107 protein-coding genes, 2 tRNA genes and 45 pseudogenes are annotated in these 111,356 nt (G+C 56.0%); 88 read left to right on the top strand and 66 right to left on the bottom strand.

Translation table 11 applies throughout. The features are described from left to right. The 5 genes and pseudogenes from JCM13583_RS13960 to JCM13583_RS06015 all read left to right on the top strand — a co-directional run. Positions 1-345, top strand: a pseudogene (locus tag JCM13583_RS13960) (aconitate hydratase); the annotation flags it as partial. A gap of 29 nt (positions 346-374) precedes the next feature. After that, a complete protein-coding gene (locus JCM13583_RS06000; RefSeq protein WP_075057052.1) occupies positions 375-986 on the top strand; it encodes a hypothetical protein in 612 nt (203 codons plus the stop codon). Positions 987-1,034: 48 nt separating this feature from the next. After that, the gene (locus JCM13583_RS06005; protein WP_075057053.1) at positions 1,035-2,330 is read left to right on the top strand and encodes a tetratricopeptide repeat protein; all 1,296 of its coding nucleotides are present in this window, start codon (positions 1,035-1,037) and stop codon (positions 2,328-2,330) included. A gap of 285 nt (positions 2,331-2,615) precedes the next feature. After that, positions 2,616-3,956, top strand: a pseudogene (gene glnA / locus JCM13583_RS06010) (type I glutamate--ammonia ligase). A gap of 174 nt (positions 3,957-4,130) precedes the next feature. Next, a tRNA-Pro gene (locus JCM13583_RS06015) sits at positions 4,131-4,206 on the top strand. On the opposite strand, the gene JCM13583_RS06020 is transcribed toward JCM13583_RS06015, so the two are convergent. The 3 genes from JCM13583_RS06020 to JCM13583_RS06030 are packed head-to-tail and all read right to left on the bottom strand — an operon-like array spanning position 4,185 to position 5,427. Next, a complete protein-coding gene (locus tag JCM13583_RS06020; RefSeq protein ID WP_075057054.1) occupies positions 4,185-4,865 on the bottom strand; it encodes a tyrosine-type recombinase/integrase in 681 nt (226 codons plus the stop codon). The genes JCM13583_RS06015 and JCM13583_RS06020 overlap by 22 nt on opposite strands. A gap of 50 nt (positions 4,866-4,915) precedes the next feature. Next, on the bottom strand, positions 4,916-5,137 hold the full coding sequence (locus JCM13583_RS06025) for a hypothetical protein (protein WP_162509499.1): 222 nt from the start codon (positions 5,135-5,137) through the stop codon (positions 4,916-4,918). 5 nt (positions 5,138-5,142) lie between these two features. After that, entirely contained in the window at positions 5,143-5,427 is a 285-nt protein-coding gene (locus JCM13583_RS06030; protein ID WP_075057056.1) for a hypothetical protein, read from the bottom strand. Positions 5,428-5,843: 416 nt separating this feature from the next. On the opposite strand from JCM13583_RS06030, the gene JCM13583_RS13965 reads away from it, so the two are divergent. From JCM13583_RS13965 to JCM13583_RS06080, 11 genes and pseudogenes are all read left to right on the top strand, one after another. Continuing rightward, complete coding sequence (locus JCM13583_RS13965; RefSeq protein ID WP_171823486.1) at positions 5,844-5,990, top strand: hypothetical protein; 147 nt, start codon at positions 5,844-5,846, stop codon at positions 5,988-5,990. An 86-nt stretch (positions 5,991-6,076) separates the two neighbouring features. Beyond that, positions 6,077-6,442: a hypothetical protein gene (locus tag JCM13583_RS06035; RefSeq protein WP_075057057.1), complete on the top strand. Its 366-nt coding sequence runs from the start codon at positions 6,077-6,079 to the stop codon at positions 6,440-6,442. Next, on the top strand, positions 6,442-7,356 hold the full coding sequence (locus tag JCM13583_RS06040; protein WP_075057058.1) for a hypothetical protein: 915 nt from the start codon (positions 6,442-6,444) through the stop codon (positions 7,354-7,356). The genes JCM13583_RS06035 and JCM13583_RS06040 overlap by 1 nt, the downstream gene beginning before the upstream one ends. Next, positions 7,353-8,348 carry an Eco57I restriction-modification methylase domain-containing protein gene (locus JCM13583_RS06045; protein WP_075057059.1) on the top strand — a complete coding sequence of 332 codons (996 nt, stop codon included), beginning with the start codon at positions 7,353-7,355 and terminating at the stop codon, positions 8,346-8,348. Before JCM13583_RS06040 ends, JCM13583_RS06045 begins: the two co-directional genes overlap by 4 nt. Then, positions 8,324-8,953: a hypothetical protein gene (locus JCM13583_RS06050; RefSeq protein WP_075057060.1), complete on the top strand. Its 630-nt coding sequence runs from the start codon at positions 8,324-8,326 to the stop codon at positions 8,951-8,953. The genes JCM13583_RS06045 and JCM13583_RS06050 overlap by 25 nt, the downstream gene beginning before the upstream one ends. A gap of 119 nt (positions 8,954-9,072) precedes the next feature. Further along, a complete protein-coding gene (locus JCM13583_RS13970; RefSeq protein WP_171823487.1) occupies positions 9,073-9,222 on the top strand; it encodes a hypothetical protein in 150 nt (49 codons plus the stop codon). Continuing rightward, entirely contained in the window at positions 9,209-10,102 is an 894-nt protein-coding gene (locus JCM13583_RS06055; protein WP_162509500.1) for a hypothetical protein, read from the top strand. Before JCM13583_RS13970 ends, JCM13583_RS06055 begins: the two co-directional genes overlap by 14 nt. Further along, positions 10,102-10,329, top strand: a complete 228-nt coding sequence (locus JCM13583_RS06060; RefSeq protein WP_075057062.1) for a hypothetical protein — start codon at positions 10,102-10,104, stop codon at positions 10,327-10,329. Before JCM13583_RS06055 ends, JCM13583_RS06060 begins: the two co-directional genes overlap by 1 nt. 319 nt (positions 10,330-10,648) lie before the next feature. Continuing rightward, a complete protein-coding gene (locus tag JCM13583_RS06065; RefSeq protein ID WP_162509501.1) occupies positions 10,649-10,846 on the top strand; it encodes a hypothetical protein in 198 nt (65 codons plus the stop codon). Between the two features lie 238 nt (positions 10,847-11,084). Then, positions 11,085-11,662 (top strand): annotated as a pseudogene (locus JCM13583_RS06075) (hypothetical protein). A gap of 137 nt (positions 11,663-11,799) precedes the next feature. Then, entirely contained in the window at positions 11,800-12,120 is a 321-nt protein-coding gene (locus JCM13583_RS06080) for a hypothetical protein (protein WP_162509502.1), read from the top strand. A gap of 670 nt (positions 12,121-12,790) precedes the next feature. On the opposite strand, the gene JCM13583_RS06085 is transcribed toward JCM13583_RS06080, so the two are convergent. The 3 genes from JCM13583_RS06085 to JCM13583_RS06095 form a co-directional block, all read right to left on the bottom strand. After that, positions 12,791-13,390 carry a hypothetical protein gene (locus JCM13583_RS06085; protein ID WP_075057067.1) on the bottom strand — a complete coding sequence of 200 codons (600 nt, stop codon included), beginning with the start codon at positions 13,388-13,390 and terminating at the stop codon, positions 12,791-12,793. Between the two features lie 47 nt (positions 13,391-13,437). Then, on the bottom strand, positions 13,438-13,794 hold the full coding sequence (locus JCM13583_RS06090) for a hypothetical protein (RefSeq protein ID WP_075057068.1): 357 nt from the start codon (positions 13,792-13,794) through the stop codon (positions 13,438-13,440). Positions 13,795-14,602: 808 nt separating this feature from the next. Continuing rightward, positions 14,603-15,496, bottom strand: coding sequence for a mechanosensitive ion channel family protein (locus JCM13583_RS06095; protein WP_075057069.1), 894 nt, complete (start codon positions 15,494-15,496; stop codon positions 14,603-14,605). 136 nt (positions 15,497-15,632) lie between these two features. Between JCM13583_RS06095 and JCM13583_RS06100 the strand changes: the two genes are divergently transcribed. The 6 genes and pseudogenes from JCM13583_RS06100 (at position 15,633) to JCM13583_RS06125 (ending at position 19,640) form a co-directional block, all read left to right on the top strand. Then, entirely contained in the window at positions 15,633-15,863 is a 231-nt protein-coding gene (locus JCM13583_RS06100; RefSeq protein WP_075057070.1) for a hypothetical protein, read from the top strand. 163 nt (positions 15,864-16,026) lie between these two features. Next, positions 16,027-17,031, top strand: a pseudogene (locus JCM13583_RS06105) (ATP-binding cassette domain-containing protein). Positions 17,032-17,035: 4 nt separating this feature from the next. After that, positions 17,036-17,808 (top strand): annotated as a pseudogene (locus JCM13583_RS06110) (ABC transporter permease). Positions 17,809-17,853: 45 nt separating this feature from the next. Beyond that, positions 17,854-18,060 (top strand): hypothetical protein, encoded by a 207-nt coding sequence (locus JCM13583_RS13975; RefSeq protein ID WP_075057071.1) that lies wholly within the window; start codon positions 17,854-17,856, stop codon positions 18,058-18,060. Next, a complete protein-coding gene (locus JCM13583_RS06120) occupies positions 18,035-18,871 on the top strand; it encodes a hypothetical protein (protein WP_171823488.1) in 837 nt (278 codons plus the stop codon). The genes JCM13583_RS13975 and JCM13583_RS06120 overlap by 26 nt, the downstream gene beginning before the upstream one ends. 1 nt (position 18,872) lies before the next feature. Next, positions 18,873-19,640 (top strand): hypothetical protein, encoded by a 768-nt coding sequence (locus JCM13583_RS06125; RefSeq protein WP_075057073.1) that lies wholly within the window; start codon positions 18,873-18,875, stop codon positions 19,638-19,640. Between the two features lie 179 nt (positions 19,641-19,819). On the opposite strand, the gene JCM13583_RS12415 is transcribed toward JCM13583_RS06125, so the two are convergent. The 4 genes and pseudogenes from JCM13583_RS12415 to JCM13583_RS06145 all read right to left on the bottom strand — a co-directional run bounded on the left by JCM13583_RS12415 (position 19,820) and on the right by JCM13583_RS06145 (position 23,767). Beyond that, positions 19,820-20,014, bottom strand: coding sequence for a hypothetical protein (locus tag JCM13583_RS12415; RefSeq protein ID WP_162509505.1), 195 nt, complete (start codon positions 20,012-20,014; stop codon positions 19,820-19,822). Continuing rightward, on the bottom strand, positions 19,984-20,646 hold the full coding sequence (locus JCM13583_RS06135; RefSeq protein ID WP_075057075.1) for an iron-containing alcohol dehydrogenase: 663 nt from the start codon (positions 20,644-20,646) through the stop codon (positions 19,984-19,986). The genes JCM13583_RS12415 and JCM13583_RS06135 overlap by 31 nt, the downstream gene beginning before the upstream one ends. A gap of 256 nt (positions 20,647-20,902) precedes the next feature. Next, positions 20,903-22,286: pseudogene (locus JCM13583_RS06140) on the bottom strand (aspartate aminotransferase family protein). A 10-nt stretch (positions 22,287-22,296) separates the two neighbouring features. Continuing rightward, positions 22,297-23,767 (bottom strand): annotated as a pseudogene (locus JCM13583_RS06145) (APC family permease). Positions 23,768-23,941: 174 nt separating this feature from the next. On the opposite strand from JCM13583_RS06145, the gene JCM13583_RS06150 reads away from it, so the two are divergent. From JCM13583_RS06150 to JCM13583_RS06175, 6 genes and pseudogenes are all read left to right on the top strand, one after another. Continuing rightward, on the top strand, positions 23,942-24,394 hold the full coding sequence (locus JCM13583_RS06150) for an Lrp/AsnC family transcriptional regulator (protein WP_075057076.1): 453 nt from the start codon (positions 23,942-23,944) through the stop codon (positions 24,392-24,394). A 58-nt stretch (positions 24,395-24,452) separates the two neighbouring features. Further along, positions 24,453-25,034, top strand: coding sequence for a rhodanese-like domain-containing protein (locus tag JCM13583_RS06155; RefSeq protein WP_075057077.1), 582 nt, complete (start codon positions 24,453-24,455; stop codon positions 25,032-25,034). Positions 25,035-25,071: 37 nt separating this feature from the next. Then, on the top strand, positions 25,072-25,995 hold the full coding sequence (locus tag JCM13583_RS06160; RefSeq protein ID WP_075057078.1) for a 2-hydroxyacid dehydrogenase: 924 nt from the start codon (positions 25,072-25,074) through the stop codon (positions 25,993-25,995). A 354-nt stretch (positions 25,996-26,349) separates the two neighbouring features. Further along, positions 26,350-26,567, top strand: a pseudogene (locus JCM13583_RS06165) (DUF3311 domain-containing protein). Further along, positions 26,564-28,059 (top strand): annotated as a pseudogene (locus JCM13583_RS06170) (sodium:solute symporter). Before JCM13583_RS06165 ends, JCM13583_RS06170 begins: the two co-directional pseudogenes overlap by 4 nt. Positions 28,060-28,183: 124 nt before the next feature. Beyond that, positions 28,184-28,507, top strand: a complete 324-nt coding sequence (locus JCM13583_RS06175) for a cupin domain-containing protein (protein WP_075057079.1) — start codon at positions 28,184-28,186, stop codon at positions 28,505-28,507. On the opposite strand, the pseudogene JCM13583_RS06180 reads toward JCM13583_RS06175, so the two are convergent. The 5 genes and pseudogenes from JCM13583_RS06180 to JCM13583_RS12430 form a co-directional block, all read right to left on the bottom strand. Beyond that, positions 28,485-29,442: pseudogene (locus JCM13583_RS06180) on the bottom strand (branched-chain amino acid transaminase). The gene JCM13583_RS06175 and the pseudogene JCM13583_RS06180 sit on opposite strands and share 23 nt — an antisense overlap. A gap of 49 nt (positions 29,443-29,491) precedes the next feature. After that, positions 29,492-31,169: pseudogene (locus JCM13583_RS06185) on the bottom strand (pyruvate oxidase). A 63-nt stretch (positions 31,170-31,232) separates the two neighbouring features. Next, positions 31,233-31,643 carry a polyprenyl synthetase family protein gene (locus JCM13583_RS12420; RefSeq protein WP_162509507.1) on the bottom strand — a complete coding sequence of 137 codons (411 nt, stop codon included), beginning with the start codon at positions 31,641-31,643 and terminating at the stop codon, positions 31,233-31,235. Continuing rightward, entirely contained in the window at positions 31,628-31,903 is a 276-nt protein-coding gene (locus JCM13583_RS12425; RefSeq protein WP_162509508.1) for a hypothetical protein, read from the bottom strand. The genes JCM13583_RS12420 and JCM13583_RS12425 overlap by 16 nt, the downstream gene beginning before the upstream one ends. A 5-nt stretch (positions 31,904-31,908) precedes the next feature. Continuing rightward, on the bottom strand, positions 31,909-32,301 hold the full coding sequence (locus JCM13583_RS12430; RefSeq protein ID WP_162509509.1) for a polyprenyl synthetase family protein: 393 nt from the start codon (positions 32,299-32,301) through the stop codon (positions 31,909-31,911). 128 nt (positions 32,302-32,429) lie between these two features. Between JCM13583_RS12430 and pdxT the strand changes: the two are divergent. The 3 genes and pseudogenes from pdxT to JCM13583_RS12440 all read left to right on the top strand — a co-directional run bounded on the left by pdxT (position 32,430) and on the right by JCM13583_RS12440 (position 34,123). After that, a pseudogene (gene pdxT / locus JCM13583_RS06195) lies at positions 32,430-33,049 on the top strand (pyridoxal 5'-phosphate synthase glutaminase subunit PdxT). A 55-nt stretch (positions 33,050-33,104) separates the two neighbouring features. Further along, positions 33,105-33,548, top strand: coding sequence for a hypothetical protein (locus JCM13583_RS12435; protein WP_162509547.1), 444 nt, complete (start codon positions 33,105-33,107; stop codon positions 33,546-33,548). 104 nt (positions 33,549-33,652) lie between these two features. Next, on the top strand, positions 33,653-34,123 hold the full coding sequence (locus JCM13583_RS12440; protein ID WP_171823489.1) for a hypothetical protein: 471 nt from the start codon (positions 33,653-33,655) through the stop codon (positions 34,121-34,123). A gap of 63 nt (positions 34,124-34,186) precedes the next feature. Here the strand turns inward: JCM13583_RS12440 and JCM13583_RS06205 are convergent, their stop codons facing one another. The 3 genes from JCM13583_RS06205 to JCM13583_RS12450 all read right to left on the bottom strand — a co-directional run bounded on the left by JCM13583_RS06205 (position 34,187) and on the right by JCM13583_RS12450 (position 35,317). Next, on the bottom strand, positions 34,187-34,486 hold the full coding sequence (locus tag JCM13583_RS06205; RefSeq protein ID WP_075057080.1) for a TA0938 family protein: 300 nt from the start codon (positions 34,484-34,486) through the stop codon (positions 34,187-34,189). Next, complete coding sequence (locus tag JCM13583_RS12445) at positions 34,476-34,766, bottom strand: hypothetical protein (RefSeq protein ID WP_171823490.1); 291 nt, start codon at positions 34,764-34,766, stop codon at positions 34,476-34,478. Before JCM13583_RS12445 ends, JCM13583_RS06205 begins: the two co-directional genes overlap by 11 nt. A gap of 83 nt (positions 34,767-34,849) precedes the next feature. Beyond that, positions 34,850-35,317 (bottom strand): hypothetical protein, encoded by a 468-nt coding sequence (locus JCM13583_RS12450; RefSeq protein ID WP_162509512.1) that lies wholly within the window; start codon positions 35,315-35,317, stop codon positions 34,850-34,852. A 452-nt stretch (positions 35,318-35,769) separates the two neighbouring features. Here JCM13583_RS12450 and JCM13583_RS06215 point away from each other — a divergent pair. From JCM13583_RS06215 to JCM13583_RS12460, 4 genes and pseudogenes are all read left to right on the top strand, one after another. Continuing rightward, positions 35,770-36,751, top strand: a pseudogene (locus JCM13583_RS06215) (pyridoxal-phosphate dependent enzyme). Then, positions 36,736-37,778: pseudogene (locus tag JCM13583_RS06220) on the top strand (DUF1611 domain-containing protein). The pseudogenes JCM13583_RS06215 and JCM13583_RS06220 overlap by 16 nt, the downstream one beginning before the upstream one ends. A gap of 9 nt (positions 37,779-37,787) precedes the next feature. After that, the gene (locus JCM13583_RS12455) at positions 37,788-38,303 is read left to right on the top strand and encodes a hypothetical protein (protein ID WP_162509513.1); all 516 of its coding nucleotides are present in this window, start codon (positions 37,788-37,790) and stop codon (positions 38,301-38,303) included. After that, on the top strand, positions 38,300-39,217 hold the full coding sequence (locus JCM13583_RS12460; protein WP_162509514.1) for a hypothetical protein: 918 nt from the start codon (positions 38,300-38,302) through the stop codon (positions 39,215-39,217). The genes JCM13583_RS12455 and JCM13583_RS12460 overlap by 4 nt, the downstream gene beginning before the upstream one ends. Positions 39,218-39,235: 18 nt before the next feature. Here the strand turns inward: JCM13583_RS12460 and JCM13583_RS06230 are convergent, their stop codons facing one another. Next, positions 39,236-39,721: a DUF367 domain-containing protein gene (locus JCM13583_RS06230; protein WP_162509515.1), complete on the bottom strand. Its 486-nt coding sequence runs from the start codon at positions 39,719-39,721 to the stop codon at positions 39,236-39,238. A 44-nt stretch (positions 39,722-39,765) separates the two neighbouring features. On the opposite strand from JCM13583_RS06230, the pseudogene pyrG reads away from it, so the two are divergent. Together pyrG and JCM13583_RS06240 are read left to right on the top strand one after the other, a co-directional pair. Continuing rightward, positions 39,766-41,384, top strand: a pseudogene (gene pyrG, locus JCM13583_RS06235) (CTP synthase (glutamine hydrolyzing)). 51 nt (positions 41,385-41,435) lie between these two features. Beyond that, a pseudogene (locus tag JCM13583_RS06240) lies at positions 41,436-42,353 on the top strand (type II methionyl aminopeptidase). A 56-nt stretch (positions 42,354-42,409) separates the two neighbouring features. Here the strand turns inward: JCM13583_RS06240 and tmk are convergent. Continuing rightward, positions 42,410-42,916: pseudogene (gene tmk, locus JCM13583_RS13980) on the bottom strand (dTMP kinase); the annotation flags it as partial. Between the two features lie 111 nt (positions 42,917-43,027). Between tmk and JCM13583_RS06250 the strand changes: the two are divergent. After that, positions 43,028-44,224, top strand: a pseudogene (locus JCM13583_RS06250) (aminotransferase class V-fold PLP-dependent enzyme). Here the strand turns inward: JCM13583_RS06250 and JCM13583_RS06255 are convergent. From JCM13583_RS06255 to JCM13583_RS06265, 3 genes and pseudogenes are all read right to left on the bottom strand, one after another. Next, positions 44,221-44,580 carry a peptidyl-tRNA hydrolase Pth2 gene (locus tag JCM13583_RS06255; protein ID WP_075057082.1) on the bottom strand — a complete coding sequence of 120 codons (360 nt, stop codon included), beginning with the start codon at positions 44,578-44,580 and terminating at the stop codon, positions 44,221-44,223. The pseudogene JCM13583_RS06250 and the gene JCM13583_RS06255 sit on opposite strands and share 4 nt — an antisense overlap. Beyond that, positions 44,564-45,121: pseudogene (locus JCM13583_RS06260) on the bottom strand (CDP-2,3-bis-(O-geranylgeranyl)-sn-glycerol synthase). The gene JCM13583_RS06255 and the pseudogene JCM13583_RS06260 overlap by 17 nt, the downstream one beginning before the upstream one ends. A gap of 16 nt (positions 45,122-45,137) precedes the next feature. After that, positions 45,138-45,723, bottom strand: a pseudogene (locus JCM13583_RS06265) (CBS domain-containing protein). Positions 45,724-45,863: 140 nt separating this feature from the next. On the opposite strand from JCM13583_RS06265, the gene JCM13583_RS06270 reads away from it, so the two are divergent. From JCM13583_RS06270 to JCM13583_RS13985, 4 genes are all read left to right on the top strand, one after another. Continuing rightward, entirely contained in the window at positions 45,864-46,637 is a 774-nt protein-coding gene (locus tag JCM13583_RS06270; RefSeq protein ID WP_075057083.1) for a hypothetical protein, read from the top strand. A gap of 39 nt (positions 46,638-46,676) precedes the next feature. Further along, entirely contained in the window at positions 46,677-47,093 is a 417-nt protein-coding gene (locus JCM13583_RS12465; protein WP_162509516.1) for an AbrB/MazE/SpoVT family DNA-binding domain-containing protein, read from the top strand. A gap of 17 nt (positions 47,094-47,110) precedes the next feature. Next, a complete protein-coding gene (locus tag JCM13583_RS12470) occupies positions 47,111-47,659 on the top strand; it encodes a phosphate uptake regulator PhoU (protein ID WP_162509517.1) in 549 nt (182 codons plus the stop codon). Between the two features lie 122 nt (positions 47,660-47,781). Then, entirely contained in the window at positions 47,782-48,039 is a 258-nt protein-coding gene (locus JCM13583_RS13985) for a hypothetical protein (protein WP_171823484.1), read from the top strand. A 144-nt stretch (positions 48,040-48,183) separates the two neighbouring features. On the opposite strand, the gene JCM13583_RS12475 is transcribed toward JCM13583_RS13985, so the two are convergent. The 10 genes and pseudogenes from JCM13583_RS12475 to JCM13583_RS06300 all read right to left on the bottom strand — a co-directional run bounded on the left by JCM13583_RS12475 (position 48,184) and on the right by JCM13583_RS06300 (position 53,746). Continuing rightward, on the bottom strand, positions 48,184-48,426 hold the full coding sequence (locus JCM13583_RS12475; protein ID WP_162509518.1) for a hypothetical protein: 243 nt from the start codon (positions 48,424-48,426) through the stop codon (positions 48,184-48,186). Positions 48,427-48,521: 95 nt separating this feature from the next. Further along, on the bottom strand, positions 48,522-49,055 hold the full coding sequence (locus tag JCM13583_RS12480) for an AMP-binding protein (protein ID WP_171823491.1): 534 nt from the start codon (positions 49,053-49,055) through the stop codon (positions 48,522-48,524). Continuing rightward, positions 49,016-49,432, bottom strand: coding sequence for a hypothetical protein (locus JCM13583_RS12485; protein WP_171823492.1), 417 nt, complete (start codon positions 49,430-49,432; stop codon positions 49,016-49,018). The genes JCM13583_RS12480 and JCM13583_RS12485 overlap by 40 nt, the downstream gene beginning before the upstream one ends. A gap of 17 nt (positions 49,433-49,449) precedes the next feature. Beyond that, entirely contained in the window at positions 49,450-49,719 is a 270-nt protein-coding gene (locus JCM13583_RS12490) for an AMP-binding protein (RefSeq protein ID WP_162509521.1), read from the bottom strand. Beyond that, positions 49,716-50,096, bottom strand: a complete 381-nt coding sequence (locus JCM13583_RS12495) for an AMP-binding protein (protein ID WP_162509522.1) — start codon at positions 50,094-50,096, stop codon at positions 49,716-49,718. Before JCM13583_RS12495 ends, JCM13583_RS12490 begins: the two co-directional genes overlap by 4 nt. Next, positions 50,097-50,306 (bottom strand): annotated as a pseudogene (locus JCM13583_RS12500) (acyl-CoA synthetase); the annotation flags it as partial. Between the two features lie 108 nt (positions 50,307-50,414). Continuing rightward, complete coding sequence (locus tag JCM13583_RS06290; protein ID WP_162509523.1) at positions 50,415-51,041, bottom strand: hypothetical protein; 627 nt, start codon at positions 51,039-51,041, stop codon at positions 50,415-50,417. Between the two features lie 158 nt (positions 51,042-51,199). Continuing rightward, positions 51,200-51,421 (bottom strand): acyl-CoA dehydrogenase family protein, encoded by a 222-nt coding sequence (locus tag JCM13583_RS12505; RefSeq protein WP_162509524.1) that lies wholly within the window; start codon positions 51,419-51,421, stop codon positions 51,200-51,202. Further along, positions 51,418-52,518, bottom strand: a pseudogene (locus JCM13583_RS06295) (acyl-CoA/acyl-ACP dehydrogenase). The gene JCM13583_RS12505 and the pseudogene JCM13583_RS06295 overlap by 4 nt, the downstream one beginning before the upstream one ends. A 22-nt stretch (positions 52,519-52,540) precedes the next feature. Next, positions 52,541-53,746, bottom strand: a pseudogene (locus JCM13583_RS06300) (acetyl-CoA C-acetyltransferase). 130 nt (positions 53,747-53,876) lie between these two features. On the opposite strand from JCM13583_RS06300, the gene JCM13583_RS06305 reads away from it, so the two are divergent. Both JCM13583_RS06305 and JCM13583_RS06310 read left to right on the top strand, forming a co-directional pair. Beyond that, positions 53,877-54,629: an electron transfer flavoprotein subunit beta/FixA family protein gene (locus JCM13583_RS06305; protein ID WP_075057086.1), complete on the top strand. Its 753-nt coding sequence runs from the start codon at positions 53,877-53,879 to the stop codon at positions 54,627-54,629. Next, positions 54,626-55,378 carry an electron transfer flavoprotein subunit alpha/FixB family protein gene (locus JCM13583_RS06310; RefSeq protein ID WP_162509525.1) on the top strand — a complete coding sequence of 251 codons (753 nt, stop codon included), beginning with the start codon at positions 54,626-54,628 and terminating at the stop codon, positions 55,376-55,378. Before JCM13583_RS06305 ends, JCM13583_RS06310 begins: the two co-directional genes overlap by 4 nt. Positions 55,379-55,569: 191 nt before the next feature. On the opposite strand, the pseudogene JCM13583_RS12510 reads toward JCM13583_RS06310, so the two are convergent. Both JCM13583_RS12510 and tnpA read right to left on the bottom strand, forming a co-directional pair. Continuing rightward, positions 55,570-56,903, bottom strand: a pseudogene (locus tag JCM13583_RS12510) (transposase); the annotation flags it as partial. After that, positions 56,890-57,243: pseudogene (gene tnpA / locus JCM13583_RS06345) on the bottom strand (IS200/IS605 family transposase). The pseudogenes JCM13583_RS12510 and tnpA, both read right to left, overlap by 14 nt. A gap of 184 nt (positions 57,244-57,427) precedes the next feature. On the opposite strand from tnpA, the gene JCM13583_RS06350 reads away from it, so the two are divergent. The 9 genes and pseudogenes from JCM13583_RS06350 (at position 57,428) to hutU (ending at position 62,570) form a co-directional block, all read left to right on the top strand. Next, positions 57,428-57,703 carry a Rieske 2Fe-2S domain-containing protein gene (locus JCM13583_RS06350; protein WP_075057088.1) on the top strand — a complete coding sequence of 92 codons (276 nt, stop codon included), beginning with the start codon at positions 57,428-57,430 and terminating at the stop codon, positions 57,701-57,703. Positions 57,704-57,875: 172 nt separating this feature from the next. Further along, the gene (locus tag JCM13583_RS06355) at positions 57,876-58,241 is read left to right on the top strand and encodes a hypothetical protein (protein WP_075057089.1); all 366 of its coding nucleotides are present in this window, start codon (positions 57,876-57,878) and stop codon (positions 58,239-58,241) included. Next, a complete protein-coding gene (locus JCM13583_RS06360; RefSeq protein ID WP_075057090.1) occupies positions 58,181-58,858 on the top strand; it encodes a hypothetical protein in 678 nt (225 codons plus the stop codon). Before JCM13583_RS06355 ends, JCM13583_RS06360 begins: the two co-directional genes overlap by 61 nt. Before the next feature lies 1 nt (position 58,859). Beyond that, the gene (locus tag JCM13583_RS06365; protein WP_075057091.1) at positions 58,860-59,528 is read left to right on the top strand and encodes an electron transfer flavoprotein subunit alpha/FixB family protein; all 669 of its coding nucleotides are present in this window, start codon (positions 58,860-58,862) and stop codon (positions 59,526-59,528) included. Between the two features lie 114 nt (positions 59,529-59,642). Continuing rightward, complete coding sequence (locus JCM13583_RS14340; RefSeq protein ID WP_075057092.1) at positions 59,643-59,873, top strand: hypothetical protein; 231 nt, start codon at positions 59,643-59,645, stop codon at positions 59,871-59,873. A gap of 14 nt (positions 59,874-59,887) precedes the next feature. Beyond that, positions 59,888-60,229 carry a hypothetical protein gene (locus JCM13583_RS14345; protein WP_075057093.1) on the top strand — a complete coding sequence of 114 codons (342 nt, stop codon included), beginning with the start codon at positions 59,888-59,890 and terminating at the stop codon, positions 60,227-60,229. After that, positions 60,220-60,372 (top strand): hypothetical protein, encoded by a 153-nt coding sequence (locus JCM13583_RS14350; protein ID WP_174504967.1) that lies wholly within the window; start codon positions 60,220-60,222, stop codon positions 60,370-60,372. Before JCM13583_RS14345 ends, JCM13583_RS14350 begins: the two co-directional genes overlap by 10 nt. A gap of 37 nt (positions 60,373-60,409) precedes the next feature. Next, positions 60,410-60,826, top strand: coding sequence for a hypothetical protein (locus tag JCM13583_RS14355; RefSeq protein WP_075057094.1), 417 nt, complete (start codon positions 60,410-60,412; stop codon positions 60,824-60,826). Positions 60,827-60,835: 9 nt separating this feature from the next. Next, positions 60,836-62,570 (top strand): annotated as a pseudogene (gene hutU / locus JCM13583_RS06385) (urocanate hydratase). A gap of 3 nt (positions 62,571-62,573) precedes the next feature. Here the strand turns inward: hutU and JCM13583_RS06390 are convergent. Together JCM13583_RS06390 and JCM13583_RS06395 are read right to left on the bottom strand one after the other, a co-directional pair. After that, entirely contained in the window at positions 62,574-63,023 is a 450-nt protein-coding gene (locus tag JCM13583_RS06390) for a hypothetical protein (RefSeq protein ID WP_075057095.1), read from the bottom strand. Between the two features lie 2 nt (positions 63,024-63,025). Continuing rightward, entirely contained in the window at positions 63,026-63,691 is a 666-nt protein-coding gene (locus JCM13583_RS06395) for a hypothetical protein (protein WP_075057096.1), read from the bottom strand. A 196-nt stretch (positions 63,692-63,887) separates the two neighbouring features. Here JCM13583_RS06395 and JCM13583_RS06400 point away from each other — a divergent pair. Next, positions 63,888-65,002 (top strand): annotated as a pseudogene (locus JCM13583_RS06400) (NDP-sugar synthase). Here the strand turns inward: JCM13583_RS06400 and JCM13583_RS06405 are convergent. Together JCM13583_RS06405 and JCM13583_RS06410 are read right to left on the bottom strand one after the other, a co-directional pair. Further along, positions 64,967-65,389, bottom strand: coding sequence for a DUF131 domain-containing protein (locus tag JCM13583_RS06405; RefSeq protein WP_162509527.1), 423 nt, complete (start codon positions 65,387-65,389; stop codon positions 64,967-64,969). The pseudogene JCM13583_RS06400 and the gene JCM13583_RS06405 sit on opposite strands and share 36 nt — an antisense overlap. 35 nt (positions 65,390-65,424) lie before the next feature. Beyond that, positions 65,425-66,312 (bottom strand): annotated as a pseudogene (locus JCM13583_RS06410) (coiled-coil protein). Between the two features lie 372 nt (positions 66,313-66,684). Between JCM13583_RS06410 and JCM13583_RS06415 the strand changes: the two are divergent. The 8 genes and pseudogenes from JCM13583_RS06415 to JCM13583_RS06450 all read left to right on the top strand — a co-directional run bounded on the left by JCM13583_RS06415 (position 66,685) and on the right by JCM13583_RS06450 (position 71,794). Beyond that, complete coding sequence (locus tag JCM13583_RS06415) at positions 66,685-67,437, top strand: hypothetical protein (RefSeq protein WP_162509528.1); 753 nt, start codon at positions 66,685-66,687, stop codon at positions 67,435-67,437. After that, on the top strand, positions 67,434-67,745 hold the full coding sequence (locus JCM13583_RS06420) for a hypothetical protein (RefSeq protein WP_075057098.1): 312 nt from the start codon (positions 67,434-67,436) through the stop codon (positions 67,743-67,745). Before JCM13583_RS06415 ends, JCM13583_RS06420 begins: the two co-directional genes overlap by 4 nt. Then, entirely contained in the window at positions 67,738-68,469 is a 732-nt protein-coding gene (locus JCM13583_RS06425; protein ID WP_075057099.1) for a hypothetical protein, read from the top strand. Before JCM13583_RS06420 ends, JCM13583_RS06425 begins: the two co-directional genes overlap by 8 nt. A 2-nt stretch (positions 68,470-68,471) precedes the next feature. Continuing rightward, a complete protein-coding gene (locus tag JCM13583_RS06430; protein ID WP_075057100.1) occupies positions 68,472-69,368 on the top strand; it encodes a hypothetical protein in 897 nt (298 codons plus the stop codon). 8 nt (positions 69,369-69,376) lie between these two features. Next, positions 69,377-69,688 carry a hypothetical protein gene (locus JCM13583_RS06435; RefSeq protein ID WP_162509529.1) on the top strand — a complete coding sequence of 104 codons (312 nt, stop codon included), beginning with the start codon at positions 69,377-69,379 and terminating at the stop codon, positions 69,686-69,688. Further along, a complete protein-coding gene (locus tag JCM13583_RS06440; RefSeq protein ID WP_075057102.1) occupies positions 69,660-70,157 on the top strand; it encodes a hypothetical protein in 498 nt (165 codons plus the stop codon). Before JCM13583_RS06435 ends, JCM13583_RS06440 begins: the two co-directional genes overlap by 29 nt. A 47-nt stretch (positions 70,158-70,204) precedes the next feature. Further along, on the top strand, positions 70,205-70,900 hold the full coding sequence (locus JCM13583_RS06445) for a hypothetical protein (protein WP_162509530.1): 696 nt from the start codon (positions 70,205-70,207) through the stop codon (positions 70,898-70,900). 277 nt (positions 70,901-71,177) lie between these two features. Beyond that, positions 71,178-71,794 (top strand): annotated as a pseudogene (locus JCM13583_RS06450) (DUF981 family protein). Positions 71,795-71,871: 77 nt separating this feature from the next. Here the strand turns inward: JCM13583_RS06450 and JCM13583_RS06455 are convergent. Continuing rightward, positions 71,872-72,842: pseudogene (locus tag JCM13583_RS06455) on the bottom strand (asparagine synthetase). A gap of 92 nt (positions 72,843-72,934) precedes the next feature. Between JCM13583_RS06455 and JCM13583_RS06460 the strand changes: the two are divergent. After that, a pseudogene (locus tag JCM13583_RS06460) lies at positions 72,935-73,452 on the top strand (Lrp/AsnC family transcriptional regulator). On the opposite strand, the pseudogene JCM13583_RS12520 reads toward JCM13583_RS06460, so the two are convergent. From JCM13583_RS12520 to JCM13583_RS06490, 3 genes and pseudogenes are all read right to left on the bottom strand, one after another. Continuing rightward, positions 73,427-75,419 (bottom strand): annotated as a pseudogene (locus tag JCM13583_RS12520) (4Fe-4S dicluster domain-containing protein). The pseudogenes JCM13583_RS06460 and JCM13583_RS12520 overlap by 26 nt on opposite strands. 320 nt (positions 75,420-75,739) lie before the next feature. Then, positions 75,740-76,279: a radical SAM protein gene (locus tag JCM13583_RS06485; protein WP_162509531.1), complete on the bottom strand. Its 540-nt coding sequence runs from the start codon at positions 76,277-76,279 to the stop codon at positions 75,740-75,742. Positions 76,280-76,488: 209 nt separating this feature from the next. Then, positions 76,489-77,756, bottom strand: a pseudogene (locus JCM13583_RS06490) (hypothetical protein). 208 nt (positions 77,757-77,964) lie between these two features. Here JCM13583_RS06490 and JCM13583_RS06495 point away from each other — a divergent pair. Then, positions 77,965-78,453, top strand: coding sequence for a hypothetical protein (locus JCM13583_RS06495; protein ID WP_075057108.1), 489 nt, complete (start codon positions 77,965-77,967; stop codon positions 78,451-78,453). Here the strand turns inward: JCM13583_RS06495 and JCM13583_RS13990 are convergent. Continuing rightward, positions 78,440-78,583: a hypothetical protein gene (locus JCM13583_RS13990; protein ID WP_171823493.1), complete on the bottom strand. Its 144-nt coding sequence runs from the start codon at positions 78,581-78,583 to the stop codon at positions 78,440-78,442. The genes JCM13583_RS06495 and JCM13583_RS13990 overlap by 14 nt on opposite strands. A gap of 155 nt (positions 78,584-78,738) precedes the next feature. Between JCM13583_RS13990 and JCM13583_RS06500 the strand changes: the two genes are divergently transcribed. The 8 genes and pseudogenes from JCM13583_RS06500 (at position 78,739) to JCM13583_RS06530 (ending at position 85,280) form a co-directional block, all read left to right on the top strand. After that, positions 78,739-79,068 carry a hypothetical protein gene (locus JCM13583_RS06500; RefSeq protein WP_075057109.1) on the top strand — a complete coding sequence of 110 codons (330 nt, stop codon included), beginning with the start codon at positions 78,739-78,741 and terminating at the stop codon, positions 79,066-79,068. Between the two features lie 188 nt (positions 79,069-79,256). Beyond that, the gene (gene lipA / locus JCM13583_RS06505; RefSeq protein WP_162509532.1) at positions 79,257-80,114 is read left to right on the top strand and encodes a lipoyl synthase; all 858 of its coding nucleotides are present in this window, start codon (positions 79,257-79,259) and stop codon (positions 80,112-80,114) included. Positions 80,115-80,116: 2 nt separating this feature from the next. Beyond that, positions 80,117-81,149, top strand: a pseudogene (locus tag JCM13583_RS06510) (thiamine pyrophosphate-dependent dehydrogenase E1 component subunit alpha). A 2-nt stretch (positions 81,150-81,151) separates the two neighbouring features. Continuing rightward, positions 81,152-82,119 (top strand): annotated as a pseudogene (locus JCM13583_RS06515) (alpha-ketoacid dehydrogenase subunit beta). Positions 82,120-82,123: 4 nt separating this feature from the next. Beyond that, complete coding sequence (locus JCM13583_RS06520; RefSeq protein ID WP_075057111.1) at positions 82,124-83,299, top strand: 2-oxo acid dehydrogenase subunit E2; 1,176 nt, start codon at positions 82,124-82,126, stop codon at positions 83,297-83,299. Further along, a pseudogene (lpdA, locus tag JCM13583_RS06525) lies at positions 83,299-84,633 on the top strand (dihydrolipoyl dehydrogenase). Before JCM13583_RS06520 ends, lpdA begins: the two are co-directional and overlap by 1 nt. Beyond that, positions 84,599-84,886 (top strand): hypothetical protein, encoded by a 288-nt coding sequence (locus JCM13583_RS12525; RefSeq protein WP_162509533.1) that lies wholly within the window; start codon positions 84,599-84,601, stop codon positions 84,884-84,886. The pseudogene lpdA and the gene JCM13583_RS12525 overlap by 35 nt, the downstream one beginning before the upstream one ends. Beyond that, complete coding sequence (locus tag JCM13583_RS06530) at positions 84,828-85,280, top strand: hypothetical protein (RefSeq protein ID WP_162509534.1); 453 nt, start codon at positions 84,828-84,830, stop codon at positions 85,278-85,280. The genes JCM13583_RS12525 and JCM13583_RS06530 overlap by 59 nt, the downstream gene beginning before the upstream one ends. Here the strand turns inward: JCM13583_RS06530 and JCM13583_RS06535 are convergent. Continuing rightward, positions 85,261-85,798 (bottom strand): annotated as a pseudogene (locus JCM13583_RS06535) (cob(I)yrinic acid a,c-diamide adenosyltransferase). The gene JCM13583_RS06530 and the pseudogene JCM13583_RS06535 sit on opposite strands and share 20 nt — an antisense overlap. A gap of 196 nt (positions 85,799-85,994) precedes the next feature. Here JCM13583_RS06535 and JCM13583_RS06540 point away from each other — a divergent pair. From JCM13583_RS06540 to JCM13583_RS06555, 4 genes and pseudogenes are all read left to right on the top strand, one after another. Further along, positions 85,995-86,327, top strand: a complete 333-nt coding sequence (locus JCM13583_RS06540) for a hypothetical protein (protein ID WP_075057112.1) — start codon at positions 85,995-85,997, stop codon at positions 86,325-86,327. After that, complete coding sequence (locus JCM13583_RS06545) at positions 86,276-86,626, top strand: MFS transporter (RefSeq protein WP_075057113.1); 351 nt, start codon at positions 86,276-86,278, stop codon at positions 86,624-86,626. The genes JCM13583_RS06540 and JCM13583_RS06545 overlap by 52 nt, the downstream gene beginning before the upstream one ends. A 141-nt stretch (positions 86,627-86,767) precedes the next feature. Then, entirely contained in the window at positions 86,768-87,406 is a 639-nt protein-coding gene (locus JCM13583_RS06550) for an MFS transporter (RefSeq protein WP_075057114.1), read from the top strand. A 292-nt stretch (positions 87,407-87,698) separates the two neighbouring features. Continuing rightward, positions 87,699-89,095, top strand: a pseudogene (locus tag JCM13583_RS06555) (MFS transporter). Between the two features lie 247 nt (positions 89,096-89,342). On the opposite strand, the gene JCM13583_RS06560 reads toward JCM13583_RS06555, so the two are convergent. The 4 genes and pseudogenes from JCM13583_RS06560 to JCM13583_RS06575 form a co-directional block, all read right to left on the bottom strand. Beyond that, positions 89,343-90,026, bottom strand: a complete 684-nt coding sequence (locus JCM13583_RS06560; protein WP_075057142.1) for a hypothetical protein — start codon at positions 90,024-90,026, stop codon at positions 89,343-89,345. A 64-nt stretch (positions 90,027-90,090) separates the two neighbouring features. Further along, positions 90,091-91,230, bottom strand: a pseudogene (locus JCM13583_RS06565) (L-rhamnonate dehydratase). A gap of 45 nt (positions 91,231-91,275) precedes the next feature. Beyond that, positions 91,276-91,581 carry a helix-turn-helix domain-containing protein gene (locus JCM13583_RS06570; protein ID WP_075057115.1) on the bottom strand — a complete coding sequence of 102 codons (306 nt, stop codon included), beginning with the start codon at positions 91,579-91,581 and terminating at the stop codon, positions 91,276-91,278. Next, positions 91,581-91,964, bottom strand: a complete 384-nt coding sequence (locus JCM13583_RS06575; protein WP_075057116.1) for a hypothetical protein — start codon at positions 91,962-91,964, stop codon at positions 91,581-91,583. Before JCM13583_RS06575 ends, JCM13583_RS06570 begins: the two co-directional genes overlap by 1 nt. A 107-nt stretch (positions 91,965-92,071) precedes the next feature. Here JCM13583_RS06575 and JCM13583_RS06580 point away from each other — a divergent pair, with 107 nt between their 5' ends. Continuing rightward, positions 92,072-92,704, top strand: coding sequence for a hypothetical protein (locus tag JCM13583_RS06580; RefSeq protein ID WP_075057117.1), 633 nt, complete (start codon positions 92,072-92,074; stop codon positions 92,702-92,704). A 330-nt stretch (positions 92,705-93,034) separates the two neighbouring features. On the opposite strand, the gene JCM13583_RS12530 is transcribed toward JCM13583_RS06580, so the two are convergent. The 7 genes and pseudogenes from JCM13583_RS12530 to JCM13583_RS12535 form a co-directional block, all read right to left on the bottom strand. Beyond that, positions 93,035-93,646 carry a fumarylacetoacetate hydrolase family protein gene (locus JCM13583_RS12530; RefSeq protein ID WP_162509535.1) on the bottom strand — a complete coding sequence of 204 codons (612 nt, stop codon included), beginning with the start codon at positions 93,644-93,646 and terminating at the stop codon, positions 93,035-93,037. After that, positions 93,606-93,842 (bottom strand): hypothetical protein, encoded by a 237-nt coding sequence (locus JCM13583_RS06595; protein WP_075057119.1) that lies wholly within the window; start codon positions 93,840-93,842, stop codon positions 93,606-93,608. The genes JCM13583_RS12530 and JCM13583_RS06595 overlap by 41 nt, the downstream gene beginning before the upstream one ends. A 2-nt stretch (positions 93,843-93,844) precedes the next feature. Next, a complete protein-coding gene (locus JCM13583_RS06600; protein WP_162509536.1) occupies positions 93,845-94,681 on the bottom strand; it encodes an alcohol dehydrogenase catalytic domain-containing protein in 837 nt (278 codons plus the stop codon). Further along, positions 94,678-94,854 carry a hypothetical protein gene (locus tag JCM13583_RS13995; RefSeq protein WP_171823494.1) on the bottom strand — a complete coding sequence of 59 codons (177 nt, stop codon included), beginning with the start codon at positions 94,852-94,854 and terminating at the stop codon, positions 94,678-94,680. The genes JCM13583_RS06600 and JCM13583_RS13995 overlap by 4 nt, the downstream gene beginning before the upstream one ends. Further along, positions 94,847-95,996, bottom strand: a pseudogene (locus JCM13583_RS06605) (lactate utilization protein). The gene JCM13583_RS13995 and the pseudogene JCM13583_RS06605 overlap by 8 nt, the downstream one beginning before the upstream one ends. A 4-nt stretch (positions 95,997-96,000) precedes the next feature. Then, positions 96,001-96,657 carry a (Fe-S)-binding protein gene (locus tag JCM13583_RS06610; RefSeq protein ID WP_162509537.1) on the bottom strand — a complete coding sequence of 219 codons (657 nt, stop codon included), beginning with the start codon at positions 96,655-96,657 and terminating at the stop codon, positions 96,001-96,003. Continuing rightward, on the bottom strand, positions 96,588-96,902 hold the full coding sequence (locus tag JCM13583_RS12535; RefSeq protein ID WP_162509538.1) for a hypothetical protein: 315 nt from the start codon (positions 96,900-96,902) through the stop codon (positions 96,588-96,590). Before JCM13583_RS12535 ends, JCM13583_RS06610 begins: the two co-directional genes overlap by 70 nt. A gap of 118 nt (positions 96,903-97,020) precedes the next feature. Between JCM13583_RS12535 and JCM13583_RS06615 the strand changes: the two are divergent. After that, positions 97,021-97,321, top strand: a pseudogene (locus tag JCM13583_RS06615) (L-rhamnose mutarotase). A 1-nt stretch (position 97,322) separates the two neighbouring features. Here the strand turns inward: JCM13583_RS06615 and JCM13583_RS12540 are convergent. The 4 genes and pseudogenes from JCM13583_RS12540 to JCM13583_RS06625 form a co-directional block, all read right to left on the bottom strand. Then, positions 97,323-97,448, bottom strand: a complete 126-nt coding sequence (locus JCM13583_RS12540) for an SDR family oxidoreductase (RefSeq protein ID WP_171823495.1) — start codon at positions 97,446-97,448, stop codon at positions 97,323-97,325. Then, on the bottom strand, positions 97,390-97,545 hold the full coding sequence (locus JCM13583_RS14000) for a hypothetical protein (RefSeq protein ID WP_171823485.1): 156 nt from the start codon (positions 97,543-97,545) through the stop codon (positions 97,390-97,392). Before JCM13583_RS14000 ends, JCM13583_RS12540 begins: the two co-directional genes overlap by 59 nt. Positions 97,546-97,595: 50 nt before the next feature. Continuing rightward, entirely contained in the window at positions 97,596-98,075 is a 480-nt protein-coding gene (locus tag JCM13583_RS12545; RefSeq protein WP_162509548.1) for an SDR family NAD(P)-dependent oxidoreductase, read from the bottom strand. An 80-nt stretch (positions 98,076-98,155) separates the two neighbouring features. Next, positions 98,156-98,879: pseudogene (locus JCM13583_RS06625) on the bottom strand (alanyl-tRNA editing protein). Positions 98,880-98,992: 113 nt separating this feature from the next. Here JCM13583_RS06625 and JCM13583_RS06630 point away from each other — a divergent pair. The 5 genes and pseudogenes from JCM13583_RS06630 (at position 98,993) to JCM13583_RS06650 (ending at position 103,060) form a co-directional block, all read left to right on the top strand. Next, entirely contained in the window at positions 98,993-99,658 is a 666-nt protein-coding gene (locus JCM13583_RS06630) for a thioredoxin family protein (RefSeq protein WP_075057120.1), read from the top strand. Between the two features lie 54 nt (positions 99,659-99,712). Next, a complete protein-coding gene (locus JCM13583_RS06635) occupies positions 99,713-100,033 on the top strand; it encodes a hypothetical protein (protein ID WP_075057121.1) in 321 nt (106 codons plus the stop codon). 130 nt (positions 100,034-100,163) lie between these two features. Then, positions 100,164-100,649, top strand: coding sequence for a cyclase family protein (locus tag JCM13583_RS06640; RefSeq protein ID WP_075057122.1), 486 nt, complete (start codon positions 100,164-100,166; stop codon positions 100,647-100,649). Positions 100,650-100,697: 48 nt separating this feature from the next. After that, positions 100,698-101,036 (top strand): SCP2 sterol-binding domain-containing protein, encoded by a 339-nt coding sequence (locus JCM13583_RS06645; RefSeq protein WP_075057123.1) that lies wholly within the window; start codon positions 100,698-100,700, stop codon positions 101,034-101,036. Next, a pseudogene (locus JCM13583_RS06650) lies at positions 101,037-103,060 on the top strand (enoyl-CoA hydratase/isomerase family protein). Here the strand turns inward: JCM13583_RS06650 and JCM13583_RS06655 are convergent. Further along, positions 103,047-104,279 carry a (Fe-S)-binding protein gene (locus JCM13583_RS06655; RefSeq protein ID WP_075057124.1) on the bottom strand — a complete coding sequence of 411 codons (1,233 nt, stop codon included), beginning with the start codon at positions 104,277-104,279 and terminating at the stop codon, positions 103,047-103,049. The pseudogene JCM13583_RS06650 and the gene JCM13583_RS06655 overlap by 14 nt on opposite strands. Further along, a pseudogene (locus JCM13583_RS06660) lies at positions 104,276-105,702 on the bottom strand (FAD-binding protein). Before JCM13583_RS06660 ends, JCM13583_RS06655 begins: the two are co-directional and overlap by 4 nt. A gap of 179 nt (positions 105,703-105,881) precedes the next feature. Here JCM13583_RS06660 and JCM13583_RS06665 point away from each other — a divergent pair. The 5 genes from JCM13583_RS06665 to JCM13583_RS06685 all read left to right on the top strand — a co-directional run bounded on the left by JCM13583_RS06665 (position 105,882) and on the right by JCM13583_RS06685 (position 108,100). After that, positions 105,882-106,100: a hypothetical protein gene (locus JCM13583_RS06665; protein WP_075057125.1), complete on the top strand. Its 219-nt coding sequence runs from the start codon at positions 105,882-105,884 to the stop codon at positions 106,098-106,100. After that, complete coding sequence (locus JCM13583_RS06670; protein WP_075057126.1) at positions 106,097-106,765, top strand: mechanosensitive ion channel family protein; 669 nt, start codon at positions 106,097-106,099, stop codon at positions 106,763-106,765. The genes JCM13583_RS06665 and JCM13583_RS06670 overlap by 4 nt, the downstream gene beginning before the upstream one ends. A 252-nt stretch (positions 106,766-107,017) precedes the next feature. Next, positions 107,018-107,737 carry a mechanosensitive ion channel gene (locus JCM13583_RS06675; protein WP_171823496.1) on the top strand — a complete coding sequence of 240 codons (720 nt, stop codon included), beginning with the start codon at positions 107,018-107,020 and terminating at the stop codon, positions 107,735-107,737. Continuing rightward, entirely contained in the window at positions 107,674-107,925 is a 252-nt protein-coding gene (locus JCM13583_RS06680; protein WP_162509541.1) for a hypothetical protein, read from the top strand. The genes JCM13583_RS06675 and JCM13583_RS06680 overlap by 64 nt, the downstream gene beginning before the upstream one ends. A gap of 99 nt (positions 107,926-108,024) precedes the next feature. Next, positions 108,025-108,100 (top strand) — tRNA-Thr (locus tag JCM13583_RS06685). A 312-nt stretch (positions 108,101-108,412) separates the two neighbouring features. Here JCM13583_RS06685 and JCM13583_RS12550 read toward each other — a convergent pair. The 4 genes and pseudogenes from JCM13583_RS12550 to JCM13583_RS06705 form a co-directional block, all read right to left on the bottom strand. Continuing rightward, a pseudogene (locus JCM13583_RS12550) lies at positions 108,413-109,171 on the bottom strand (site-specific DNA-methyltransferase). A gap of 3 nt (positions 109,172-109,174) precedes the next feature. After that, positions 109,175-109,423: a hypothetical protein gene (locus tag JCM13583_RS06700; protein WP_075057130.1), complete on the bottom strand. Its 249-nt coding sequence runs from the start codon at positions 109,421-109,423 to the stop codon at positions 109,175-109,177. Between the two features lie 32 nt (positions 109,424-109,455). Then, positions 109,456-109,605 carry a hypothetical protein gene (locus JCM13583_RS14005; protein WP_171823497.1) on the bottom strand — a complete coding sequence of 50 codons (150 nt, stop codon included), beginning with the start codon at positions 109,603-109,605 and terminating at the stop codon, positions 109,456-109,458. Between the two features lie 606 nt (positions 109,606-110,211). After that, entirely contained in the window at positions 110,212-111,282 is a 1,071-nt protein-coding gene (locus tag JCM13583_RS06705; RefSeq protein WP_162509542.1) for an MFS transporter, read from the bottom strand. Positions 111,283-111,356: the final 74 nt, after the last annotated feature.

The raw sequence follows: 111,356 nt of genomic DNA on the forward strand, positions 1-111,356 counted from the left end.
ATCGGAAAGGGCAGTGATGGCAGGGACGTGTACCTTAAGGACATATGGCCCAGCGATGAAGAGGTGAACGGTGTCATTGCTAACACGATTAAGAGGGAAATGTTCATAGAGAAGTACAGGGACGTGAACGCCTTCAACGAGAGGTGGAACTCCCTGGATGCACCGTCCGGGCTGCTCTACGCCTGGGACGAGAAGAGCACATACATCAGGAGGCCACCATTCTTTGACGGCTTCAGTGTTGATGTGCCCGAGGAGCCGGAGGAGCTCAGGGATGCGAGGCCCCCCCTCCTCGTCCTGGGCGATTCAGTGACCACGGACCACATATCCCCCCCGGCGGCTCCATAGCCAGGGATAGCCCTGCAGGGAAGTACCTGATGGAGCACGGCGTGAGGCCAGAGGACTTCAACTCCTACGGTGCCAGGAGGGGGAACCATGAGGTCATGATGAGGGGGGGCACCTTCGGCAACAACAGGATAAAGAACGCACTGGCCGGCAGAGAGGGCCCGTACACGAAGTACCTGCCTGCCGGTGAGGTGATGTTCGTATACGATGCTGCTGTCAAGTACATGAAGGAAGGTGTCCCCCTGGTTGTGTTCGCAGGTAAGGAGTACGGTTCCGGAAGCTCCAGGGACTGGGCAGCAAAGGGGGGGCCCATGCTGATAGGTGTGAAGGCCGTTGTTGCCAGGAGCTTCGAGAGAATACACAGGAGCAACCTCATCGGCATGGGCATCCTGCCTCTCCAGTTCCCGGACGGGCAGGACATAAACAGCATAAAGGCAGATACATCGAAGCCGTTCACCATAGACCTGAGGGGCGCCCTGAAGCCGGGCGGAAGGGCCAGGATGCGCTTCACGACCACCGAAGGGAAGCCGGGCGAGGTCGTGCTCACTGTCAGGCTGGACACGCCCATAGAGGTTGAGTACTACAGGCACGGAGGCATACTGCAGTTCGTCATGAGAAAGATACTCACTGAAGCGAAATCCTGAGCACCGTGGAAACCTTAATAGAAAGACCCAATTTTTTCCTATCTACACATGTACATATCGGCACCGGATGGCATAATCAGGATCGCAAGACTGATTCTTCCGGAAGCTAAGGGTGATGCCCTGGAGAGGCAGGGCTTCAATTCGTTCGGCCAGAGGGAGGCCCTGAGGATACTCCAGATGCTTGCGGACCTGGGGGGGTGGATCGAGGTGAGCGCCGGCATGGACGAGATTGTGCATGTGAGGCCAACAGATGCCGGCCTGCGCATATTCCAGAGGGGGGGCCTGACGGATGACTTCCTCAAAGAGAAGGGGGGGGAGATCTACAGGATCATAACCTCCCTCCTTACCTTCGGTGAGGATGACGATGAGTATTACCAGCTGCACCTGGACCTTGCGAATTACCACGTGAAATCCGGAAACTACAACAGGGCCATGGAGATAATAGGAGCCATAATGAAGCCCCCCCTCGAGCAGCGTTCTGACAGGAGGCGGATCGCCCAGGCCCACATACTTTACGGCAACTGCAACCTGTACAGGTCAGAGTGCAGCTTTGCCGAGATACACTTCAGGAAGGCCCTAGAAATATCGGAGGGCAGTGAAAACCATGACCTGATGGCCAGGGCACTACAGGGCATCGCAATATGCAGGAGCACACAGGAGGATTTCTCATCGGCGCTGGAATACTTCAGGAGGGCCAGGGACGAGTTCGAAAGAGCAGGAGACTCCGAAGGTGCACACACAGCTGATCTTAATATAGCTTATCTATATTCTTACATAGGAAAAATTGATAAGTTCTATGAGTACAACAATAGGGCAGAGGAATATTTCCTAGAAACAGGAAATGAGGAGAGGAGGTTGCAGGCAATCATAAACGAGGCCTCTGTGAGGATATCCGTGGGGGGGGATTATGAGATAGCTAGGAGTATTTGCCTTGAGGCAATAAGGATATCAAGGGACATAGGGAATATTAGGTGGGAAATCCTATCAAAAGTTAACCTGGCCCATTCATACATATTCACTGGCGAACCGGGCAAGGCACTGGACCTGATCAGGGAGATAGGAGAGTATTACAGGAAGAACCTTAACTTTGAGGGTATGGCTATCTACGAGGAGCTGTCCGCCCTGTACATGATATCAGTAGACCGCCTTGACCTAGCGAAAGAACATATATCATCTCTGGAGAGGCTATGTGAAAAGAGAAGAATGGGAGCAATACTAAGAGACGCCTACGCATATATAACTAGGGCACTCTCAATCTACAATTATAAAGATAATACGATTCTGGAACTGCAGTCGAAGTTCATAAGGAATCTAACCGAGCAGTTTCCAGAACTTAGCAGATAGTTCAGTCATTGCTGAAGCCACCACCGATTGCAGGCATCAAAGACACCTCCTAGTTTCCCATTCAGCAGGTCCTTATAATCCGGCCCAGGTCGAAATTCTTGATAAGATGTAGATCCATTTTTACAGCACATACAGTATGCACGTGCGAAATTTTTCGTGCGAGCCCACGGCAAAATGTTTTTAAGCCTGGCAACTAACAAAATCTAGCAAACCAGAGCAATAATTACGACGTTTTGTTAAAAATTTAAAGATAATCTACTTAAATAGGAACCTGCATACGGTGTCATGCAGCAGGATCCCAGCAGCATACTGGAGAGGATAAGGAAGGACGGCATCGAGTTTTTGCAGTTTCAGTTCACGGACATATTGGGCGTGATAAAGACTGTAACGGTGCCCAAGAACAGGTTCGAGGCCACTGTCTCTGAAGGTGTGGTCTTTGATGGCAGTTCAGTTGCGGGATACGCCCAGATTGAAGAGAGCGACATGAGGGCCATACCTGACTACTCCACCTACACGATCCTCCCAGATTCAGGTGGAAAGGTGGCACGGTTCATATGCGACGTCTACACGCCCGAGGGGGGAAGAGGTTTGAAGGGGGGGATCCGAGGTACGTGCTCCAGAAGACCGTGCAGAGGCTGAAGAAGGACAAGCTGGACTTCTTTGTGGGGGGGCCAGAGTTTGAGTTCTTCATCTTCAAGCTGGATGAGAATGGGAGCCCAACGAACAAGCCCAGCGACTACGGGGGGGGTACTTCGACAACACCCCGCTGGATGCGGCCAACGAGATAAGGCAGGAGATACTGGACAGCCTCTACAAGCTTGGCTACCAGCCAGAGGCTGCACACCACGAGGTGGCCTACGGGCAGCACGAGATAGACCTGAAGTACGCTGAGGCCGTCGTCATGGCAGACAGGGTTGCAATGCTGAAGAGCATAATCAAGAACACCGCCAGGGCCCACGGCCTCTACGCAACCTTCATGCCGAAGCCCATCAACGGGGTGAACGGTTCGGGCATGCACGTGCACCAGAGTATCATGACAGAGGACGAGAAGCAGAACATGTTCTGGGACGAGAGGGCCAAGTACGGGATAAGCGAGATGGGCATGCACTACCTTGCCGGCATACTGGCCAACATAAACCAGGGAGCAGCTGTGCTGGCCTCCTGGGTCAACTCGTACAAGAGGCTCATACCAGGCTTTGAGGCCCCGGTTTACATATCATGGGCCAACAAGAACAGGACCGCACTCGTGAGGATACCGGCGGGCACAGGCATGAAGAAGAGGATGGAGCTCAGGTGCCCTGACCCAGCAGGCAACCCGTACCTTCAGTTCGCTGTGATACTCGGCATGGGCCTCGATGGGATACAGAGGAAACTTGAGCCTCCGGAACCCGTGGAGAGGGACATATTCCACATGACCCCCCCTGAGGAGCGCCAGCAGCTTGGCATCCAGCCATGCCGGAGAGCCTTGGCGAGGCTCTGCACCACCTGAAGAACAGCAAGCTAATGAGGGAAATACTGGGCCAGCACGTGTTCGAGAACTTCATAGAGGTTAAGACCAGGGAGTGGGACGCTTTCCGCTCGCACGTGACACAGTGGGAGCTGGAGAGGTACCTGCCGAGACTCTAGTTCTGGCTGGGAAATACCCTGCCACATACCATTTTTCCATGCTACAGAGCCCCCCCTAAGGCGGTCGTTATTGCTGCGAGCACACAGTGTGCAGGGATTTTTGTGAATTATTGATGATGCCGTTGTGCCGCAGGGATTATATCGTAATATGCGTTAACCGAACCTGTTGGAGGGGGGGCTGTGGGGTAGCTTGGTATCCTACGGGCTTTGGGAGCCTGAGACCCCGGTTCAAATCCGGGCAGCCCCCCCATGTGGTGCATGCAAGGATTCATGCATCTGTATCACCTTTTCATCGAACTGAAAAAACTGCGTCAGCCTCTCCCTGACCTGCTCCGCAACCTCCTCCTGCGTTATGTGCGTGTACCTCTCCGTGGTTCGAAGTGACCTGTGTCCGAGATGGATTTGCACCATGCGTATGTCCAGGGGTTTCTGGCCGAAAATCCCTCTCAGGAGCGCTGTGGCGCACCGGTGTCTTGCTGCGTGAGCATGGAACCTCGGAACGCCTGCCCTTGCACCGATTCGCCCCAGTATGTTTCTGACATAGTGGTAGCTCATCCTCCCCCCCCTCCTTGTGGTGAACAGTGCTGCCGGGTCACTGTTGTACCTGTAGTACTCTATGTACTCCCTTATCTCGTTCATCACTTCCGTAGGAAGCCCTATTATCCTCTCGGCCTCACCCTTCTCGCTCCTGATTCTTATCCCTGTGCTCCTTATGTCCTCCAGGTTGATCGAGATCAGCTCCCCTATCCTTATACCTCCGAAGAACAGCAGCTCAACTATCACCTTGTTTCTCGACGAACTGCCCATGTCCCCTGAATTTCCGGCGGCGGAGATTATCCTTTTGACCTCCTCATCCGCTGGTATCCAGGGATCAGGAAGAGGAGGCTCCTTGAACTTCGGAAGATCCATCTTTATACCTAGGAACCTGAACCAGGAAGCAAGGTCCTTCCTCTGGTTGTTCAGTGTATGGGCTTGACGCCCTTTTCAATTTCTTTGGCAAAAAAGTCCATTATTTTGGCCTGGGAGGGGTTGAATATATCCAGTACCCTGGAGAGTTCCCGGATCCTTCTCATGGCTCTCTGGACTGTCGATGGAGAATACCTCCCCCCCATGGTCAGGGCCCACAGCCTGTATTCCTGCAGCTTGCTCTCTAGGTCCCCCCCGTTCATTTGTTTGTCCATATCACTCAACCTCCATTCCGGCCTCCCGCAGACTGTTCTTCTCCTGGGGGAAATTCGTTCAGTTCACCCTTCATCTCTTCTGTGATCTCTATCCACGTGGATCCTGTCCTTTCCCATACCCTGAAATCGTACTCCTTGTGCCTCCTGGGGGATGACACCCAGGACTTCCAGACCTGCCATGTGCGAATTCTCTGGTAGTGAAGAACATGGGGATACAGCATATCTATCCTTTTCTGCGCCGCCGAGGTGTTGGACTTCTCCTCCTCATATTTCACCTGGTCGTAGGTCATGTATTGCGGACCTTCTGCCTTGATAACGTATGCGTGAGACTAACCCAACATGGACCCCCCCTGCTACCCCCCCTAGGCGAAAGAACACCTCCCCCCCCAAGCTTCCCCCCCCATGAAAGCCCTGGAAAGGGATGTAGGAGAGCTCACACCTTGAACTTCCGCACCCAGGACTCCAACTGCTTTCGGCTGCCAGCGTCGCGCTTCCGGTGAACCACGAAACCTCTTTTCTAACCCTCATAAGCGAAAAGCACGGACCGTGCGTCTTCTACTTCAATTCATACGACTTAAGTCCGACTGCCGCCTAGATCGCTCACGACTTTCAATCAGCGAGGTTGTTGGTTTCTCCGGGATGGAGGCGGCCGTGAACGCCTACGGCCTGGGCAAATGCTTTTATCTCCCTCGCACGTTTAACTTTCATGCAGGATTCCAGGGGGGGAATGAAATTTGACCTTGCATTCTGGAAGGAGAAATTCAGGGAGTTGGGTTACGGGATAAATCCTCGGGAATATGACGTGGAGAGTATAAAAGAGCGAGGGTTCATTCCACGGGGGGCTTTCTGTTGAAGGGATATGGTCACTCTTCGAGAACGGGCTGCTGGAGATAGTGGTAGTGAAAGTCAGTTCCGGCCTGAGCAGGCAGGTGCGTCCAGATGGCAAGGAAATGGGTTGGGACAGGGCGGAGGCCCATCATGGTACACACTGACGGCAAGGACTCCTACCTGGCCATTGCACCGGAGGGTGAGGGGGGGTCAGAAAGTCTGGTGAAGATGCTGTACCTGTCACACAGGCTCTACCACACAGATATGGAGGCGCTCAGCTCAATGAGATACCTGAGCACCAAGGCTGAGCTGTACAGGGAATACAACGAGGAGTTTCTCCCATACGGGAAGGTTAGGTATGAATTTTTCCAGGAGTACAGGTCAAAGTTCCTCAAACTTTCCGGGATGCTAAAGGGGGGGCTCCTGGGGGGGAGAGGAGGGCCAACGAGTACGCACAGAGGTTCCTTGGGAGGTTGATGTTCTTGTACTTCCTGCAGAAGAAGGGATGGCTCGCCGGTGACAGGGATTTCATCAGTGGGATAGAAGACTACAAGGGACTGAACAGGGTGTTCTATGAAGGTTTAAACAACCCCCCCAGGAACACCATGAACCTCCCATTCCTGAACGGCTCACTCTTCGATAAAGAAGAGTACGTTGGCGAACTCGAGAAGAAGATGGAAGCGGAGATCACAGAGTTCTTCAGGGAAGCAAGGGAATTCTTCAATAGGTATAACTTCACCGTTGACGAATTCACTCCGCTGGAACGGGAGGTGGGTATAGACCCGTACCTGCTTGGTACCGTTTTCGAGAATATGCTTCCAGAGAACGAGAGGGGGGGGAGCAAGGGGGGGACCTTCTACACTCCACCCTCGGAAATAAGGTTCATAATCAGGAGGGCCCTGGCAAACTACCTCAAGCTCAAGGTCGGGGGATTTGAGACGGGGGACAAGGTACAGGACGGGAAGTTCATGGACGGGATCGATGCGTATATCGGGAGATTGAAGGAAACCGGAAACATGATGGAGATGACCCAGTTCAAGGATGCGATCCTAGACGCCGTCGTAGTGGACCCGGCAGTTGGGTCGGGAGGGTTCATAGTCTACTACATGGACGAGGCCGTGAGGATAATACAGGAAGCTGAGGCTGCCGTTGGGCTCCAGCCTTCGCAGCCAGATGAACTGAAATACAAGATAATGGCCAATCTCTACGGGTTCGACATTGAGACCGAGGCGGTGGAGATAGCGAGGCTCAGGGTCTGGCTGTCGTACGTGATAAACAAGGAGAAACCCGTTCCTCTCCCCCCCAACCTTGACCTGAACATTATGGTGGTCCAGGACTCCCTGATGAAGGTACTGAAACGCTTGAGAACTTTGACCTCCTGGATAAGATGAGAAGTGTAAAGGACAGATACACCGGCGCACACACGCCAGCAGAAAAGATGGAACTAAAACAGAAGTTCTTTGAGCTTGGGAAGCAAGTATTCGGGCCCACCGCATCGTCCCTGGAGGTTTACCTGATTGGGAGGAAGGCGAATATAGTCATAATGAACCCTCCCTATGTGAGGCAGGAATCCATACCAAAAGACAGGAAGGAGCAATATGCTAAGACGTACAACCTTGACAGAAAGTCGGATGTGTATGCCTATTTCTTCGTGCGTGCCGTGGACCTGCTGGCACCGAGGGGGGGAGTTGTTTCCGTGATCTCATCCGACAAGTGGCTCGAAACGGGGGGGTACGGGGGGGAGTCGCTGCAGAAATATCTCAGTAAACGGCTCATAGCAGTCTACGGGCAGAGGGAGAGGTCGTTCGGCGCTGACGTGAATACGGTGGTATCTGTCTTCACAAACGAGATGCTGGAGGAACCTGTGGAGTTCATCTACCTTGAAAGCTATTCTGGGAACGTTGTGCGGAATGCAGTTTCCATGAAGAGGAGCGACCTGAAGCCGGGGGGGAAGTGGTTCTACCTGAGGGCACCGAAGATGTTCATGGAGAAGATATATCCAAAGCTCACGCACAAGCTCGGGGACTTCGCAGAGATAAAACGTGGTTTCACAACGGGCGCCAACGACTTCTTCTACATGAAGGACGTGTCGCACTTATACGAGGCGGATTACCTTGCAAACCCGAAGAAGTTCGAGGAGTGGGGGGGCGTGAAGGCCAGAAACGAGAAGGAGCTGAGGGAGCAGGGGGGGCTGATTTATATTGAGAATGAAGGTGGAGAGAGATTCGTGATAGATGCAAAGGACGTAAAGCCCTTAATAAGGAGCACAAAAGAACTCAACAGCTTCCATATAACCGGTTTATCTAAATTATGTCTTTACACAGATGACCCGGGCACCTTCACTTCTAAATACATAAAATGGGGGGGGAGAATCAACCTGTAATAATTAGAGGGAAAGATAAGCCCGTTATTGGGTACAATAACGTTCCATCTATTTCTGGCAGAAAGAAATGGTATCAGCTAAACGACCTGAAACCATCTAATATAATATTACCGATGTATGTGATGGACCGGTTCTTTGTTCCATTCTCAGATGAGCCGGTTATATGCGATCATACCCTTTATACCTTACAGTCAAAGGTTAAAAACATTGAACTTTACCTTAATTCCACATTGTTTTACGTGACCATGGAATTGTTTTTGCGAAGATTGGGTGGAGGTGGAGGTGTTGGTGAAATAATGGTAGCCGATTATGAACAGATATCTGTACCTAATTTAGAAAATATGGATTTGACGTCGTTTCATGTGCCTCTGTCCAGAAACGTTGGAAGATATTTCGAGGAAGTGACGTTGGAAGACAGAAGAAGGATAGACCTCGCAATATTACATATGTTGTCCATAGATGACTTTCCAGTTGATCAACTCTACAAGGAATTCGTGGAGCTGGTTGATGACCGCCTTGTTAAAGCGGACAGGCCCCTGAAGAGGGAGGAAGCAAACGAAGGTAAAGAGGAGGAAAGCGAAGAGGAGAGCGAGGAAGATGACTAAGATAATAGATAACCAGAAGGAGAAGTTCGGTCATCTCCTGTCAGCAGAGATAAGGGATGCCAGGGAAGTGGCGGTAGCGTCCGCGTACTTCAACCTCGAGGGCTATAGACAGGTAAAGGATGCCCTTAAGGGGGGGAAACCCCCTGAAGCTTCTCCTGGGAAGGGAGCCAACAGAGGGGGGGCTGAAGTTCGAGGAGGAGATGGTAAGCAATTTGGAGAAGTACGAGGAGGAACTGGAGAGGGAGCAGTCGGGGGATGCTGAGCTCTGAACTCATGCAGAACGAGGACGACATAGGATACTTTCAATTGCTGAAGGAGGCGGTGGACTACTTCTCCGGCAATAAGGTGGAGGTGAAGATAGTCAACGGGAGGTTCTTCCACGGGAAGGCGTACCTGGGTGCATCACCCTCCTTTTCTGACATAAGAAGCGGGTTCGCGTCCGTTGGTTCGAGCAACTTCACCGGCGGAGGGCTCGCAGGTAACAAGGAACTGAACATGCTGACCACTGACAGGGAGGTGGTGGAGGAACTGTCAGAATGGTTCATGGAGCAATGGAACGACGGGAATTCACGGAACTTCAAGGATAAGTTTCTGGAACTGCTGAAGAACTACGTCACGACCCACAGCCCCCCCTACGAGGTGGTAGCCAAGGCACTGTACGAGGTGTACTCACCCCCCCAGCTCAGCCAGATGGGCAGGGAGGACTACCTGAAATCCCTCTATCCGCACCAGGTTCTTTCATACACAAGGGCAAGGAGCATCCTCCAGGACTACGGGGGAGTGGTGATAGCGGATTCAACGGGCCTGGGGGAAAACGAGGGTGGCCATAAGCCTTGCCATGGATGCGGTGAAGTACGGGAAGAGCCCGCTTCTCATAGCCCCCCCAAGACCGCCCTGGACACCACCTGGCACGATGAGATGAACAAGACCCACTTCCACATGGACAGCATAAACACCGAACTCATTTCCAGCAACCCCCCCGATACGGCCCTGAGGGATTATCAGGACAGGGACTTTATAATAATAGATGAAGCGCACGACTTCAGGACGCCTTCATCCAACCGGTACAAAGCGCTTCAGGAATTCATGGCATCTGGTAAGAGGGAAGTGGTTCTCCTCACTGCCACCCCCCCGTTAACAACAGCCTAATGGACCTCTACAGCCTGTTCTCCCTTTTCCTGCCAGAGGATGCAATCTCCGACATGAACGTGACCCTGAGGGGGGGCTATTTCACGGAGCAGCAGAAGAAGTGGCTCCAAGGGATTGAAGTGGACATGGACAACATACTCAGGAGGTTCGTTGTGAGGGTTTCGAGGGACCTGGCGGGCTACATGAGCGGCGGGAAGATTAATTTCCCCCGAGAGGAAGCTGGATGATGATCCAGGGGGGGACAGGTACGATGTGCCGTGGACTTGGAGAGGCTTTCCAACCTGCTTAACTCGCTTTCTTTTATCTACTACGGATTCGCCATAGAGAAGCTTGCCTCAGACCTCACTCTCCCCCCCGACGCACGAAGATAAAAGACTACGTTGCCGAGGAGAAGAAGGCGAAGCTGCTGGAGCTGGTCAAGACCGTCGTGATAATAAACTTCTTCAAGAGGCTGGAGAGCAGCATGGAAGCCTTCAGGAAAACCATTGGAAACCTGGAGAACTACATCAGGCCGCCAGGGACTACGCTGCCCAGCATGGGTACTTCGTGCCGCCAAGGATGAAGGGGGACATCACGAATTCGGAGGGCGATGACGGGGAATGGGTGTTCCCAGTGCCCGAGGAGGTATTCTCGGGGAAGTACTCTTCCATCGCCCAGAAGTGCAGGCTGTCACAGGATGAAGTGAAGAAATTCAGGGAAGGGTGCGACAGAGACCTCGAGACCATAGGGCAGATAAAGGGCTGATACAGGTAAAGGATGCAAAGCTTTCTGGCCTGATTAACAGGCTGAAGCAGATAGACCTCAGCGGAAACAACGGGGGTGATCATATTCACGGAGTTTGCAGACACAGCAACGTACCTCTACAGGGAGACCTCCAGGGTGTTCAAGAGAGTCATGCTCACTACGGGTTCCATAAGCATCGGCCCCCCCAACGGGCGAGAAACCAGAAACCGCAAGGATGTGATAAAGGAGTTCATGAAGAATGGGGGGATACCTGATAACCACGGACGTGCTCAGCGAGAGCCAGAACCTGCAGAACGCCCAGTACCTTGTGAACTACGACTTCCCTTGGAACCCCCCGTGGTTTTGATACAGAGAGCAGGCAGGATAGACAGGATAGGCTCCCCCCCTCACCGTGCGATCTACATCATCAACATGCTGCCCGCCAACGGAGACCGGGATGACCCCCCCAGGAGCCTTGCTTACTTCCTCAAGGTCATGGAGAAGCTGCATTACAAAATAGGGGGGGAAATAAAGCGCACCGTGGGCCTGGACGCATCCGTATTGGGGGGGGAGGAGATCTCGCCTAAGAACTTCGCCGATGTTGAGAAGATAGCGGCAGGAGACCGTAGGGTTCTTGAGGAGCTCAGGGAGAGGATGGAGCAGTTCACCAGGGATCCCATGGACCAGCTTGCAAAGATAATAAAGGAGAGAGGAGAGGACTGGCTCAAGAAGATCCCTTACGGCATAGGGGGCGTACAAGAGGCACAGCCGGAACGGAATATTCATACTCTTCAGGAACGGGGGGGACGACTTTTACTGGAGGCTGAAGTTCTTTGACGGGGGGGAAAATGAGACCGTAGAAAACCCCCAACGAGATTATAGACACACTGTTATCAGGGGGAGCACGACACCAAGGGGGGGAAACCATAGATTATTCCAAACTAATGAAATGGTTTGTTGGGATGAAGCGTGAGGTGGCTGAGGAAATAAGAAGGAGCCATAGACAGAAACTAACTGTCGGAACTGTCAGAAAATTGACGAAGAGGGAAAGTGAGGTCTTGGATGCACTGAGGAGGGCCGGTGATGAGGGGGGGATAGAACTCTCAGGAAGGTTCAACAGGATGAGGTCCAAGAAGAGCGTTGTGGATACGCTTTATAATGCGCTAAGGGAGGGAAATCTTCTGGAGAAGGCGAGGGAAATACTGGTTGATGGTTCGGAAGAAGGGGGGGAGAGGGAGGAGGAGCCGGACGTGGACTTGAAAAGGGTATGCTGGTGCTGGCTGGAAAAGCGGTGAGCTACTCCTCTGCTAAAGCATCGGGGGGGTCTCCCCGCACCCCTAACTTCTCTAAGAACAAAAGAGGACCACCACTTTGACTTTTTACATAGTTCTTATCGGCCCTCCCGCTCACATCTTATACAGATGTGGAGATTGGAACAACATCCTTTGATATCCCGGTCTCTGTGTCGAAAGGTATATATCGCATTTGCTCTTGGTAGATACGTGAACAACTCAATAGAGTGTTCAGCGAGTAATGATGGAGAGGTGTCCTGGTCGACGTTGCTTGCATCTTTTATACCAATGGCAGTTGCCCTCCCGTCCAGTCTCACCGTTACAGGCATAATAGATCTCCTTCTGCCTCTCGTTGGATCCCTGCCTGACCCCCTCAAGGGTCGATGCCCTGACATACCCGAAGGCGAGTGTCATTTTTGTATCAGAAAACAAATGCACATTTGTTATTAAAGTATCGTATTTAGTGATGAAACTAAAATTCAAATTTTAGTGACAGACAGGTGAGTAGGCGTCCACCATCATTTTTATAATGCCTTCATTTAAAAATAAAATCACATGGCTCCCGGGGGGGTGAGCTTGTATTTTCTCCCATATTCCATTCTGATCGCTGCCAGAATTCTCTCCCTTTTGCTGTCCTCTATCCTCCGCTCTGTTCTTTCTCTTTCCTTCCTGCTCATTTCCTCCTGGCCTTCCTTCTGCTGATACCCGATATGTAAAACACTATAGCCAGCATGCCCGCAATCAGATATACAGCTCTCCCGTACTGGGTATTCTCCAGGTTGCCTAGAAAATCAACTATTCCCTGGATGGAGCTGAAATTGTATCCCGGATAGGTTGTTGCTCCAACGAACTGGGAACTTCCAGCGATGCCAACAGCGAGATCTCCTAGTTCTCCCGCATACAACTCCCGAAGCTTCTCCTTGACGGATTCCTTGATGGATGCCCACAGTTGCGGCTTGTAGTCCTTGAGAACCTCCATGGGAGCATCCCGGAGCAGCCCGGCGAGGAAATCGGCCTTGAACCGCTCCCATTCACCTATGGTCACCTTGAATGCCCTGGAGAACTCATCATGGGACGAAAGCTCCAGCTGCTCACTGAAGTGGTCCTCCCGGATCACGATATTGTATGCCCTGTCCACGTCTATACCGCGGGATCGAAGGAACACCCTTACGTCTATGACGTGAGACCTCACGTGCTCCCCCCCAAGCGGATTAAGCCGTATGGAGTCCCCCCCGCTTACGATCACGGAGTCCTTCCCATAGTTCCTTACCATGAGGTCTAATATTCCCTCCCTGGTAGGTTTCAATGGTAGTATCGTCTTTATCCGGCCTTCTTTGATGAGAGAATGAAGGTAGAACGCGTGGCAGTCAGCTCCAGCCTCTGCTCGAAGGCCATTGCCTCTCTCTGTTCCTTTTCCCTCAGGAGCTGGTTTAGGACAGCTTCCTTCGATGCCAGGTCTGCTCTCAGGTCGTCAATCTCCTTCTGCACCTTTTCTATCCTGCTATCGAGGCCCAGTGAGGGCATTATTGCGCGAACCCCCCCTGTCCTGAATATCTCACTAGCATTTATTTCAGGGTGTTCTTTCAGGAACTGCTCTATCTCTCGGTCGCTTATCACGGACCTCGGGACGCCTTTCTCACCTGCCCTGGGCCTTCCCACCCTTCCGGATCCCTTCATGTCCCTCCCCCCCTCCTTCCTGATACATGGAGGGGGAGGTTTTTCTGAGAGCGAATTAAATATGGTAAATATTTAATTAAATTAGAAAAGAATAATACGATGTTTTTAAGCGACCCCCCCAAAATAATTTCACTATATAGCGAAATTCCAAAATGGTATGTAATGGCCGTTCACCAAGCACACTTGATTCGTGGAACATTTCATGAATAATCCTGATGGACTCTATATGGAAATCTTCCATCACTCCACCACCTCCAGCACTTCGCCGTATGTTCTGGGGGGTAACGGTCCCGCTCTGCCATAAATGCCTCTGCGATCTCCCTGGCTACTCTCTCTGGAATTTGGTACCTCTTGCAGCTTCTGAAGAACCCCTTAGGTATTTTTCGTTCGCTAGGTCCGGGACTCATGCAAAAACCCCCCGCAAAGATTCAGTCAAATCATATGGAATCCGGGCAGCCCCCATTCTTCCGGCACAAGGGCGAGAGGGGGGGCCATTGTAACTGGCAGGTGCCTGGATGATGGGACTTGTTCACATCAAGTGAGAGGCCCATTCCGACACGGATCCGGATATCTGGCATTGACACATTCGATTCCTTAAATGTATTGCCATCCCGCTATCAATGGGCACCACGCAGAACGGTGTAGCGTGATCTGCATCACTGGAGCCTGAGGGACATAGCCGTCCTTTAGGGGGCATTCGCGGGGATCCATAGCATGCACCACTTTCGAGTCCCGCCAGTGGCGGACTGTGAACCTAAGGCCCAAGCCAGATACCCTGGCCGGAACTTCACCTGCCCCCCCGAATGACTTACTGCTTCGGCGGTGCCTTCACTTCCCAGTAGGCCCTCTCAAAAACCCTGTTTATCTCGCTTATAACGCCCGGCAGGCTGGAGAAGTCTGTCATGTGGAGCTCCACGGTGAACGTGTTGTTTCCGCCGTTCTTTGATGAGAAGTATATCTGGAGCGAGCTGAGTGAGTTTATCTTCCTCGCCGATAGTTCCTGGTTCACCTTCTCCAGTACCGTCTCGCTGTTCACGTCCCCGTTCACTGTCACCTGCAGCTGGTATATGAACTCCCCACCCACATTTATGTCAGTGAAGGTGGCGCTGCCGATCAGGGCACTGTTCGGCACGCTTATTATGTTCCCGTAGATGGTTTTAAGTGTGCTCCAGAGCGTCCTGACCTCAAGTACCTGCCCCCCCACTATGGGCCCCTCGAAGAGCCAGGAGTAGAGTATCATGTACTGACCAGGGACTATCACGCCAGACGAGGAGGCCATGACCCCCCCAGAGAGGAGGTTCTCAAGCACGGTCTGGAGTGCAAAGCCCACCACTATACCGCCGATGGAGCCACCGAGTATTGCAGCCGAGATGTTAACGCCTATAGCTGATAGTGCCCATATGAGTGCGATCACAAATATTATGGTCCTGATGAAGATGTGTATGCCCCCCCTCAGGCTCCTCCTCACGTTCCGCTTGGAGGTGTAGCTGGATATGCCCTTGTTGATTACTGACGACACGAGGTATGCCACGATCAGCGCTATCGCGATTACTGTGGCGTCCCTTATGTACACATGGTAGGTGTGTATCACCGGTATCTCTGCGGAGAGCTCTGCAAGTACAAAGTCAATCACGTAAACGAGTGCAACTGCTATAACTGCGTAAACAATGATCTTTGATACCTCTCTTGCTAGGCTTGGCATTCATTTCCTCAACGTCTCACCACTTAAATACTTAACTTCACATTGTCGTGAAAAGTGCTTTGAAAAATTAATATATTCATTGTTGTTCATTTTGTCTGACATGGTCAGATATCATTTGAGATGGACTATATTTTACGTGGGAGGCCGCCACAACGCCGGGATCTACAGGTGCAAGTACTGCGGGATGTCGGTCAAGAAGAGGGAGAGGGTCTCACACCTCAAGAGGTCTCACGCTGCAGAGTTCGAGGTGGAACTGGCCAGGTACGGCTGGGTGAAGCAGAGTGCGCCAAAGGTGAGCCAGAAGGGACAGACTGTGCCCATAGAGGCCCTCAAGAAGGCCCTACTGTCAGACCTCCAGGAGATATAACACAGGCCTCTTCCTGATACTTCCACCCTGTTTTTTTATTAGAGTTTAGGGATTAAACTTTTTACAGGTAACCTGGGTCTCCCGTAGTCTTCTTCCAGGGCCTTCGGTGCCCGGTTTCCAATCAAGTATTTATATCGAAAATAGATATCTGTTTTCGATCCAAATGATCACGGTCAACCAGCCTGAGGAGGGCACAAGCACCATATCTGTCAGGTCCGTCTCCAAGAGCTACGGGGATGTTCGCGCTCTTGACAGCGTCAGCCTTGAGATCAGGTCAGGTGAGATATTCGGCCTCCTGGGACCAAACGGCGCCGGCAAGACGACGCTGATCAAGATACTGACAGCCCTTGTGCCGCCGACGTCTGGAGAGGCCTTTGTTGCCGGTTACAGTGTGACCAGGCAGCCTTACGAGGTGAAGAGACGGGTGGGCTGGGTGGCGGCGGAGGTGATACTGGACGACGACCTCACGGCCATGGAGAACCTGTGGCTCCAGGCGAAGCTGCAGAACATGAGTGACTGGAGGGGGGGTACGCTGAGGAACTGCTCACCTTCTTCGGCCTCAGGGACAGGGCGGACAGTAAGGTGAAGGGCTTTTCCACGGGCATGAGAAAGAAGCTCGAAATAGCGCTTGCGCTGCTGCACAGGCCAGCGGTGATCTTCATGGACGAGCCCACCATAGGCCTTGACCCCCGGCACGAGGAGGATGCTATGGGACTTCATCAGGAACACGAACAGGGAGTACGGCGTGACCGTACTGCTCACAACACACTACATAGAGGAGGCTGACCAGCTCTGCGACAGGATTGCAATCATCAACCACGGGAAGATCGCTGCCGTTGGGACGCCGGCTGAGCTGAAGGCAACAGTCGAGGGCGAGGTGATCGAGGTGGAGATGAGGAACCAGGCCACCCTGGACGGCCTGGATGGCCTGGAGGGCATAAGGGAGGTGAGGAGGGAGGGCAGCAAGATCCTGATCTCGGTGCCAAGCTCATCTGACATACTGCCGGCGGTGATAGAGAGCATAGGCGCCTCAAACATAAGGAGGATCTCAATACACGAGCCGAGCCTGGAGAGCGCCTTCCTGAAGATAACGGGCAAGACCATTGAGGAAGAGGAGAGTGTGGACATCAGGAAGTTCTATGCAAACATAAGGAGGGCAAGGAGGTGATGGCTTGAGCTTCAGCCAGTTCCAGGGCCTCTTCGTGAGGGAGGTGAAGAGGATCTACAGGAACCCGCTGGTGATAGCTACCACAATAGCGCAGCCGTTCATCTGGCTTGCCTTCTTCGGCAGCAGCCTGGCACTTGCGCCATCCCAGTTCCTGGAGGAGTACTTCCACACCACGTCATACATAGAGTTCCTGCTGCCTGGCGTGCTGTCCACTTCCATGCTCAGCATAGGCATGTTCGCATCCATGAGCTCAGTGCAGGACAAGCGCTTCGGTTACATGAAGAGGATCCTGATAACGCCCACAACAAAGTCGACCGTGTTCCTCTCCAAGGTCTTCGGTGCCACAATGAGGGGCCTGGTGCAGATACCTGTAATGGTGGCTGCATCCATAGCCTTCGGTGTGAGGTTCCACATACCGCCTGCAGGGTGGGTTGAGTGGATCCTGGCACTCTTCCTCCTGGGCCTGGGGTTTTCCGGCCTCTTCCTTGGCATGACCGTGTCCAGCACAGACTGGCAGACACCCGGGTTATCTCGAACTTCATCACCATGCCACTCATGTTCTCGAGCACGGCGCTATTTCCATCCACGGGCTTCCCTGTATGGATGAGGGACATCTCTATGGTGAACCCGGTGACCTTCTCCGCCTCCCTTGGCCGCAGCATAGTCACGACCGGGACCGACCCGAACCTGATGTACCTGGCGTACCTGGCCATATTCGCTGCCCTGACACTGAGCCTGGGTTCACTGGCGGCCAGAAAGTGGCTCAAGGTGGAGTGAGTGCATGTGCAAAAGCATTTAACCGGATGATCCCTAACTGCCGCCATGCAGAAGGGCGTCTCCCGCTCAGGCCGGCCTGTTTCGTACAAGGGCGATGTGAGGAAGTTCAGGGTGGGCCAGGGCTCAAGGTACCTCCAGTACGGCGATGGCCTGCCCTACTCTTCCCTTGAGGAGGATAAGCCGATCAGGGGGCCTCAGTGTCGTGCCCGCAGGGGGGGAAGGTGGAGTGCAGATCTCGTTCCCGATGGATGACATAGACTGGATATTCGGGCTCGGCGAGTCCTTTGGGCACCTCAACAGGCTCAGGAGCGCACACACCGTCTGGACATACGATTCCTGGGGGGGCTACAACAGGAGCGGGAGGATCCAGTACACCGCGGTGCCTTTCATCGGCATGCACGCGGTGGAAGGTGGGGAACGCCAATGGAAGGGGCTCTTTGTCAACTCTGGCTCCAGGATGACCTTCGACCTGGGGCGTTCCGTCTACAACATGGCCACCATATATGTGGATGAGGGGCACTTCGACATATACACTTTCTCAGAGAGGGATCCAAAGACCCTGATCGAGGACTACACCACCGTGACTGGAAAGCCGTTCAGGCTGCCCTCCTGGGCCCTGGGCCACCAGGTGTCGAGGTGGTCATATTATCCGGACAGGAGCGTGATGAGGGTGATCGACAGGTACGCGGAGGCGGGCATGCCAGTCTCGGCGGTGTACCTGGACATTGACTACATGGAAGGCTACAGGGTATTCACCGTCGATCAGACCAGGTTCCCGGACATGCCAGGCATGGTGAATGCCCTCAGGGAGAGGGGGGGCGTGAGGGTTGTGCCGATAATAGACCCAGGCGTTAAGGTGGACCAGAACTTCAGGGTCTTCAGGGCCTACTGGGGGGGCACTACATGGAGGCGAAGAACGGGGGGGACATATTCACGGGGGGGAAGGTGTGGCCCGGCACCTGCGCGTTCCCCCGACTTCCTTGACAGTGAGGCCAGGGGGGGATATGGTCCCATCTCGTGTCCGAGTTCGCCTCCTCCGGTTACGGGGGGGCATATGGCTTGACATGAACGAGCCAGCAGTGCACATTGAGCCGGAGAGGAGGGAGGAGAAGGAGAGGGAGATGAGCGAGTCCTTCCACAGGTACGGAGGGGGGGAACGCGTTCAGCACAGGTACGTGCACAATTACTATGCTTACTACCAGGCCATGGCCACCTACGAGGGCCTCAGAAAGGTGAGCGATGAGCCATTCATACTGACCCGCTCCGGGTTCTCAGGGATCCAGAGGTTCGCAGCCGTATGGACGGGTGACAACGAGGCCTCCTGGGATGACCTCCGTCTTCAGTTCCGCCTGGTGCTGAGCCTTGGCCTCTCCGGGATACCGTACTCCGGCTGTGACATAGGTGGGTTCATGGGCGACACCTCCGCGGAGCTCCTGGTCAGGTACTACCAGGCAGCTACGTTCTTCCCTTTCATGAGGATACACAAGGTAAGGGACTCGAGGGACCACGAGCCTTTCAACCTGCCAGAACCGTACAGGGAGAGGGTGAGGCTTGCAATAGAGACCAGGTACAAGGCTTTCGAATACATGAGGGGGCGTCATGGAGGAGAGTGTGTCCACTGGCCTCCCGATGCTCCGGCCCCCCCTCTTCCTCGAGTACCCGGGGGACAGGGAGTGCTACCTGGTCGAGGACGAGGCGATCCTTGGGGCCCACCTCCTGCATGCGCCCATAATGGAGGGGGGGGAAGGCCTCCAGGGATGTTTACCTGCGATGGGACATGGATCGAGGTGGGCACGGGGGGGGAGGGAGCTCTCAGGTGGCCGCTGGGTTGAGAGCCACAGCGACAACCCCGTTTTCCTGAGGTCTCCCGTGCAGGATGGCCTGAAGGGCCTCATGGGTCCAAGGCGCTGAGCGGTGCTTCTCACCGTGCTCCGGTGACTTATGGATCGCCGCCATGCCAGTACCGTAGACCATCCCGGCCCTGCAGGGCAGCCAGTTCATCATGTAGGTATCAGCGATGGCGGACGTGGCAGCAGACTGCGTGCCTATATAACCCTCGTGTACCTCGCCAGCCTCTCTGCTGCCCCCCCTCGGACAGGCCGTCCCGGCCCATTATTGTGTACCATGGGCGCATCCTGTGGGCCCTTGTCAGCGCACCAACCACCTGCTCCTTCTTTATGCCCAGGGCCTCTGCGGTGACCTGCATGCCAGCCCTCTCGAAGAGGGAACGCACATCCCTTCCTGGTCCTGCAGGTAAGACATGAGGACGGTGCCGAGAGCGCAGAACTCCCCCCCGTGCATTCCCTCCGCACCCATGTTCTCAAGCGCAAAGGCGAAGAGGTGCTCGCTCCCTGCTGCCACCCTTGTTGTGCCAGATATCTCCATCAGGTATCCGTCGGTGACCTCGGAGAGGAAGAGTGTCTCAATCCCGTTGTAGTTCATCTTTGCGATGTTCTCAAGCCTCCTGGTGAGGAGGTCAACCGTCGACCTGGCTATGTTCGCCCCCCCGTAATCGCTGTACCTTTCTCCCGCGAGCCAGAATGCCAGGCGCCAGTCAAAGAGCGCGGTCACCTTGGACATCATGTCACCGAGGCCGGCAAGGACGAACCTCTTCGGCTCATGGATAAGGATGTCGTAATCGCCCACTATCACGTCTGGCGGCTTTGTCCTCACCGGCGTGTTCCTCTCGCCGTCCCAGAGCACGGAGTAACCTGTGGAGAAGGCATCGCTGGACAGTGTGGTTGGCACGGCCACCAGCCTTGTGCCCAGCCTGTGGGCAACCCACTTGCCCAGGTCACATATCCTGCCGCCGCCAACGGCCACCAGGGTGTCAGGCATGAGGCTCCTGACCCTGGCCTCAAGCTCCCTGGCTTCCCCCCCAGCGTGGCCCTTATGTCCCCCCCTGAGATCACCTCTGTTGCTACTCCTTCCCTTTCCAGTGACTGCGCCACCTTGGAGCCTGCGATACCCATCGTCCTTTCGCCGGAGACGATGGCGCAGGACCTGCAGCCCATCTCAGACAGCCTCTTCCCGGTCTCCGCTACTGTGCCGATGCCTGCTAGGACACTTGTCCTGAAGGATATGAGGCCCTGCATCACTTACCAGCCAGTTTCCTGCTCTCCCTCTCGAATACCTCCATACCCTTCTCCACAAGCTCGTCCTCGATGGTGAGTGGCGCCATGAAGCGCATCACGTTCCCGTAGTGGCCACAGGAGTGCATCATAAGCCGTTCTGGAAGAGTGCGTGCTTCAGTCTCTCCACGTACTCGCCCTCTGGCCTCTTGTCCTTGCCCGCGAACTCAACGCCAATCATGAAGCCCAGGCCCCTGACTTCCCCGAGCTTCGGATTCCGCTCCGTGGCCTCCTGGAACATCTCCAGGATCTTCCTACCATCCCTCTGGACCCTCGGGAGCAGGTCCGAGGACTTCAGGTAGCTGAGTATTGCCTCGCCAGCGGCCAGGGCCAGCGGGTTTCCCCCCCTGTATGTGCCCAGGTGGAACCCCCCCGGAGGCAGGCCCTCGTCATACTCCGGGCGGTAGGCTATCATGGACGTGGGGGATGCCTCCGCCTATGCTCTTCGAGATGCACATTATGTCCGGTGTGACCGAGCTGTGCTCCGAGGCCCATATTTTCCCTGTCCTTCCGACGCCGCTCTGCACCTCGTCGACGATGAGCGGTATCCCTTCCTCCTCTGTTACCTCCCTGAGCATGGGCAGGAAGTCCTTCGGTGGCACTATGTAACCACCCTCCCCCCCCTGCACGGCTCCACGAGCACCCCCCCGCCTATCTTCCCTGCCCCCCCTGAGTACGGTCCCTTATCAGGTATCTGAGCATGTCGACGACAGCCTTCGAGACATCTTCCTCTGCCATGCGTACAGGGAATCTATAAGTGTAAGGGTATGGGAGGTGGTAGATGTCCTGCGCGCTGAGGCCTGCATATTCCCTGTAGTGCCAGTTCGCAGTTGCGCCGACGATGTGCCCCCCCGCCACACCGTGGTAGGCACCGCCAAATGCCACAATCGTCCTGCCCTTTGAGACATGCCTCGCAAGGCTGACAGCAGCCTCGCAGGCGTCCGCGCCTGTCACCGTGAACATCACCTTGGCCCTGTTCCTCAGCGACCCCGGCAGGGTTGAGAGTAGGGTCTCCATGAACCTGACCCTTGCCTCCGTGGGGGGGACCTCGTTTATGTGCACCAGCCTGTCCAGCTGCCTTTCAATGGCAGCCCTCACGACAGGGTGGTTGTGGCCGAGGTTGAGGACGCAGATGCCAGCGAACCAGTCTATGAAGATGTTCCCGTCCACATCCATGACCGTGGACCCGGAGGCCCTGTCCACGGCCATCCTGAAGAACCTGGTGTAGGTTCTCGACGCCGTCTCGTACTTGTCCTGCTTCTCCAGCATCTCCCTGGACCTCGGCCCCCCCGGGACCTCCGTAACGATCCTGGGGGGGGCCTCCATCATGCTTATCGATTCAACCATTCAGACCACCTCATGTGTAGGAAGATTCAGCATCATACTCCCCGGCCCTCTCCAGCACGGCCGGCTTGCTCCTTGAGTAGTAGAGTGAAACCGCGGGGGGGCCAATGACTGCGCCCAGTACAAGGGCGACCACAGTTGCAACCAGGTAGGCCAGGTTTATTGCGCTGGGCGATGAAGTGTAGCTCTGAACAGTGGACTGCACGGAGTAGAATATCACCACTATGCCGAGCACGGAGGACACGGTTGGGGGGGCCACGACCTGGTAGAGCAGGCTTCTGTCCTCCCTTCTCAGGGAGCGGTAATAGAGCGAGAGGCCGGTGTTGGCGTATATGTGGACGAATATGATCGCTATTCCGGCTGTGGTGAGGAGTATCAAAGCACCGTTCTCCGGGCCGAATATCGAGCCCAGTATCATGTCTATTACGAAGGATGCGGTGAGCCAGACGAGCATTGCGTTTGAAGGCGTCCGGTACCTCCTGTGCACCCTTGAGAGGCCCTTTGGAAACACCACACCGTCCCTTGCAGCAGAGAACCATATCCTGCTCACGGCGTTGGTCTTCGCAACACCATAGGAGAAGTAGGAGTTAGCAGTGAATATTATTAGGAGTATGAAGCCAGCGACGCCCAGGTACTTCCTGAACACCAGCAGGCCGGGGTCGGGGGAGCTGGCGTATGAGGATATGTTCCCGATGCCCCCCCAGCCCACGGTAAGTGCATATGCAGCCGGTATGAGCGCAAGGCCGGAGAGGGCCCACGCTATTATGAGTGAGCGCCTGACGCGCTTCTTCGGGTCCCTAATCTCCTCAGACGTGGTGGTTACTGTGCCCAGGCCTGTGAAGTCGAGTATGGAGAAGACCGTGCCGAAGAGGACTGCGGAGAGTGCGCCCGCAGGTATGGTGAAGGGCACCAGCGTGTTCGCGTGCCCCCCCACCCTCACGATTATGATGATGGAGCCAAGGAGCAGGAACATGGCCTCCGCGAACCCGGTTACTGCAACGTAGTTAAGAGATGGCCTTATCCCCCCCAGGTACGGCAGTATGAACATGTAGAGGGTTATGGCAACTGAAAACGCCACCCATATGTAAGGTATGGAGGATATCCTGGAGGAGAGGAGGTATATGAAGGAGGCGAAGCCAGTATGCCGAAGCTCTGGCCTGTGAGGTTTTCACCCATCCATGAAACCAGCGCCGGGGGGGCCCAAGCATTCCCTTCTTTGTGGAGCCCGCTGCGTATGAGTAATAGCTGCCCGCGTTGGCCTTGAACTTGGAGAACTGGTACGGTGTGATCATCCAGAGGCCGTATATGAGCCAGGCGAGGAGGACAGAGAGGGCTGAGGAGGCGCCTGCAAAGGCAAAGGTGCCTATCAGGAGTATGGCCACGTCCGCAGCTGGCCCAACGAACGAAAAGCTCTGGAATACGCCCTGCCATGTGCCTATGGCGCCCTTCCTCAGGGAGGTCGTTTCACCTGTATTGCCTTCCATCCACATGAACAAACATCAATCTGTATAATAATATTGTTATGATTATATTATTGTACCCACCACTGGAATTTTATTTCCATGAATCGTTTCTTTGGGAAATAAATTTCCCGTGAGAAGGGTAGTGGTGGCATGTGGTGTCACACAATTTATAAACCATGGTGACTATGTTGAGCCATGGACGTGTTCGACTACAGGATACTCAGGGTCCTGGAGGAAGACGCTGACCTGCCGCTTACGGAAATAGCGAAGAGGGTGGGCCTCTTCTCTGCCTCTGCCATAAGCAAGAGGATCAAGAGGCTCAAGGAGGAGGGCTACATAAAGGGCTTCAGGGCAGTCATAGACTACGAGAGGCTTGGCTTCAGCTTCAAGACCGTGACGTTCGTGAGGGCGAGGTACGGGAAGGACTACAACAACAGGATCGGGAACTGGCTCAGGGATATGCCCGGCGTGTCTTCCGTATACTTCATCCTTGGAGACATAGACTTCATTTTCACCACGGTGAGCAGGAACAGGGAGGACTTCCTGCAGAGGATAGAGAGACTCTCCGAGAACGAGGATATCGAGAGGACCGACTCAAGGGTCGTGCTGCAGGAGTTCAAGTCCACCCACAGCCTCGACATCTTCTGACCGGGTGCGCCTGTGGAGACCCTGATAAAGTTTTAACGGCATATGGGAATACTGTTACGTGGAACTGAAGGAAGCGTGGGAGAAGCTGCAGAGCGGGGAGGTCGGCCTCATAGATGCCAGGGAGACAGAGCAGTTCCTGAACGAGCACATACCCGGGTCCCTCTGTGCACCCTATTCTCCCTATTCATGGGGGGGAAGGAGCATTTCAAGGTACCTCAGGGACTACCCCAAGAATGTCCTCGTGGTTGCAGGAAAGGGCCTGGGTGAGAAGGTCAGGAAGGAACTTGAGGAGAACGGATTCCAGGTCCTTGCCGTCATTGAGGGAGTGGAGGAGTGGAAGAGGAGCGGCCTGCCAGTGTCTGGTGTCCAGGAAGTGGAGCCGGAAAGGATCATGGAGAACTTGGACGAGTGGGAGGTCATAGATGTCAGGGAGCCGTACGAGTGGAACTACGGTGTGATACCAAAGGCGCTCAGGATACCCATGAACGACCTGCCTGATGCTCTCGGTAGGCTGGACAGGAACAAGAAATACGCTGTTGTCTGCCAGCACGGGAACAGGAGCCTCTCAGCAGCACTCTTCCTGGCCGACAACGGGATCAGGGCTGTGTCCATAGCCGGGGGGGCATGGAGCGCTGGATAGCCGAGGACCTGCCTTACGAGTTCCCAGAGGACTGAAGATGAAGGTCTCCCTCAACATCAGGGTTGACAGGAATACCTTCGAGGAGTGCCGCAGGATCGTGGGGGGGGATGGCCTGGTGATGGGCCCTGACCCCGAGGCAGAGGTACAGATATTCGGGCGTGAATTCGTACTGGGCAGGAACACGAAGATGTTACAGTGCGTATACGCAGGCGTGAACCACATCGACTTCACGAGGATACCGGAGAATGTGCTTGTGTGCAGCAACGCCGGTGCCTACTCCGAATCCGTGGCCGAACAGGTATTTGCGCTCATATTCCACATCACCAGGAAGGTGTGCTACTTCAACAGCAGGACGCACGCCGGTGAGTTCAGGCAGGAGCCGGTGGGCTTCCTTTATGGCAAGACCATCTCTGTGATAGGGTACGGTGGCATAGGCGCCCAGGTGGCAAGGGTGGCCAAGGCCCTGGGCATGAAGGTCATAGGGTATTCCAGGAGGAAGATAGAGGACAAGAACTGCGACCTCCAGGTGGACTCGATAGAGGATGCAGCCAGGCAGAGCGACATAATGGTCATATGCCTGCCCCCCCTGACCAAGGAGACCAGGGGGGGGTGCATAGGCGGTGCTGTCCTTGGTGCCTTCAGGGGCACCATCATAGTGAATATAGCCAGGGCTGACGTGGTTGACCGGGATTCAATGCTCTCTTTCCTTGAGAGGAATAGGGAGAAGTATTACCTCAGCGATGTCTGGTGGAACGAGCCCAGGATAGAGGTGCCGATCCCTGACAACGCCGTGCTGACACCACACGTCGCTGGGGGGGGCCCGAACCCGTCGGCGGGCGGGGGGGACGACACTGTGAGCGATGTCTTCCGCCTGGCGATACTGAGGGCGTGCGAGAACGTCAGGGACTTCATGCAGGGCAATGCCCCCAGGAACGTTGTGAGGAGAGAGGACTACGTCTGAGGCTGCCTTGCTCCATGTGGCGTCTCCGGGGGGGCTAAATTCTCCCTTGGGGTGCAGGATGCCATGTACAGCTTCAAGACAGGGGGCCACTGCGCAGCCCTGGCTGTGTGGCATGAGATGCGACCTGGGCTGGGCCCTGGGTTGGTTGCATATGCCTGTTGTAGGGCACGTGACCGCATACTTGCGCTGAAAAAACATCTTCTCATACGATCAGATATAATTTATGAGGTCTGGGTTGCTGGTGGAATTTTCAGTCCCATCCTTCCCCCCCTGATACAGTAAAGTATAATCTAATCACCCTGAAAATTTATACACCATGAAAATTTATATACTACAGAGCACATAATTTCTCTGATGAACCCTATACTGAAAACGGTGATACTTGCCATCCCCCCCTACTTCTTCATGGTGCTGGGGATCGGCATATACAACAGAGTTAACCCTGAACTGGGAGGCTGGCCATTTTTTACTGGTACCAGCTGCTCTGGATCTTCATAGCCGCACTGCTGACATTCGCCGTGTACCTAGCTGAGAGGAACGCTAAGGAGAACGGGGGGGGTGCTGCCAGTTGATTACCATATTGGATCAGGCCATATTCTTCGTGATCGTTGTACTGGTGCTCATAGCAGGCTACCTTGCCTACCTTTGGAGAAGGGCCCCAATGAACAGCATGGACGAGTGGGGGGGCCTAGGTGGGAGAAGGTTCGGTACTGTGGTTGTCTGGTTCCTGCTCGGTGGCGATCTATACACAGCCTATACACTGGTCGCGGTTCCTGGCCTCACGGCTAGCAGCGGTACTCTGGGTATGTTCGCCATCACCTACGGCATAATGATATACCCTATAGTCTATGGAACGATGCCCAGGCTCTGGACCATATCGAAGAAGAGGGGGCTACATCACTGCTGCCGACTTCGTCAAGGACAGGTTCAACAGCAGGCTGCTGGCCCTCCTCATTGCGCTCACCGGGGTAGTGGCTGAACTCCCGTACATAGCGCTCCAGATAGTTGGGATAAAGTATGTGCTCAGCGCGCTTTCCATACCTGTTACCGCTGCACTGATCATTGCGTTCATACTTGTGGCAGGCTTCACCTTCATCAGCGGCCTGAGGGGGCCCGGCGCTGACCGCAATAATAAAGGACGCCATTGTCTGGGCGTCTGTCCTGGTTGTGGTCATATACGTGCCCATCACGCTGGGCGGTTTCCACGCAATGTTCTCCAAGGCAGCATCCATAAGCCTTGCCACTGTGAAGCTCAGCTTCGCTTGAACTCGGGTACGTGACGCTCGCCCTTGGTTCAGCCCTGGCCCTCTTCCTGTACCCGCACGGCGTGCTGGTACCCTGGGTTCAAAGGACGTCAAAACCATAAAGAGAAACGCATCCTTACTGCCGCTTTACAACGTCCTCCTGCTCCTTGTGGCAATCCTTGGCATAGCCGCTGTGGTGGAGAGAGGATCTCTGTACCCGAAAAGCATAAGCAGCCTTGCCTTCCCAGACCTCGTGCTGAAGGTGTTCCCGCCAGCGTTCACCTCCTTCGTGTTCGCAGCGGTGGTTGTGGGCAGCATAGTGCCTGCATCGATAATGGCACTGGCATCTGCCAACCTGCTCACCAGGAACCTGTACCTGGAGTACATAAACAAGGGGGCGCCACAGCAGAGGCAGGCCTTCCTGTCCAGGATATTGGTGTTTGTCGTCATAGTGGCAGCGCTCGCGTTCTCACTGGTTCCTGCAGCCAGCGGAGACATAATATACCTGCAGACTATGGGCGGCGCTTTCATACTCCAGACACTCCCTGCAGTATACATGGCGCTCTTCACTGACAAGCTCAACAAGTATGCGGTGGGCTTGGGTTGGGCAGCCGGCATGGTGCTGACTGTTGTCATGCTCTTCCAGGTGCACCTCGTGACGTCCCTCTACGGGCCGCTGGGTGATATATACATAGGCATATTTGCGCTGGTTGTCAACCTTGGTGTTGTGGGCCTGGGCCAGGCAATAGCGTTCGCCATGGGGGGGCAGGCAAAGCCACAGGGCAACATAGACAACAGGGAACTGGTTCCACAGGAGTGATTGAGACAACTCTATTTTTAACACTCATTTTATTCTTAATATTATTAACCATAGACTTGACATTCAGGAATTACACATTTCACTATTCTTATATATGATTGAATTATTTAGATATGATCCTGAGATGGAGCAGGGCTCCGTTGTGTACGAACCGGTGAGCGATGGGCAGCTTGGCATAGACCAGGCGATAATCTTCAGGAGCGAGAGGGTCACTGTGAAGATGCTGAGGTTCTCCGGGGGGGATGGCCACTACCCCCCCATGCACAGGCACGTGGGGAAGAGGGAGGTCATAACCGTGCTGGAAGGCAGCATTTATGCCGTTATAGACGGAGAGGGAAAGCTCCTCAGGGAGGGAGAGACGGAGGTCGTTGAGGAGAACACCAGGCACATGCTCTCCAGCAAAGGAGGCGCTGCCAAGGTGCTCCTCACGATCTCTGAGACCCGCTGACCTTTTCTGCAATGGAGACGCTTGTTATCCACTCCCTGTGCACTGTATCGCCCCCCCTCACGGCCCTGTAGAGGGCCTCTGTTATCCTGGATGTGACGTTACCGGGCCTGCCCTGGCCTATGCGTATGCCGTCCACCTCCACTATCGGGGGTGATCTCTGCAGCAGTGCCGCAGAAGAAGGCTTCGTCCGCTATGTATAGTTCCTCCCTGTGGATCTGCCTCGCCACTACCTCGTATCCCAGGTCCCTTGCAATGGTCATTACGGTGTCCCTGGTTATCCCTATCAGTATGTCGGATTCGTCACCTGGCGTGAGTACCTTGCCCTTTTTCACGAGGAATATGTTCTCACCTGGGCCCTCCGCCAGGTATCCTTCCGGGGGGGAGGTGAGTATGGCCTCGTCAAAGCCACTCCTCCTTGCCTCGGAGTTGGCTATTATAGAGTTGAGGTAGTTACCGCTCGCCTTTGCCTGTACAGGGAGGACAGAGGAAGAGATGCGGTGCCAGGAAGATGTCCTGCACCTTATGCCTGAGTTCTTGTCTGAGAAGTAGTTGCCCAGTGGAACCGCTGCGATGTAGACGCTGACCTTCTTGTCCTTGACTGAGAGGCCGATCCTGTCGTCGTTGTAGAAGGCGAAGGGCCTTATATAGCAAGATGAGAGGCCGTTCGCAGCCACAACCTCCATTACGGCATCCTCAAGCTCCTCCTTGGTGTACCTGAGGTTCATGCCGTAGATCCTGGCGGTGTTCACGAACCTCTCCATGTGGTCGCTGAGCCTGAATATGCCGGCAGAGCCGTCTGGGAGTGGGTATGCCCTGATGCCCTCAAATATGCCGCTGCCGTACTGCATGGAGTGAGTGAGTATGGGGACGGTGGCCTCACTGTATCCCACCATCTTTCCGTCCAGCCATACTTTCAGCGAATCGTACTGGGACATGGATGAAAACATGCCTGTATCATTAATAAAAGTGTCCTGATAGATAACGTCACTCTGGCTCCAGCTTCTCGCGGAGTATGGATGTTATGTAGCCCTTCACCTGGGCGAATGTCAGCTTTGGCGGCATAGGCCTCTCGTCCGGATCGACAATGACATCGAGCACGAACGGGCCCCCCCTGGATGCGAACATGTCCTTCACGGCCCCCATCTAGGTCGCCTGGCTCCTCCACCCTCCTGGACTCTATGCCCACTGCCCTGGCCACCTGCGAGAAGTCTGGGTTGTAGAGATCTACACCGAACTCAGGGTACCCCCCCATTACCTGTTCCTCGAACTTTATCATGCCGAGCTTTGAGTTGTTGAACACCACAAGCTTCACAGGCCTCTCATACTTCTTGGCCGTTATCAGCTCCATCATGGTCATGGCGAAGGAGCCGTCGCCGATCATGGCAACGATGGGCCTGTCGGTGGCGAAGGATATCCCTATCGATCCGGGTATGCCTACGCCCATGCTCCCCCCCAGCCATGCAGAGAAGAAGAATGTCCTGCCTGGCGGAGTCCTCATGTTGCGAACCGACCATACAGTTACGTTCCCGGTGTCCACGACCACCACAGCATCCCTGGGGGCATACCTGTTCACCGTGGCCGCAAGCCTCTCTGGCCTGATGGGCTTAGAACCGTCGCCCTCCATCTTCTCAAGGTAGGAGATCCAGTCCCTCTTCGAGTCCTGTAGCTCCCTGTAGAACTTGTCCTTCTTCTCCCTTACCTTATTCCTGATGCCGAGGAAGTCCTCAACGCTTGCAACGTAGCTCACCTTCGGCACAACCCTCTTGCCTATATTCGACGGATCGGTGTCCACCTGTATGGAGTCCACACCATCTGGATAGAATGAGACATATGGGAAGGATGTGCCCAGGAGTATCATGAGGTCGCACCTCTTCATGGCCTCCACTGAGGGCCTTGTGCCCAGGAGGCCGAGTGAACCCATGACGCGCGGGTCGCTGTCATCCACTATGCCCTTCCCGTTAACCGCGTATATCACGGGAGCGCCTATCCTCTCCGACAGATCCATTATAGCCTGTGTCTGGCCGGATGCGCCGCGGCCTATGAATATCACCGGCTTTTCTGACCTGTCGATCATCTCAACCGCTGCGGAGAAGTCTGCGCTGTAGTGTACCTCTGGAAGGTAAGGCGACATGTACACCTTCTCTTCCCTGGCCTGCTCCCTCAGCACGTTCACGGGCAGGCTAATGTGGGATACTCCCCCCCTGTGGTACAGGGCCTCCCTGTAGGCCCTCACAACTATCTTCTGGACATTCTCCGGATCCACAATTTCGGTGTTGAAGACAGAGACGTCATCGAAGAGCTTGACTGTCCTGACCTCCTGGAAGTAATCGGTGCCGAGGAGATCGGTCTCAATCTGACCTGTGAATGCTATGACTGGGGCGTGGTCCATTTTGGCATCGTACAGGCCATTGAGGAGGTGGATGGAGCCTGGCCCCCCCGAGGTACCTATGCAGACGGCTGGCCTGCCAGTGTACTTTGCTTCGAAAGAGGCCTCTATGGCGGCACCCTCCTCGTGCCTCACCTGGACGAACTGCATCTCCCTGTTGCGCCTCAGGGCGTCCATCAGAGGGTTCAGGGAATCGCCGGGGGGGATGCCGTAGAACCTCCTCACACCCAATGAGTACAGGGTCCTCACTATGACTTCAGCGACGGTCTCTGCCATAAATTCATATCTCCATATCTTAATTAAACGTTTACAGTCGTGCGCCGGTCAACGGTGAAGGTCTCACCTGGAGCGCCTGACCATGAAGTCGGCCAGCCACGAGAGGAAGTCCTTTGCACTCTCGTCCCCCCCAGGCACCCTTGACAGGTATTCTTTGGCCCTGGACACCAGCCTCTCCATCATGTCGAGGGAGTACTGGTAGGACCCGCTATCAACGACTATGTCCCTCAGCCTCATGAGGTCATCGTCTGTCACGCCAGGGTTGCCCAGCACTGACTGTATGAATTTTCTCTCACTCTCGCCGGACATCTCCATGGCCTTGAGGATCAGCAGTGTCTTCTTCCCCCCCTCAACCACATCGCTCCTGACAGGCTTGCCGGTGACCTCCTGGTTGCCGAAGAGGCCAAGTATGTCGTCGTGCAGCTGGAAAGCTACGCCGGCCAGGTAACCGTAGTAGCTCAGGTTCCTGTCCATGTCCCTGCCAGCCAGGAGTGAACCGAAAGAAAGGGGGGGCCTTGAACAGTGTACCTGGATGTCTTCCAGAGGTGCAGGCGCATCAGGTCTGACTGGCAGAACTCCTCCATGTGTGAGGAGTGTATGTCGAGCACCTGGCCATAGCCGGTGGTCTCTATGATGGAGGAGAGCTCGGCACCTGCCCTCACAAGCCTCTCCGGCGGGAACCCGCTTCCCATCAGTACCTCATGGGCGTAGCACTCCGCTAGGTCACCGGCCACTATGCCTATGTTTTCCCCCCCAGCTTCTGCCTCCTCGGGTTGCTGGCATATATGTTACCTGCCTCAACGTGGACTGTGGGCCTCCCCCCCCTCCTCATGTCGCTCTCGTCCATTATATCGTCATGGATGAGCAGATAGCTCTGTGCCAGCTCAAGGGCCAGGGACGCCTTCAGCATCCTCCCGTCCTCATGCTCGAATATGTTGTGCCCAAGTATTGATATTATCGGCCTCAGCCTTTTTCCCCCCCGTTGAGGGTGAAGTCCCTTATCATTCCCACGACCCTTGCGGTGAGGGCGTCGTGCACACTGGAAAGCTTCTCCTGGAAGAACTCTGACAGTGATCTGTCGATCTGGCCCTTCATCTCTGCAAGGTCTCTCTCGTATGACATGCGACCTCACATGCCATCGCTACAGATACTTTAACTTGATGGGACACTAATGTCAGTTAGAGAAAGTCCTGAATCGTACCGCACCTCACTGGCCACATGAAATGGATTATAGGGGGGGTATTAGCCATTGCCTCCCGGATGAAGGTCTGCGTTGTCGGTTACCAGGGAGACGTTGAGGAGCACATCCAGACCCTCAGGTCCCTGAGGAGGAGGGATGTGGTTGCGGTCAGGGCAAGGCGGCTCTCTGACCTGGATGGCTGCAACGGCATCATCATACCTGGAGGGGGGGAGAGCACCACCATATACAGGCTCACGGTGGAGAGTGGAATGTATAGGAGGATAGTTGAGATGGCTGAATCTGGCACGCCTGTCATGGGAACATGCGCTGGCCTCATATTGATATCGAAGGAGACGTTTGATGAGAGGGTGAGGGGGCATGGGCCTACTTGACGTGAAGACGAGAAGGAATGCATACGGGAGGCAGGTGGACTCCTTCATAAGGGAGATAGAGATAGATTCCATAGGAAATTTCATGGGCGTGTTCATAAGGGCACCCATCATCGAGGACGCCGGGTCTGCGAAGGTGCTTGCGAGTGAAGGCGGAAGGCCTGTAATGGTGCTCCAGAAGAATGTCTTGGGGGGGGATGACCTTTCACCCGGAGCTGACGGGGGGGGATACGAGGGTCCATGAGAAATTCTTAAATATGATAGAGGGGGGGGAGGGGGGGGTATATTTCCACTGGAACGCATGGAGGTGAGGGGGGAGTGAAGGTGACACCACTGAACGGTGAACACAAGAGACTTAATGCAAAAATGACAGATTTCCATGGATGGGAAATGCCACTACAGTACACAAGTATAATAGAGGAACACATGGCAGTGAGGACACATGCTGGCATATTTGATGTGTCGCATATGGGAGACATAGTTGTTGAAGGCAGTGATGCCCTCAGGTTCATGGACTACATTCTGCCGACAAAGGTCTCCTCAATGAAGGACGGTGAAGCTGCATACTCTGCATTCCTCTCAGAGAGAGGTACAATGATAGATGATACAATAGTTTACAGGATGAATGAAGAAAAGGTATTCTTCGTACCTAATGCCGCAACCACAGAAAAGATAAGAAACCATTTAACTCAAACCTCTTATAAATTTAACGTAAATATATATAACTTTTCTGAAAATGTATTTTGTATTGCATTACAAGGTCCTGAATCAGAGCATGTACTGAAGGAGATCTCTCTCCCCCCCAAGTGAAGCCATTCACTTTCTCATCTGTCCCCCCCTTCGACGGCACGTGAACCCGCTCACAGGCGAGAGGGATCTCATCATTTCAGGTACAGGGTACACAGGGGGGGAGCGTGGAGTGGAAGTACTGGGGGCACAGTGATGACGCTGTTACTGTCTGGAGAAGCCTCCTTGATGCCGTGAGGGAAGTTGGTGGCAGGCCGTGTGGCCTAGGGGCAAGGAACACGCTGAGGATGGAAAAGGGGATGCTCCTGTCTGGTACCGACTTTGACGACAACAGGGACCCATATGAATGTTCCATATCATTCATAGTCAACAACGATGGTGATTTCATTGGAAAGGACGCACTGATGAAGAGGAAGTCTGCGGATACAGAGATCTTCAGGGGCTTCGTCTGCGAGGGGGGGAGGGAGATACCGAGGGACGGGCAGAAGGTTTACCACGATGGCGCCGAGGTTGGAATTGTGACCAGCGGCTCAATATCTCCAATCCTTGGAAAGGGAATCGCCCTCGGGTTTATAAAGAGGGAGTTGTCAAAGCCTGGCACCCGTGTGACTATAGATGTCAGGGGGGAAGATGGCTGAGGCAAGGGTATCCCGTCCAAAAATTGTTCCATAGGAAATACACCCCCCCTCCCTCTCCCCCCCCTACCTCTCTATGAACTCCATCAACCTTCCGTCGGAGTAGGTACGGACGTAGAATCTGAAGATCTGGCCCATGTTACGTGCTACACATTCTCTCCCCCCCTTAATGTAGTTCCCGTGGAGTTCCAGATACTCTATTGTACTCCATCCTGTGCGCCTTTTCACCTCATTAACTATATTCTCAAATGCATCTGCACACAGGTTGCAGCAGAAGTACATGTTCTGCCCTTCTATCTCCCTCCAGTACTCTCCCCCCCACGTCGCGTCGCACAGCTGGCAACCATTCTTGTTGTTAGTTTCCATACATCCTCCCCCCCCTCTCAAGCCTCGCGTTCAGGTACTCGTAGAGGTGGCCCATGGAATACGTAAACGCTATCATCACCTCCATCCCGTTGTCCATCTCCTCCACACCATCCTGTATCAGTTTGAGTGCCTCCATTGAATGGCCTATATCCGCACTGTAACCTTCCATCAGGAATTTCCTGGCGTCCTCTGTTATGCTCCCGTCACTCAGTATTGCGGGATCGAAATAACTGTACCTGGCGCCGTACTTCACCATCTCTCTGTTAGCCAGGAGTTCCATGCCGTGCACTGCTGCCATGGATGCGTTCCAGCTGCTGACCCTCGTGATCCTGTCCCATTCCCCAATCGCAACCTTAGTCGCCCTCAGTGGCCTGGAGCTACTATCTCCTCCCTCTTAAGCCCATAGGATATACCCATCTTTATGAGGAGCTCGTGGTGGGCCGGGCTCTCCCTGCTGCCGTGGTACTCGGTGTATATGTTGTCCACCTCGTACATCCTCACATCATCCCTCTCACACCTCGATATTATGTTAGCGCAGGAAACGACCCACTGCCTCAGGAAGTGGTGGTGTTCCACAGCATAGCCCTTCAGTACCCACGGCTCCGGCCTCTGCATCGCGAGTATGAATGGGTGTGGGCTCTCTGAGAGGAACATATGCACAAACCTCCTGAGGATCCAGTCCCTGATATCGCCACCAACTTCGAACAGCCTGAACACCCTCTCAGTGAAATCCCCCCCAACACCGACCCTCTCCTTCCCTAATTCCCTGTTGACCCACATGACATGCACAGGGTCACTCCTCTCAAGCATTGCATACAAGTGCCTGGCCACATCACTGAGATCCTCTCCGGATGGGGGAAAAGCAAGCTGGGCACCTTATCATACTGCAACATATCATCAAAGTATATTTATCTGTATTCCAGATGGAAGAAATGCCATTGGGCACCTCCGTGTTGGTACCGGACTGGAAGCACCACACATCTCCACAGGAAGGGACCTCATTTTGTGTGTGGTCCAGCCTCCTATGAAGATGAAGAGTCGTTTTCCTGATACCTGTGATTCCAGGGTGAGAGGACCCACATGAAGCCAGCGGGTGTACTGGATTTGACTCATATTATATTTATACAAAATATGAATTTTATTTAATAAATTGTCATAAATATTTAAAACATGCGGAAATAACCGCACCGGCAGACTGCATGATGTACGGTTCAGCAGTCACAAATGTTTATATAGTAAAATGGACTGACACACCTGCCGGATAAAAGATCCGAGTGAAAGAGATGGAGGAAATACACGAAGAAGAGGAACCACCAGGTAAAACGCCCTTCTTCAGGGCGTTCAACCTAGAAAAGGCCCTCAGGCTAAAGAGGATTTTTGTGAAGTTTGAGGGTGCAAGCATAACAGGGACGCAGAAGGACAGGATCTCCAGGCTTCACGTGAGTAGAGCCAAGGAGCTTGGATACAACGCGGTTGCTGTGGCTTCCTGTGGAAACTATGGCGCCTCAATATCTTATTTTGCCAGGGAGGCAGGGATAGGCTCTGTTGTCGCGGTGCCAGAATCGTACACTGGACACAGGGTGCCTGAGATGGAGAGAATGGGGGGGTCGCAGGTCCTGAGAATGCCTGGCAAGTATGAGGACCTCGTGGAAAGAATGAAGGAACTTTCAGCCCAGGAGGTTGGTACGATTCGAACCCTGGCTCTGTGAACTCATGGCTGGACTTCGCCGGTTACGCAAACATAGCTTACGAGATAGTGCAGCAGCTCGGCCACGCGCCTTACTGCATTGCTGTGCCAGTTGGAAACGGGACAACACTTGCCGGGATACACCACGGCTTTGTCCAGCTCTACAAACGTGGTGAGATCGAGAGGATCCCGAGGTTCATAGGGTCGAGCACACCAGGAGGCAATCCTATTGTCGATTCCTGGTCCAGGGGGGGTTTCAGGACGGTGCAGGACCTCGACCCCTCCACGATCAGGGAGACCGGCATCAACGAGCCACTGGTCTCATACCACTCCTACGACGGTCAGAAGGCCCTGGATGCCATATACAGTACAAGGGGGGGCGCGGCTGTGTACGTGAGCGACCTGGACATGATAAGGTTCTCGAAGTACATGGAGAGGTTTGAGGGGGGGATTCCTGTCCTTCCGGCATCCGCATCTTCCTGGCTGCCATATACAACCTGTTCGGTTCAAGCAGGAGGGAGAGGGATCTGGTGGTGGTCATAACTGGGAGGGGGGGTGGTAGGTGGACAGTGCAGTAGTGCTGGCTGAAGGCGTGTTCACGAGCACGTACGGGAAGACCGCAAACGGGCTGGTTAGGTTCAGCAAGAGGTACAGGATCAATGCGGTCATCGACTCAAGGTTCCACGGCCAGGACGCAGGCGAGGTACTTGAGGGCCGCTACAAGGGCATAAAGGTCGTGAGCACGGTGGAAGAGGCCCTTGACCTGAACGTGAACACATTCATCGTCGGCGTGGCCACGGACGGTGGCTACATCCCTGAAAATTACAGGTCTTACATAAGGGATGCCCTCAGGAACTCACTCAACGTCGTAAGTGGCCTGCACGAGTTCGTGGGCGATGACCCTGAGTTCGCGGCGATAGCGAGGTCCTCAGGTTCCAAGATAACCGATGTGAGGAAGATGTTCAGGGACTTCAAGAGGCCATTTTCTGGCGAAATAAGGAACGTGAAGTCAAGGAAGATAGCTGTCCTGGGCACGGACAGTGCCATAGGTAAGAGGACGACGGCCGTGTTCATGAACAACGCTTTCCAGAACCTCGGCCTGAGGAGCACGATGATAGGCACGGGCCAGACTGCCTGGATGCAGGGCTTCGACTACACGGTGGTAATAGATTCAATGATCAACGACTTCATCCCCCCCGGAGGGCTAGAGTGGGCGGCGCTGAGGGCCTGGGAGGCGGAGCAGCCGGACTTCATGTTCATAGAGGGCCAGGGTTCTGTCCTGCACCCCCCCGCATACCCGGGGAGCTTCGAGATCATAGGCGCCCTCAGACCAGACGCATCATACTCCAGCACGCACCCGCAAGGAAGTTCTTCGATGGCTTCCCCCCCGATTATCCGATACCTGACCTCTCAAAGTACATAAGGATCTTGGAGCTCCTCTCTGACAGGAAAGTCATAGCCATATCCCTTAACTCGGAGAACCTGACGAAGGAGCAGCTTGAGGAGGAGAAGGAGAAGCTGGAGGCCAGGTTTGGCCTGCCGGTCTTCGACCCACTGAACGAGTGCAGCTCAGTTGCAAAGGAAATCGAAGCGTCCACATCGTAGTGGTGCAGCGTGTATTACGCCCAGAGGCTCCAGGTCTTTGACGACCTCTCCCTCTCGGACATAGCCATAGAGAGGAACAGGTTGAAGGGCAGGGTAACGCTCTCGTCTCCAGGCGAGAGCCATAACTTCACCATCGAGTTCTACTATCCAGGGGGCGAGAGGGTGGACGAGAGGCTGGCCCCCCTCATCCTCACCATGCCACTCATAAACTTCACCTACTTCACGAAGAGGCTCACAGTAAACGCTCCGATATCACCCTCTGACCGTGAGGCCATCGGCAACCTGGTGAGGATAAACAACAGGGAAGTCTTCGTGAACAGGCTCTGCATAAGGCGCTACGAGTTCATAAAGAAGGATTTCCTTCCAGGGGATGCCGATATAACGGAGGAGAACGCAGACGGCATGACGGAGGTCGTCGCGGATGTTACCAGGGAGGAGAGGTTCGATTACGCCGGAAAGAAGGACACAGTATCGGTGCTCTCCTCAGGGGGGGAAAGGAGAGCCTCCTCACCTACGGCATCATGAAGGAGCTAGGCCTTAGGACGCACGCGCTCTTCTTCAACGAGTCTGGCGGTCACTGGCGCACTGCCCTCCCTGCGTACAGGTTCTACCAGAGGAACTTCCAGGACGTCCACAGGGTATGGTCCAACGTGGACAGGTTCTACTGGTGGTTCCTCCGCAGGCTCAGGATACTGGACGAAAAGGTGGCATTCAGCTGGGCTGACAGCTATCCCATACAGCTCTTCACCTTCCCGGTATACATAATGGCCTTCCTCCCAGTGGTCATGGCGAACTCGGCCTCCTCAATCCTGATAGGTGACGAGTTCGACGACCCCCCCAGGGGCATGGAACCGTACCGTGGCATAAGCCACTTCCACGAGATATTTGACCAGACAAAGTTCTTCAACGACATGTTCACATCTTACCTGAGGTCAAAGGGCATAGGGGGGGTATCCATTTGGTCGGCACTGCACCCCATATCCGGTTCCGTGGTGGAGAAGATACTGATACACAGGTACCACGATCTCTACAGGCTGCAGCGCTCGTGCCACTCCTGCCACTATGAGAACGGAGACTACGTGCCGTGTGGCAGGTGCTCTAAGTGCCTCGGCGTGATGCTCTTCATACTCTCCTCAGGAGGCGATCCAAGGGAGATAGGCTACGGGGGGGATGAGGACATAGGCGATCTGGAGAGCAGGGTAAGGAGCACAAGGATGAGGCTAGACCCGGACGAGCTCGAGTACGCAGTGTCCTCCGTGTTCCATGGCAGGAGGGAAGAGGGCCTGTCGCACGTGGACGGCATACACCTCCTGGATGGTGAGGAAGAGCCATTCTCATATGTTGACAGTGCATACAGGGAAAGCATCTACCGTATAGTGAAGCAGTATACAGACGGCGTTTACAGGCTCAGCGGCCAGTCATGGGAGAGGGTCAGCTGAAGAGCTCCGCCTCAGCCCTCAGGATCTCGGCCTCGTCCCTGCACCTTCTGTAGACCTCCAGGATCGGGGGGAGTTCATCTCGTAGAAGTACGGCCCCCACTTCAACCTAGAGAGCAACTCCATTGCCTGGCGCTCCAGCCCAATTATGAGGAGTGCACCCGCCATCGCCTCCGATGTGGAGAGCCTCCCCACCTTCCCGTAGTTCACAGGGTTCACGGGCACAAGGCCGGGGGGGAGCCTCCTCCCGTACGGGAAGGAGAGGCCGCTGTAGGTGTGCTGCAGGTTCCAGGAACCGTCTATTGCGCACAGTCCCCCCCTCTCCATGACCAGATCCCTGTCGTACGGGCCAAGGACTCTCACAGAACTGGCCTGCAGAACAACCATTCCCATGCACCTCCCCCCCATATGCACCTTCTCAATGAGGCCTGCCCTCTCCAGCTTCCTGGCGGTCGATTTCCTGGGGGTCGTCCTGGTGCAGATCCACGTAGAAGAGCCTGGCACCATCCACACCCGGGTAAGATTAATTAACCTTTTATCGCTTATGGGCAATGCGTTTCCTGGTCATAACTGGAGGAGTTATATCTGGACTGGGAAAGGGCACCATCACATCAAGCCTTGGCCACCTCCTCAAGGAGCATGGCCTTAGGGTCACTGCGCTCAAGATAGACCCGTACCTGAACTATGACGCCGGCACGATGAACCCTTACCAGCACGGCGAGGTCTTCGTCCTCAACGACGGAAGCGAGGTAGACCTGGACTTAGGCAACTACGAGCGCTTCCTGGACGAGGACATGACCGGAGAGAACAACATAACGACAGGAAAGGTGTACAGCGAGGTCATAAGGAAGGAGAGGCGCGGGGGGGACTTTTTGGGAAGCACGGTACAGATAATACCGCACATAACCAACGAGATAAAGAGGCGTGTCAGGGCTGTGGCATCCAGGGGGGTACGACATAGTCCTGATAGAGGTGGGTGGCACAGTTGGACATAGAGAGCATGCCCTTTCTGGAGGCCATGCGCCAGATCCGCAGGGAGGAGGGCGATGGCAACGTCCTCTTCGCCCACGTCACACTGGTCCCGGAGATAGGTGCGAACCTGGAGCAGAAGACAAAGCCTACCCAGCACAGCGTCAAGGAACTCAGGGAGATAGGGATACAGCCGGATATGATATTCTGCAGGTCCCAGAGGCCAATAACACCGGAGACAAGGAGAAAGATATCCCTCTTCACTGACGTCCCGGAATCTGGCATAGTGAGCGTTCACAACGTTGAGAATGTTTACCTCCTCCCGGACATCCTGGAGAGGCAGGGCATAGTGCAGCACATATGCAGCAGGCTCAGCATACCTGTGGGGGACTTACAGGGATACCTGGGCGGACTTCAGGAAGAACCTGCTGCAGCCCAGGGAGTGGGTGAAGATCGCTGTCGTCGGTAAGTACACTGAGCTCCAGGACGCATACATGAGCCACAGGGAGACATTCACACACATCACGGGGAACACAGGCGTGGGCGTGGAGATCAAGTGGATCGATTCAGATTCCCTGCTCAGGAGCACTGAGCCTCTAGACGAGGTCCACGGCATCCTCATACCCGGGGGGGGTTCGGCTACCGCGGGGGGGTCGAGGGCAAGGTCGTTGCCGCGAGGTACGCCAGGGAAAGAGGGGGGGTGCCATTCCTGGGCATATGCCTGGGCTTCCAGGTCGCGGTGGTCGAGTTCGCAAGGGATGTGCTCGGTTACACGGATGCGAACAGCACTGAGTTCGACAGGAACACGAGACACCCGGTCATAGACATACTGCCCGAGCAGAAGGGCATACAGGACCTGGGCGGGACCATGAGGCTGGGAATGAAGCTCGTAAGGGTTAAGGACGGTACCCTGGCCCGGCGCATATACTCGTCTCCGGAGATCATGGAGAGGCACAGGCACAGGTACGAGGTGAACCCTGAGTTCATTCAGGAGATGGAGGACGCCGGCCTGGTCTTCTCCGGCACGGATGAAGAGGGCATCAGGATGGAGATCCTCGAGCTCAAGGGAAGGGAGAACTTCATAGCCGCACAGTACCATGCGGAGTTCCTCTCCAGGCCTATGCGCCCGTCACCCCTGCACAGGCACCTTGTGCTGCAGGCGCTTAAGTACAAGAGGCCGAAGGAGATAGAGGCCAGGTAAGCCCAGGGGGGGCAGGAAACCCGGCCGCCCCCCCTCCTATATTTTAATAGGATGTTGCCTCATGTCTCCTGCCGGAGGTGTACCTTGGACCCGAGCGTTAAGAACGCAATACTCAGGGCCGGCGATATAGGGAGGAAGGCCCTTGAATACGCCATCTCTCTGATAGAACCAGGCGCACTCCTCTACGACGTGGCAGAGAAGACTGAGAACTTCATAAGGGAGATGGGTGGGCAGCCCTCATTCCCAGTGAACCTCTCCATCAACAACGAGGCGGCCCATTACACCCCCCCTTCGTCAATGACAAGAAGGCCTTCAGGACAGGTGACCTGGTGAAGGTGGACGTGGGGGGGGCCCAGGTGGACGGTTACCCATCTGACAACGCTGCCACCGTTGAGGTTGGCGGCAGGGGGGGGACTATTCCGACCTTATAGATGCAACAAGGGAGGCGCTCAACGCAGCCATAAGGAAGGTCAGACCCATGGTGGCAGTGAGGAGCATAGGCCAGGCCATCGGCGAAGTCATATCCTCGTACGGGTTCAAGCCCGTCAGGAACCTGGGGGGGGCCACGGCATCAACAGGTATGACCTTCACTCCGGGGGGGTCTTCATACCCAACTACGATGACGGCAACGGCAAGCCCATACAGCCGGAGTGCGTGATCGCAATAGAGCCATTCGCGTCAACGGGCATAGGCTCCATCCACGACGGCCCCCCGGGCCACATATACATCCTGAGCGGCACCCGGCCCGATACTGTGGAGCCCCTCTACTCAAACTTCAGGACCCTGCCATTCGCGGAGAGGTGGGTCTCAAAACTCGTGGACGACCATGTAACATACCTGAAGAGGCTCATGGCCAAGAGCCAGGTCTCACAGTTCCCGGTGCTCCTTGAACATGGAAAGGCAAGAATATCGCAGGCAGAACACACGCTCCTTGTCCTATCCGACGAGGTGATCGTCACTACCAGGTGACATGCGCCTTGAGACCTCGTCGACCGCTTTCCTGAGCAGCTCCCCCCCTTGCCCACCTTCCCGTCCAGGACAACGCAGTCACGCCTCATGCCTGCCATGTGGAGGTAGTAGGATCTCACCCTCTCCAGTAGGGCCCTGCTCTCGAACGCGGATCTTGTCCTCCTGATACTGAGCCTCTCAAGTGCAGTGTCCACATCCACATCTATCAGGAAAGTGATGTCCGGTATGACCCTTATGACCCTGGAGACCGAGACCATCCAGTCCAGTGTGGCCTCCATGCTCCCGAACAGGACCTCCATGGGCGGCCCTTGGTAGCAGAAGGATGAGAGGTCGTAGCGGTCGGATATGACCACGTATCCCTCCCCGATCTTCCTCTCGATTATATCCTGGTGCATGAACCTGTCATGGACGAAAAGGAAGAAGAGGGAGAGGGCATCAGCAGGTGTGTTCACCGATTCCCTGTCCAGGATGCTGCTGTTTGTTGGCTCCTTGGTCAGGAACACCCTGTGCGTCCTGCCGAGTTCCCTCTCGAGACCCTTGGCAAGCGTCGTCTTTCCGCTGCGTCTATGCCCTCAACTGCAATGAACATATGTGAACGGTGCAGTTGAACAGTGGTTATATAGTTCTTTATCCCTCGCCCACAGATCTTTTAAAAGGGTTTCAGATCCACCACCATGGAAGGTGGCAGGCGCTTCAACACAAGGGCTGTGCATGAGGGGGGGGAGATCGTGGATACGAGGTACGGCAATGTCGGCACACCGATATTTGAGGTCTCCACCTTCCTCTACCCCCCCAACGAAGACAGCAGTGCCGTGATAGATGACACCACAGGAAAGCCTTTCCTCTACACTAGGATCGGGAACCCCCCCACCCTCCAGGCCCTGGAGAGGAAATACGCCTCCCTCGAGGGCACAGACCGCGGCCTCTCCTTCTCCTCAGGCATGAACGCCATATTCACGTGCCTCCTCTCTGTGGCCAGCAAGGCACCAGGATCCTGGCCCAGTCAGAACTATACGGCCAGACCAGGTACCTGCTCGAAAGAGTGCTGCCCAGGTACGGCATCCAGGCAGAGTTTGTGAGCGTAGAGGAGATGAACAGGCCAGACAGGGAGTTCAGCGGTTACTCTCTGGTATATGTAGAGTCCATAAGCAACCCGGTGCTCGGTGTCACGGACATACCTGAGGTCTCAAGAAAGGCCAGGGAGGCCGGTGCCCTGACAGTCGTGGACGCGACCTTCGCCTCACCATACAACCAGAACCCCCCCTGCAGCATGGGTGCAGACATAACAGTCCACAGTGCAACGAAGTATATAGGAGGCCACAGTGACATAATACTAGGGCTTGCGGGCATGGGCCAGGGACTCTACTCCCGGGTATCTGACATGAGGAAGAGTGTGGGAGGGACGCCAGACCCGATCCAGGCATTCCTTGCACTCAGGAGCCTGAAGACCCTGGGCGTGAGGGTGGAGAGGCATAACAGCAACGCCATGAAGGTGGCCTCCTTCCTAGAGGCCTCCGGAAAGGTCAAGAGGGTCTTCTACTGGCCTGGACTCTTCTCCATACAAGGGCATTGCGGACAGAGTGCTAAGGGGGGGATATGGCGGCATGGTATCCTTCGAGCTGAAGTCTGGCCTCCAGGGTGCAAGGAGGCTGCTGAGGGCCCTGAAACTTCCCATGGTCGCACCGAGCTTGGGCGGGGGGGCAGAGAGCCTCATCACCCTTCCAGTGGACACCAGCCACGCGCAGTTCACGCCAGAAGAGAGGGCCAGGATGGGGGGGATACCGGAGGGGGGGCTGATCAGGTTCTCCGTGGGCCTGGAGGACGCTGAGGATATAATAGAGGACCTCCAGCAGGCGCTCGATGCGGTCTAGAGGAGGTGGTACATCCCCGTTATGGTGTCAAGCCTCTCCGAGCTGTCCGGGCCCAGGCCTATGCATGTGACCGTGCCGGGTTCCGTCTGGGTCAGGCCAGCGTCCGTGACGACCTCAAAGATTATACCCATGGAGGCCGCCTTCTCCCTGATCCGGATTATGTCTTCAATCCCAGGCACCTTGACAACGATCTTCTTCTGCCCCTGCCTCATCCACTCATCGAACTTATCCCTCTGCCTCTCCATGGACCTGAGCGCGCAGCTCACAGCGGCGTGGGCAACCTGCGCAGCTATCTTTCCCTTTCCCAGGTCCAGATCCCTCCGCACCGCGAAGACCATCTTAAGTTCTCCTACCATGCACATCCTTCTTCTTCATCTTGTAGCCTATTATGTTCACTGCCCTGTGCAGCGGCGGCGTGACTATCAGGAGCTCAGGTATCGCCAGGAAGTTCATGTAAACGATGCTGAAAAAGTGCCTCGAGAATACGAAGAGTAGTAGAAGGGCCACAAGCACGAAGGGCCACTGGTCCAGCAGGAACCCCTTTCCTCCCCTCTCTATGCCTATCCTCCTCTTTATGAACGAACCGATCACATCTCCGGTGAGTGAGCCGAAAGAGAGCGAGAAGGAGGACACGGCAGCCCCCCCAACTATGCCCTGGGTGTAGTCCATAAGCACAGTCCCCCCTGGCAGGCACCAGGATACCGTACAGCACCAGGCCGATCAGGCCACCAAGTATGGCCCCGCCGAAGTAGCCGGATATGGTCTTGCCATCCCCCCCCAGTATCCTCCGCCCGTCGATGAACTTCCTCCCTAAGTCTATCGGGTACCGGCCCCCCCGGTGATCACGGCCGCAGGGTTCGCTGCAAAGGCCGGTATGAAAAGTATGAACGCGCTCAGGCCTATGGAAAGGTAGTCAGCCATACTCCTCTACTGCCTTGAGTATATCGGCCTTAGTTATAATACCCTTCAGCTCACCCCCCCGTCAACTATGAGGACGGCATTCGAGAACTTCAGAACAGGGTATATCATGGATATGGGGCTGCTCTTGTCCAGCTGGGGGCAGGGTGACGCCCATGACCTTCCTGACGAGCAGGTTCTTCAGGCTGTCCAGCGTCGCCCCCCCTTTATCAGGAGGTCGTTTATGTCGGATTCCGTGATGGTCCCTATCACCTTGCCGTCGTGGGTGACAACCGGGAGCTGGGAATAGCCCTTCTCCCTCATCTTGTTGAGTGCAGTTATTATGGAATCTGTCGGATAGCATGTTACAACAGACCTCGTCATTATCTTTTCGGCAGTTATCTCCATGTTTCCGGCCCTCTGGCCAGCCCTGTTGAGGTATTCGAAGATCTTCCTAACCTTGTCGTATGTCGGGTTTATGGTCCCCCCCTTCTCCAGCCTTGCAATGTAGGACTGGCTCACTCCGCTGGCCCTCGCGAGCTCCTTCTGGCTGATGCGAGGTTCTTCCTCATCTTCCTGAGTTCCTCTATGGTGGGGAGCATCTCACCCTCTTATTATCAAAGGTTATATTAACTGTTCTTTTTATTACTGCAGGTTTCCATGACATGCTAACACACGCATCCCGGAACCAACTCATCCATGCCGCCAACCTCTTTATAAGTGATTTGCATTAGGATCGGAAGTGTCCGAAAAGAGGGAGATCTCCTACAGAACGAGGCTGATAGCCGCGCCCATCATAGCGTTCCTGATATCGTTTGTGCTTCTCCTTGAGGCCATCAGGAACACATATGCCCTCATCGCCATGTATATAATAATACCGCTCGAGATTTTCCTCGTCCTGCGTTACCTGAGGATATTCAGGCTGAGTACAAGGATATATGCCGCTCATAGTCTTGCTTGCCGTGGTCCTATCAATTTCAGGAGTGTACACGCACGACATATACCAGACAAAACCAGTCTTTTCAGGCGTGCTGAACGACACGACAAGGGTGACAACCAGCGTGACCCCCCATACGCTGGCTACGACCAGAGCTTCAACTTCTCCCTGTTCATAGTCCCCCCCAACGGGACAATCAACCTCTCCAAGACGACCCTGAACATAAGGAGCCCGTCCGTGTACAATGTTACCATCACATTCTCTGAAATGCATGCTGTAGAGTACCCGAATGGTTCGGCCCTCATCTATTACGTAACGGACAACCTCCCTGCTGGCATATACTCTTACAACTTCACCTTCAACATGACGACAAGGACGGACTACACAGGCCAGATCCCGGGGGCCATACGTGGAACACTACTCCGGCATGTTCGGTGTCGTCCTTACGGAGTACTTCATATTCTACTTCCTGCCCATGGCGGCGATATTCGTCATCGGCTTGTTCGTGGCCAGGAGCATTGGCAACAGCCAGAGGAGGGCAGCAGGGGGGGGCTCGAACGGGGGGAGAAACCTAAATAGACTACATAAAACTTAAATCTGTTATATAAATTATGAAGAGTGGCAGCGGTAACCCGCAGGATACAGCTCACCGGCGGATCCACGTACATAATATCGATACCGGGGAAATGGGTCAAGGAGAACGGCCTCGACAGGGGAAGTGAGGTATCGGTCGAGGAGGTCAACGGAAACCTCGTCGTTTCTGCGAGGGGGGGGCAGAAGACGAGGGAGAGGAACAGGAGGATAAACATCACTAAGGCCATGGACAGGGACCTCCTGCAGAGGGTGCTCACAGCAGCCTATATTGCCGGGTTTGACACCTTGGTTGTGAGGAGCAACCAGTACATCAGCCAGGAGATGAGGGAGGACATCAAGAGGTTCGCGAAGGTGGTCATGGGGGGGGTGGAGATATTCGAAGAGGGTGCGAACTCAATAGTCCTCCAGAACGTCCTGGATTCCTCCACCTTTCCCCCCTGAACAAGGCGATAAACAGGATGGCCCTCAACGTGGACGTCATGATCCAGGACACCATAAAGGGAATAGAGGATTCCGACACCTCTCTCCTGGGCAACGTTATCCAGAGGGACGACGAGGTAGACAGGTACCAGTGGTACGTTTACAGGGAGGTGAGGAGCAGGAGCTGCGAGGACAGCCGTGTCCCGTTCTTCCTCATAATATCCAGGATCCTCGAAAGGATCGCAGACCATGCGGTGAACATATGCAGGACGTGGCAGAGCCCGGCCGACGTCTCATCCGTGAGGGATGAGGTCATAAACGGCCTCAGGTCCTCCCACTCGCTCCTGAAAGAGGCCCTGGAGGCTTTCTATTCCACGGACCTGCAGAGGCTCAACGCAATAGTCTCGAAGAAGGGCAGCGTGGTGGCTGAGAAGGTCAGGATAATCGAGAGGGCAGGCAATGGAGACGCGCTGATACAGGCAATCTCAGTATCAGAGGATATAGCAAGGATCGGCCTCTACTCCACCGACATAGCGGAGCTTGCCATGGACATGATAATGTCCTCAAGGGACGAGATAAGCCTCTAGCCTCATTCGATCGATACAGCCTCAACCTTAGGCCTCTCCTCATCCCCCCCGTCAGCACTGCCGTGGGCGTGCTCGGGTCATGGTTGAAGACCATTATGCTCCCTCTCCTTATTGCATGCCTTATGATCTTCTTCTTCACGGTCAGAGATACCAGGGGGGGCTCCACATCTATGGCTGTGATGTACCCTGGCCGGACGTGGAAGGAGCTGGGGGGGAAGAGGTCGCCTGCATATATGATCTCCCTGCCACCGGACTCAATGAAGAAGGCCTGGTGGCCCACAGTGTGGCCCCCCGGTATGGACAGCCTTATCCCGCCGCCAAGGTTTGATGATCCCTCTATAACTGAGACCCTCCTCACTGATGCCAGGTGGCTGAGGTAACTGCCCCCCCTTGTCAGCTCGTTTGTCCTGGAGAAGGCGTATCTTTCCCTCCTCTGCACCACCACGGTGGAGTGAATTAGCTCCTCGGAGTATATGTTGCCCGCATGGTCGAAGTGCATGTGGGACAGCAGGACCCTATCTATCCTAACACCCATCGACCTTAGGCGTCCGGTGAGGGTGCCGAGGCCCTGCACACCGTAAATGCCGAGCATCTTCTCCCCCCCATCCAGGGGGGGTCATCCCTGTATCGATCAGGGTGTGGACGCCACCGCTCTCGACCAGCAGGAGGTTCGTGGAGAGCCTCACCTTTCCCCCCCTTTCATCTGCCTGGAACTGCCTGCTCCATATCTCTCTGGGCACTATGCCGAAGTACGCACCGGGGGTCAAGGACAAAGGTGGCATCACTCAGAACCAGGACGCTCACCTTGCACCACCCATGGCCCTCACGATCTCTTCCACAGCCTCCGGGTTCTCAACGCCGCTCATGTCCCCCCCTGTTCGCCCCCCCTGCAAGCCTGCCTGATGGCCCTCCTGACGATCTTTCCGTTCCTGGTCTTGGGCAGGGATGTCGCCCTTATCACCAGGTAAGGCTCGAAGGGTTTGCCTAGCCTCTCCCTCACCGCCTCCCTTATGGCCTTATCTACACCCTCCTCTCCTGTGTACACCACTGCGAGGACCTCACCCTTGAGCTGGTGCGGGTAGCCCACCGCCGCGCACTCCCTCACCCCCCCGGGGACCGACATCACTATGTCCTCCACCTCGCTGGGCCCAACGCGCTTTCCCGCGACCTTTATGACATCGTCCGCCCTCCCGAAGAGGAAGAAATAACCGTCTATGTCCATAATTGCCCAGTCCCCCCCGTGGAACCACACGTCGCTGAACCTGCTCCAGTATGTCTCAAGGTACTTCTGCGTGTTGTTCCAGAGGCCCCCCCTGGTCATGGACGGGGGGGTATGGTTCTTGGCCACCAGGTACCCTATCCTCCCGTACACCTGGTTCCCGTCCTCATCGTACACCGATGCCCCCATGCCAAGCCCCATGTAAAGGCTCCTGGCTTCATCGGTATCGCAGGCGTTGATGCAAGGAAGCACCCGATTATGTCAGTCCCACCGGATATGTTGCATATGGGCACCTCAGAGCCCCCAAGGTTTCTGAAGAGGTACATCCAGCTCCTGGTGTCCCAGGGTTCGCCTGTGGAGCCAAAGACCCTGACACCGCTGAACCTGCGGCCCTGGCCTGATGCCATCAGCGACCTGGCGACCGTTGGGGACAGGCCAAGGATGGAGACGCCGTTGCCCTCCACAAGGGACCAGAGCCTGTCCGGGGGGGCCGGATAGTCCATGGCCCCATCGTAGACCATCACAGAGGCGCCCAGTGCATGGGCGCCAATCACAGCCCATGGCCCCCCCATCATCCACCCCCCAGGTCAGTTATCCAGAAAAGGGTGTCATCCCTCCTGACATCCACATAGTACTTGACTTCCTTGACTATGTTGGCCAGGGCCGCATGCACGTGCACAGTGCCCTTGGGCTTACCGGTCGTGCCGGAGGTGTAGAGGATCAGTGCAGGGTCCTCCGCATCAGTCTCCATGCAGGCCACATAGGTGCCTGAATCCACAAGGTCGTAGTAGTCGTATTCCTCTGGCATCTTGTCCCTGACCCCCCCGTGTATGACCCTCACCGGCCCCCCCTGACTCTTCTCGCGATCTCGGCGAGGTTCACCTCCTTCCCCCCCCTCCTCTGAAAGGAGTTCGTGACGAAGAGGACTTTGACGCCTGCGTCCTCCACCCTTGTTCTAAGTGCTTCCTCACCGTAGCCGGAGAATATTGGCACAGCAATGGCGCCTATCCTCATCGCAGCATACATGACAAAGATGGCCTCTGGTGATATGGGCATGAATATGCCCACCCTATCGCCCTTCTGTACGCCCATGGACTGCAGCGCACCTGCCAGCTTGCCCGATGTCAGGTCCATCTCGGAGAACGTGACCCTTACTGATATGCCCTGCTCGTTTTCAAAGACGATGGCTGTCCTGCTGTCCATGGAGTGCCTCTGCACGCAGTTGTATGCTATGTTGAGCTTGCCGTTTATGAACCATCTCGTCCAGGGCTTGCCACCGGACTGGTCGAAAACGGCATCGTAAGGCCTGGTGAACTGGATGCCGCAGTCCTCTATGACCCTGGGCCAGAACCATTCAGGATCGTTATCCGCCCTGATGTAGAGCTCCTTCAGGTTCCCGAAACCGTTCTTAGAGGCGAACCTGAAGATGTTAGTCTCCTCAACGTAGTCCTGTGAGGGATTGTATACAACTCATCCACATCCATATAAGCATGAAATTGTGGGATGGTTATTACTGTTTTCAAGGCACCGGGGGGGTCATATGAACCCCGCCCGTTCTCCGTACACCTCGGAAGCCAGGCGCCTCATATCGTTCCTCGTGTCCGAGAACATGGCTGTGAGGGCTGCAGAATCCCTGTAGAATTTCTCCACGCCGAAGTCCCTGAAGTATCCGTAGCCCCCCCGTGGACCTGCAGCGCCACCCTCACGGCCTCCTTCATGAGTTCCAGGGCATTCACCTTCACTGCGAGCGCCTCCCTGGGGGTTGTCTGCGGACATGAGGGCCTGCAGGAGTATGTCCTTGGTGGCGACGATCCTGGCCAGCGGTTGGGCGACTGGCTCATAGTCCTTGAGCGGCACATTGAACGTTGTCCTGACCCGCGAGTAATCCATGGCCTTCTGCACAGCGCCCTCGGTTATGCCGAGAGATACAGCGGCCACCGGCAGGTCCGTCGCCTCAATGACCTCCTGCGCACTGGTGCCCAGGTCCTCGGTCCTGAAGGCCTCTGCCCTGAGGGAGGCAAGCCCTATTGACCTCATTCCGAGCGCCTTCCTGTGCTCCCATGTGAATCTTCCGGAGAGGAGCCTGAGGGAGCCGCCATCGTTCAGGATGACATAGTCCCCCCCCACCGGGGCACAGCACGTTGCTGACCTGCAGCACACCACCAGGCCCACTGAGGTCGCTGGTCCCGTAGAAGATCGATGGAGAGGCTGAGACCTTAACGCTCCCCCCCTGCACTATGCCACTGAGGAGTTCCACCCTCTTCTTGAGGCGTTCCCGAGGACGGAGTTCACGTAGAGCATCGTCGCACCGACGGTGGGGCTCACCCTGGAAATGGAGTGCAGGAGCGCAAGGTAAGACTGCATGTCCAGTCCGGAGCCCCCCCGGCCTCCTGCGGTATAAGGGCTGCGTAGAAGCCCTGCGCCCTCAGCTGCCCGAGGAGGTCATCCGGGATCCCGCCCTCCTCTATCTCGTTCACACGGGGGCGATATGGCCTGCTGCGCGAAAGAATCTGCGGTGTTGCGTAGCAGCTGTAACTCCTCACTGGGCAACCTTCTCCACCTCCCTCAGCATGCTTCTGTAGATGATCAGTTTCTCCACCTCACTGGTGCCCTCCCATATCTCCATTATCTTCGCGTCCCTGTAGAACCTCTCCACATCGCCTGTGAGGCCGGCCGGGCCAAGCAGCTCTATTGCCTTCTGTGTCGCGAATGTGGCGACCTCAGAGGAGTATCCCTTGGCCATGCTGGTCAGCTTCGGGACAGGGTTGAAGTTGAACAGGTATGATGCGGCCTGGTAGGTCAGCATCCTGGCCGCCTCCACACGTGTTGCAACCTCGGCCACCGTGAACTGCTGGCTCTCTGACAGCGACTTCAGGTCAAGGGACCTGAGTATCCTGTCCAGGGCACCCTGGCTATGCCAATAGCCTGCGCAGCCACGTAGATCCTGCTGATGTCGAAGAACGTCATGATGTAGTAGAAGCCCCCCCTGCCCTCCTCACCTACGAGGTTCTCCTCGGGCACCTCGACCTCGTTCAGTATTAGCTCCGCCGTGTTGGTGGCCCGCACGCCCAGCTTTCCGTGGAGCTTGTTGGCCGTGAAACCCTTGCTCTTCGTATCCACAAGGAAAACGCTCAGGCCATGGTGCCTCTTCTCGTCCGGGCGGGAAGTCCTCACGAGCATGGCAACGAAGTCCGCTATGGCGCCGTTGGTGATGAACATCTTTGACCCTGATATGTACCACTTGTTCCCCCCTCTTCACTGCAGATGTCTTTATGCCGGCCACGTCACTGCCGCCGCCCGGCTCTGTAACTGCCACGCCCATTATCGCCTCTCCCCTCATCACCCTCTCCATGTACCTGGCCTTCTGCTGCTCGTTTCCGAACAGCATGAGGATCTCAACGCCGAAGAAGGGCGTGGTGGCGGATATGCCAAGCCCAGGGTCTGCCCTGCACAGCTCCTCTATGGTCACCAGCATGTGCCAGGGGTTAGAGAAATCCACGATCTTCTCCTCCAGCGCCTTCTTCCTTATCTCGTGCGGGTACTCCTCCCGCTCATCATAGTATGCAGCCTTCTCCGAAGTCAGGTACCTGGAAGCGAAGTCCCTGGCCTTCCTCTGTGCCTCCTTCACATCATCAGGCAGATCAAAGTTCACATGCACCACCTCATGAATACCTCTCGATAACAACAGTGTAGCCCTGCCCACCGCCAACGCAGAGCGTGGCAACACCAATGTCCTTCTTCTTCTCCTGGAGTATCCTGGCCAGTGTGCCCACTATCCTTGCGCCGGTCGCCCCCCCTAGTGGGTGGCCTATGGCTATGGCGCCACCGTGCACGTTGACCCTGCTGGGGTCTATGTTCAGCTCCTTTATGGCGTTCAGCACGACAACTGCAAAGGCCTCGTTTATCTCCCAGAAGTCCACGTCATCAACGCTGAGCCTGCCTTTTTCAGGGCCTTCTGGCTGGCAGGGACCGGCCCGTGGCCCATTATGGTCGGGTCGACCGCTGCCCAGGCAAACGAGCGTATCCTGCCAGAGGCCTGATAGAATGCTCCTCAGCCTTTTTTCCTGACATCAGGGTCACCAGCGAGGCCCCTGCGTTCAGTGGTGATGAGTTGCCTGCTGTTATCACACCTTCCTGCTTGAAGGCGGGCCTGAGCTTCTTCATCTCCTCAAGCGAGGCGTTCCTCCTCACGCTCTGGTCCGTGTCCACGGTGACCATCTCGTTGCCGACCTCCACCTGCACAGCTCGATCTCGCCCTTGAAGAAGCCCTCGTCCTGGGCCTTTGCCGCCTTGACGTGGCTGTTGTAAGAGAACTCGTCCATCTCGTCCCTGCCTATTTTCTTGAGGCTGGCGAGCTTCTCTGCGGTTAGGCCCATGGAATAGGAGGTGTTCATGTCGTACTTCCTGTACTCGGGCCTCAGCAGGAGCTTGAGGTTCGGCTTTATGTGCGGGTTGTCGGCAAGGGGGGGGACATGGGTCATGTGCTCCATTCCGCCCGCCATGACAACGTCTGCGTTCCCTGTCATTATCTCCATGGCACCGATCGTCACAGCGTTCATGGAAGAGGAACACGCCCTGTCTATGGCCATGGAGGGCACGTCAAAGGGCATGCCTGCCATGAAGACGGGGGGGTGCCTGCCTCCGTACAGCCAGTTCTCGTCAGCCTGGAGCGCGCATCCGACTATGACATCGTTGACCTCTGAGGGGTTTATCGAGAGCCTCTCAACGCTCCTCTTTATAAGAAGCCCAAGCGCCTCGTCCATCCTTATTGAGTTGAATACATCCCTCTCAGGCTCCTTTGGCCTGGACCTTGAGAAGGCAGTGCGCCTGAAGTCCACTATGTACACATCGCCATTAGCTTCGGCCATATTATCTAAAAGTGAATTTAGATATATATCTTTTCCAGAAGCGAGAAAGATCGGTATACAAAGGTCTTCCACGCCCGCTGGCACCGGAAAAGTATATGGTGCATAACACATTTTCCAGTGGGTTGATCATATGCCATACAGTATTGTGGTCTTGATCAAGCAGATCCCCGACATAGACCAGCTGAGGACAGACCCAAACACTGGCGAGCCACAGATGCAGAACCTCCCGCTCAGGACGGAGAACCTCAGCAAGAACGCCATAGAGGCTGCCGTGCAGATCAAGGAGAAGTACGGCGGAAAGGTCACGGGCATCATTTTCGGCAGGGAGCAGAGCACAGCCTCCATGAAGGAGGCATACGCAATGGGCGTCGACGATGGAATCATCGTCACAGGCTACCAGAGGAGCGAGCCATCGGTGACCGCCAGGGTGCTGGCCGAAAAGATAAAGCAGGTGCCCCCCCATGATCTCATAATACTCGGGAACCAGTCCGCTGATTCCTACACAGGCATGCTGCCAGGGAGGCTTTCAAGGATACTCGGCATACCCTTGGTAGGTAATGCGGTGAAGATCGAGTGTTCATCTGACCAGGTCAAGGTCACAAGGGCCACGGAGGAGGGTAACATGGTCGTGCAGGGAAAGGTACCTCTCATAATATCCGTGGCCCAGGAGATAAATACGCCAAGGCTCCCGGCAGTGCTCCAGATCATGGCTGCGGGGGGGAGGAAGCCCATCAGGACAGAGGCAGCGCAGAACCTCTCCTATCCTGATGTCCGCGTGATATCTAACAGGGCGCCCAAGAGCGAGAGGAAGAGGATCATATACGAGGACATGGGTAAGGCCGTGCCAGAGATAGTGAAGGTCATAAAGGAGGCGATGAGATGAAGCTCTTCGTCTTCTCCGACAGCCCTGACATCATGAAGCAGATGCTCACCTATCTGAGAGAGAAGGGAGAGATAACGGCAGCAACGACCTCGGGCGATGCGGACATAGGGAAGTTCGGCGCATCCGTCCTGTACAGGCTCAAGGGCAACCACATGCCAGACAGTGTTGCCAGGACAGTGGCTGGCCTAGTCAGGAAGGAGAACTACGACGCCATGTTCTTCGGCTCAACCGTCCTGGGCCGTGAGGTGGCTGGTTTCGTATCAGAGGACATGGGCCTCACCTCGGTCACTGAGATAGTCGATCTCAGGTTCGAGGGCAACAGAGCGGTCACGAAGAGGTTCTTCCTCGGGGGCAAGACCGTGCTGGAGGAGGAGAGCCAGGCAAAGGTCTTCACCGTCATGCCAGGGATAACCGACCCACAGGAGGCCGGAAGCGCGTCCAAGGAGCAGGAGGTTCAGGAGGAGGCCAGCGCCCTCTCGCTGGTGGAGGTACAGCCCAAGAAGGCCGGAACTGTGGATATAGAGAAGGCCCAGATCATAGTGGCGGTGGGCCGCGGCCTCGGAAAGAAGGAGGGCCTGCAGCAGATAGAGCCGTTCGCGCAGAAGATCAACGGCGTGGTCGCTGGTTCCAGGCCGGTCTGCCTAGACTACCAGTGGCTCACAGAGGACAGGCAGGTGGGCCTCTCAGGCAAGAAGGTGAAGCCTAAGCTGTACATCGCACTTGGCATATCAGGCAGATCCAGCACATAGCGGGCATGAGGGGGGGTGCCAAGACCGTCATAGCGGTGAACAAGGACAAGTCCGCACCTATATTCGAGGAAGCCGATTACGGCGTCGTTGGGGGGGATCTCTACAAGTTCGTGGAGGAGGTGTCCAAGGCCCTCTGACCCTCCCACACCCCCCCTTGTTTTTATCAATCTGACCTCCTCCCCCCCGCCCTGAAGCGCGAGGGTTCCCCCCCTGGGGGGGCGGTTCACAGGTTTGTGGTTCACCGCCTTCATTTTCATCACTTCATCGCTAGTGGGGTTTACCCACCCCCCCGCTCCGTTCGTCCAGCGGTAGACCATGGGCTGGACCTTCAGCCTGTTACCCCCCCCATCCCTAGCTGGGGGTTGCCCTCCCCCCCCAGCTCCCCCCCGGGACTCGGAGATATGTGGGATATTTATTGCACCGTTTGAGTCCGCATTTATGACCTTCCCCCCCGTGCGGGGACACCCAAAGAGGCCTCTCTTAATACGCCCATTCTCATGGGCCTCCCCCCCGCACAGGTAACAAGTTTTTGAAGTATATGCTTCACCGACCTCGACCACGTCTATCCCCCCCAACCCCCCCTCCCCCCCAACCTCCTTAAGCCTCCTCATAGTATAGCCATAGTTGCAGAAGTTGACCGTGAGCTTGTTGCCGCGTTGCCTGGCAATTCCCCCCCTAGGATGTCCCACAACGAGCTTACCTGCTCCTCTCTCCTTCAAGGTCTCCATTGTCTCCCTCACCATGCTGTTCAAAGCGTGCCTGAGGAACATCTTCCTCTTCTCAAATAAGAGTTTCAGCTTCCCGCTCCCCCCCTCTGCTTATGCCTAGCCAAGGCCTCTTGTGTGATTTGTGTCTTCCTGATATAATACTCGTACTGAGATAGGACTGAGCCACCTTTGAATAAATACCACGACCCATCCCCGGCGTATACCTTAGCCAGGTTAACTATCCCCAGTCTACTGAAGCCGTCAGCTTACCCTTCTCCGCTTCGTGCTCAAACTCTGCTGGTATATGGGCATACCACCATTTCCCAGCCTCGTCGTATATTATCTCTGACCTCCCCCCCTGTTTTCCATTCCACTTAAGCTTACCCTTAAACTTGAGGGTGAGGTGAAATTGCTTCAGGTAGATATCCATCCTTTCTTCGTTTATCACGTACCTGTCGTTCCTGCTAATGACCATGGGCCTTTACCTGCCGCCTCCCTTCCAGTACCCTGGAGGTCACGGCTTAAACCACCTCGGTAGTTTGTCCTCTTTCTTCATCTCTATTAGCGTGAAGAAGATCCTGCAACCCTCTGCATTCTTCCTCATAACTTGTTGTGCACTTACCTTGAGTATTGATTTGTACCTAGCTTACACTGTCTTCTCGGTTTCACTGGAATCCACACGCTTCCCCCGCCTTGAACTGTTGCATCCTTAACCAGTTTACCACGTTCCAGCACCTGGCGGTAGCAATTGCCAGTTCCTTCAACTTTTGATGCGTTTCTTTACCCACCACCAGCTTTACCGCGTTAGTCCTCTTCACTCTCCTTCACCCATTGTCCTTCTATGTACTTCTTTATCGTCTCGCTCGACACGTTGCCGGCAGTTGATACGAAGTGGCTCCCAGTCCACAACTTCCCGTTGGAGTACTCCCTCAATTCTGGAAACTTTTTGAGTATTAACCTTGCTGGTTCTCCCTTGAAGTAGTTTGCTAGGTATGATGGTGCGTATCTCGGTGGGCAGTTGACGAAGAGGTGGATACGGTCTTGCATCGCTTCCAGGGCTGATACTTCACAGTCAAGCTCCTCAGCAATGGACTTTAGCACCTCTTTGGTGTATTCAGCCACTTCACCTATCAACACTTCTCTGCGTTATTTCGGTATCCATGCGAAGGGGGGGTAGTTGCAGAGGTACTTTGTATGCCTAGTGGATCTGTATTCCTCGCTTTAAAGTATTCAGGAGAGTTTAGAAAGCTTTACCCCGTCCCTAGAAGGAGCGAGGCCCGTCGTTCGTTTTGTCAAGGAGAGAGGAAGAAAAAATTAAGATTGAATCAAGCGATAGGGATATATGACCTGGTACAGGGTTCTCAAGGAAAGCCAGATGAACGACGGAGACCTCTTCAAGGCAAAGGTGAACGGGAAGGAGATCCTGATAATAAAGGACGAGGGAAAGTTCTACGCAACCTCGCTCTATTGCACACACGAGCAGTACGACCTGTCAGACGGCTTCATGGACGACCACAAGCTCATCTGCCCCCCCAACCACTTTGCGACCTTCGACCCCCCCAAGGACGGCTCAGTGGTGAGCCCGCCTGAAGGGTCAGGCGACATTGAGCCCCCCTGAAGTCCTACAGGACAAAGGTGGAGAACGGAGACGTGCTTGTGGAAGTAGACTGAACGCCTGGGGTCTGGCCTATGAAGGTTCTCGTTCTGGCCAAGCAGGTCCCAGACGTCAATATGATCCGGTTTGACCCCCCCCAGACCAACAGGATAATCAGGGAGAACGTCCCCCCCTGATGATGAACTCTTTTGACAAGAAGGCCGTGGAGGAGGCAATAAGGATATCTGAGAGGTACGGCTGGCAGACCTGCGTTGCCACCATGGGCCCGCCACAGGCCGCTGAGATGCTGAACGAAGCGCTGAGGATGGGCATAAACGAGGCCTTCCTTATCACTGACCGTGCCTTCGGTGGGTCGGACACATGGGTCACAGCGAGGGTGCTGGCGAGGTTCGCCGAGAAGTACGGGGCGGACCTGGTGCTCACCGGTAAGTACTCCCTGGACGGAGAGACATCGCAGGTGCCCCCCCTGAGGTCGCCACCATGCTGGGCGTGCCCTTCATCCCCCCCTCAGTCTCGAAGATTGAGATCGGTGAAAGCCTGACGGTGGAGCAGGAAATGGAGGACGGCCTCTACACCTGCACAGTGCCTGTGCCCTGCGTACTATCTGTAAGCGAGAAGATAAACAGGGCAAGGGCAATAAAGCCAGACACGCCGCAGATGTACGAGAGGATAAGGAGTGTGGATGCAGCCTGGCTCGGGATAGACGTGAACGGCGCCAGGGACTCCCCAACCGTGGTCGTGGGGGGGACGCAGAAGGTGGAGAGCCAAAGGAATGTCCAGTTCATTGAGCCAGATGGCCACCTCTACGAGAAGGTGATGGAAATAATAGAGAGATCGAGGGCCAGGGAAGAGGTCAGGACTGTGAGCCTCTCGAACATAAAGGGGGGGGAGAAGGAAGCCTGGGCCATAGCCCTGGACGATGCCAGGGTCTCCATGGAGGTGGCCTCCAAGGTAGCGGAGATCGCATCAGCATCGGGGCTGAGGGTCAGGGTGATCGGCAACGTCGATTTCAGGGGCGGAGAGGCGCCGCCTGCCCACAGGCTGGAGGTGCTTGAAGGTGGCGACAGCGTCGCTATCGCCAACTACATATCCTCAAGGATAAGGGAACTGAGGCCCGAGTTCGTGCTCTTCCCCCCCTCCACAACCAGGGGGGCGTGAGGTGTCATCGATAGTTGCGGCAAAGCTCTCCCTTGGCCTCACTGCGGACTGCATTGACGTATCCTATGAGGGCGGCAGGCTGGTGCAGTTCAAGCCAGCATTCGGAGGTGGCGTTGTGGCCAGGATAGTGTCCAAGACAAAGCCAGAGATGGCCACAGCCAGGCCAGGCATGTTCAGGGTCGTAAAGTGTGACATAAAGCCTGAGGTGGAGCGCATCAGGCTCGAGCCTGCTAGCAGCGTCAAGTACACGGGCTTCACTCCTGTGCCGTCTGATTTCAGGCCCCTGGGCGCATCCAGGATCATACTGTCCATCGGAAGGGGGGGGATAAGGAAGAGGGAGAACATCCAGAAGGTGCTCAAGCTCGCAGAGATACTCGGCGCATCAGTGGGCGGCTCCAGGCCCATAGTTGACATGAACTTCCTGCCCAGGCAGCAGCAGGTCGGCCTGACGGGGAGTGCAGTCTCGCCGGACGTATACATAGCCATGGGCATATCCGGCCAGGACAACCACGTGGTCGGGATAAGGTATGCCAACAGGGTAATAGCGGTGAACACTGACAGGAACGCACCCATATTCAGGTACTCCGACTACGGCATAGTCATGGACATGATGGAGTTCGTTGACAGTTTCATTCAATTCCTCTCGGGGGGGAAGCAGGAAAAGGCGTGATGGATCCAGGCATGAACTTTATTTTTCCCCCCCATTTGGTGCAGGGGGGGAACGCTATAATATAACTTTAAATATATTAGTGCCATACTAAAACGGTAAACATATTCCTAAAAGGTGGTCCACCATGGATATCCTCTGCACCCAGACGCCCTCCAGAGGCACATTGACTGCATCGCCCCGGGTTCCGGCCCCCCCAGGTCCAGGGAAGACACTCCCACAGGGGGGGGTGGTGCATTGATTAACCTCTACAGCCCCGAGGTGACCGGGCTCTCGGTAGCCCTTATCCTCTCCTACCTCCTGGGCATTGTCCACGGCATAACCCGGACGAGCACACATGGCCGATAACCTTCAGCTACTCCGTGGGCAGCTACAGCACGCGCGGTGGAGCGAAAGCAGGCATGCTCTTTTCCCTGGGCTTCACGGTACAGAGGGCCGCTCTCTCTGAGGTGGCCTACTTTGCCCTGGCCTCGGTCTTCATGAGCAACATGGTGGACGGCATAACCTACATGGTCGTGGGCGGTGTCATGGCAGCCTCAGGCCTCTACATAAGGAACAGGCTCAGGTACCCGCACTTCCACGCTGTGGAGAGGTACCTGGAATCCCTGGCACACATACACGGAGGTGAGAAGTCCAGGAGGGAGATGCAGCATACGGAGAACCCGGTGGGGGGGCGGAGGGCTTCAGGGGGGGAGTGCCGTTGAGGCTCACCTTCGTCCACGGCCTGATAGCTGGCTTCGGCTTCGGGGGGGCATTTGCACTCATTATATACACGACCCTGGCGCCTTCCATGCCATCTCCTTACCTCGGCTTCGTGCCTGGGGCACTCTTTGGCTTGGTACCATGACCATGCAGGTCCTCTTCGGCACGCTGTTCGGCGCTACATGAGGAGGCTCCGCATCGGTGAGGAGGGCATAAAGTATGTGGCCAGGGGAGTCAGTTCAAGTGTTCTCTACTACGGCGGCCTTGTCTTCCTGTCTGCGGGTGCCCTGGTCCTGGTCGTGCCCGGCATACTTGACCTTGCCATCGTCACTCCCATAATGGTGCACAACCTGCACTCCCTGGGCCTCGGCTTCTTCCTCGTCGTGGCCACGGTTGCGGTGATAGGTGCACTCTCCTTGAGGGTATACATACGCAGGGCGAAGTCCAGGTACGGGCCAGGGAGAGATGTGGCACCAGCGAAGGCCCCCGGGGGGGGACGCCGTGATGAAATAGAGGTGCCATATCACGGAAACCGGCCACCTGCCACTGCCCCCCGGTGTTCCGGACAAAGGTTAATTGTATACTTTACTCTATCATGATCGATAGACGTGAACGAGGTTATTAGGGCACCGAGAGGCCCGCAGCTGAACACAAGGGGGGGCTGGGGGCAGGAAGCTGCACTCAGGCTCCTGATGAACAACCTTGACCCTGAGGTGGCCAAGGACCCGGATAACTTGATCGTCTACGGTGGCAAGGGGGGGAAGGCCGCCAGGAGCTGGAGGGACTTCCACGAGATCGTAGCAATGCTGAAGGAGCTCTACAGCGACGAGACTCTCCTAATACAGAGCGGCAAACCCGTTGGGGGGGCGTTCAAGACATCGAAGTTCGCACCCAGGGTTCTGATCGTGAACGCGCAGATCGTTCCGAGGTGGGCGACGGACGACATATTCTGGGACCTGGAGGCAAGGGGGGGCCTGACGATGTTCGGCCAGATGACCGCAGGCTCATGGATATACATCGGGACACAGGGGGGGATATTACAGGGGGGGACATACGAGACGCTCTCCGCACTGGCCAGGAAGGAGTTTGGAAAGGATTCGCTCAGGGGGGGCAAGTGGGTGCTTTCATCAGGCCTGGGAGAGATGGGCGGGGGGGCCCAGCCACTGGCAATCACCATGAACGAGGGTGTTGGGATAATCGTTGAGGTGGACGAGAGGAAGATAGAGAGGCGCATCAGGGCAGGTACCTGGACACACAGGCTGGGAGCCTCGACGAGGCCCTGAGGATGAAGGACGAGGCTATAGAGGAGGGGAAGCCACTCTCAATAGGCCTCCTGGGCAACGCCGCCACGGTTTACACAGAGCTGAAGGACAGGGGGGGATAGTGCCGGATGTGGTCACGGACCAGACTGCGGCACACGACATAAACATAGGCTACATTCCTGAGGGCTACGACGTCTCGTCAGCGGAGGAGTTCAGGAAGGGGGGGACCCCGAGGGTTACAAGAAGGCAGTGTACGCGTCCATAGTGAAGGAGGTAAAGGCGATACTCTGGTTCAAGGAACACGGCTCAAAGGTCTTTGACTACGGCAACAACCTGAGGACAAGGGCCAGCGAAGGCGGTCTAAGGGAGGCGTTCGAGATCCCGGGCTACGTCCCGGCATACATAAGAGACCTGTTCGCAGTGGGTTCAGGCCCGTTCAGGTGGGTCGCGCTCTCCGGGGGGGACCCGGAGGACATCTACAGGATCGATGACGCCATAATCGACCGCTTCTACTACGACGAGCACCTGGTCAAGTGGATCAAGCTCGCCAAGGAGAAGGTGAAGTTCCAGGGGGCTTCCTGCCAGGATCTGCTATGCCGGGTACGGCCAGAGGGAGGAGATCGGCCTCCTCATCAACGAACTTGTTAAGAAGAAGGAGGTCTCATGCCCGGTGGCCATAGGCAGGGACCACCATGACACGGGCTCTGTGGCATCGCCCTACAGGGAGACCGAGAAGATGAAGGACGGAAGCGACGCCATAGCAGACTGGCCCATACTTAACGCACTGCTGAACGCCGTCTCCGGGGGGGCCACGTGGGTATCTGTGCACCACGGTGGAGGCACGGGAATTGGCAATGCGATACATGCTGGTTTCGTGCTCGTAGTTGATGGCACCCAGGACGCGGAGGAGAGGGTCAAGAGGGTGCTGAACGCAGATCCTGGCCTGGGCGTCATAAGGCACGCCGATGCGGGTTACGAGGCCTCAAGGGAGATAATAAGGAGGGGGGGTCAAGTTCAAGTACCCTGTGTACGACAGGGAGGAGCGGTAACCCCCCCTGCACCATTTTTTGTGTCTATATAGAGATCACCTGGAATCTCCCACAGGTTCCCCCCCAGGACCCTTTTCTGGCACACCTCCGCCGCTTCCTGCAAGCTTCAGGAAAGGTGAGACAGCAACGCCTGCGGCGAAGAGCACTGCCAGAACGGCCAGCTGGAAGGCCCCCCCGCCCGATATGACCAGGGGCCCGAAGAACACAGGTATGAGCGCAACGCCAACATTCGTGGCCACACTGTACATGGATGTGGCAAGGCCAGCCCTCGCGGGGTCATCCGAGTAATAGGTTGTTGAGGTCATGGCCATGGACCAGTAGGAGTTGCCGAAGAACCCGTATAGGAAGAAGAATGCTATGAGTAGCGCCAGGAGCGGTCTCAGGCCAAGGAGGTATGATATGGTGGACGCAGATACCGCGCTCAGGGCGGACGTGAGCAGCATTCCTGCCCTGACCCTACCAAGCCTCTCAAACACGGGCGGCACTATTATTGCACCTGTGCCAGAGCCCAGGAATGTGAGTGCAGAGAGGAGCCCCCCCCGACCGAGAGGGCAGTGCCCTCCGGCACACCTCTTGCGATAAGTGAAGAGGAGGCTATGGAGCCGAACATGACCGATATTGATGATACAAGGAAGCCCACGTACCAGTTCTTCAGCATGCCTGTCCTGAACGAGCCCCCCCTGAGGCTCCTGCCCCCCCTGTAGTCCTGGGGGTAGTCCCTCGCCCTCATGGGGGGGAGCACCACCAGGGCGACCAGGGCCAGTATGGCTGAAACTCCAAAGGCCTCCCTTATGCCGTCGGCAATGAGGTAAGGCGATACCAGCGAGCCTATGGCCATGCCCATGAAGAGTATGCCCACGCTTATCCCGACAGTTGTGTGTGCCCTCCCAGGAGTCAGGGATTCAGCCACAGATCCGACTGGGGGGGCCACGGCCATTGGGTATGCCACTGCAGCGATCAGGGTGGCAATGAACAGGAAGGTGTAGTTGTACGCGACTATCCTGAGGGCGAGGCCGATGACGGAGAGTGCCGCTGATATGTAGAGTGACCTGACTACAGAGAACCTGGCGGAAATGAAGCCAGAGAGGAGGCCCAGCACCACCATTGTGTATCCGTATAGGGAAACAAGGAGCAGCACGGAGGAGGTGCCCACTGAAAACGCCTGGACACCTCCGGCACCAGGGGGGGCGCAAGCATGAACCATCCGAACCCTATGGTGAAGAGGAGGTACCAGTAAGGTATCAGGTCCCTTGTAGAGTTCACGCACTTATGAGGCAATGCCTCACTATAATGCTTTCTCAGGGGGGGTTTCAGAAAAAACGATATAGCTGCAAGCCCAATATCTCAGTATGCCCGGGATAAAGGCTGTAGTGATGGCAGGGGGGGCAAGGGCACAAGGCTCAGACCGATCACCTACTCGATCCCAAAGCCCCCTCGTGCCAATTGCAGGGAAGCCATGCATAGGGTACATCCTCGATTCATACTATTCAGCAGGCATACGGGATGCCATAATCACCACAGGCTACAAGTTCGAGAGCCTGATCACGGGAGTGCTGAAGTACAAGCAGAACGACCTATCCGTCCTCTTCTCCGTGGAGCCAGAGCCAGCCGGAACGGCTGGAAGCGTGAAGCTGGTATCGAGGTTCCTAGACCAGACCTTCATCGTGGGCAGCGGGGGGGACATACTGTCCGACTTCAGGATCGAAGAACTCCTGCGCTTCCACAGGGAGAGGAAGGCGGACGTGACGATAGCCCTGACAAAGGTGGATGACCCATCGCAGTTCGGCATAGTCGAGACGGAGGACGGGAGGATCGTCAGGTTCCTGGAGAAGCCCTCGAGGGAGGAGACCTTCTCGAACACGATAAACGCCGGCATGTACGTGATAGAGCCGAAGATACTCGATGAGATACCCGACGGTGAGCCCTATGACTTCGCCAAGCAGCTGTTCCCCAGGCTCATAAAAGAGGGCTACAGCGTCATGGGATACGAGTGCCCCCGGCACCTGGCTGGACACGGGGGGGAGGCCACACGATATGATCAAGGCGAACCAGATGATGGTCAGCAAGTACGGTGCGGAGGTCTCCGGCGAGTCCGTGTCCGGCAGGGTCATAATCAAGACTGGCCTCCACCTCCTCGCCAACACCAGGATAAAGGGCCCTGCATACATAGGCGAGGGCGTCAAGATCGGGAGGAACAGCGTGATAGAGGCATCAGCGATCTATGACGGCACTGTGATCGGGGAAGGTGTGCAGGTGAGGAACTCGATCCTCATGGACAATGTCAGGGTACTTGACAGGACTACGGTGAGCGGCTCCGTAATCATGAGGAACACGACGATAGGGGGGGAAGAGTGCGAGATATCCGACAGCGTGCTCGCCCCCGCACCTGAACCTCCAGAGCAGGTCAAGGATTTACAACGTATCGCTCTCATCGGAAGTAGAGGAAGAGGAAAACAGCGATTAGTATTATGGCCAGTGCTATCATAGCGTATGTGATCTTCCTGTCATTGCTGAATATTATCGGCACCGGCCCTATCATGACCAGGCCACCGAAGGAGCTCTTCCTCTCCCTCTCACCCTCTTCCTGAGCCTCTTGGCCCAGCTGGTCTTCGAACCCGTACGGCTCGAACTCCACAGGCCTCCTCATGTATACGAAGGGGGGGGTAAGCATGAGGAGCACTATGCCCAGGAATATCAGGGCAAAGGGTATGAGGGCTATGGCCTGTGTGCTGTAAACTACCGGGAACACAACAAAAAGGGCAAAGTGGGCCAGGCCAAGGAAGGCCATCACGAAGTAGAGCACCACTCCTGCAACGATAAGGGCATATCCCGCTGCAAGTGTGGCCCTCATACGTCAATAAATTAACAAAGGGTATTTATATTTGATCAGAGGAAACCGGCCTTCTGGAGGATAAGGAGGTCCTCCGTGGTAAGCTGTTCCCCGTTCTTGAACTTGTCGAAGAGTGTCATGGCCTTCTTCTGGAGGTCGCTCTCCTTCTCCTTCTTCTTTGTCGTCCTTGCCTTGGTCTTCAGCGTGGATATTACCTTCTCAAGGTCCCTGAGGTCGTTCTTCGCCTGTATGAAGGCCTCGTGTTCCTTCTCCGACTCCTGGTTGTACTTCACAAACATCTCGTGGAACTGATCTGCCTGCTTCCTCGTCTCGTCCAGCTGCGCCAGGTCGTTCGTTATCTCTTCACTGAGTGCGTTGATCTTCTGCGATATCTCATCGATCTGCTTCTTCAGGGCCTCCCCCCATCTTCCTCTCGTTCTCAATCTTTTCCTGGAGGGCCCTGACGTTCTCGTTGTTCGCGAGTTCCTCCTCGCGGTCCTTCTTCATCTTCTTAATCTCGTTGGTCAGCCTCCTGATGGCCGCGACGACCTTCTGCTCGTCCTCCTTTGTAAGAGGCGTTGTCTGCTGCTTGGTCTCGAGTTTCTGGAGCTCCTTCTCCTTGGCCCTTATTTCCCTGATGTCCACGCTCTTCAGGTTCGCCTCTTCCCTTATCTTCTTGTACTCCTTCCTGAGCTCCGAGAGCGCTTGTAGTGCTCCTCCTTCTCCGCGCGCAGCTTCTGCACCTGTGCGATGAGCTCAGACTTCTGGTTCATCTTTGCCTTCACTGCCTCACGCATCTCACGTACCTTTGCGTTGAGCTCATCCCTCTTCTCCGCATACTCGTGGCTCTTCTGGGCAGCCTCGTCCCTCTTGCTAATGTGTTCCTCAACCAGTTTCCTTAAGTGCTCGCGTTTCTGTTCAAACTCTTCAAGAAGATCAGTCATAGGAACCCATCATCACAGAATTTAGTACCTGATTTTTGTATCCAATAAATATCTTTCGCAGTCCATGGAGTGTACAGTGGTGTGGAGCAATACCGGGCCCTTCCGGTCAACATAGTTACCACTTTTCACTCAAGCGAGTGGCAGGTGCAGCAAGCTGTGTCCATCTGGCCACTGCAGTGGAGAGTCCCTTCCCTAAGTTCATGTAAATTTTGTACCTTCATGTCATAATTCATGCTCTGATGTCAGTATTGCAGCATAGGTGTAAATTATTTTGCGTAATATAAAAATATAATAAACTTTCATAATATATAAATACAGAGAACACCATATATTTTTGGTGATCCCTTGACTCGGGAGTTAACCAAGATCGTAGTGCTAGCCATAGCGTTGCTGATGGTTGTGTCTGCAGCCTCCCTCCTTTTCGCAGGCTCACACGGAACAGTCCACAGCAATGCAGTCAACAGTTCTGGGCAGTCCTTCGCTGCTGTTCCTGGGACCGATGGCTTCTCACAGGCCAGCCAGATAACTGGCCAGTACTCGCTTGTGCCTGACCAGGCTGCAATGAATCCGAACGCGCAGGTAAGCATCGTTATCTCGTTCAAGCCGGCGAGCGGCTTCCAGAGCTTCCTTAACAACCTCTATAACCCATCGAGCCCCCCCATATACAGGCAGTATGTCACTGCGGCCCAGCTAGGTGACATGTTCGGCCTGAATCAGCAACTCTACTCTAAGCTGGCAGAATACTTCGAGGGTTACGGCCTCACCGTGTTCCCGAGCGCATCTAGGCTCACAATGACCGTTTCGGGCACAGTGGAGCAGATGGAGAGGGCCCTGAACACCAACATAGGGGCGTTCAAGTACAGTTACACCTCTACGGGGCTCTGGAACCCCCCCCTCTTTGGCAACGAGAGTGCTGTCAAGGGCAGCACAACGTACACGCCTGTGTTCTATGTATCCACATCTGACATCTCCCTGCCTAGCTTCATAACCCAGTATGTTTCGGGCATAAGTGGCCTCAATGGCATGATCGCACAGCCAGACCTCGCGCTCCCGTACGGCATATCGCCGAACATGACTGCGGTGCACTACCAGGGCAATATCACCCCCCCCGCCGGTCGGATGTGAAGTACATACCATCGCTGAACGACATACAGAACATAACATACGCGAACTACACGTGGATGCCTGCAGCTGAGGCACAGCAGGTGCTGTTCGTATCGGATGTTGGCAATTACCAGATCATATACCCGAGCACAATGCACATGCTCACCGGAGCGGAGTACCTGTGGAACGGCCAGGACACTCTGAACGGCGTTCCTGACATGGGACAGGGCATTACCGTGGCGGTGGTCGAAGTGGGCTTCCCCGTACTTCCCAGATATAGCCCAGTTCTCACAGCAGGTGTTCGGGAACCCCCCCAACCAGGTGCCTGACAGGGTTACCTATATAGGAGTTGGGATAAGCTCTCCGCTCCAGGGCTACATCGATGGCCTGATATGGGGCTGGACACTGGAGACCGAGCTAGACATGGAGTACATTGCAGCAATGGCACCCCTTGCCCACATTGATGTGGTCGCAGTGCCCAACCCTGAGTTCACGAGCTTCGACCAGGCCTACGCCTTCATAGCCCAGTACCTGACGCACGATGCCAACATCTCCATGATACCCCCCCCTGGCAACGTCGTATTCGGTGCACTCCAGGGTGCAACCAATGTGAGCATAGACAGCAACTCCTACGGTGCACCTGAGTGGGAGGCAGTCTTTGAAGGCTCACCGATGTATGTGACGATAGAGGACACCCTGCTCTCTGAACTAAACGCCGTGGGCGTGACCAACTTCTTCGCCGCAGGCGACGAAGGGTCAAACTCCATGGCCGCATCGCCCAGCATGCCGTCGCAGTCACCTGCAGCCACCTCGGTGGGCGGTGGCCAGACCACAGCAGCGGATAATGGTGTGGAGTACCCTGTGACTAACGTCATAGTGAACGACACATCCTTCTTCCCGCCAGTACAGATGTACGTTGCACAGGCAACATCCCTGGCAACCTACACCTACTGGTCCTACGGCGGAGGCCTCGGAGGGACATTCAAGGGTGAGGTCGGAGGCGGTTTCGGGCAGTCGGTGATGGAGCAGCAGCTTGGTACGAGGCGGGCATAGACGTGTATGAGGACGGTGCCCTCCTCGATCCCATAATATCTGGTGCGGCATCGTTCAACATGACAATATATGGGTTCGGCACATGGAACCTGTTCTACGGTGGCACATCTTTCGCAACGCCAATCTCTGCTGCTGAGTGGGCCCTCATAGAGGAGCAGGCCATGCTGCTGCCCAGCACGAACCCATACATGGGCAACATAAACTACCTACTGTTCGCAGTGCACAACGCATACGAGGCGAACGTGATGGGCGTAGTAAACCCGTTCGTGCCCATGCAGGACATCGGGCACAACTTCAGCTACGGGCCGGTGAACTCATACTCCTGGTACCTGTTCAACCTCTCGATAAGCCAGCCCGCTGATCCCACGCTGCCAGGCTGGTACGCCACGATATTCAACCCGGTTGACAGCGGTTGGACGTTCCTTGGAGGCCTCGGCATGCTCAACGCAGCGCTGATGTCTCAGGACCTCCTGGGCCGCACATCGCAGGCGGGCTACTCCATGCTGAACCCGTCTTTCGGCCTCATGCAGGTGACGCCTTCCGGCCTTGAGCCTTTCCACATGCTGACCGCCGGTCAGACATACACGTTCCAGATAGTGCTGGCGAACGGCGGAGTGGCTGGGAGCAACTACAGGGTCATTGCGTACAGCGGCGGTCAGACCGAGATGATAACCCCCCCATCGCAGAACGGGACGTTCACATACACGCCCTCATTCACACAGCCACAGATAAACGCAAACCTGACCGAGATGGGCTACTTCTACATCACAGTGGCGCACTCACCTGCCCAGGTACCTGCGTGGTACTTCCAGCAGTTCGGTGTGGCGCTGCCCAATGCAACTGGGCAGCTGGAACTGACCGTAACGAACCCTGAGGCATTGCCGAGAACTCATCGGTAGAGGTGCCAATGTTCACAACGGGCGAGACAGGATTCTACAACACATACGGACTCGGACCCGGTGAGGTCATGCTTAACGGCCAGCCGGTGACGAGCGCAGTTGTGAGCGAGATCTCTGTGAACCTCAGCGAGTTCGTGATCGAGGACCCAACCGTGCCTCTCGCCTCCTACGCTCCCGGAGTGACTGTTGGCCACTTCCTCACAGACGGCAGGGGGGGCAACTTCAACTTCTGGATAGATGCGCTGCTCGCAGAGAACAACGGCCCGCTTTACACACAGGTGGTTCAGCTCGTTGCAACATACAGGGGGCCTGACATCTAACGTTGTCACCGTTTACATCGAACCCCCCCAGGCCGGTGACTTCATACCCTCCGTGCACCTCGCCTCCAACAACACAGCATTGGTCGGTGACATTACGTTTGCAGGCATGAAGTACGTGAACTACGTGAACGTCTCCATAGGCAACATGAGCGGCCAGTATGTGAACGTAACATACCCACCGCTCTTCTACAACTCACAGGTGGGCGAGAACTACAGCGGCGTTTCCAACGGCGTCATACCAATAGATTTCACCAAGCTTCCGCCTGCGGGCCAGCCCATTAACCTCACAATGGTGGCGTCGGGCTTCAATGACCTCACACTATCGTTCTCCTTCTTCGGTTTCACCTTCCAGATAGTGGACAACCAGAAACCCATCGTGTGGGAGTACCAGATAACAATACCGAATCCCGGAATGGACCCAGAGGCCAGCATGGTGCCATCGCACGTAGCCTTGTTACTGGAGATGTGAACATCTCGTATAGTGGGTCCTGGGCCAGCGGGAGCGGAGCGGTCGGAGTGCTGACGCTGTCCAGCGCCTCCGGTAGCCAGGTCCTGATGAGGACAAATGAACTCACAGGAACATTCGACTGGAACACCTCTGCCCTCATGGACGGCTTCTACACGCTCACCTTCACAGTGGAAACGCCCACCGGCCTGAGCACATCCTCTTCATACCTCTTTTACGTAGACAACGAACAGGCGAAGCTCACCTCAGATCTGAACAATGTGGAGGCCCAGTATGCCAGCGCGATCCAGACCATAGACATGCTGAAGGCAGCCCTGCAGTCAAGCCAGCAGGCAAACCAGAAGCTTTCAGCACTTCTCTCGCAGGCAAACTCAACAGTGGAGCAGCTGAGGGCATCGGTGGCATCCCTCGAATCGGAATACAACCAGAGCGTGGCGTCCCTGAAGCAGGCCCAGGTACAGCTCAGTGCATATCAGCAGGAGGACTCGCAGTACGCGTCAGAGGTGTCCCTGATGCAGTCACAGATCGCGTACTACCAGAACCTGACCGCCAAGCAGGAGCAGCAGATCATGTCGCTGGAGGGCCAGGTCGCCCAGCTGCAGTCTGAGCTCAGCCAGTACCAGCAGGCACAGCACCCAGGCTACCTGACATCTGTGGACGGCTGGGTGGGCGTGGCAGCCATATCTGCCTCTCTGGTCGCACTCGGCCTAGGAATATACTTCGGTGTGGAGAGGAGGAAGAGGTGAGCCACCCCTCCTTTTAGTTTTTTAAGAAACCATTTTTGTGCACTTCAACCCATTCACCTTTTCTGCAGGGCCCGGAAAGATCTTGGCTGCAGTAATTCGCACCCTTTGGAAATACCGTGCGAGATGGGGGGGGCCAGCGGGTCGCTCACGGAAGCCAGAGTGATTCCGCTCTCTCAGGTTTTGAACGCCACGGAATTAGTCCCATGCGCATCTGGACTAAGCGCTTAGGTGGAAACATTATATTATAAGCACATATTTATCTGTTCGGTGATAAGAAATGGCGTTCATAGATGACCTTGCCCTGGAGCTGTTCACCCTCGCTCTGGTTGGCGTGCTCGCCATATACATGACGGGCATGACGTACCTTCAGTACAGGCGCTCCAGGAACGCGGATGTTGAGTCCGCCCTCTACCCAGCTTCTTCCCGCTGCTCGTGCTGGGCCTATTCATAACCGTAATGGGTATCTACGGCGAGATGACATGGCCACTGCCGGGCAGTTACAACATACTCTTCTACGACCCCCCCTACACGCTCCTGGGCCTCATAATAATAGGCATGGCCATTGCGATATACATGAAGCAAAAGCTGCAGTACGTTGGCATAATAGCACTGTTCGCAGGCCTCATGGCCATATACTACGGCTACAACGCATACCTTGACCACATGACATCGAGCCCGATCGCCATGCTGGGCCTCTACCTGGCATTCGGCATCGCAGGTGTCCTGACATTCCCGACCACTCTCATATACGACTCCCTCCCGGGAAAGCAGAACGTCTCGAAGGGATGGACCGTCGTCCTCGTCCTCTTCTGGCTTGCACTGGTCGTGGCTTCTGTCCTCGCGGCTGTAACCGGAATACTTGCAGTGCCGCAGCACCTCCTGGCGCCACCGTGAAGATACCGTGGCATCTGCGGAACTGTGTGGAACAATTTTATTGAAATAAAAAATATTTATTTTGGAAGCCCTCAATCTTATGGGCATCCTACAGTGAGAACTTCCCCCGGGACCTTCGGGAACGGGTGCACGTCGTCTATCCTCTTGAAGCCGCATATGTAGCGCACGAGCCTCTCTATGCCTATGCCGAAGCCCGCAGAGGGCGGAAGGCCACGCCTGGCGAACTCTATGTACACTTGAACTGCTCCTCGGTCTGCCCCCCCTTCTTCTTTATCCTCTCAAGTATCCTGTCCAGCTGGTATTCCCTCTCACCACCAGACAGCGCTTCCTGGAAGCCCTCCGGATAGATAAGGTCCATGTCAACCAGTATCCCGGGCCTGGAGGGGGGGTCCTCCCTGTCGTAGAACTCCCTGGCCTGCAGTGGTATGTCTATTATCCAGAACATGTCCTTCTCCTTCCTTGACAGCACAGCCTCGAAGTCCTTCCCGTACTCCTTCTCTGCCTCCAGGTACTGGTAGCGCCTGAATGGCTTTCTGGGTACCTCGAGCTTCCTCCCCCCCAGTTTCCTCAGGTCGTCCGCGTGCTTCTCCTTCACCTTGCTGACCAGCTCGACCATGAGGTCTTCGACCAGGGACATCATCTGCTCCCTTGTGGCCCCCCCCTTGCCTCCACATCGATCTGGGTGAACTCGCTCAGGTGCCTCCCCCCCGTCTCTGCCTTGTCGGGGGGGGTCTCTATCCTTATGTTCGGGGAGAAGGTGAATATCTTGTCAAAGTGCGAGACGAGGAGGTGCTTGTGGAATATCATGCTCTTCGTCAGGGCGTATTTTTCGTCATAGTACGTTATGTAGGGATCGTAAACGGGATGGTTCAGGGGGGGTCTGTGAGGGGGGGAGAGATAATAACAGGCGGCACCTCGATGAAGCCTCTGGACCTGAAGAAGTCCCCCCCAGGATCTGCCTCACCGTGGTGTGTACCCTAAGCGCTATGGCCAGCCTCTCGTCGGACAGATGCTCGTTGGTGTAAGATACTACATCGTAGGTCTGCATAATGTCAGATCGGAGCATCCAATATTAACATTCGTTTCCAGAATGAGAATAATCGTCAATTATTCCATGCTACGGCGGGATTTTTAGACGTAATGTCTAAATACTATCGGCATATACATGCGGGATGGAACTGGACGACAAGGACTGGAAGATACTCAGCTACCTCTCGGAGAGGGGGCAGGGAAAAGATATCCGACATATCGAACGCCATAGGCATCCCAAGGGTGACAGTTTACGAGAGGATGCAGAACCTGGTCAGGGAGGGCGTGATCCAGAGGTTCACATTCATACCGAACTACAAGCTCATAGGCTCCCGGTGACCGCATACATATTCGTAGAGTTCGACCCCCCCAGCGAGAAGGTCACGCAGCGGGAGCTGGCAAAGAGGGTTGCCCAGATGCCGGAGGTGGAGGAGGTGCATATAGTCACAGGTGAGTGGGACCTCCTCCTCAAGGTCAGGGCACCGTCCATGGAGGACATAGGCAACTTCGTCCTCGACAGGCTCAGGGAAACAAAGGGTATTGCGAAGACGGAGACAATAACGATATTCTCTACGGTTAAGGAGTGGAACCCCCTGAGGAGGGTTAATCGGCAAGGTTCTCAAGAATGAGCTCTGCTATGTCCTTCACCTCTATCCTGCCCTCGCTGTTGGAGGTCCTGACCGCGTCCTCAAGCATGGGCATGCAGAAGGGACAGGCAACAGCGAGCCTCTTAGCACCAGTGGACATGGCCTGCTCCAGCCTTATCTGGCTTATCTTCCTCTGTGACTGCACCTTGTACCAGTAGTTGCCCCCCCCACCCGCACCACAGCACATACTCCTCTCCCGCGACCTCTCCATCTCCACCAGCCTTGAGGTGCTCTGCACTATGTTCCTGGGCTTCTCGAACTCCCTGTTTATCCTCCCGAGGTAGCACGGGTCGTGGTAAGTCGTGACTACCTCGCTGTTCTTCACCTTCAGCCTACCGCTCTCTATGAGTGAGGAGAGGAACTGTGAGTGGTGGTACACCTCGGCCTTCAGGCCAAGTTCCGGGTACTCGTTCCTGAAGGTGTTGTAGCAGTGCGGGCACGCTGTCACTATCTTCTTCACCCCCCCGTACCGGTTGAATGTGTCGATGTTCTGCAGGGCCAACTCCTGGAACCTACCCTCCTCTCCCATCCTCCTTGCAGTTTCGCCCGTGCATGCCTCTTCCGACCCGAGGATGCCGAAGCTAACGCCTGCCTTTTTAAGGAGCTCTATGATCGCCCTTGCTGTCTTGTTGTCCCTGGGATCGAATGCCCCCCCCATGCAGCCTACCCAGTAGAGCACCTCCTGCGACCCGTCAAACTTCGGTGCGAACTGCAGCATAGCATCCCTGTCCGAGGGCGGGTTCCGAAGGGGGGGTTGCGCGTGTTAGTGAGATTGTTGAAGTACGCCTGCATGTCCTTGCCTGTCCTGTTCTCCATGACAAGGTTCCTCCTGGTCTCCATGATGAAGGAGTGTGGGTCTATGAGCACAGGGCACTCCTCCACACAGGCCTGGCACGTCGTGCAGGACCAGGTGGCGTTCTCGGAGAGCACAACTTGTGTCATTTCACCGTCTGAGGTGTAGTTCGCCTTTATATTCTGGACAACGAGCCTGGGAGTGAGGTCGGTACCTGACATCACGGCCGGGCAGGCCCTCTCGCACCGCCCGCAGTTGGTGCATGCAAGGGCCTCCGCCTTCTTGAGTTTCGGGAGCTCGCTTATCTTCTTCACGCCTATGGATATGTCGAAGTTTCCGGAGGCCATGAGTTCAGTGAGAAGGAAAGGCGTGGTCATGGCGCCCCCCTCACCCTGGGCCTCTTCGCGCCTATGAGTATTAGTGACATGACCATGTGCGACAGCTTCGAGAAGGGCAGGTACACAGCCAGTGCGAAGGCTGTTAGCACATGGGCCATCCAGAGAGACCTGTAGAGGACGATTGCAGTGGTGTATGGAAGGCCGGAATAGACGTAGCTGAGCGGGTACTCAACGAACCTGAACACATCGAAGCCCTCCCTGAAGGCGTATATCTTCAGGGCCCCCCAGGAAGAAGCCCTCCAGGTCAAGGGCCAGGAGTGCCAGGAGGATTATGTAGTCTTGCTCCGTTGTCTCGAGCATCACCTTACCCCTGCCCCTCCTTACCAGGCCCATGAGGGTGCCGGCCAGCAGCATGACGCCCCCCCGAGGTTGGCCCAGAACTCAAAGTTCAGGTAAAAGCCACCGTTCAGTATGCCGTGGTGCGCGACCGGCTTCACAATGTCGTGGGACAGGAAGATGAGGGCGGTCGCTATGAACAGTATCAGGATACCGTAGGATATCAGTACGTGCATGGTGCCGGCGTAACGGTTCTTCACGTTTTTCCTGTGGAAGAAGCCGTAAACGAAGACCCTGGAGAGGAAACCCCTCCAGTCTGACCTGAAGTATGAAAGCGCCATGCCCAGGGTTATCCCTGCCCTCCTGTAGATCAGGTACCACGATACGAGGACAAAGGCGAGGGCCGCGAATGAGAGCACATAGTCCACTATGAGTTCAGACTCCGGTATGAAGAGGAGAGTGGGGCTAGTCACAACTGTCATGCAGTGATCACCGTGGCCAGGTATGGTCAGGTACTGGCCACTATCTTCATTGAGAGTTTAGATAAATATTCTTTCCTGCCCTCCATTTGTACGCTTCCCAGTTTCAGGCCTTGAGCACATGCGAGGCCTGTGGAGGCGATACAGGATACCATGTGGCTTGCCACCAGCATTTCTGTCCCAAGAACAGGAAAGTGTGCCATGGACTGGCCCTGAGGGGAAAAGGGCCCACCCTGCACCGGGGGGCGTTCACTGCCCGGAGAAGTCGTCGAGGCTCGTCGACCTGAGGGTGTGCCTGCTCTCCTTCCACTGCACCCTCACCCTCACCCCCCCTCGCGCCTGCACCTCTCCACTATCCATGATGAAATCTCACTGTACCACTTACCGCCGGGCTCCACGCTCAATCCACCGAAGACCCTGCTCATCTCCATGTCCGAGAGCCTGTGCCTGTTGTATCTATCGAAGAAGATCTCGGAGTTGGTCTCTGCTGCCAGCCCTATGATCCTCTCCGCCTCCTCCCTGCTGTCGTTGTATCCCCTTATTATTGGCCCGTAGAATATCCATGTCCGTATCCCGTTCCTGGCCAGTTCCCTGAGCGCCCGGGCCCTGGCCTCAGGGGGGGACGGGGGGGTCTTCCTCTCCACCCTGAGGGCCGCCTCCATATCCAGGGTCGTTATGGTCAGGCCAACATCGACCATGTCCCTGTGTGCCTTCAGGAGGTCCAGGTCTCTGAGCACGAGAGGTGACTTGGTCTGTATGGTTGTGTAGAACCCGTTCCTGAGCAGTACCTCCTCGCACCCCCTGGAAAGCCTGAACTTGGCCTCCACAGCCTGGTAAGGATCTGTTATGGTGCCCAGGGCCACTATCCCTCTCCTCTTCCCCCTTTATCTCCGCCTCCAGTAGGCTCACGATGTTCTTCCTGACTATCACGAAGTCCCCCCATGCCGCACCATCCGGGAAGCGCGTCATATCCATGGCGTAGCAGTAGGCGCAGGCGTGCTGGCAGCCAAGGTACGGGTTCAGCGCATAGTCGTTCTCGGGCATCCCGGAGCGTGAGAGTGCCCTCCTGGCCTCAGCCTCGATCACCATCATGCATGTCACCCATGAAGTGGTCAAGCGTCACCGAACGCAGGGCCTTGACCACATGTGACCTGGAGACCCACTTCTCAAGCGGTACCCTCATCCCGATGCTTGCGTGCCGGAGCGCCTCTGCCAGTGAGGAGAACCTCTCCGGCTTGGATCTGAACATCTCCCTCAGGTTCTCCCTGACGTACCACACCCCCACGGGCAGGTTGAAGCTGGGATAGATCTCCCTCCACAGGATGGGCGCTGCCTGCCTCCTCACAGCGTCGAGGTACTCGGCACAGCGAGCCTCGCCGCGTAGTAGCACCCACCTATGTCAGGGTAGGTGTCACGCCCCCGGTAATCCTCGTAATCGATCATGACCTCCGGGTTCGTTCCCCCAGAGATTCCATGTGCTCCCTGGGAACCAGGCCTCGCCCCCACTCGTACCTCCATGTTGAAGGTGCGAGTATGCCCACAAAGAGGTTGCCAGGCGTCTCCCTCCTGAAGACCAGGAACTCCCCGAGCTCGCTGTAACCCTTTATCCTCCTTACAAGGGCATCTGAGAGTGTGCTGTCAACAGCGGTGATGGCCCACCTTGTCGGCACTAGTCTTCTCCTCCTGCCCGTGCCGAGGGCACCCACGCTGAGAGCCCTGGTCAGCTGGCTGACCGTGACACCGCTCCTGTAGAGCGATGACATGGCCTCACTGGCCAGTAGATCGGTGTCGTAGAAGGCCTTCTCTACCCTCTGGTCCGCCTTAGATTCTGATATGGCGATCTTTTGCAGGGGTGCAGAGGGGGGGCCCATGGGAGGCGTGTCCTCACTCAGCCTCACACTCCTCTCGCTGAACGGCTTCGAGACCCTCATGTCGATCTCCACAGGCCTGGAGGAGATGGCCATGACCTGTATCTCCTGCATCGTGTAGTCCGGGTTTGCCACTGAAACGTCCCTCACCTGCATGCCGCCCCGGAGCAGGGATAGCCTCATGGAGAGGAACTCCTCCATGTCCATGGAGAGCCACCTGCCGGAATCTTCGTAGAGCATTGTGTCCCCCCACGACCGGAGGGGGGGCCGATGGGTAAACCCTCACCTTGGGGGGGTAGCTGTGCCGGCCCACGAACACAGACGGTGGCGACGACCCGTATACCTCGTTCCCTGTCACGCTCGTAACCCTGGGCTTCAGTGTGTTGGCCACCTCGATGGGGGGGCAGAACGTCAGGCCGCACAGCAGCTTCCCTCCCCCCCTGCACACCATGCAGAGCTGGGGGGGAGGGATCTTCATCCCCCCCACCTTCACGTCCACGGTTAAAGAGCCATTCCACTTATAAATAGGTTGGTCTTACACGCAGGCTCAGAGTTCGGGCATGTCAGGGCAGATATGGCCTTTGGCCACAGTCCCGGGCTGAAACGACCTCTGAATGGCCCGCATCACATTTATTATGGCCAAAACCTATACAATCTGGCCAGGGGGGGTAAATAGGCGTTTGAACATAATAAGGAAGGAATCGCAGGCTGTCTCAATATTCGGGGGGGACGCGGGATCTGATCAAAAGGTGATGGGGGGGAGTGGTGGCTATGACATAGTACGTGAAACGATCTCGCAGGTCAGCGAATCCCTGGCCGGCAAGACAAGGAGAAAGGCATTCTGGGTTGTCGCCAGGGTCCAGGAGGACATGAACCCTCTCATGCTCCATTTCTGCAGGGAGCTCCTCTCCGCTGGCATAACGCCAGTCTACACTAGGGACTTCTCCGAGGCCTTTTCCGTCGACGGCAAATATGCCTTATTTTCCAGGTACCGGGTGGTCAGGCCGGGGCCAGGCTGGTGCGGCATGTGTTCGACTCGGAATCCAAGCTGCCGGTGCCAGCTGTCTTCTTCTCCACCCAGGACGTGTGGGCCAGGGCCTTCTCTGCAAACCTCCTGTACACCTCAAGGCCCTCAGGAAGGGACAGGCGGTACCTTTACCTCCGCATAGCATCAATCCTGTTTGTCACCTCAATAGTCCTGACGGTGGCCCTGCACTTCTTCCTCCAGCTTTCAAGCGGCCGCCTGCAGTCAAGGGTCTCGTCTGTATCGGATATACTCTCCGTGGGCTTCTTCCTCATCGACCTCACTGCGTATTACCTTATGAGCTATTCCATAAGCCTGCTGAGCAGGACGAAGCTCCTCGTGTTCCTCCTCTCCATGCCCGTGTTCGTCATAGTCGTCCTCCAGATCCCGCTGACAATACTGGGCCTCAACGTGCCCCCTGCCACCCGTTATGTTCATAGAGCCATTCCAGTCTCTACCGCTTGTCTTCTTTGTATTCTACACCCTGATCGCCATCACGCTCACAGGCGGGAGGTCATGGGTAATGCCCGTCGCTGCGCTCATCATATATGCCGGCGCAATTACGGCTGTCAGTGGAAACTACATCCTCTTGCCCGCGCTCTCCATAAGGCACTTGGTCAACGTGTCCTCATCGATACACGGCATGCTACAGCTGGTAACGGTGCTTGTGGCCACCGTTGTGACAACCTTCCTCCTTGTGTTCTCCATGGTCAGGCAGGGGGAGGCCGCGCGCCCCCCCAGGACGGGCAGTGCACCATGACCGCTATGGAGTGTCTATGCAAAATATTCAACTAGAATAAAAGCACAATGTAAAATACTCATATAAAACCGGAAAAAGTGATCGTGAGGGTCCCGGGGATCACTGAATTGAGAAAAATATACATGCAGGGGGGGCATTTTTCAGTAGGCTGAACGATAGATTAGAATATACAGAGTGCATACGTACACGTGAAACCGGAATACGCAAAGGTATACATCCCAGGCGGTGAGAATTATGCCCACATAAAGAAGACGCTCAGGAGCAGGGCGCTCTTCACTGTGTGCGAGGAGGCCAGGTGCCCCCCCAACATCGCGGAGTGCTGGGACAGCGGCACCGCCACCTTCATGATCATGGGCGGCATCTGCACCAGGGGATGCCGCTTCTGTTCCGTGACGCACGGACACCCCCCCATGCCACTTGACCCCCCCGATGAGCCCAGGAAGGTGTACGAGAGTGTCATTGCCATGGGCCTTGACTATGTCGTCATAACTTCTGTGGACAGGGACGACCTGCCTGACCAGGGCGCATCGCACTTCGCGAGTGTCATAAGGGAGGTGAAGAAGACCGGTGCAGTGGTTGAAGTCCTGATACCAGACTTCCAGGGGGGGAGGGAGGATCTCCTGGACATCGTGATCGATGCGCAGCCGTCCGTGATCGCGCATAACATAGAGACCGTGGAACGCCTCACTCCTTCAGTGCGTGACAGGAGGGCATCATACAGGCAGTCTCTCCACGTGCTCCGCTACATCAAGGAGAGGTCGGGCATAACCACGAAGTCGTCTATAATGCTTGGCCTGGGAGAGACAGATGAGGAGGTTGAAAGGGCCCTGGACGACCTCCGCCAGGCGGGTGTCGACATAGTGACCATAGGCCAGTACCTAAGGCCGAGCAGGAGGCAGATGCCCGTGGTGGAGTACAGCAGCATGGAGCGCTTCAGGAAAATGGAGAGGGTTGCGTATTCCAAGGGTTTCTCTTACGTTGCATCCGGGCCGCTGGTCCGCTCTTCATACAGGGCGGCAGAGGCCTGGGTATCCAGGAGGTATTGAACATGTCAGAGGTTGTGAGTGAGCAGGAGGAAAAGGAACTCTTCGTGAGGGCGTACAGCGCGATGGTCCTGGGGAGGACGCTGGACAAGAAGATAATGACTGCGCAGAGGCAGGGCCGTGTGGGCTTCTATGTGCCGTCGATGGGGGGGCAGGAGGCCACGCAGGCTGGCCTCGGCATGGCATTACGTCCAGAGGACAGGGTCTTCCAGTATTACAGGGACATCACCCTGATGATATACCGGGGTGTTGACATAGATATTATCCTAAACCAGATATTCGGGAACGCTAGGGACCTGGCAAAGGGGGGAGGCAGATGCCGAGCCACCTGATGGCCACCGAGGGCAACTTCTTCTCTGTCCCGAGCCCGGTGGGAACCAACCTGCCCCCCCTTGCTGTTGGCTCTGCCTATGCCAGGCGCTACAGGAAGCTTCCCGGCATAGTCGCAGCAACGTTCGGCGATGGGGGGGCATCGTCCACACCCGACTTCCACGCTGCAATGAACTTTGCCTCCGTCTACAACCTTCCAGTCCTCTTCGTCTGCGAGAACAACCGCTGGGCCATATCTCTTCCATACGAGAAGCAGTCGAAGGTAGAGGTATGGAAGAAGGCCGAGGCCTACGGCATGCCTGGTGCGAAGGTAGATGGCAACGACTTCATAAGGACATACAGGGTCTGCAGGGAGGCGGTCGAGTACGTGAGGTCCGGGAGGGGGGGGCCGTACCTGGTGGAGGCTGTCAGTTACAGGATGGGCCCGCACTCCACATCTGACGACCCGAGCAAGTACAGGGATAACGCCATTGAAGAGGGGGGGAGCGACCAGGACCCCCTTGTCATTGCGGAGAAGAGCCTCATAGCCTTAGGGTACATAACAAAAGAGAAGTCCGAAAAGCTATGGGAGGAGGCCAAGAAACTGGTCGACTCTAGGTTCGAGGAGCTTGAAAAGGTACCGGCCCCCCAGAGCCGAGGACGCTCTTCGATGACGTCTACAAGGAGATGACCTGGAACCTGAAGGAGGAGATGGAGGAGATACTATGATGATGAACATGGTTCAGGCCATAAACTCCACTCTGGACCAGAGGATGGCAGGCGATGACAGGATAGTGATACTGGGCGAGGATGTTGGCAGGGACGGCGGCGTCTTCAGGGTCACCGACGGGCTCCAGGCCAAGTACGGCCCTGAGAGGGTCATAGACACTCCACTGGCAGAGCTTGGCATCGTGGGAATGGCAATAGGCATGGCTCTGGAGGGCCTCAGGCCGGTGCCGGAGATACAGTTTCAGGACTTCATATACACTGCGTTCGACCAGATAGTGAACCAGATGGCCAAGATCAGGTACAGGACTGGCGGGGGGGCGAACAGTGTGCCCCCCCTGGTACTCAGGACGCCAGTTGGTGGAGGCATAAAGGGCGGGCTCTACCACTCACAGAGCGGCGAGTCATATTTCGTCCACACAGCCGGCCTCACGGTGGTGAGCCCATCGAACCCCTACGATGCGAAGGGCCTCCTTAACTCCTCGCTCGACCTCGACGACCCCGTGATCTTCCTGGAGCCCAAGCGCCTCTACAGGTCGCAGAAGGTGGAGGTGCCGGAGGAGGAGTTCAGGGTGCCACTGGGTAAGGCGGGTGTCCTCAACACTGGCGATGATGTGTCCATAATAACCTACGGCTCGATGGTTCCCACGGTCATGGCCACGGTGAAGGGGGGGGCAACATAAACGCGGACGTCATCGATCTCAGGACGCTGTGGCCCCTGGATATAGAGACGATCATATCGAGTGTGAAGAAGACTGGGAGGGTCGTGATAGTTCACGAGGCCCCCAGGACGTTGGGCCTCGGTGCAGAGGTCTCTGCCCTGATTGCGGAGAGGGCAATAGAGTACCTCTATGCACCGATAGTCAGGGTGACTGGGCCGGACACGCCGTTTCCATACAGGCTGGAGGACATCTACCTTCCAAACGAGAGGAGGATACTGGCAGCAATAAAGAGGGTAATGGAGTTCAGGTGACAGCATGTACGAGTTCAGGCTACCGGACATAGGGGGGGAAGGCGTATCTGAAGGTGAAATAGTGAAGTGGCACGTCAGGGAAGGAGACCGCATAAGGAAAGACCAGGACATGGTAGAGGTCATGACTGACAAGGTCACAGTCAAGATACCCTCTCCTATCGAAGGAGTGGTGAAATCGATAAAGTACCCTGAAGGCTCTGTGGTGAAGGTCGGCACAGTCCTCATAGAGATAAGCACGGAAGGCGAAGTGGCGTCTCCTAAGCCGGCGGAGGCAAAGGAGGCCCGTGAGGTGCCGGTGCAGGTACAGAGGCCAGCAGGGGGGGCCACCCGTGTCCTCGCCTCGCCAGCGGTGAGGCGCATCGCCCGGGAGAGGGGGGGCATAGACCTCACTGTGATCAAGGGATCGGGGGGGCCGAACGGCAGAGTGACACTTGACGACCTCAGGGCAGCGGAGAGTGCTAGGGCCACAAGAAGCGAGACTGCAAAAGTGAGCACTCAAATGGTTACTGCTGAGGAGGATCAGATCCTCGAAATAAGGGGGGGTCTCAGGCGCCTCATATTCGAGAAGATGTCCAAGGCCAAGAGTGAGATGCCCCCCCACTTCATGGTCAGCGAGAGGTTCGACGTGACCCACCTCAAAGCGATAATAGACGACCTCGGGAAGAGGGGCAGCAGGGTGACATACACGTCAATGTTCATAAAGGCAGTGAGCGTGGCCCTCAGGGACTACCCGTACCTGAACGCGATATACGACGAGGCGAACAGGAGGTACCTGCTGAAGAAGAGGTACAATATAGGCATGGCGGTTGACACGGAGCAGGGCCTCACAGTGGCCGTGGTGAAGGACGCTGACAGGAAGAGCATCATGCAGATAGCAAGCGAGGTCAGGGACCTAGCGGAGAGGGCAAGGAAGGGCCAGCTGACACTGGAGGAGGTGCAGGGATCAACTTTCACAGTATCGAATGTTGGCAGCATAGGTGGCCTCTTCTCCACACCCATAATAAACTACCCTGAGGTCGCAATACTTGCCATGCACAGGGCATTCCAGGAAGGAGAGCGCTTCTTCATGTACTGCTCTCTCTCCTGCGACCACAGGCTCATAGACGGTGCCATGGCCACAAGGTTCCTGATAAGGCTCAAAGAGCTCATAGAGAACCCGTACCTCTTCATGGTGGTCTGATGCCGGAATACGATGCGGTGATAATAGGCGCCGGGCCTGGGGGTTATGCTGCAGCCATAAGGCTCGGCCAGAAGGGCAAGAAGGTAGCCCTGGTTGAGAAGGACAGGATAGGCGGGGAGTGTCTTAACTACGGGTGCATACCGTCAAAGGCACTCATAGAGATGGCCAACTCGATCCACTACCTTAGATCGCTGCCTGGCGTTAGCCTCGACCTCAGGATCGACATGGAGAGGTGGCAGGAGTGGAAGTGGAACATGATCAGGCGCCTCACCGGCGGCGTCGAGGTACTATGCAGGTCATACGGCGTGGAGATCGTGCAGGGCGAGGCCAGGATAGTGGACAGGAACACTGTCACAGTGGGGGGGGAAGGACACTGTCGTGCAGCAACCTCATAATAGCAACAGGCTCCTCTCCTGTGAAGTTGAGGGGGGGAATGGAGTGGGCGATGCACAACAGGGAAGTCCTGGACATGAAGCGCATCCCTGAGAGCATAATCATAGTTGGCGGTGGCTACATAGGCATAGAGATCGGAACGGCACTTTCCAAGCTTGGGTCGTCTGTGACAATAGTGGAGATGATGCCTCTGTGCTACCTGGAGTGGACAGGGAGATCGTGAAGCTGGTGGAGAGGCGCCTATCTGAGCTCAGGGTGAACGTATACACAGGCAGGAAGGTCGCATCTGCGGTTAAGGAGGGCAGGGTGAAGGCCACGCTCGACGACGGAACGGTGCTGGAGGCAGAGGAACTCCTGGTCACTGTGGGCAGGACCCCCCCGAACACACAGGCTTCGGCCTCGAGAACCTGGGCCTCAGGATGGACGGCAAGTTCATATGGACGGACAGCAGGAAGAGGACTTCCGTGGACGGTGTATGGGCAATAGGCGACGTCACAACGGGCCCCATGCTGGCCCACAAAGCATATTATGAGGCCGATGTTGTTGCCGATAATATATGCGGAGTTGACACCGTGGTGGACTACAGAGCCATGCCCTTCGTGATATTCAGCGACCCCCCCGAGGTCGCCTACACTGGCGCTCTTGAGGGCAGGGCAACATCCATCCCGCTGGCCGCCAATGGCAGGTCGCTGGGCCTGAACGAGACCACAGGTGCTTACAGGCTCTACTTCGACGAGCAGGGGGGAACATCAACGGTGGAGCCATAGTGGCCCCCCCACATGCCTCGGAGATGATATCCGAAATATCGCTGGCTGTTGAGTCTGGCTCAACGCATGGACATAGGCCTGACGATACACCCGCACCCAACGGTCTCGGAGGGTATAAAGGAGAGTGCGGAGGAGCAGTATGGAAAGCCACTCCACTTCAAACCTCGCGGTTGACCTTGGCACAGTCGAATACAGTTACTGCCACTCCATCCAGAGAAACCTCGTCTCACTCAGGAAGGAGGGGGGGAGGGTCGGCAACACGATCCTCTTCTGCGATCATGATCCTCCAGTGTACACGATAGGCAGGAAGGCGGAAAGGTCGAACTACTCCGGCGTAGATGTGATAGAGGTGGAGCGGGGGAGGCGACGTGACGTACCACTGCAAAGACCAGATAGTGGCCTACTACGTCTTCAGCGTTATGCGTGAGGGGGAGGAGGGACGTTGGCCTCCTTATCAGATCCGTGGAGCAGTCGGTCATAGACGCCTGGAGGACCAGGGCATACATGCCTACAGGGGATCGGAACCGGGCATCTGGGTGTCAGGCAGGAAGGTTTGCTCCATAGGCCTTGCGATAGATGGGGGGGAAGTGAGCTTCCATGGCTCTGCACTGAACACATCGGAGGCTGCAATGAATGGATTCTACAGGATCAACCCCCCCTGCGGCCTCTCGCCATCCGTGATGGGCTGGGTTAGCGTGGACAGAAAGCTCTACATACAGTCAGTCATCAGGTCCCTGGGCCCCCCCATGTATGGCCCCTTCAGGCTTGTGGACAGGGAGGAGTTCCTCCAGGGCCTGGGCCTCAGTCCCCTTCCTTCCTGAACCTCCATATCCTCTCGGTTATCCCGAGCCTCCTGTTGCTTGCCAGTGCCATCATGAAGAGGAGCGAGGAGAGCCTGTTCAGGTACGCTAGTATGGTGCCTTCGAAGCCCAGCTCCGTCCTTAGTGAGACAGCGAGCCTCTCAAGCCTCCTCACGACCGTCCTGCATATGTGCAGGGAAGTTGCCTCCTCTGACCCGTCCGGCACCACGAATAGGTCGATCCTGCCTATCTCCTTCCTGTATTCCAGCGTCCTCTCCTCCAGCCAGTCAACCCTAGACCTGTCGATGTGCCTTCCGGCCCCCCTCGCTCGTTATTTCTTCTCCTATTGTGAACAGGTCTTCCTGAACCGTCCTGAGGTCCTGCCTGATATCTTCCCACCTGGTCTTGACCGTTGCGAAGCCTATGAACGATATTGTCTCGTCTATCGTTCCCTCAAGGTTTATCAGGGAAGAGGACTTTGCGACCCTCTTCCTCGACCCAGTGTCTGTCTCTCCCTGGTCTCCTCTCCTCGTGAACACGTTGGGGGGGTTAGGGTGGCCCCCCCTGTGATAACCTTTGCCTATGCGTACCTGCAGGACCATTTTCCCGTATACTATATAGTGTACACCAACTCTAAATACTCAAAGTGGCTATATAGGTGGATATAGAATATAGTGGATCACTTATTACCCTTAACAGTGATCACATACTGTAATGGAGTTAGGGTCAAGGGAGTTGCTTGATAAGTATGACAGGTCTGGCATAACCCGCCTCCACCTAAGGATGGTCTTCATATCCGGCATGGGCTTCCTGACAGACGCCTATGACCTTTTCGTCCTCAGCACGGCCCTGCCAATCCTGGTATCGTTTTTCGGAATAACGGCTTCGCACAACATCTTCAGCTCAGCCCAGGTCTCCTTCCTGGGGCTCCACATCTCATCTGTCACACTGGAGGAGGGCCTTCTTGGCTCCATCGCACTCTTCGGCGCTTTCATCGGTGCTTCGTATTCGGCAGGATGGCGGACAGGTTCGGGAGAAAGGTCATGTATGTTGTCGACCTGTCCATAATGACCGCATTTGCCCTCATTTCCGCTTTCTCAAGCAGTGTCCCCATGCTGATGGCCTCAAGGTTCTTCCTGGGCATGGGCATAGGTGGTGACTACCCTGTCAGTTCCACGCTCATGAGCGAGTACTCCGGCATAAGGCACAGGGGGGGCAAGCTGGTATCCATGGTATTTGCCATGCAGGGCTTCGGCCTCCTCCTGGGTGCCATGGTCGGTGTGCTTAGTGTGGCCTTCCTGCCCCTCGGTGTGGCTTGGAGGGTCATGCTGGGGGGGCAGGGGGGGCGGTACCGTCTGCGGCCGTAATATACTTCAGGTCAAAGGTTGACGAGACGCCCAGGTTCAGGGTAGTTTCGTCTGAGCGCCCCCGAGGCCAGGGAGAAGGTAAGGCTCAGCAGGTACTGGCTTCCAATACTCGGCACAGCGGGCAGCTGGTTTCTCTTCGACATGGCATTTTACGGGACATCTATAAACAACGGCCTCGTCCTCTCCTACCTGGGATACGGCACAGTCGTGGGCAACATAAGGGCCACTATACTGAACATAGCAATAGGCAACGCCCTCATCGCCTCTGTGTTCTCTGTGCCGGGGGGGTACTGGATCGCTGTGGGCACCATAGACAGGGTCGGCAGGAAGACGTTGCAGTGGCTCGGGTTCTCTGTGATGGCAGCTGTCTATTTCATCATTGCTACGCACTACAGGGGACTCTTGGACGCAATATACATGTTCATAGCGCTCTACGGTGTTTCATTCTTGTTCGGTAACATCGGGCCAAACACCACCACGTTCATACTCCCAACCGAGCTTTTCCCAACAGAGATAAGGACCACGGGGCACGGGATAGCCTCAGGATCTGCCAAGTTCGGCGCTGGCCTGTTCACGCTCATGCTTCCTTCCATAATGGCCTCCATGGGAGTTCCGAACCTCATGCTCATTCTTGGCTCCATATCTGTGGCAGGCATGGTACTGACGCTGTTCGCGATAAAGGAGACAAAGAACGAGAGGCTGGAGGAGACGTCGAGCCTTTCAGGTTACGGCATCCTTGCATATGGAAAGAGCACTGCCACGAAGACAGGCAAGAAATAACCAACAGTGCCTGTTCTCTGCATGGAATCTAAAGTTCCTCCAGAGACATGTTGAACTAGATCATTTCTCTTATGAAATGCACCCATAGTTTCTTTAAGGCAGGCAGTCCCTCATTCAAGATTCTGCCCGCTCTTAACTGAAAACACTTTCATAGTTGCAGCTCTACGCCAGGCAATACTGTTCTTAATACCTCTCTTTTTAAAATGGGATCTGGCGACGCGCACACCTAAGTACATATTAGTTTGGACTGTTATTAATATATTTCATGGTGTTAAAAAAATGGTCGGTTCCGATGACTGAGATTGAAAACCTCGACAACGCAGAACTTTCCTCAAGGCACTTCAGCTGGACTTTTATAGCCTCCCTTGGGGACTTCCTGGACGCTGGGATGTTCGCGGGCACAGGTATAACACTTGGGGGGCGATCTCGGCCCTCCTCCACTTCACCACCTTCGAGGACGGGCTGCCGGCACTGATCACGCTCCTGGGCACAGCATTCGGCGCGCTGGCGTTCGGGAGGCTCGGTGACCTATATGGCAGGAAGTACATCTATCAGGTCGATATGATAATATACGCAGTGGCATCGATACTCCTTGCCATCACCGGAGTCTTCCCGACACGCATGATCAACACCGTGTGGGCCATGATATTCTATGCACTCATAGGCATTGCAGTGGGCGCCGATGTCCCGACCTCCTGGAGCCTGATATCTGAGTTCGCCCCGAAGAGGAGCAGGGGGGGCAGGTTATTCTCCATAACGAATGTGATGTGGTACGTGGGCGTCCTCATCGAGCTTGGCATATCCATAGCCCTTGTGAACACAGGTATGGTGCTCTTCAGGGTCATATGGATACTCCTGGGCCTCGTTGCGATCTTCTCCTGGTTCATGAGGCGCAGGCTCGCAGAGTCCCCGAGGTTCCAGATAATGAAGGGTGAGAATGAGGAAGTGCGGAATACCCTGAAGCAGCTTGGGATCAACGCAACGGGTGCAGAGAGGAAGGAATCATACAGCAGGCACCAGTATGTGGAGCTCTTCACAAAATACGGCAGCTTTGTGGCCTTCGCATGGTTCCTGTACCTGATGTGGGGGGGCATCCCGGCATCGACTTACGGCGAATTCTTCCCTTACATATTCAACTCACTGCACCTTGTCTCCGCAAGGGCAACGTTCGCCTTCGAGGCAATATACTTCGGCAGTGCGATAGTCCCAGGTCTCCTGATATTCTACTTCCTCTCTGACAGGCTGAACGTGGGCCGTGTACCACTTTACCTGATAAGTGCGGCAATGTCCATGGTTTCATTCTACCTGCTCGTCTATCCTCCGTTCCTGAGGAACGTGGCCGTACTACTGGTGTCCTTCCTCCTGTTCGGAATAGGTCAGGGGGGGCTCGGTGTGTGGCCAATAACCAGGCTACTCTCGATAGAGCACTTCCCCACGAGCATAAGGGACTCTGGCCAGGGTTTCGTCTGGTTCACTATGCGTTTCGAGGCAGGCATATTCGGCCTGTTCACGCCGCTCATAGTGGGTGCGAACGGCCAGCATGTGGAGTACATTGGATGGATAGCGGGGGGGACGTTCTTCCTGCTTGCACTCATAGTGGTCGGGGGGGTCATGTCAAGGGTCGCGCCCTTCTATGTGAAGACAGAGGCAGATCCCTCGAGGAGACCTCCAGGGACAGTGAGGTGGTAGGCTGATATAGGCCCCCCCTTTAAAATTCGCCCTTCAATTTTTTCAGGCTCGCTCAGCTTTCTTTTACTGCGGTACCCATATTATCTGGGCATTTCCAGGCATTCGCTGGAAGTGCATGGCACCGGTTCCCCGCAGCGGTGTGCGCAGGAACGCCAACTGGATGGACGCGATCACGGTTCAGAGCTGCCGGTACTGAACTCCACAGGGGGGGGTTGGCGGCTCTGTTTTCCACCTTAAATTGGACTGGCTAAGCAATGTCGCCTTCCGGTGTGTCCGGATCGTACAGGGCGAAGAACCTCATGCCCTTCAGCATCCTGTAAGCCCTCAGGCACTCCCTGAGGTCCTCCGCAATCCCTATGGGCCTCATCGTCTCCACGTTCTTTCTCTTGAACGCCGCATCAGTGAAGGCGACCTCGCCGGCCGGCGTCCTTACCACGAAGATGACGCTCGACCTGTGGTGGCACCCGACCTGTATGGCCCTGATGCCGGGTACCAGCTCGCTATCCACATCCTCATAGATAACGAGGCGTTCACGGGCCTCGAACATTATGTAACTCAGGACTCCCGGCGGCATGAACAGATCCCTGTTCTTGATCTCAGCATCCTCCTGCGCCACCACATCCTCTACCCACCCACGTTTTGGTAGGAATATCCTGGCATTCCTGAACTCCGCCATCCTGCCAACGGTGTAGTCCTGTATGGGTGTGACGCTCAGGTTCCTTATCTCCTCCGGCCTGAAGCCTGCAGCACTGAGCATGGAAACAGAATCCCGTGCTTCGAAGACCGCCCTTTCGCCTGCAAAGAGTACCATCTCCCTGTTCCTCACGCTCAGGTCCTCAGGAAGGCCGGTGTTGATCAGAAAGTTCGTGGAATCGTTGTAGGCCAGCACCATGTGGAAGTGAAGCTCCTCCCAGGTGTCCCACCCCCTCATCCAAGTCACCTCAGGGCCCGGCACCTGGCACCTTCCCACCTTGAATATCTTCACGTGGAATGTGTCACTCGAAGTCATACTTCACTCCGAAGCCCGGTTCCCTGGAGAGGGTTATGAAGCCTCCATGCGGTTTCGGCAGGTTCACAGCATGCTGCTCCAGCCACTCCCTGTACTTTGTCAGGTACTCAGCCATGGGTGTGACGTGCACCGGTTCTGAGATTATGCAGTGGAGGTTGTATATGTTGCTGGTGTGCGGTATCACGACCGCACCAAAGGCCTCTGCGAGTGCGGCGACCTTCATCATTGGCGTGATTCCACCGACCCACAGGGCGTCGGGCTGGAGTATCCTGACACCTGACTGCAGGAGCCTCAGGAAATCGTACACGTGGTAGTGGTGCTCCCCCTGCAGAAATCCTTGTCCCTACCCTCCTCGTCAGGTACCTGTAACCCTCAAAATCATCAGGGAGGAGGGGGGGCTCCTCCATCCATGACAATTCGTACCTCTCCGCCCTGCTCAGCATCCTCTCGGCAAAGTTCACGTTCCACGACATCCAGGCGTCCGCGGCGAGTTCTATGTCATACCCTATGGCTTCCCTCACCGTCTTCAGGAGCTCCAGGTTCTTCTCCACACCGAAGGGGTCGGCTGGACCGGCTATGAACCTCATCTTCATCGCCCTGTAGCCCTCCTCCACGTAGCCCAGCGCCTCTTTCTCCAGTTCATCCTTTGGCAGGGGGTGGAGGTGGCTCGCATAGGCCCGTATCCTTTCCCTGGTTGGCCCTCCCAGGAGTGTGTACACCGGGACGGACAGGCTCCTGGCGAGCGCATCGTACATGAGGACATTGATGGCGCTCAGGGCATGCATGGCAAGGCCCGCCCTTCCAACGGGCAGTGTGTACCTGTAGAGCATGTCCCAGGTCGCCTTGATGTCGCTGGCCTCCCTCCCTTCAGGAGGTGCGATATTCCCATGGCAAAGTCAGCCACCTGCCTGGATACAGCCATGAGGCTGTAAGACCCGTCCTCCAGCCCCAGTCTCAGGAACGCAACTTCGTGCATCAGCGCAGCGTCCACCGGCGAGACCTCGCCCAGGAAATCCTTGTAAGGGTCTGTGGGCTTCACATAAGGATACACGGGCTGGGTGGCCCTCTCAACCCTCTCCACTGATAGGCCGCTGATCTTCAGGCCTGTGCTCTTGAGGCTCTCCATACTGACTTCAGGGGAATGCAAAAAATAAAGTGGCATCCATAAATGTTAGGAACACTTCAGTGTGTCCCGGACCTTCATCATGATCTTGCGCTCCGCCTTTCTCAGGTATTCCTCAACCGTCGCCTTGGACAGGCCAGTTACCCTGGTCAGGTCCTCGAGGTGTGCCCTCTTGGGTATGTCGTAGTACCCGCTGTCCAGCGCCTTCATGACGACCTCCCTCTCCTGGGGCGTGAGCACCATGGCAACTCCAACCATGGACCTGGGGTCGATCTCCCTGGAGACGAACCTCTTCACCTCTCCCAGCCTTTCCAGCCTGCTCCTTATGTCACTGACGAAATTTTTCTCTACCACTATGGATATGTTCTCAAGGCCCCCCCCTCAACCAGGTCCGTCCTCATAATAACTGGATAAGAGTTCAGTATGCCGGATACCATGCCGTGGAACCTCTCGCTTATGTTCAGCTTGAAGATCTCGTCGGTCACCCTCGAGACTGAGATGACATCGTAAAGTGTGTCGCTCTTCCTTATCGACCTTAGCAGGGGCCTCAGGTCGGACGAGTTTCTCAGCCGCAGCTGTATGATGCCGTATATGTTGTCCTTCTCAGGATCTGATCTCGTGTAGAGAGTTGTGATCTGTGCCTTGTATGACGCTATGAGGTTTGTCCAGCAGTCCTCGTGCGTGATGGTGAAGTTGATGATTGCGAACCCCTCGTCCTGTGGAATATTGAATCTCATATCCTCACATGTACACATGTTTTTGTTAAATATCTTTTCACCGGCATATACTACCCTATCCATACCTTTCTGTACGCAGAACTTTTATCTACAACCGATGTGCAGCCATGGACAGGGTAATACCCGCCATACCAACACTCTTCTCCGAGGACGGTGAGGTGGCCTGCGACTGTTACGGTGGGATTTTCTCCTGGCTCCGCGAGAACGGTGTGGGGAATGCTGCCATCCACATGATCGGAGGTGAGTACTACAAGCTGGCGGACCACGAACGCGTCCTCACGGCAAGGCATATTGCACGCACCTTCGGCACCAGCTTTTCAATTTACGTTAACGTATCCGCATCCTCGTACAACTCCTCCCTCAGGATCATGGGGGCTCTGGCAGGGTATAAGGTATCAGGTTACGTAGTGAACTCGCCCGTGCAGTCCCCCCCGCTTCGCAGCGAGGAAGAGAGAGTCTATGATATATCCATGAAAATCATTGAGCGCTCAGGCGCGCCCTTCATCCTCCAGGTCTACGGTTCAGTGCCACAGGGGAGCACTCTTGAAGGCATGCTGCGGACTGGCCGAATCTGTGCACTGAAGGTGGAGGCATCCCTGGGGAGGAGAGGAGGATCGCAGACCTCCTATCCAGCCGGGTGCCTCTCCTCTCAGGCAGGTTCGGCTCCTCATTCATCGAAGAGCTGGCTATGGGTTTCCATGGCTGCATGCCCGACCCACTGTCTGCACCGTTCCTCATGAGGGCCCTTGACCTCCACCTCTCTGGCAGGGACAGGGATGCCAGGGAAGTGCTCTCCGTCCTTTCAGTCTATCACAGCCTGCTGCTCCAGCACTTCGATTCCTTTCCATACCTGGTGAGGGAGGCCATGGCAGGTGCCGGCATAATAGAAAGGGCGGGTTTCAGGGAGCCCACAGTGTTCCTGACCGCGCTACGGTGGAAAGGGCCAGGTCTGAGGGGTACCGCCTGGTTAAGGCGGCAGATTCCCTCACTCGTTCCTGACCGGGTTGCGCAGTCTTCCTATCTTCGATATCTCTGCCTCCACCACATCGCCTGCCCTGAGGAAGTTCCTGTCAGTGAAGGCGGCGACCCCGGCCGGCGTCCCTGTAGAGATTATGTCGCCGGGCAGGAGCGTTATCCCCTGAGACAGGTAAGAGACCATCCTGTCTATCTTGAAGACCATCTCCCCCCGGTGGAAGCCTTCTGCCTGGTCTTCCCGTTGACCCTGAGCTCCATCTGCAGCGAATAGGGGGTCGCCTATTTCGTCCGAGGTCACCAGGACAGGGCCGGTGGGTGCAGCCATGTCCATGGCCTTGCCCATCACCCAGTTGTGGCCCAGTGGGGGGCGGGCTCTTAAGGTCCTTCCCTAGCTGGTAGTCCCTGAAACTCACATCGTTGAGCACCATGTAGCCGAACACGCTGTCCATGGCCTCCCTCTCGCTCACGTACTTGCTCCTCTTCCCTATCACAAGGGCCAATTCTATCTCGTAGTCCACCATGCTGGACGATCTCGGTATCACTATGGGGTCTTCCGGGCCGGATATGCAGCTGGGGAACTTTGTGAAGAAGAACGGGTCTTCCATGCCTTTGAAGGACTGCTCGTTTGCGTGCGTCTTGTAGTTTATCGCTGCCAGTATCACCTTGTCAGGGCCCTGGACCGGGGGCCTGCATGGCCGGGCTACCATCGATCCTGAAGCCTTCGCTGTGCTCGATGATGACTTCCCTAAGCCTGCCGTCTAGCTGCACAACGTCCTTCACTGAGCGTATGTGTCCTTTGATGCCCAGGTCCCTGGCGGCATCGCTGATGCTGTATAGCTCTCCCCCCTTCACAATGACGGCTTCACTCTTCCCCCCCTTCACTCTCACTGTACCAAGTTTCAAGCCTATCCCTCCACTCTCAGCACGGTCTTGGAGACATCTGCGTCTTCGGCAAGCATTCTCCTGAATGCATCCTGGCCGTTCTCAAGGGCCTCTACCCTGTACCAGGAACTTTCCCTGAGGACCGTGCCACGGTTGATCATATCAACTGCCCTACTAAAGTCTTCGTCAGAGTAGCAGAAGGAGCCGGAGATGCTGACCTCGTCCCTGACGATGGAGTTGCCGTTCACCTCCGCCTTTGGCTCATGGAGGCCCAGGAACACGACGGTGCCACCCCCCCTCCTGACCCTCTCTACGGCCATCCTCCTCGTTGAGGAGAAGCCAACGGCGTCTATGGCCACGTCGAAGTCCCTGTCCTGGAGGGCCTCTGGCGGCAGTGAGAGGTCTGCGCCCCCCCATTCCCTGGCTATCATGGCCCTCTTTGCGTTCTTCTCCACCACAGCAACAATGTCAGCGCCGGCCTTCCTGGCCAGCTCGAGAGCGAAGAGGCCTATTGTACCGGCCCCCCCTATTATGAGAACTCGGTCCCCCCCAGGCTCGATCCCGCTCTTCCTCACGGCCCTGAGGGCTGTTGCCAGGGGGGGTTCGCTGAAGGAGCCGTTCAGAGTGTCCCTGACCCTGTAGACGGAATAGGCAGGCACATCGACGGTCTCCGCGAAGCCACCCGGGTAGTTCACCCCTATTATCTCCCTCTCAATGCACAGGTTCCTCAGGCCAGAGCGGCAGTACCTGCACTTCCCGCAGGATACGAGGGGGTTCACAGCCACCTTCTGTCCTACGAGTGACCTGTCCACACTGCCAGAGACCTCAACCACCTCGCCCGCGAACTCATGGCCCATCACGGACGGCGGCTCCTCAGCTCGTTCTGTCCTAGGAACGCCGATAGTTCAGAACCGCAGATACCGCAGAACTCCGAGCGCACCCGGACCCAGCCATCACGGAGGGGCGGGGGGGTCTCAAGTCCCCCCCGCACCTCCATCTTCCCTATGTCTGTCCATACGAGAGACCTATTCATGCGAAACACTCCTCCACTTTATGTATTCCAGCACCCTCGGTATGTCTATCCCAACAGGGCAGACATCCCTGCAGCCCCCGGAGTGTGTGCAGAGGTTTGCCTGCCTGTAGTCACCTTTAATAATGGCGGACCACATCGCGCCCATGGGGGGGCCGCCGTAAGGCGGGTCTCCCCCAGGATGCACCCATCACCCTGTAGACTGGGCAGGAGAAGTAGCACCTCCCGCACTTTATGCACAGGAGGGCCTCCCTCAGTCCCGGGTCCCTGTTTGCCATGCTCCTCCCGTTGTCCAGCAGTATCACATGGAACTCCCTGGGCCCTGTGGCAGGCGAGACCCTCTTGAGCTCTATGTCCGCAGTTGAACTTGGCCCGGAGCTTATGTTTATGTAACTGGGCGGGTACAGGCCACCGTACGCCGCCTGCACTATCAGCTCCTTCATTGCATCGTGCAGCGTGGGCACGATCTTGTCTATTCCCGTGATGGCTATGTGCACCTCGGGCACAACAGTATCCATCCTTATGTTGCCCTCGTTCTCGAGTAGCGCCACCGACCCGGTATCGGCCGCAACCGCGTTGGCGCCTGTGATGCCGACCTGCGCCTTCATGTACTTCTCCATAAGGAAGCTGCGGACGGCCGCCACCATCTCCTCGTGCGTGGAACCAGAGTTCACAGCTCCGTTGAGGAACCTGTTCAGCAGATCTCCCACCGCCTCCTTGGGCATGTGGAGCGCGGGGGGGAAGACTATGTGTGCCGGCGGCTCGCCAGTGAGCTGTATAAGGTACTCTCCCAGGTCGGTCTCCCAGGCATCCAGCCCCCTAGAGACAAGGTGCTCCCGGAGTCCGACCTCGTAGGCGACGTTGCTCTTCGAAAACACGACCCTCTTCCTTTCTCCTATTATATCGTCAACGATCTTCCTGGCCTCTTCAGCGTCCCTGGCCAGGTAGGCCCTCCCGCCAGTCCTCTCCACAGCCCTGATAGTCTTCTGCACGTAATCATCCAGGTGCTCCAGTACCGCGAGCTTCGTTTCCCTGATCTCCCTTGCCAGGTCCAGTATGTACGGGTTCTCGCTCAGTATCTGCTCCACCCTTGGTATATTGTTCTGGAGCGCCCTCTCAATGGCCACATCCCACTGCCCCCCCATCATATCACCTCAGCGAAGTCCCTTGTCTGGAGGCCGTTCCTCTGCAGGCTGCCCTCGCAGAACGGCAGAAGGAGATAACCTGCGTGCCCAGGCGGCCCAGGGACTCTGCCCTGTGCCTGGCTATGCTGTCCGAGAGGTCTGTGCTCAGTGGCCCCCCCAGGGGTGCACCACAGCAGACCGCTCCCGAGCGGGAGGTCACGATCTGGTCCTCAACGACCTCCGCTCCTGCGGTCCTCATCATTGCCCTTATATCTTCCCTCATACCCAGGTGCCTGGAATACAGGCATGAATCATGGATGGCAAACCTTCCGGAGATGCGGGGCTTAATGAGTTTCAGATAGGGAATTACCTCTGCCTCGAGGCCGACGAGCGACCTCAGCCTGTTCAGGGCATTGGCCGTGTGCGGATCAACGGTTATTATCCTCTTCACACCCCCCCTGGAGTGGAAGAAGGAGGCCAGCTTCATACCGTACTCCCTGAACTCGTCCAGCATCCCAAGCTCAAGGAGGAGGCCACCACTGTATGGCTCCTCCTCATAGAGGTACCCGAACTGCACACCTGATGCCCTCAGCGCCCCCCCTGAGATGTTCCTCAGTATCCGGAAGGCCCTGTCCACGTCCTCCTTCTCTGGCCTGAAGAAAAACCTGCTGAGCGAGACCATGTACTGCGTGCCCCAAGCTGCACGAACCTGGGCAGCATCTCCTCGTATTTCCTGAAGAGGCCGGCCATCTGGTACATGTAAGAGGTGTAGATGATGCACTCCCCTCCCCCCCTCGGAATGTCTGAGGCCCAGGAGCTCATCTGCTCCCTGTTGAAGGGAAAGGGCACCATCTGTTCCATCAGGTAGGAGAACATCACGTTCCTCACGGCCTCCCTCTGCCTCATGACGGACTGCAGGTCAACCATTCCAGCACCACCATGACATGACAAGATGGGGGGGATAATACCCTGCCGTACAGTGGCACGAATACCGTACGTATCCTTCTGGGTGCTTGGTTCTATAGCACCTCGCGATCCAGGTTCCATGCGTTTCTTCTTCAGGATATGGGTGCGTGAGGGTTCCGAGGGAGAGTACAGGGAGAGGCACAGGGCTGTCTGGCCCGAGCTCATAGGGGGAACTTTCCAGGGCAGGTGTGAGGAACTACTCCATCTTCATGCGTGGCAACGAGGTATTCGGGTACTGGGAGTGCGATGACCTTCAGAGTACTCTTGAATACCTCTCCCGCAGCAGTGTGAACAGGAGGTGGCAGGAGCACATGGGGGACATCATAGTGAGGCGAGATGACTTTCCGGGCAACTACGATGAGGTCTTCCATATGGACTGACCTACTGGAGGTTCACGAGCATGCCACCGTCGGAGAGCAGGGAGGTGCCCGTGGTGTAGGTATTCTCGTCAGAAAGTAGGAAGAGTGCTGGGCCCACCATGTCCTCCGGGTCCCCCGAGCCTCCCAAGCACAGTCCTCTTCTCCATGTACCTCCTCTTCTCCTGGTCGCTCAGGTCTTCCCTGTTTATGTCAGTCACTATGGTACCTGGTTCCAGGGAGTTCACCAGTATGCCGTGGGGGGGACAGTGCTATGGCCAGGGAGTGCACCAGCCGTTCAGTGCAGACTTAGTTGGGGGGGTGTAGTGTGTCTGAAGCAGCCCCCCCCAACGTGGGCACTTATGGAGCTTATCATGAGTATCCTGCCCCCCCTCACCCCCCCGTGCGATACCATGTGCCTCGCGACAACCTGTGTAATGAGGAAGTGGCTCAGGAAGTTGACGTTCATGACCTTCACCAGGAGGTCCTTGTCTATCTCGAAGAATGGCTTGAATGGACAGATGCCGGCGTTGTTTACAAGCACGTCCACACCGCCCAGGAGTGAGATACACCTCTCAGCAAAGGGGACAGCCTCATCCAGGTTGGCCTGGTCCACACGAACCATGTAACCCTTCCTTCCGAGCCCCCCCTGCACCTCTCTCACAACTTCAGCCGCCTCCTTCTCTGAGGAAGAATAACCGATGCATACATCGGCACCTTCACGGGCCAGGCCTATTGCAATGGCCCTACCTATTCCACGAGAGCCACCGGTCACAATGGCCTTCTTACCCTCAAAACGGTGAGCCACGGCAATGGAAGGAGTAGGTGGGTAAAAACAGTTGTCCAGAAATGTACAGTTCACTCAAGCACGAACTCCACCCTCTTGTTCCTCTTGCCCTTGCTCTGTATCTTCGTCACCCTGATAGTCCCGACCTCCCTGGTGTTCGAGACGTGCGTGCCACCGTCTGCCTGCTCATCCAGGCCCTCAATCACTATTGTCCTCACGGTCTCCAGGCTGTTGAGCAGCTCCTTCCCGGGCTCAGTTCTCGCCAGGCCAGGCATCCTCAGGGCCTCCTCCCTGCTGATCAGCCTCTGGTAAACCCTGTGGTCCTCGTGCGTTACCTGGTTAGCTCCTGCACAACACTCTCCACGAACTCCCTGGTGAAGTCCTCAACATCGATGTCAAATCTGGCCCTGTCCTGGTATATCTGGCTACCTGTGAGCATGCCCTGCGATGAATGCCTTGTTGCCACTATGCCATCTATTATGTGTATGGCAGTGTGGTAGCGCATGTGGGCGTACCTCCTCTCCCAGTCTATCGTTCCGTGCACAGCCGCACCAGCACTGAACTGTGCAGGCCCATCCAGCAGGTGCAAGATGTCATCGCCCTGTTTCACAACGTCCACAACCCTCACAGTGGTGCCGTTGAAGGAGAGGTTGCCGGTGTCGTTGGGCTGCCCCCCCCACCAGTGGGGGGGTAAAAGGCGGTGGCGTCAAGCACCACTCCATCTTCTGAAACAGAGAGGACATGTGCATTGAACTCCTTCATGTACGGGTCTTCCCAGAAGAGCCTGCGCGTCATACCACAGGGTACACGTACATCCAAGAAATACTTTCATACTGAGGGATATTCCTAAACATAAATCAACAATTATGATTAACAAGTTTTTTATACTGAAATGAAATGCTTCACACATGGCTCTGATTAGGGATGAGGACAGGAAGTACCTGTCAGAGGAGTTTGAGAAGTACCTGAAGGACAAGGTTGACCTGGTCATTTTCAAGAGCGACTCCGAGGACTGCAAGTACTGCGAGCAGACCGTTGAGATCGGAAAGGAGCTCGCATCCATAAACAGCAAGATCAACCTTATAGTCTATGACTTCAGCGATGAGAAGGCGAGGGAGGAGTACGGGGGGGTCACGAAGTACCCTGCTGTGGTGGTGGCAAAGAGCGGAGAGAAGGACGGGAGGATAAAGTACTACGGCCTGCCCTCTGGCTATGAGTTCGGGTCTCTGGTGGAGGACATAAAGAACGTGTCCAGGGGGGGCGAGGCGCCAGTCTCGTCAAAGGCACTGGAAGTGATATCGAAGATTGACAAGCCCATAAAGATAAAGGTGTACGTGACACCCACATGCCCGTACTGCCCGAGGGCAGTGGGAACAGCGCACAAGTTCGCCATACTCAATAAGAACATAACCGGCGAGATGATCGAATCGCTGGAGTTCGAGAGTGAGGCCGAGGAGGTAGGGGGGGTATCGAGCGTGCCGCACGTCGTGATAAATGACGAGGTCCAGTTCGTCGGTGCCCTGCCGGACGACCAGTTTGCCCAGTACGTGAAGGAAGCCTACGAGAACGCATAAGGGCGGAAACAGAAAAAAACACTTTTTTATTCCCCCATTCCACTTTAATACCACATGCCTGAGTGGTACGAAGGGGGGGACGGCTGGTTCCCCTCAGAGTTCGGCGCGAGCGACGAGATGGGCACCCTGAACCTCGTGGACCAGAGGAAGGTCCTGCGGGCCCTCTCGATCCCGAAGAGGGGCAGGGTCTACAGGCTAGCACATGAGATATACAACGGCATGCCCGGAAGGACACAGTTCCATGGACCTTTCTTTTACCTCATTTCCCAGAGGGTCTACGACCACAGACCGCCTTTCAGGAAACCGGCGGTGAACAGGTTCGGTGGCGCTCTCGGGAGGCTCGAGATGAGCGACCACGCGGGGGGACTCACATAGACGCACTGAACCACATAGCGGTTGGCAACAGATATTACAACGGCATAGATGCCTTCGACGTCACCGGCACACAGGGCACCACACGCCTTGGAATAGACAAAACGCCGCCCATCGTCACCAGGGGGGCATCATGGTGGATGTCGCATCGGCCCTTGGCGTGGACATTCTGGAGAAAGGCCACGCAATCACTGTGGACGAGGCGAAGAGGTTCCTGAGGGACCACTCCCTGAGCATAGAGGCGGGAGACGCGGTCTTCTTCCACACTGGGATCTCCAGGCTCTGGGAGAATCCCCCCTCTGAATACAACACATACTACGAATCATCGCCGGGCGTCGGGTACGAGCTGGCCAAGTACCTTGCGTCCCTCCATGTCTCTGTCGTTGGTGCGGACGTGCCGTCGACGGAGGTGGAGCCTGCGGAGATCGAGGGGGGGGCCAGGCTCCCTGTGCACCAGTACCTCATCGCGAAGAGCGGCATAAGGATGATAGACAACATGAAGCTAGACGAGGTCTCAAGGGACAGGGTCTATGAGTTCCTGTTCCTCTGCTCACCCCCTGCCATAAGGGGGTGGCACAGCCTCACCGGTTGCGCCCGTTGCGGTCTCATGATTATCTAAATTACAATTTAGATAAAATTTGATATAACCTTATTTGTATCTCCATGCATGGGTTCCAGAGACGTTCTTGCCAGCATAGTGGAGAAGGTGAACAGCAGCGGTATCGGTGAGAAGGAGCTCTCGGGCTTCAACAAGACGTTCCAGTTCAAGGTGTCCGATGCCTCGCCCTTCTATGTCAAGATCGAGAACGGTAAGGTCTCCCTCAACGACGGAGAGGCACAGTCCCCCCCAAGCGCTACAATTTCAGCTACGGATGCACTCCTGACAGACCTTTTCAACGGCAAGGTGGATGCGGTTGCGGCGTTCATGCAGGGCAAGCTCAGGGTGTCAGGCGATATATTCTCTGCCCAGAAGCTGACGAGCATAGTCGGGAAGTACAGGAAGTGAATGTACATGCCTGAGAAGGCTGCGGTGATAGGCGCCGGCACCATGGGGGGGCACGGCATAGCGGAGGTATTCGCCCTGGCAGGCTACCATGTCGGCTTGACTGATGCCTACCCTGAGGCCCTGGAGAAGGCCAAGGTCTCCATAAGGGACAGCCTCTCGCGCCTTGTGAAGTCCTCAAAGATCACACAGGAGGCTGCGGAGCAGGTTTTCTCAAGGATATCCTTCGTGGGCACGGTGAGGGAAGCGGTGGAGGGGGGGGCGTCCATCGTCATAGAGGCCGTACCGGAAATAGAGGAACTGAAGAAGAAGGTCTTCTCCCAGCTGGACGAGCTCACGGGAAGCAGCGTCATACTTGCATCGAACACCTCCAACATCAGGATAACGTCCATAGCCGAGGGCCTCAGGCACCCGGAGAGGGTGGTGGGCATGCACTTCTTCAACCCGCCCGTGGTGCTCAAGCTGGTTGAGGTCATAAAGGGGGGGAGAAGACATCGGACGAGGCCTTTGAGAATGCGTACAGGATAGTGGAGAAGATAGGGAAAACGCCCATAAGGGTCATGAAGGACACGCCTGGCTTCGTGGTCAACAGGGTGAATGCGCCGGAGTCACTGTTCTTCTGCCTCCTCCTGGAGAAGGGCATGGCCAAGCCGGAGGAGGTTGATGCGTTTGCCAGGGGGGGGCAGGGGGGGCCCCCCATGGGGGGGCCGTACGAGCTCATGGACTACGTCGGCATAGACACTGTCGTCCACTCCCTTGACTACTACGCCAGGACACTGAGCCCTGACTATGGCAAGTGCAGGCTCTTCCACAGTATGGTGGAGAAGGGCATGCTGGGTGCCAAGACAGGCAGGGGGGGGTTCTACGAGTGGAAGGACCACAGGGCAGGTACCAAAGGCAAAGCAGCAGAGAACATTGACCTCCTCGACGTGCTTGCCCTCGAGGTGAACGAGGCGGTCAAGCTCATAGAGGACGCCATATCCTCTCCGGAAGACATAGAGGCTGGAGTGAAGCTGGGCATGAACAGGCCATTCGGCCCAATTTCGGTTGCCTCAAGCCTAACGAACGCAGAGATAAGGGCCAAGCTCCAGAAGCTGCACGAGACGTTCGGTGTGGACGTGTTCGCCCCGGCAAAGTCAATAGCGGAGGGCAGGCTGAGGGAGATCATACAGTCAAAGCCGGCAGCTCAGGAGAAGAAAGAGGAGAGAGCTGAAGCAGGTGGTGGGGGGGTTGGGACAGCTGCGAAGTACCTTAAGGTGGACAGGCCCTCCAGCAGGGTGGCCAGGATAATGATATCGAACACCAGGAACAACCTGATCAACCACGAGGTACTGACGGAACTGGAGGAGGAACTGAACAGGCTCTGGAACGACAGGGAGGTCGTCTCGATCATCATCACCGGCGAGGGAAAGAACACGTCCGCAGGAGCGCAGCTGACCCAGTACTTCTCGGGGGGGCCAGTGGACTTCATGGAGGCCTCGAGGAAGGGTGAGAGGGTCTACAAGCTGCTGCAGGAGATCCCAAAGATAACGATAGCGGAGATGAAGGGTTACACCCTCGGTGGAGGCTTCGAGCTCTCGCTCTCCTGCGACCTGCGGGTCGCCTCAGAGGACCTAGTGGCAGGTTTCCCGGAGGTCACGCTTGGCCTCGTGCCGGGCTGGAGCGGCTCGCAGAGGCTTGCCAGGCTTGTGGGCATATCGAGGGCCATGCAGTACATCCTGACCGGGGGGGACAGGAGGGGGGGTGCAAGCGAGCTTGTGGCGGACGGCCTGATCTACAGGGTCTTCCCGCCAGAGAGTGTGGACGAGGAGACGGTGAAGCTCGCATCCGAGCTAGCCTCCAGGGTCTCGCCTGTGGCTGCAGCAGCGGCCAAGCGCCTGGTCAACAGGGGGGGCGCCGATGTGGCCTATGACAGCGGCCTTGAAATGGAGGCCATGGCCATGGGCATGCTGTACGGTACCGAGGACCTGAAGGAGGGCATCTCCGCGTTCCTCCAGAAGAGGAAGCCTGAGTTCAAGGGCCGCTGACGGTGGCCCTCACCTTCAACTTTTCCTTAAGGAAGACGGATATATCCACAACCCTCTCGCTTTTTTTTAGGTTGCTGAAGCATATTGGGCATGCTGTGATTATCCTGCCGTTCCCCGCCTCAGAGAGCTCCCTGTACCTCTCTTCCGACACCTTTTCCGCCATCTCCGGAAAGAGGAGCTCGTCCGGCCCTCCGCAGCAGAAGACGTTCCTGCCGCTCCTCGGCGGCAGCTTCACCCTGGCGGCCTTTGAAAGCGCAATGTGCGCCCCCCCACGGTAGTCCATGTGCAGGACGAAGTGGCAGGGCTCGTGGAAAACAACCTCCTCGTCCTGCTCGAACTCAAGGGCGCTGAGGAGGTCTAGGTAGTATGTGACCTCGAAGTCAAAACGATCCACGAACTTCGGGTACGCATTCAACAGCAGGTCGTAGGTGTGCGGGTCGGTCACTATTATCCTCCTTATGCCCATCTTCCTGAACTCATCGCACACGGAGTTCGCGTACGTCCTGAACTCCCCGTAGTAGCCCAGGTCATAGAGGAACGTGCCGGGGTAAGGTTCGCTAGACCCCCCCAGGAACCTGAACTTCACACCGGCCTCCCTCAGCAGGAACTTTATGCTCTCCACGGAGGCCTGCATCTCCCTATCGACTTCCTCATCAGGCCTCTGCCTCAGGAGCCTGATGAGGAAAGGCATGCGTGCCACTATGCCAGCATTCCTCTCCGTGGCCTTCTCGCCGAGCCTTTTCCTGAGCTCCACGAGCACCTTACTGTAGCCCATTGTCTGGTACATCCTTCCAGTGTAGAGCAGCGTGTCGCCATCGCCTTCGCCCTCATCGCTGAAATCTGCGCCTATGGGGTTCCTGTACCTCATCGTCAGCCTCACGACCATGTCTCCGACCCTCTTCCTGTTCTCCCTGCCACCGCCCTCGACCAGCACTGCCCTGGCCAGCTCGCTAACCCTGCCGGCATTCACACCTGCTGGGCAGACCTGAAGGCAGGCGAAGCAGTCCAGGCAGGAATAGAAGGAATTAGCGTATCCTGGCGATACAGAACCCTTCTCCCTCTTCTCCCTCACCATCTCCCTTGCAATTATCACCCTGCCCCCCCTGGCACCCATGGCTGCCCTGTAGCCCGATGCCCTGTATGTCGGGCACACGCTCTCACAGAATCCGCAGCTGATGCACCTCTCACTCTCCTTGACCAGTTCCTCAAGTACGTTCAAGGAAACACCTTCCCCCCCCTGTTGAGGATGCCCTTTGGATCGAAGGTGGCCTTGATTGCCCTCATGATGTCGATGACGTATTCGGAATCCCTCATCCTGAGCTCCTCCCTCAGCAGCCCGATCTTCTCCATCCCTATCCCGTGCTCCGCAGAGACTGAGCCCTCAAGGCTGACCGCTATCCTCCCGATCTCCAACTGTAACCTGTCCACTTCCTCCATTACCTCCCTCTTCCCGGGGTCGGCGTAGAGGTTAATGTGTATGTTCCCGTCCCCCCCGATGTGCCCGAAGAGGGAGGCCCTGAAGCCCCCCCTCTCCCTTATCAGGTCCCTTATCCTCCTGAGCGCCTCCGGCAGCCTGCTGGCCGGGACCACAACGTCTCCGATTATGACCCTCTCTGAACTGTCCTTCCTCTCTTCGAGGAGCGATGAGTATGCGCCCTTCCTGGCCGCATACATCCTCTCCATCTCCTCCCGGTCTGTGGTGTAGCTTATCTGGCTCGGTGAGAACTCCCCCCCTATGATCCCCCCCACTGCCTCCTCAAGTTCCCTCTTGAGGCTCTCCCTCGTGGAAGCTATGTCCACCAGCAGGAGGTATTCTGCGTCCTGTGGGAACCTTATACCCTGGTGTGCTCCAGCGAGTCCATCGCTATGCGGTCAAGGAACTCCGCTATCATAGGCACCTTCCCCCCTCTTCTTCAGCTCCGCAGTTGCGAGACCAACGCTCTCTATCCTGTCGAAGTAAGCGGATATCCTGCCCCCCCTGGCCTCGGGAAGGGGCCAGATCTTGAGGACAGCCTTCGTGATCACACCAAGCGTCCCCCCTCTGATCCAACGAAAAGGGCTGTCAGGTCATAGCCGGACGTCCTCTTCAGTGTCTTTCCCCCCCCGAGCCAGAGCACCTTACCGTTCGGTATGACCACCTCAAGCCCCCCCAGCACCCAGTTCTTCGTAGTCCCGTACATCGCTGCCCTGAGGCCACCCGCGTTGGTCGAGATGCTACCGCCAACGGTGGCAGCCATGGAACTGGCGGGGTCCGGCGGGTAGAAGTGCCCGTACCTGGAGAGTTCGCTGTTAAGCCTGTCTAGCCTCACGCCAGGCTCGACAACCGCGTACTTGTCATCGGTCCTGATCTCCAGTATCCTGTCGAACCTGGCCATGCTGAGGACGACGCTCCCCCCCTCAACCGGTATCGAGGCGCCGGTCAGTGATGTTCCGCCTCCCCCCCTCACGACAACCGGCACGTCATTGTCGTTGCAGAACCTCAGGATCCTGGAGACCTGATCCACGGTATTTGGTATGCACACGGCCTCTGGCATCTGCCCCCCCGGAAAGTAAGAGGCATCGCTCATGTAAGGTATCATCTCCTTCTCATCAGTGATGATGGCGTCTCCGAGTTCTGCCTTAAGTGAAGATATGCCGGGCATCCTGCATTTAACATGTTTTCCGGGGATTTTACATTTCTCATATGGCGTTGCATACAGTTCCTGCATTCTCTGGAACTGTTTCTAAGGTAACCACCGAAAGCCCCTCTCTTCTCCACCTCTCGGCCAGGGAGCGGCCTGGCAGCTCACTAGCTTTTATACAATGCGGGATTCAAGAGGTGATGAACGTCAGCGACCTCATCGGCCGCAGGGTACGTGCACTGATCCTCGGGCAGTACCAGGAGAGCCTTACACCCGAGATGTACTTCAGGGGGGGCACACTGGTGGGGGGGTTTGACCAGGGCATCTTCATGATCAGGAACGAGGAACAGAGGGTCGTGACTTGCATACCATCAGGGCAATGCCTCCTCATAGCGCTGGAGGGGGCAGGAGTGAGATGAGCCCGGGCACAAGGATCGCATACCTCGTTCTGGCCCTTGCGGTAATCGCCTCATTCCTCTACTACTATGCGAGGATCGTTACAGTTATCCCGGGAAGGTATATAGTTTACCTGGACGCAGCCCTTGTGGTGGCCTCTTCTATCGTCGTTCTCAGGGCCCTCAGGCCCGTGGTGCGTGGCATGGCGGGCAGGGCCATAGGCGGGAGCGGCGCATCCCTCGCCACATTCATACTGGACAGCGTGGTCTACTTCCTGATGGCAGCGGCGGTCCTGTCTCTCTTCGGCATAAACGTCTACCAGGTCATACTCGGCAGCGCGTTCCTGGCCGCTGTCCTGGGCCTTGCAACCCAGAGTGTGCTGTCAAACTTGCTCACAGGCCTAATGATTGAGGTGGCCAGGCCATTCCGGGTGGGAGACGATGTGTTCATCTCGACCGCAACATCGGGCAGCAACTACATGACCTTCCAGTATCCCGTGATCGCACCCAAGTACTTTTCATCAGACGGCATGTACTCGCAGGGCGTCAGGGGGGGAAGGGTTGTAAACATATCCCTGAACTACACGTACCTGCAGTCCGCTGACGGGACTCTGACCGTGATACCGAACGGCAACATGGTGTACGGCGCTGTAGCCTCCTGGGGGGGAAGGCCAGGGCCTCGGCAATAAGGTACGAGGTACCGAAGAGCGTTGACCCTGTTAAACTGAGATCCTCTCTGGAAGGCGCACTCTGTGCTGGCATCCAGGATGGGGGGAGAACAGGGCTGAAATACTCATAGATGAGACAACACTGAATACGTACGTGATTTTGATAAGGCTCTGGGGAGACATGAGGGAGCAGGCCATGAACAGGGCGATGGCCGTGATGGAGGGTTTTAGGGCCAGGCCCATGGGCCTCAACAGTGGATGATCGGTGGTGGTATGGACAGCACAAGGAGAAGGGCTTACCTTAGGGCATTCTGGCAGCTCGTCGTGCTGCTGGTCATAATATTCGTCCTCGTGTACGTATTATCGTTCATACTTCACAGGGTCCCGCCCAGGTACTCGAGGTTCATAGATGCAGCTGCGGTGGCCCTGGTGGCGTACCTCTCTGTGAGGATACTGGTCAGTTACCTAAACTCCACTCTCACAGGAATCCTGGGTAGGACAAGGGTACACCCAGTGATCTTCGTGGTGAGGATGATCGGCTACTTTGTCATGGCCCTTGCCATACTGGCCGCCCTGGGAATAAACGTATCATCCATAATCCTCGGGAGCACGTTCCTGGCCGCCGTCATTGGCCTGGCTTCCCAGAGCGTGCTCGCGAACCAGTTTGCGGGCCTCCTCATCATAATCACGAAGCCCTTCAAGATAGGGGACAGGGTGTGGATACACGCCTGGCAGTTCAGCATCGCCTATGGTGTCATCGCCCCCCCGAAGTACTATTCGAGCGACTTCCTCTACAACAACGGCTTCGTTGGCACCGTTGAGGACATCAGCATCAACTACACCACACTCGTAACGGATGGTGGCGAGGTGGTGAAGATAGCGAACAACGTGCTGACCAGGGTGCCTTCAGGAACATCACCAAGGAGCCTGTGGTCCAGGTCAGGTACGAGGTGCCGAAGTACCTTGACGTCTCGCTGGTCAAGGAGAGGGTGAGGAAGGCCCTTGAGAACTTTGAGGAGGCCCTAGAGCCAATCACAATAGAGGTTGACGAGACGACCCTCAACACCTATGTGATCCTGGTGAAGGGCAAGTTCAGGAACCCGAGCCCATCGGCGGTGAGGAGCAAGATTCTCGAGAAGCTCATCACGGCCATCGAGCCCCCCCTGAGGACAGGTGGATAGGGCAGCCCCACACCTGTTGCCCTGAGGCCTGGAAGTGGCACACAGCCAGCGCAGTAAGCATTGAAAGGTTTATTTTGTCCTAAGGATTAGGCACGGCGTGCCACCGTAGCTTAGGCGGTAGAGCAGCTGACTTGTAATCAGCAGGTCGGGGGGGGTTCAAATCCCTCCGGTGGCTTGCGCTTAAGATGGTCTCACTGCATAAGGCCTGTGATCTCGTCACCCTTGGGGGGGTGCCATCTAAGTGGGCAGCCTGAGTATGGGCCAGCCGACAATCCACCGTGGGCCCCCCCACTGGCCTTAGGCCAGCAGATTCTTGGGAAATGCCTTCTTCATGAGGTACTGAACGAGCACGCACCTGGAAACGTGCCCCCCCGCAGGATCTGGTCTGCAGGCGCACCAACCTTTTGTGGCGTCAGTGCCCCCCCTCATGCGTGGCCTCAGGCCTGTGACAGCCCAAGAAATAGGTGACCTGGGGGATTATGGAAGTTTAATTACCCTCTTCCTGACCCAACTCCGGTATCTCCCTTATCCTCCTCTCCGCGATCTCGCAGTATTTTGCGGAAATGTCTATGCCAACGTAGTGCCTCCCGTACATCTTTGCCACCTTTGTGGTGGTACCGGCACCGTTAAAGGGGGGGTCAAGCACCACGTCACCCCCTGAAGCTGAAGAGCCTGATGACCCTCATGGCCAGTTCCTCGGGAAACATGGCTGGGTGCCCGAACTGATCCATGTTGCGCTCTGGCGCTATGCTCCACCTTGCGTAGACCCATCTCTTGAACTCCTCTCCTGTGAGGTCCGATGCCCTGTTCTCGCTTGGCTTCCTGATGTCCCCCCCTTTGGAGAAGACCTCAAGGAACTCCCATGTGTACTTCATGTACGGGCTCGAGGGGGGGCTGTTCCAGCTCCCCCATGCCGTGTACTTGCAGTTGTAGTTGTTCTTTTCCCACAGGATCTCATTGCGCCATATCATCTTCTTTTTCATGAAGAAGTTGGATACTATATGGTGGGCCGGTATGTAGTCTGAGAACAGGGGGGGCTGTATATCTATGACTATCCTCCCGCCGTACTTCAGGACCCTTATGCACTCGGATAGAACCCTGAAGAGCTTATCGAAGTATTCGTTCCAGTCCACATCGTCCTGGGTATCGGAGTATTCCAGGCCGAAGTTGTAAGGGGGGGTGAGGTGAAGACCAGGTCCACTGAGTTATCCGGGAAGTTCCTGAGCACCTCCTCGGAATCCCCCACATACTATCCTGTCCATGTACTCAGGCGGCAGTTCGTTGCTCTTCCTTGAGAAGCTGGAGCCTCTGCGTAGTAATGAATGTGCCTCCTCCTGGCCTTTTCCTTTCTGTTCACCACCTTCCTTTCCCTGTCGTAGCCCGCATATATCCTTGTCCCTGCCCGAATGCCGTAACTCCTTACAGATCGTATCTTTTCGAGCACGCTGTAAAAGATGTTGTCTCTACCGTAGTTGAACTCCCTGACGGCGCTCTCCACGTACCTCTCAAACTCTTCCAGGTCTATTTCCCTCAGGTAGATCCTGAGATCATCGCCTGAGGCTCAAGCATGAGTTTGCCCCCCCTGAAGGTTCTGTTAATTGATCCTATGATCTCCTGATCAGCGAATGAACGCTTCTCATACCTCACAGACAGGACCCTGAACTCCTCCTCCTGCGCCATCTGCACACCTTCACCCGTGAACCGTATGCACTCAGCCCCCCCTTAGGGGTATCTCTCAGGGCTTTCTATCCAGTCCCAATGCCCATTGCTACCGCCGTTAGCCCAGCCACCCACTTAAACAGTTTGCTCCAGGCACGACCTGTCCCACGGTCATTACAGGCGCAGATGCCACAAAGGGCCCGGCATTTCCCAGGGGGCATTTTTCAATGGCCTGCAGCCGTAACCCCCCCTTACTTGCCTTCGAACAGGGTGCACACTCTCAGTCCATGCCGGTAAGTCTCTGCGCTGGCCGAGCGTCCCTGGGGGCCTCCAGCAACCTGTACTCTTTAGCCCCCCCCGTGGACGCTTAACATTACGCGGTCCGGAACGTGCTTTCCTAGGGGGAATGTGCCGAGCAGATCAGGACCGCCTGCACGTATGGGACAAAACAGGGCATTCTCCCCCCCCATGCTAAGATAAATGCACCATCAGTAAGAGCAGAAAATTTGAAAAGTCGGTTCGAAGTCTCAAAAGGCACCACGGCATCCTTTCAGGATGCGATGGTGCTCTGCTGGCTTGCCTGTTCCAGGCTCTTCCCCCCCTTTGTCTCCCTGATCAGCAGTATGGTCATGGCTGCCGCCACAAGCGAGAAGGCTGAGAGCATTGCGAAGACACCGTTGAGGCCCAGGCCGCCTCCAGTGACGGTAGCGCGAACGTGAATATTGCTGCTCCTGCCTTTCCTGAACCTGCGGATATGCCGTGTGCTGTGGTCCTGAGCTGTGTGGGGAAAAGCTCGGTTGGGAGTATGAAGGTGGTGGAGTTGGGCCCTATGTTGCCGAACAGGAAGGACATGCCGTACATGCCCAGGAACAGCGGGAGGTCAGCCTTCAGTGGTGCATAGGCGATGGCGAACGTGAGGTATATGGCTCCCATTATGCCGAAGCCTGTCCACTGGAGGAGCTTCCTTCCGGCCCTGTCAATGAGGCCGAAGGCGATCCAGTACCCAGGTATCTCGAAGGCCGCCGCGATGATCATGTTCCCCACTGCTGTGTGGAGGGCAGAGATAACAGGGTTCGCAGCGGAGCCGTAGCCCATGGCACTGAATATTATCGAGTTGTTTATGGACGTGCCGTAGAAGGCCATGTCGAAGAGGAACCAGCTGCCCGCTGTGCCGACCAGGAGGGCTGCATACTTTGAGAGCGCTGACATGCGGACCTTTCCCGGTGCCGTCCCACTGCCGCCGGTCCCGACAGTGGAACCCACTATGTCTTCAATGGCCTTCTTTGCCTCCGCCACGTCTCCCCCCCTTGTGTGCAATGAATACCTTGGCGTCTCCCTTATCTTCCTCCTCAGGTATATGACCGATGCAGCCGGTATGGCACCGAACCCGAGCATGAGCCTCCAGGACTCAGCGGCAGGGAGCACGTGTATGGACAGGATACCGATTGCGGCCCCGAGGAGAAGGCCGAAACCCTGCATGGCGAACACCGCCTGCACCATCTTACCCCCCCTGCTCCTGATGTTCGAGTACTCGCTCATGATCGTGGAGCTGATCGGGTAGTCACCACCCACACCTATGCCGAGAATAAGGCGCGTTGCTATCAGCATCAACACGCTGTTCGAGAGGGCGGAGAGGACCGCGAAGGCCACAAGGATCGCCATCTCGAAGCCGTAGACGTACTTCCTCCCCCATAACATCCCCTATCCTCCCGAACACCAGTGCACCTATGACAGCCCCTATAAGTGCGGCTGCCCCCCCGATCAGGCCCTGT

Origin of the sequence: Thermogymnomonas acidicola JCM 13583 (assembly GCF_001316105.1) — an archaeon.
Lineage (GTDB): Archaea > Thermoplasmatota > Thermoplasmata > Thermoplasmatales > Thermoplasmataceae > Thermogymnomonas > Thermogymnomonas acidicola.

What these genes read in the sequence shown, in the direction of transcription:
- JCM13583_RS12530 (WP_162509535.1), bottom strand. Translation starts at nt 93,646, where the DNA reads ATGGTAGCCCGGCCATGCAGGCCCCCGGTCCAGGGCCCTGACAAGGTG.
- JCM13583_RS12435 (WP_162509547.1), top strand. Translation starts at nt 33,105, where the DNA reads ATGACAGATTTCCATGGATGGGAAATGCCACTACAGTACACAAGTATA.
- JCM13583_RS06545 (WP_075057113.1), top strand. Translation starts at nt 86,276, where the DNA reads ATGGCGGACAGGTTCGGGAGAAAGGTCATGTATGTTGTCGACCTGTCC.
- JCM13583_RS06005 (WP_075057053.1), top strand. Translation starts at nt 1,035, where the DNA reads ATGTACATATCGGCACCGGATGGCATAATCAGGATCGCAAGACTGATT.
- JCM13583_RS06125 (WP_075057073.1), top strand. Translation starts at nt 18,873, where the DNA reads ATGAACGAGCCAGCAGTGCACATTGAGCCGGAGAGGAGGGAGGAGAAG.
- JCM13583_RS06060 (WP_075057062.1), top strand. Translation starts at nt 10,102, where the DNA reads ATGGACCTCTACAGCCTGTTCTCCCTTTTCCTGCCAGAGGATGCAATC.
- JCM13583_RS06575 (WP_075057116.1), bottom strand. Translation starts at nt 91,964, where the DNA reads ATGAGATTCAATATTCCACAGGACGAGGGGTTCGCAATCATCAACTTC.
- JCM13583_RS06045 (WP_075057059.1), top strand. Translation starts at nt 7,353, where the DNA reads ATGAGAAGTGTAAAGGACAGATACACCGGCGCACACACGCCAGCAGAA.
- JCM13583_RS06705 (WP_162509542.1), bottom strand. Translation starts at nt 111,282, where the DNA reads ATGTTATGGGGGAGGAAGTACGTCTACGGCTTCGAGATGGCGATCCTT.
- JCM13583_RS06435 (WP_162509529.1), top strand. Translation starts at nt 69,377, where the DNA reads ATGTTCACAACGGGCGAGACAGGATTCTACAACACATACGGACTCGGA.
- JCM13583_RS12415 (WP_162509505.1), bottom strand. Translation starts at nt 20,014, where the DNA reads ATGCAGGTCACCGCAGAGGCCCTGGGCATAAAGAAGGAGCAGGTGGTT.
- JCM13583_RS06645 (WP_075057123.1), top strand. Translation starts at nt 100,698, where the DNA reads ATGGGTTCCAGAGACGTTCTTGCCAGCATAGTGGAGAAGGTGAACAGC.
- JCM13583_RS06175 (WP_075057079.1), top strand. Translation starts at nt 28,184, where the DNA reads ATGGAGCAGGGCTCCGTTGTGTACGAACCGGTGAGCGATGGGCAGCTT.
- JCM13583_RS06580 (WP_075057117.1), top strand. Translation starts at nt 92,072, where the DNA reads ATGGACAGGGTAATACCCGCCATACCAACACTCTTCTCCGAGGACGGT.
- JCM13583_RS06095 (WP_075057069.1), bottom strand. Translation starts at nt 15,496, where the DNA reads ATGCCAAGCCTAGCAAGAGAGGTATCAAAGATCATTGTTTACGCAGTT.
- JCM13583_RS06360 (WP_075057090.1), top strand. Translation starts at nt 58,181, where the DNA reads ATGCTGGGCGTGCCCTTCATCCCCCCCTCAGTCTCGAAGATTGAGATC.
- JCM13583_RS06675 (WP_171823496.1), top strand. Translation starts at nt 107,018, where the DNA reads ATGGACAGCACAAGGAGAAGGGCTTACCTTAGGGCATTCTGGCAGCTC.
- JCM13583_RS06665 (WP_075057125.1), top strand. Translation starts at nt 105,882, where the DNA reads ATGAACGTCAGCGACCTCATCGGCCGCAGGGTACGTGCACTGATCCTC.
- JCM13583_RS12460 (WP_162509514.1), top strand. Translation starts at nt 38,300, where the DNA reads ATGAAGGAGCTAGGCCTTAGGACGCACGCGCTCTTCTTCAACGAGTCT.
- JCM13583_RS06040 (WP_075057058.1), top strand. Translation starts at nt 6,442, where the DNA reads ATGTTCTTGTACTTCCTGCAGAAGAAGGGATGGCTCGCCGGTGACAGG.
- JCM13583_RS06405 (WP_162509527.1), bottom strand. Translation starts at nt 65,389, where the DNA reads ATGAGGGCCACACTTGCAGCGGGATATGCCCTTATCGTTGCAGGAGTG.
- JCM13583_RS06630 (WP_075057120.1), top strand. Translation starts at nt 98,993, where the DNA reads ATGGCTCTGATTAGGGATGAGGACAGGAAGTACCTGTCAGAGGAGTTT.
- JCM13583_RS06020 (WP_075057054.1), bottom strand. Translation starts at nt 4,865, where the DNA reads ATGGATCTTCCGAAGTTCAAGGAGCCTCCTCTTCCTGATCCCTGGATA.
- JCM13583_RS06090 (WP_075057068.1), bottom strand. Translation starts at nt 13,794, where the DNA reads ATGAAGGGATCCGGAAGGGTGGGAAGGCCCAGGGCAGGTGAGAAAGGC.
- JCM13583_RS12525 (WP_162509533.1), top strand. Translation starts at nt 84,599, where the DNA reads ATGGAAAGCCACTCCACTTCAAACCTCGCGGTTGACCTTGGCACAGTC.
- JCM13583_RS06150 (WP_075057076.1), top strand. Translation starts at nt 23,942, where the DNA reads ATGGACGTGTTCGACTACAGGATACTCAGGGTCCTGGAGGAAGACGCT.
- JCM13583_RS06030 (WP_075057056.1), bottom strand. Translation starts at nt 5,427, where the DNA reads ATGACCTACGACCAGGTGAAATATGAGGAGGAGAAGTCCAACACCTCG.
- JCM13583_RS06640 (WP_075057122.1), top strand. Translation starts at nt 100,164, where the DNA reads ATGGTGGATGTCGCATCGGCCCTTGGCGTGGACATTCTGGAGAAAGGC.
- JCM13583_RS06085 (WP_075057067.1), bottom strand. Translation starts at nt 13,390, where the DNA reads ATGGTAAGGAACTATGGGAAGGACTCCGTGATCGTAAGCGGGGGGGAC.
- JCM13583_RS06230 (WP_162509515.1), bottom strand. Translation starts at nt 39,721, where the DNA reads ATGGTGCCAGGCTCTTCTACGTGGATCTGCACCAGGACGACCCCCAGG.
- JCM13583_RS06670 (WP_075057126.1), top strand. Translation starts at nt 106,097, where the DNA reads ATGAGCCCGGGCACAAGGATCGCATACCTCGTTCTGGCCCTTGCGGTA.
- JCM13583_RS06050 (WP_075057060.1), top strand. Translation starts at nt 8,324, where the DNA reads ATGGGGGGGGAGAATCAACCTGTAATAATTAGAGGGAAAGATAAGCCC.
- JCM13583_RS06135 (WP_075057075.1), bottom strand. Translation starts at nt 20,646, where the DNA reads ATGCCTGACACCCTGGTGGCCGTTGGCGGCGGCAGGATATGTGACCTG.
- JCM13583_RS06035 (WP_075057057.1), top strand. Translation starts at nt 6,077, where the DNA reads ATGGCAAGGAAATGGGTTGGGACAGGGCGGAGGCCCATCATGGTACAC.
- JCM13583_RS13995 (WP_171823494.1), bottom strand. Translation starts at nt 94,854, where the DNA reads ATGAATAGGTCTCTCGTATGGACAGACATAGGGAAGATGGAGGTGCGG.
- JCM13583_RS06560 (WP_075057142.1), bottom strand. Translation starts at nt 90,026, where the DNA reads ATGAGGGGGTGGGACACCTGGGAGGAGCTTCACTTCCACATGGTGCTG.
- JCM13583_RS14355 (WP_075057094.1), top strand. Translation starts at nt 60,410, where the DNA reads ATGAGGAGGCTCCGCATCGGTGAGGAGGGCATAAAGTATGTGGCCAGG.
- JCM13583_RS06305 (WP_075057086.1), top strand. Translation starts at nt 53,877, where the DNA reads ATGCCATACAGTATTGTGGTCTTGATCAAGCAGATCCCCGACATAGAC.
- JCM13583_RS06355 (WP_075057089.1), top strand. Translation starts at nt 57,876, where the DNA reads ATGATGAACTCTTTTGACAAGAAGGCCGTGGAGGAGGCAATAAGGATA.
- JCM13583_RS06310 (WP_162509525.1), top strand. Translation starts at nt 54,626, where the DNA reads ATGAAGCTCTTCGTCTTCTCCGACAGCCCTGACATCATGAAGCAGATG.
- JCM13583_RS13975 (WP_075057071.1), top strand. Translation starts at nt 17,854, where the DNA reads ATGCAGAAGGGCGTCTCCCGCTCAGGCCGGCCTGTTTCGTACAAGGGC.
- JCM13583_RS06055 (WP_162509500.1), top strand. Translation starts at nt 9,209, where the DNA reads ATGCTGAGCTCTGAACTCATGCAGAACGAGGACGACATAGGATACTTT.
- JCM13583_RS06000 (WP_075057052.1), top strand. Translation starts at nt 375, where the DNA reads ATGGAGCACGGCGTGAGGCCAGAGGACTTCAACTCCTACGGTGCCAGG.
- JCM13583_RS13985 (WP_171823484.1), top strand. Translation starts at nt 47,782, where the DNA reads ATGATCTTCTTCTTCACGGTCAGAGATACCAGGGGGGGCTCCACATCT.
- JCM13583_RS06255 (WP_075057082.1), bottom strand. Translation starts at nt 44,580, where the DNA reads ATGGTAGGAGAACTTAAGATGGTCTTCGCGGTGCGGAGGGATCTGGAC.
- JCM13583_RS06205 (WP_075057080.1), bottom strand. Translation starts at nt 34,486, where the DNA reads ATGGAAACTAACAACAAGAATGGTTGCCAGCTGTGCGACGCGACGTGG.
- JCM13583_RS06350 (WP_075057088.1), top strand. Translation starts at nt 57,428, where the DNA reads ATGACCTGGTACAGGGTTCTCAAGGAAAGCCAGATGAACGACGGAGAC.
- JCM13583_RS06160 (WP_075057078.1), top strand. Translation starts at nt 25,072, where the DNA reads ATGAAGGTCTCCCTCAACATCAGGGTTGACAGGAATACCTTCGAGGAG.
- JCM13583_RS12470 (WP_162509517.1), top strand. Translation starts at nt 47,111, where the DNA reads ATGGCCCTCAACGTGGACGTCATGATCCAGGACACCATAAAGGGAATA.
- JCM13583_RS06635 (WP_075057121.1), top strand. Translation starts at nt 99,713, where the DNA reads ATGCCTGAGTGGTACGAAGGGGGGGACGGCTGGTTCCCCTCAGAGTTC.
- JCM13583_RS13990 (WP_171823493.1), bottom strand. Translation starts at nt 78,583, where the DNA reads ATGAGGAAGAAGCCCACGGAGAGTATATCCGATACAGACGAGACCCTT.
- JCM13583_RS12420 (WP_162509507.1), bottom strand. Translation starts at nt 31,643, where the DNA reads ATGGACAGGAACCTGAGCTACTACGGTTACCTGGCCGGCGTAGCTTTC.
- JCM13583_RS06025 (WP_162509499.1), bottom strand. Translation starts at nt 5,137, where the DNA reads ATGGACAAACAAATGAACGGGGGGGACCTAGAGAGCAAGCTGCAGGAA.
- JCM13583_RS06500 (WP_075057109.1), top strand. Translation starts at nt 78,739, where the DNA reads ATGTTCATAGAGCCATTCCAGTCTCTACCGCTTGTCTTCTTTGTATTC.
- JCM13583_RS06520 (WP_075057111.1), top strand. Translation starts at nt 82,124, where the DNA reads ATGTACGAGTTCAGGCTACCGGACATAGGGGGGGAAGGCGTATCTGAA.
- JCM13583_RS06610 (WP_162509537.1), bottom strand. Translation starts at nt 96,657, where the DNA reads ATGGTCTCGCTCAGCAGGTTTTTCTTCAGGCCAGAGAAGGAGGACGTG.
- JCM13583_RS14005 (WP_171823497.1), bottom strand. Translation starts at nt 109,605, where the DNA reads ATGGCGCAGGAGGAGGAGTTCAGGGTCCTGTCTGTGAGGTATGAGAAG.
- JCM13583_RS12535 (WP_162509538.1), bottom strand. Translation starts at nt 96,902, where the DNA reads ATGGTTGACCTGCAGTCCGTCATGAGGCAGAGGGAGGCCGTGAGGAAC.
- JCM13583_RS12445 (WP_171823490.1), bottom strand. Translation starts at nt 34,766, where the DNA reads ATGGAACTCCTGGCTAACAGAGAGATGGTGAAGTACGGCGCCAGGTAC.
- JCM13583_RS06550 (WP_075057114.1), top strand. Translation starts at nt 86,768, where the DNA reads ATGGCATTTTACGGGACATCTATAAACAACGGCCTCGTCCTCTCCTAC.
- JCM13583_RS13965 (WP_171823486.1), top strand. Translation starts at nt 5,844, where the DNA reads ATGCAGGATTCCAGGGGGGGAATGAAATTTGACCTTGCATTCTGGAAG.
- JCM13583_RS13970 (WP_171823487.1), top strand. Translation starts at nt 9,073, where the DNA reads ATGCCCTTAAGGGGGGGAAACCCCCTGAAGCTTCTCCTGGGAAGGGAG.